This is a genomic window from Saliniferula longa, assembly GCF_050789285.1.
Classification (GTDB): Bacteria; Pseudomonadota; Alphaproteobacteria; order Rhodobacterales; family Rhodobacteraceae; genus CAVPWP01.
Map to the genome: position 1 here is coordinate 1,002,139 of NZ_JBOUVX010000002.1, position 108,229 is coordinate 1,110,367.

Genomic DNA, 108,229 nt, shown 5'->3' on the forward strand with positions numbered 1-108,229 from the left:
TTTCCCGCGCGACGCGCTAGGACTTCGCCCATGATCTGGACCATACCGAACATCCTGACCGTCCTTCGCCTTCTGGCGGCGCCCGGCGTTGCGGTGATGTTCCTTTACTTCGCCCGTCCCTGGGCGGACTGGTTCGCGCTTGTGCTGTTCATTGGCGCCGCGCTGACCGACTGGATCGACGGCCGCCTGGCCCGGTCGTGGAAGCAGGAAACCAAGTTCGGCGCCATGCTCGACCCGATCGCCGACAAGGCGATGGTGGTGATCGCGCTGTGTGTCATCGTCGGCCTCAGCTCGTTCGGGCGCGAGGTGATGGACCCCTGGATCCTGCTGCCCGCCACCTTCATCCTTTTCCGCGAGGTCTTCGTCAGCGGCCTGCGCGAGTTTCTGGGCGACACCGCCGGCACGCTGAAGGTCACCAAGCTTGCCAAATGGAAGACCACGGCGCAGATGGTCGCGATCGCCGTTCTTTTCGCCAAGGGCGTGTTCGAACATCACGCGATGGTGGTCAGCTACGGCCTTGGTCCCGAGATGACCAAGGCCGTGCTGGCGGGCGAAGTCGCCGACGAGTTGGGGCTGGAACGCGCGCTGACGTGGACCTCGCTGACCTGGTGGGCCGGGGTGACGCTTCTGTGGGTCGCCGCCGTGCTGACGCTGCTGACCGGCCTTGACTACTTCCGAAAGGCGCTGCCTCACCTGAAGGAAGAACGATGATCGACGTTCTCTATTTCGCCTGGCTGCGCGAACGGATCGGCACCGGCCGCGAACGGATCGCGACCGAGGCCGCGACCGTGTCGGATCTCGTGGACGAGTTGCGCGCCATCGACGAGCGGCACGCCGCGGCCTTCGCGGACATGGCGTCGGTCCGGGTGGCGCTGGATCAGGATCTCGCAGATTTCGACGCCCCGCTCGATGGTGTGCGCGAAGTGGCCTTCTTCCCGCCGATGACGGGCGGCTGATGGGCGTCCGCGTCCAGTCCGCGCCCTTCGACATGGGCCGCGAGCTTGACGACTTCGTCACCGGCCGCAGGTCCGAGGGCGCGGTCGTCACCTTCTCGGGCCTCGTGCGTGACACCGGCGGGCTGAGCGCGATGGAGATCGAGCATTACCCCGGCATGACCGAACGCGCGATCGCTGGAATCGTGGCCGAGGCGACGCGCCGCTGGGACCTTGCCGATGCCCTTGTCATTCACCGCCACGGTCGCCTTCTGCCGGGCGAGGCCATCATGATGGTCGCCACGGCCGCGCGCCACCGCCGGGCCGCCTTCGAGGCGGCCGAGTTCCTGATGGATTATCTCAAGTCCCGCGCGCCGTTCTGGAAGAAAGAGTACCGCGGCGGCGACGCGACCTGGGTCGACGCGACGGACGACGACGAAGCGGCGCTGGGACGCTGGTCGATCAGGTCGTCTGACTGATCCGGTCTATGTGGGCGCGCAATTCCTCGGCCTCGTGCCGCGCCTCGCGCAGCCCGTCCATCGCGGCGCGCAGTTCGGCTTCGGTCTGGGCCAGCTGGTTGGTCATCTCGGCTTCGCGCTGCTGCAGGTAGGTGATCGCCTGGTCGCGCGTCTCTTCGGCTTCGTGCAGCGCCTGCGCCATCTTGTCGAGTTCGCTCAGATCCGCCTGGCTGACCCGCGACATGCGCGAGATCAGCCAGTGCGCGAACCAGCCGACCAGGAACGCCACGAACAGGATCGCGGCGGTCGCAAGGATGAATTCGTTGCGGTTCATTCCGTGGTCTCCGCCTCGCTGTCCGTATCGCTTTCCGTGTCCGTATCGGTGTCCGTGCCCTCGGCAACCGCCGCCTCGGCCGTGCCATCGCCGGCCCCTGCGTCTGTCTCTGCGTCGGCCCCTGTCCCTGCGTCCGGGTCGCCCGCGGCGCCTTCTCCTCCGGCCGCATTCCCGGCCACGGCCAGCGTGAACTCGATCCGCCGGTTGGCTTCCCGTCCGGCCTCGGTCTCGTTCGACTCGAGCGGCTTCTCTTCGCCATATCCCTTGGCCGTCAGGTTCGACGTCAGCACTCGCCGCGCCATGATCGCGTTCAGCACGGCGTCGGCCCGGGCCTGGCTGAGTTGCAGGTTCATCTCTTCGCGGCCCTGGCTGTCGGTATGTCCGCCGATCTCCATCCTGACCTGCTGGCATTCGCGAAGAAGCTCGGCCACCTTGTCGATCGTCTCCATCGCCTCGGCCTCGATCTCGGTCGAGCCGGGGGCGAAGGTGATCTTCCTGTCCGCAAGCGCCCGGTTGATCCGCGTCACGCATTCGTCGGGCGTGGGCAGGGCGGCAACCGGGTCAAGCGCGGGGTCATAGCTGATCTCAAGCCCGTAATCGGCGCCTTCGCCCAGCCGCTCGGACAGAAGCCGCGAGATCTCGGCCGGCGCCCCTTCGTCGCCGGTGATGCCGCGGATGCTCAGGAAATCGGGCTGCACGACAAGCACGCCGTTGTTGAGCAGCGACAGCGCCTCGAGACCCGAAAGCACGCGGATCGGCCAACCCTCGGGCAGGTTCTCGTCAAGCCGGGTCGCGGGGCTGACACTGGCGGTGCCGAAGCGCGCCTTGGCGAAGCTCTCCACCGCGTCGCGGGCGCGTTCATCGGTGATCCGGCCGCGCAGTTGCACAAGGCCTTCGGGCGATTTCGTGGCGACGAATTCGGGGATCGTCAGGCTGTCGCCGGTTCCGTCAATCTCGACGGGTTCGGGCAACACCGAATACAGCGCAAAGACATCGGGCAGGCGGTTCTCGAGCTCGCCCACCACCCGGTCGAAAACGTCCTGAGGGGTCGTGTCGGCGGCGACCAGCGTGATGTCGGCGTTCGACATCGTCACCGACCCGGCACCGATCTCCCTGAGCGCAAGGATCACCCGTTCGGCGGCCTCGGCCCAGCGCGTCGAAGGCACGCCAAGCCCGACCGTGCAAAGCGCCGTTCCTTCAAGCCCGGCCTCGCGTGCCGCCGCCACGATGCGGTTGCGCGCCTGATCGGTGTCGGCCGAACACGCGTCGAATCGCGGGCCGTCCTCGTCGATGATGAAGCGCAGCGTGAAGGGGGCGATCACCGGGCGTGGCGCCGACAGGTTGAGGTCAAGCCGCACGCCCTGCGGCGCAAGGCTGGCCAGCTGCGTCTCTGTGCGCCGCTTGACCTGCGTGCTTTCGGTCGTCGCCGTGATCGCCACCCGGTCGGCCGCGACCGAGATCTTCGAGCGCGGCAATTGCGCCAGCGCATCCATCGAATAGTCCACCGCCTGCCGCCAGCCCTGCGGCTGGGGGAAGTCGGCGGTCTCCATCAAGTCGGTGACGGTGCCGCCCCCCGCGATCTGGCCGGCGCGCTCGATCAGCGCGGCGCGGTCCATCGCCTCGGGGATAAGACCGAACAGGGCGATGCCGTCGTCGTTGCGCAGGATCTCGATCGAAAAGCGCGGTGGCTCGATCGGATCGGGATGGCTGACCGACATCTGATCGACGATGCGCGCGGCATCCACCGCGGTGCCCGCCACGGTCAGGGCGCGAAAGCGCGTCGCCTCGTCCGGGGCGGTGCCGCCAAGGCCCACGATCAGCCCGTCGACGGTGACGTCGACCCAGTCGTGACCATCGACCGTCAGCACGCGCTGCACGTCGGCCTGACTGGCCCGTTCGATCGCGGTCACGGCCGAGCCCGCCGCGATCAGGCAGACCACGCAGGCCGCGGCCATTGCCCCGGCAGCCGGGACATAGGACGACAGTCGAAGGGATTTGCGATAGCGCGCCATCGCCGCCGTTCTTATGACGCGTCCGTGCGGGGTGCAATCATACCGCGGCGGCAGCGGCAAGAAACAGCGCAGGGATCAGCCCGGCGTTTCGGTTCGACCGGAAGACCCTCAGGCAGACCTCGGAGTCGTCGATATCAAGGTGCCGGATTTGCGCGGCCATGTGCCAGCCGAAGGCCCATGCGCCCCCAAGGGCCAGCGCCATCGCAAGCGCATTGCCCCCCGGCACAAGTGCCGGAATCACCGCCACCGCCATCAGGCTGACCGTGGCGACAAGGAACCGGCGCATCCAGCGATAGGTGTCGGCGCCGAACAGCCGCGCGGTCGACCTGACGCCGATCAGGGCGTCGTCCTCGCGGTCCTGATGTGCATAGATCGTGTCGTAGAACAGCGTCCAGGCGATGCCCGACAGGTACAGGATCACAGCCGGCCAGCCCAGCGTTCCGGTGTGCGCCGTCCAGGCCAGAAGCGCCCCCCAGTTGAAGGCAAGCCCCAGGAAGACCTGTGGCCACCAGGTGAAGCGCTTGGCGAAGGGATAGACCGCCACCGGCACAAGCGACAGGATGCCCAGAAGGATGGCGTTCAGATTGAAGGTCAGCAGGATCGCGAAGGCCAGAAGGGCCTGCATCACCAGCCAGACCAGGGCCTGTCGCACGCTGACCTGACCCGAAGGGATGGGGCGTGACCGGGTCCGCGCCACGGCGCCGTCGATATCCCGGTCGGTGATGTCGTTCCAGGTGCACCCCGCCCCGCGCATGAGCACCGCCCCGATCGCGCAGCCCGTGAAGATCCACGCGTCGTGCCAGCCGAAGCGCCCGGTTGATGCCGAGGCAAGGAACAGACCCCACCAGCATGGCAGAAGCAGAAGCCAGGTCCCGATCGGCCGGTCGGCGCGGCTGAGCCGCAGGTAGGGGCGCAAGGGCGCGGGAGCCAGCGTGTCGACCCAATTGCCCTTGACCGCGTCGGCCACCTGTCCTTGAGGTGTATCGGTGGTCTTGGACATCGGGGGGCATCCATGGGTGAGGGGAAGATCCGGCTCTTTCTAGACCATGATTTCAGCCCGGGGCAAACCGTTCCCCTGAGACCGGATCAGGCCCATTACCTTTTCGCCGTGATGCGCCGCGGCGCGGGCGACGCGCTTCTTGTCTTCAACGGGCGCGACGGCGAATGGCTGGCCGAAGTGACCGAGGCGAGAAAGCGCGCCGGCGCCGTCACGGTGCAGGAGCGGACGCGCCCGCAGCTTGATCCGCCGGACCTCTGGCTTCTCTTCGCGCCGATCAAGAAGGCGCGCACCGACTTCATCGTCGAGAAGGCGGTGGAACTGGGTGTGGCGCGGATTCAGCCGGTGAGCACGCGCTTCACCAACGCCGAGCGCATCCGCCGCGACCGGCTTCAGGCCCATGCGGTCGAGGCGGCCGAGCAATGCGGCGCGACCTTCGTCCCCGAGGTGGCCGACCTTGCGCCGCTTGACCGTGTCCTGTCCGGCTGGCCCGCCGGGCGCCAGCTTGTCTTCTGCGACGAGGCCCGCGCGGGCGCCGCGACCGATCCGCGCGCGGTCCTGACCGGCGCCCCCGCCGCGGTTCTGATCGGCCCGGAAGGCGGCTTCTCCGACGACGAACGCGGCCGCCTGTCCGCGCTGCCCCAGGCGGTGTCGCTGGCGCTTGGCCCGCGCATCCTGCGCGCCGACACCGCCGCGGTCGCCGCCATCACGCTGTGGCAAAGCGCGGTCGGCGACTGGCGGAGATGAAGGGCGGAGTGCCCGGCGGATCGAAGCCGACCCCGCGCGGCGATCGGTGACAAGTCGTCGGGGTTTGCCTACAGTCCTTGCGATGGAAACGGCAGCGGCCCGCAGGCGGATGAGCTTCATCAGACCCGAACTGGCGCGAAAGCTGAACCGCTGGCGCGAGACGCTGGCCGGCCTGGCTGCGGCCGCGCTTGGCTTTCTGTGGTTCTCGACCGCGATGGGGCTTCTGTGGATCCTGGGGATCGTTCTGATGGTCGGGGGCGCGCTTCTGGCGGTGGCCGGCATCCAGTGCGCCCGCTTCCGCCGCGGCGGCGAGGGGCCGGGTCTTGTGCAGGTTCTGGAAGGGCAGGTCACTTATTTCGGCCCGCATGACGGCGGCACGGTTTCGGTGCAGGACCTCGTCTCGGTCGAGCTTGACCCCGGCGCCGAGACCCCGGCCTGGGTCGTCACCGGCACGCTGGGCGAAGCGTTGCGAATCCCGGTCGACGCGGTCGGGGCCGAGGCGCTGTTCGACGTGTTCTCGGGGCTGCCCGGCCTGCAGACCGAGGCGATGCTTCAGAAGCTTGAACGCAACCCCTCGCAGCGCGTGACGGTCTGGCAGCGCGGTCCCGTCCTCGTGCATTGACTTTCGCCCGTTTGGGCGACAGGTCAGGGGCAGGAACGATCAGGCGCGGAGCCGCACAGACATGTCCATCCCACAGTCAGGCGGCGGGCCGATCACGTCCCGCGACCAGTTGGCGGCCTATATCGAAAGCGGCTGCAAGCCGCGCGAGGACTGGCGGATCGGCACCGAGCACGAGAAGTTCGGCTATTGCAAGGACACGCTGCGTCCCCTGCCCTACGAGGGCGCGCGCTCGGTGAAGGCGGTGCTCGAGGGCCTGCGCGACGCCTATGGCTGGGACCCGATCCTCGAGGCCGGCCACATCATCGGCCTCCAGAAGGACGGCGCCAATGTCAGCCTTGAACCCGGGGGGCAACTTGAACTGTCTGGCGCGCCCCTGCGCACCATTCACGAGACCTGCGACGAAGTGAACGAACACCTGCGCGAGGTGAAATCCGTGGCCGACCGCATCGGCGTGGGCTTCATCGGCCTTGGTGCCGCGCCGCACTGGCGGCATGAGGACATGCCCGTTATGCCCAAGGGGCGCTATCGGCTGATGACCGACTACATGGATCGCGTCGGGTCGATGGGAAAGACGATGATGTACCGCACCTGCACGGTGCAGGTGAACCTCGACTTCTCGTCGGAAGCGGACATGGTGCAGAAGCTGCGCGTGGCGCTTGCGCTGCAGCCCGTTGCGACCGCGCTCTTCGCCAACTCGCCCTTCCTCGAGGGCAAGCTCAACGGTCACAAGTCGTGGCGCAGCCGAGTCTGGCGCGATCTCGATCCGGCGCGCACCGGGCTTCTGCCCTTCGTGTTCGAGGATGGCTTCGGCTTCGAACGCTGGGTCGACTACGCGCTCGATGTGCCGATGTACTTCGTCTATCGCGACGGGCGTTACATTGACGCGCTGGGCCAGTCTTTCCGGGATTTCCTCAAGGGCGAGTTGCCCGCACTGCCGGGCGAGGTCCCGACCCTGTCGGACTGGGCCGATCACCTGACCACCATCTTCCCCGAGGCGCGCGTCAAGAAATTCATCGAGATGCGCGGGGCCGATGGCGGCCCCTGGCGGCGGCTCTGCGCGCTGCCGGCGCTGTGGGTAGGGCTGATCTACGACCAGAGCGCCCTCGACGCGGCCTGGGACCTGGCGAAGGGCTGGACGCCCGAGTTTCGGCAGGAGCTGCGTGTCGCCGCGTCGGTCGACGCCCTCGCCGCGACCGTCAATGGCGTCAGCATGCGCGATCTCGCGCGCGAGGTCGTGGCAATTGCCGAGGCTGGCCTTAAGGCCCGCGCGATGCCGGGTGCGGGCGGGCTGGTGCCGGACGAGACGCATTTCCTCAATGCCCTGAAGGAAAGCGTGGAGACCGGGCAGACGCCCGCCGACGAACTGATTGCGCGCTTCGTGGGCGACTGGAACGGCGACGTCACGCGCGTCTTCGCGGAATACAGTTATTGACCTGAAGCGGGCGCGGGCGAGGGGGCTTTCTGCCCCCTCGCGCTCCCCCGAGGATATTTGCGGGTCGATGGACGCGCGAAGGCCGCGCCTCAGTCTGCCGTCACGCCAAGCACGAAGGCCACGACCTTGTCCTCGGCCATCTCGCACGGCTTCAGGATCGCCGCGCCGTCGGACAGGCGGTAGAGGTTGAGACTGATATAGTCCGCGCCGCCCAGTTCCTCGGCCACGAGTTTCTGGCTGCGCCCCGAGGAATAGGTGCTTTTCGTCACGCGGTAGCGGCGGCCGCCGTAGGTGCCGCCGTAGCCACCGATGGGCAGGGCGTCGAAGGCCGCGAGAAAGGCGGGGTCGACGCTCACCGACCGGACGGCGGTATCGACGAGCGGGCGAACGCGTCGCCGCCGAAGTCGCCTGATCCGGGGCGGAGCGGGTCGGGGCCAAAGCGGTTCGGGCCGTCCGTGCCCTTGGTCACGTAGAAGTAGAGCAGCACGAGGAACCCGATCACGGGGATGAGCCCAAGCAGCAGCCACCAGGCCGACATGTCGCGGTCATGCAGCCTGCGGCCGGCGACGCAGATCGACGGAAGAAGGATGGCCAGGCTGAAGAGCCCGGCGAGCAGGCCAGGGCTGTCCGGGCCGGCCCCGAAGAGCGCGCTGTCGATGCCGCCGAGGATGACCTGGCCGATGACGACGAAGAGGAACCACCACCAGTATTCAGACCGCGATGCGCGGCCCGAAATGGTGACGTATTTGCTGAAGACCGATCGTATCGCGTCCTGAAATCCCATGTGAGCGTTCCCTATGTCTTTTTGCCGATCCGCGGTTCGGTGCCGTCGAGAATACGACGGATGTTCGCCGCATGGCGGATGTAAATCAACACTGTCAGTCCGACGAGCAGCGCGATGGTCTGCGGGTCGCCCAGAAGCCAGGCCCAGACCGGAGAAAGCGCGGCCGCGGCCAGCCCCCCGACCGACGAGATGCGCGACAGCGCCGCCGCGGCAAGCCAGGTCGCGCAGGCCGCCAGTCCGATCGCGGGGTTCAGGGCAAGCACCGTGCCGATGAACGTCGCCACGCCCTTTCCGCCCCGAAACCCCAGCCAGACCGGGAAGAGATGGCCGAGGAAGGCGAAGCCGCCCGCGACCTGGGCCGCGTCCTCGCCCAGGGAAGCGCGCGCGATCAGCACCGCGACCCCGCCCTTCGCCGCGTCGAGAGCGAAGGTCAGGAAGGCGGCCAGCCTGTTGCCGGTGCGCAGGACGTTCGTCGCGCCGATATTGCCCGACCCGATCTGGCGGACATCGCCCAGCCCCATCGCCCGGGTGACGACGACGCCGAAGGGAATGCTGCCCAGCAGATACCCGAAAAGGGCCACGGCGATCAGCGCCAGCGGCGGGGACGTCAGGTCGGGGACGATCATGCGGCCGCTCCGAAGACCTGCCGCCCGCCCACGAAGGTGGCGATGACGCGGCCTTGCATCCGCGCCCCGTCGAAGGGCGTGTTCTTCGACTTCGACTGCAGGGTGGTGCGGTCGAGGATGTAGGGCACGTCCGGGTCGAACACGATCAGGTCCGCCGGCGCGCCCCTGCGCAACCGTCCGCCGTCAAGACCAAGGCGCCGCGCGGGGTTCAGCGTCATCGCGCGGAAAAGGCGCGGCAGGCCGATCTGGCCGGCGTGCCAGAGCCTGAGCGCGGCGGGCAGCAGCGTCTCGAGCGCCACCGCGCCCGAGGCGGCCTCTTCGAAGGGCAGGCGCTTCGATTCCTCGTCTTGCGGCGTGTGCATGGACGAGATGATGTCGATCAGGCCACTCGCCACCGCCTCGACCACCGCCAGCCGGTCGTCCTCGGCGCGCAGCGGCGGCTTCACCTTGAAGAAGGTGCGATAGTCGCCGACGTCGATCTCGTTCAGCGTCAGGTGGTGGATCGACACCCCCGCCGTGATGTCGAGGCCCTTGTCATGGGCGCGTTCCAGGCGGGGCAGGGCGCGCGCGGTGGTGATCTGGTCGGCGTGGTACTTCGCGCCCGTCATCTCGACCAGCGCCAGGTCGCGGTCAAGCGCCATGCGTTCGGCCATGGGCGAGACGCCGGGAAGACCCTTGAGCGAGGCGAACTTCCCGCTGGTCGCCGCCGCGCCGGCCGAAAGCCCGGGGTCCTGGGGATGGGCGATCACCAGCGCGCCAAGCGCGCCGGCATATGTCAGGCAGCGCGACAGGACCTTGGTGCTTTCGACGACGGCGTCGCAGTCGGTGAAGGCGACCGCCCCCGCGTCCCGGAGAAACGAGATCTCGACCATCTCGCGGCCCTGCCGGCCCTTCGTCAGCGCCGCCATCGGCAGCACGCGCACGGCCGCCGCGTCGTTCGCGCGGCGCATCACGAACTCCAGCGTCTCGGGCGTGTCGATGGCGGGCGTCGTGTCGGGCCGCGTCACCATGGTGGTGACACCGCCCGCCGCCGCAGCGCGCCCCGCCGAGCGGAAGGATTCCTTGTGCCGCTCGCCCGGTTCCGAAACCTTCACCCCGATGTCCACGATCCCCGGCGCAAGGCATTTGCCGCCGCAGTCGAAGACCGTGAAGTCGCCGGTGGGCGCCGCGCCGGTTTCGACCCCGGCGATCACGCCGTTCTCGACCAGGAGGTGGCCGCGCGCTTCGTCCTCGGCCTCGGGATCGATCAGGCGCGCGTTCAGGAAGGCCATGCGTCCGCTCACCGGAGTTCCCCCTTGATCCGGGCCGCGACGCCCTTCGGGTCGGCCAGGTACTTGATCAGGTGCTTGTCGCCGCCGCGCGTCACGACCTGCGCCGCGCTGCCCAGTGCGCGCACCGTCTCGATCTGGGTCAGGGGCACCGTGCGCCCGGGCCCGTTCAGCGCGGCGTCGGTAAGCTCCCAGACGACCGCCAGCTCGTCCGAGGCAAGGTAGGCCCCCCGCACCGCGATGGCGAGCGGCGCGGCCACGAAAGCCACCCAGACGTCGGTATTGCCCACCGCCCAGAGAAGGGCCGCCATGGCCGCCGAGGCCGCCACGGCCATGATGGCATGGTCGCGCAGATAGATGCGCCGGTCGGGGCCGAAGCGGGCGCGCACGCGATCAGGCATAGATCGCCCCCGGGCGTGCTTCGCGATTGCGCATCAGAAGATCCATCGCGGCCATGCGCACCGCCACGCCCATTTCGACCTGGTCCTGGATGACCGAGCGGTTGATGTCGTCGGCCAGCGTCCCGTCGATCTCGACCCCCCGGTTCATCGGGCCGGGGTGCATCACGATGGCGTCGGGTTTGGCATGGGCGAGCTTCTCGGCGTCAAGGCCGTAGCGGTGGTAGTATTCGCGTTCCGACGGGATGAAGGCGCCGTCCATGCGTTCCTTCTGAAGCCGCAGCATCATCACGACGTCGACGTCCCGCAACCCTTCGGACATGTCGTCGAACACCTCGACGCCCCAGTCCTGCGCGCCCGACGGCATCAGGGTGGGCGGGCCGACCAGCCGCACCCGGTTTTCCATCCGCCCCAGCAGAAGAATGTTCGACCGCGCCACGCGGGAATGGGCGATGTCGCCGCAGATCGCGATCGACAGCCGGTGCAGCCGCCCCTTCGAGCGGCGGATCGTCAGCGCGTCGAGCAGCGCCTGGGTCGGGTGTTCATGGCGCCCGTCGCCGGCGTTGAGAACGGCGCAGTTGACCTTCTGCGCCAGAAGCGCCACCGCGCCCGAGTGCGGATGCCGCACCACCAGAAGATCGGGCCGCATCGCGTTCAGCGTCAGCGCGGTGTCGATCAGGGTTTCGCCCTTCTTCACCGAACTGGCTTGCACGCCCATGTTCATCACGTCCGCGCCCAGACGTTTGCCGGCGATCTCGAACGACGCCTGCGTGCGGGTCGAGGCCTCGAAGAACATGTTGATCTGGGTGCGGCCCCCCAGCCTGTCGGAGTGCTTCACCGGCCCGCGGTTGAAGTCGACGTACTGGTCCGCAAGGTCGAGGATTTCCTGAATCTCGTCCTGGCCCAGCCCCTCGATCCCAAGAAGATGCGTCGCGCGGAAGGTCATGGCAGAGATCCCCGATTGCAGCCGCTTATAGGAAGGGCGCAGGGGGGCGACAAGCATTTCCCGTCACCCGGGACGGCGCTGACCTCGTGCCGGACATGACTGTGGCCCGGAAGGATCTCGGGTCGATCTCGCCCTCGCCCTGCCGCCTGATGCCCGTGTCCCGCAGTGATGCGGCCCTCTGACGACAGAAAACCGGGAATTCTCGGCAGAGTTTGCTATACTCGGTGCCGTACCCCGCGATCATTGCCGCGTGGAGAGTGTATTGGTGCATGTCGATTTGATCGAAGGACGACAGGCGATCGCCGCACTGAGGGAGGCATGGCTCGCAGTCTATCGCGCCGATCCCGAGGCGAACTATTTCCTGTCGTTCGACTGGCTGTTCGGCTCGCCGCGCGGGGCCGGTCAAGGTAGCTTCGTGCTGGCGGCGCGATCCGCGAAGGATGATGCCGGTTACGACGCCTTTCTCCCGATCCGCCTCAACACCGAACGCGACAACGGGCTTTTTCATAACGAGCTGAATCTCTGCGGGAACTTCACGTCGGACTACACCGGTTTCATCTGCCGGCCCGAAGCCGAGGACGAGGCCATTCCCGCCTTCGCGGCAATGCTGGGACGACTGCGCTGGAGACGCCTGCGGCTTCTCAACTTCGCGGCGTCCGACCGGCGCACGCGCCTGTTCCTGCAGCGCTTCTCGTCCGAAGTCGTGGACCTCAAGCATCTGAGCACGCGCAATCCTGACGGCACCGAGAACGGCGTCTGTCCCTACGCCACGCTTTCCGCCGATTGGGACGACTTCCTCGCCCGGAAGGTCAGTTCGAACACACGGCAGAAGATCCGGCGCTTCCTGCGTCAGGTCGAAGGGTCCGACAGCTTCCGTTTCACGCACACCACGGACGAGACGTTCGAGCGCGACCTCGACATCCTGATCCGTCTGTGGACGGAAAGATGGGCGCAGAACAAGGGGCAGCGCCTCGGCGCGATCCAGAAAAGCCTGCGGCGCATGCTTGCGCACGCGCAGGAGACCGGGACGCTCTTCATGCCGATGCTCTGGCACGAAGACCGCCCGCTCTGCACGCTGGGCATTCTGGTCGACGAGGAGAAGAAGGCCTACAATTTCTACATCGGCGCACGGGACGAGGCGTTCAAGGGTCCGCCCACGGGGCTTGTCCTGCATTCCTATGCCATTCGACATGCGATTTCCCGGGGCATCGGAAGATACGACTTCCTGCGCGGCAACGAGCCCTACAAGTACACCTTCTGCTCTGACGAAGGCCGGATCCGGTCGCTTCTGATCAGCACCAAGAGCGGCGGAAATCTTGGCGGAACCCTCGACAGGCGCTGCCTGCACTACGTGAGGCGTCGCGCGGCCGAATTCCACTGCGGCGGAGACAGCGCCGCGGCCATGAGCGCCTATGAACAGGTCCTTCAGGCCGACCCGAGCGACATGAGCGCGCGATACATGCAGGGGATCGTGGCCGCCAGAATGGGCGACACCGCGTCGTCCTGCCGCGCCTTCGCAGCCTGTCTCGAGCGCAAACCCGCGTCGCTGAAGACATGGGTTCGTCTCGGACGCGCGCTCGTGCGCGAGTACAGGACCTGGAACGAGGTGTCCGAGGCCTATGCGCCGCTGCTTCGCAGGGTTCCCGACCAGCGCAAGCTTCCGTCGCTTGTCGGACGCGTCCTGATCCGGCTTGGCCAGGTCGATTTCGCGGTGAGTGTCCTGCAGGCCGCCGCACGACGGCTGCCGGACGAGGCCGCGGTCCGGTCCGCGCTTGCCGAGGCTACGCAGGTCGGATCGCACGACCTGCCCCCGCCGACAAGGCGATCCACGCGGGCCGAGCGTCAGCCGCAGCACCTGAACTGAGGCCGCCCCGCCCGTCGGGGATCAGGGCTGCGCCGGGATCCCTGTCGGTCGAAGGGCGTAACCTGTCGGGCCTGCATGCTCGATTGCGCTCGATCCCCCCGCATCCTAGGTTTGCCGCCGATGGAGACTCACTCGGCGCTCGCCCTTCTGGAATGGCAGATTGAACTCGGCGCGGACGAGGCCATCGGGGACGTGCCCGTCAACCGGCTTGACCTGCCCGAAGCGATGTCGCCGCCGCGGACGATGCCCCCGCAGTCCGCGCTCGAAGGATCGGCGGTGGACTCCCTTGGGCACGTCGCCCCGTCCGAGGCCGATCCGGTCGCCGAGGCGCGGGCGATGGCGGCCGCCGCCCCCGACCTTGCCGCCCTGCGCGAGGCGCTGACCGCCTATGACCGGTGCGACCTTAAGCGTGGTGCGCGCAACCTTGTCTTTGCCGACGGCAATCCGGCGGCGCGGGTGATGATCGTGGGCGAGGCGCCGGGCCGCGACGAGGACCTGCAGGGCCTGCCCTTCGTGGGCCGGGCAGGGCAGCTTCTTGACCAGATGTTCGCGGCCATCGGTCTTGACCGGGCAAGCCCGGACGCCGAACGCGCGATTTACATCACCAACATGCTGCCCTGGCGCCCGCCGCAGAACCGCGACCCGACCCCCGAGGAAATCGCGATGATGATGCCCTTCGTGCGCCGGCATGTCGAACTGGCCGATCCCGACGTGATCGTCGCGATGGGCAACCACGCCTGCCAGGGTCTTCTCGGCCGGCGCGGGATCACCCGGCTGCGTGGCGCGTGGGACACGGCGCTGGGAAAGCCCGTGCTGCCGATGTTCCACCCGGCCTATCTGCTGCGCACCCCCCATGCCAAGCGCGAGGCCTGGGCCGACCTTCTGATGCTTCAGGCCAGACTGAGAGAGGCGCGATGATCGATCCCGTGCTGTTCCTCGCCTTCGTGCCGGTGGCGCTTGCGCTGAACCTGACGCCCGGCGCGGACATGATGTTTTGCTTCGCGCAGGGCATGAAGGGCGGGCCGCGGCCCGCGATCGCCGCTTCGGCCGGGATCTCGACCGGATCGATGATCCACGTCCTTCTGGCAGGCCTTGGTCTTGGCGCATTGATCGCCGCCTTTCCCTGGGTCTTCGGTGCGATCCGGTGGATCGGCGCGGCCTATCTCGCCTGGCTCGCGTGGAAGACCTTGCGCACGCCGCTGGCTCTGGCTTCGGCGCCGCCCGCCCGCCCGGCGCGGGCCTTCCGCGACGGGCTGATCGTCAATCTTTCAAACCCCAAGGTGATCCTGTTCATTCTTGCCCTGCTGCCGCAGTTCATCGACCCCGCGCGGCCCGTCCTGCCGCAGTTCCTCGCCTGTGGCGCGGTGATCGCCACCGGCGGCTTCGTCGTGAACGCTCTTGTCGGCACGTTTTCGGGCGGGCTGGGCCGCAGGCTTCTTCGCAATCCACGGGCCGAGCGGGGCCTGCGGCTGACCACAGCCGGGCTTTTCGCGGCGCTTGCCGCCCGCGTCGGATGGGAGGCTGCCCGCGCATGAGCCGCATCGACGAGACAAAGGACTTCATCCCCGTCCGCTTCGCCGTGCTCACGGTCAGCGACACCCGCACGATCGGGGACGACAAGTCCGGCCAGACGCTGGCCGACCGTATCGCCGAGGCGGGTCACATCCTTGCCGCGCGCGCCATCCTGCCCGACGAGCGGGGCGAAATCGCCGACCAGCTGCGCGCCTGGGCAGACGATCCCGCGATCGACGTCGTGCTGACCACGGGCGGCACCGGCCTGACCGGGCGGGACGTGACCGTGGAAGCCCACCGTGACGTGTACGAGAAGGAAATCGAGGCCTTCGGCACCGTCTTCACCATCGTCTCGATGCAGAAGATCGGTACTTCGGCGGTGCAGTCGCGCGCCTGCGGCGGGGTCGCGAACGGCACCTACCTTTTCGCGCTTCCCGGCAGCCCGGGCGCCTGCCGCGACGCCTGGGACGAAATCCTTGTCTGGCAGTTCGACTATCGTCACCGCCCCTGCAATTTCGTCGAGATTCTTCCCCGCCTTGACGAACACCGGCGACGGAAATGACCGCCCCGCGCGTAACGGAGTTGTGCTTGGTGCCTCCAGCCCTCGCCATTACCTTTGCTGCTGCGGTTTGACCGAGGACAACGGCGGATGCGATTTCTCGGCCGGTCGCTGACCGGCGTCTTTCTTCTGGCCCTCACCGTCGGGCTGCTTGCCTTGGCGGGCAGCAGCGTCTGGCGTGCGCTTGAAGCGCGCTGGGCCCAGGACCCCGGGGCAGTCCCGGCGCGCGAACGTGTCTTTGCCGTCAACGTGGTCGAGGTCCGACCCGAAACCGTCACCCCGGTGATCGAGGTCTTCGGCGAGGTGCAAAGCCGCCGGCGGCTCGAGCTGCGGGCGGCTGCCGGGGGCGAGGTCATCCAACTGTCGGACCGCTTCGAGGATGGCGGCGCGGTGCGCGCGGGCGACCTTCTCTTGCGCATCGACCCGTTCTCGGCCCGGTCCGCCCGCGATGTGGCCAACGTCGACCTGCGCGAGGCCGAGGCCGATCTTGCCGACGCCCGCCGCGCGCTCGAGCTTGCGCGCGACGCACTGGCCGCCACCGGGGAACAGGCGGTGCTGCGCGAGCGCGCGCTTGAACGTCAGCGCGATCTTCTGGGCCGCGCAGTCGGCACCGACGCCGCCGTCGAAACCGCCGAACTCGCCGCCTCGGCCGCGCGTCAGGCGGTTCTTGCGGCGCGCCAGGGGCTGGCGCAGGCGGAAGCGCGCATCGAGCAGGCCGAAACCACTGTGGATCGCCGCCGCATCGCGCTGGCCGAGGCCGAGCGGCGCCTGGCAGAAACCGAGGTCTTCGCGGCCTTCGACGGCATCCTGAACGATGTCAGCCTGGTCGAGGGACGACTGGTCAATGCGAACGAGCGGTTGGGCGAACTGGTCGATCCGACCGCGCTCGAGGTCGCGTTCCGCGTCTCGACGGCGCAATATGCCCGCCTTTCCGGCCCGGACGGGCAGGTGGCGGGGTTGCCGGTGACCGTGGCGCTTGACGTGCTGGGACTTGACCTGACCGTGGCCGGCAGGGTCACCCGCGAAAGCGCCGCTGCGGGCGATGGCCAGACCGGGCGGCTGCTATACGCAACGCTCGATCCCGCGCCGGGGTTCCGGCCGGGCGACTTCGTCTCGGTCATCGTGGCCGAGCCACCGCTTGACAGCGTGGCCGTGCTGCCGGCCTCGGCCGTGTCGGCGGCGGGCGAGGCGCTGGTCGTGGGCCCCGACGACCGGCTCGAGGCCGTTCCGGTCGCGATTTTGCGCCGACAGGGCGACACGGTTCTTGTGCCCGCCAGGGGCCTTGCCGGAGACCTTGCCGGCGCGCGCGTCGTCGCCGAACGCACTCCGCTTCTGGGGGCGGGCATACGCGTGCGCGTCTTCGATCCCGCCGGTTCGGGTGAACAGGCCTCTGCCGCGCGCCCCGCGGCGTCGCCCGACGAGATGCTCGAACTCGATCCCGACCGCCGCGCCCGCCTTGTCGCCTTCGTCGAGGCCAGCGTCGCGATGCCGGCCGAGGCCAAGGCCCGCATCCTCGACCAGCTTGCGCAGGACCGCGTCCCGGCCGAGATGGTGGCGCGGATCGAATCCCGGATGGGGGGCTAGGCCGGTGATCCGCGACCGCCTTTCCGGCGCGGCAGGCGGCATCCTGTCCTACTTCGCACGCCACCGGACGGCTGCGAACCTGCTTCTGGTGCTGCTCGTCGTTCTTGGCGTCTCTGCCTTTCCCAACATGCGCGCCCAGTATTTCCCCGATGTCGTGGTCGAGGAGATCTCGGTTTCGGTGACATGGGAGGGCGCCGGGGCCGAGGATGTGGACGCCGCCATCGTCCAGCTTCTCGAACCCGCGCTTCTGGCCGTCGACGGCGTTGCCGAGACTTCGTCGACCTCGCGCGAAGGGCGTGCGTCGATCCAGCTTGAGTTCGAACCCGGCTGGGACATGACGCGCGCCGCCGACGACGTGCAACTGGCCGTCGACAGCGTCGGCAACCTGCCCGAGGACGCCGAAGAACCCAGCGTCCGCCGCGGCTCGTGGAGCGATCGGGTGACCGATGTGGTCGTCACCGGTCCGGTCGCCGTCGATCAGATCGCGCGTCTTGCCGACGAATTCGTCGTGCGGCTTTTCGCTGAAGGCATCACCCGCACCACGATCCGCGGGCTTGCCGCCCCGCAGGTGGTGGTCGAGGTCTCGGGCCTGTCGCTTGTCCGTCACGACATCACCCTGCGCGAGGTCGCCGACGCGATCGCCGCCGAAGCCGAAGCCGATCCGGCCGGCGATGTGGCGGGAACCACCCGCGTGCGCACGGGCGTCGCCAAACGGTCGGCCGACGAGATCGGGCAGATCGTTCTGCGCTCGGGGATGGACGGCACCACGCTGCGGATTGCCGACGTGGCCATCATCCGCGTCGAAGGCGTCGATCGCGACCGCAGCTATTTCGTCGGCACCGATCCCGCGGTCTCGATCCGCGTCGACCGGTCGGCCGATGGCGATGCCATCGACATGCAACGCGCGGTCGAACGGGTCGCCGCCGAGATGACGGCGACGCTGCCGCAAGGGGTGCGCATCGACCTGATCCGCACCCGCGCGGACGAGATCACCGGGCGGCTCGACCTTCTGCTTCAGAACGGGCTTCTGGGCCTTGGGCTGGTCGTGGTGCTGCTGTTCCTGTTCCTGAACGCCCGCACGGCGCTCTGGGTCGCCGCGGGCATTCCCGTGGCGATGACGGCCGCCATCGCGATCATGTACGCGGCGGGACTGACGCTGAACATGATTTCGCTCTTTGCGCTGATCCTGACGCTGGGCATCGTTGTCGATGACGCCATCGTCGTGGGCGAGCACGCCGATTTCCGCGCGCGCCGTCTTGGCGAAGATCCGCAAAGCGCCGCCGAGAACGCCGCCCGACGGATGTTTCTTCCGGTCTTCGCCGCGACGCTGACCACGATCATCGCGTTCTTCGGCCTTGTCGCCATTGGCGGGCGCTTCGGGTCGCTCATCGCCGACATTCCCTTCACGGTGATCGTGGTGCTGACCGCCTCGCTGGTCGAGTGCTTCCTGATCCTGCCGAACCACATGGCCCATGCCCTGACGCATACCGCGAAGGAGCACTGGTACGACTGGCCCTCGCGGCAGGTTAACCGGGGCTTCCGCTGGTTTCGCGACCGCGTCTTCCGCGGCCTCATGGCGCTGGTGATCGTGGCCCGTTATCCGGTCCTTGCGGGCGCGCTGGCGCTGCTGGCGCTCAGCGCCGCGCTGTTCATCCGGGGCGACGTCCAGTGGCGGTTCTTCAACTCGCCCGAACAGGGCTCGATCTCGGGCAACTTCGCCATGGCGCCCGGCGCCACGCGCGAGGATACGCTCGCGATGATGCGCAACCTGCAGGCTTCGGTCGAAGAGCTTGCCGCCCGCTACGAGGCCGAGCATGGCCGGAACCCCGTGGCCTATGTCCTGTCCGAGGTCGGCGGCACCACCGGCCGCGGCCTTGCCGGAGAAGACACCCGGGACGCCGAACTTCTGGGGTCGATCGCGATCGAACTGATCGACGCCGACCTTCGACCCTATTCCTCGTTCCAGTTCGTGGCCGATCTGCAGGACAACGTGCGCCGCCACCCCCTGCTTGAAACCGTCAGCTTCAGGGGCTGGCGGTCGGGGCCGGGGGGCGACGCGCTCGATGTCGAGATCTCGGGCGCGGACGCGGTGCAGCTCAAGGCTGCGGCCGAACGGCTCAAGACCGCCGTCGCCCGCCACCCCGAGGTCTCGGCGGTCGAGGACAGCATGGCCTTCGACAAGGACGAACTGATCCTCGATCTGACGCCACAGGGACAGGCGCTGGGCCTTGATATCGACTCGCTGGGCCGGCTTCTGCGCGACAGCCTGAGCGGGATCGAGGCCGCGACCTTCCCCGACGGCCCACGCTCGGCCGCGATCCGGGTCGAACTGGCGCCGGGCGAGCTGACAGCCGACTTCCTCGACCGCGCGCAGATCCGCGCGCCGTCGGGCGCCTACGTCCCGCTCGCCGATGTCGTGACGGTCGAACAGCGGTCGGGCTTTTCCACCGTGCGGCGCGAGAACGGGGTGCGCGTGATCTCGGTCAGCGGCGACATCTCCGAGGACGACCCCGCGCGCGCGGCCGAGATCATGACCGAACTGCGCGAGGTCATCCTGCCCGCGATCGAAGAGGAATTCGGCGTCGCGACGCGGCTTGCCGGGCTGGCCGAGCAGGAAAGCGCGTTCCTGTCCGATGCGGCGACCGGTCTTGCGCTTTGCCTTGCCGGCATCTTCCTGACGCTGGCGTGGGTCTTTTCAAGCTGGACGCGGCCGCTGATCGTGATGGCGATCATTCCCTTCGGCCTTGTCGGCGCGATCTGGGGGCACCATGCCTGGGGCGTGCCGCTGTCGATGTTCTCGGTCGTGGGGCTGATCGGGATGGTGGGGATCATCATCAACGACTCGATCGTGCTGGTCACCACCGTCGACGACTATGCCCGGACGCGCGGGCTTTTCCCCGCCATCGTCGAGGGCGCGGCCGACCGGTTGCGGCCGGTCCTGCTGACCACGCTGACGACCGTTCTGGGTCTTGCGCCGCTTCTTTTCGAAAGCTCCCAGCAGGCGCAGTTCCTCAAGCCCACGGTCATCACGCTGGTCTACGGGCTGGGCTTCGGCGTCGTTCTGGTGCTGCTGGTCGTGCCCGCGCTTCTGGCGGTGCAGCAGGACATCCGCACGCGCACGGCCGCCGCGCGCCGCGCCCTGTCCGCGCCGCGCCGGGGCGGGATCGCCGGGATGGCGGCGGGCGGCCTTGCCGGACTGACGGCGCTGTGGTTCGCCGCGACTCTGGGTGCGCAGATCGTCACCGGGGCGCCGGTCCGCCCGGTCGCGGCGCTTCTTCCGTCGGGGGCGTCGGGCGCGGGCGCTGCCTTCGCACTGTTCGCGGGCGGGGCCTTCGTCCTGACGGTGCTGGTCTGGGCGCTTGCCGTCCTGGCCGGCCGGCTGCGGCGGCGGCGAGAGCTGGCCTAGCGGCAGCCTTCGATCTCGACCGCGCGGCCGCCGGCGATGACCGTGACGCGCACCGTGTCGCGCGCAAGGGCGAACGGCGCGGCCTCGGGCGGGACAAGATCCGCGACAGCCTGCAGCCGGTCGCCCGACCGCGCGACCTCGGGCTCGGACACCCAGATCGGTGCGTCGGCCACCTCGACCACGGCCGCCTCGTCCGGCCCAAGCACCGGCATGGTCAGCGTCGCGGTCAGCCGCAGCCCGTCGCCGATCGGTTCCAGTGCGCAGTCGACGGCGCGCACGCCTGCCTCGGCGGCCGTCATCGGACGATCGGCCAGCGCGGCGGCGATGCGGGGATCTTGCGCTGCCGCCACGGGCGTGAGGTCGGCCCCGACGTCAAGGCTGACCGGCACGCAGATCTCTTCGCACACGCCAATCTCGATCCGGCCGGCTATCACGATGGGCTCGCCCGCGCGATGGGGCACGAAGCGCAGCGGAATCGTCACGACCTCGGAATACCCGACAGATCGCATCCCGTTGAGGTGAAAGACCTCGGGCACCGGCCAGCTGACCAGGACGCCACTCAGGTTTTCGGACCCCGACCAATCGAAGTGCGGCGGGATGCCGGCGTCGCCCGGTGCGCGCCAATAGGTCTTCCAGCCCGGCGCCAGCGTAAGGCGCAGCGCCGCCATATGGTCGCCGCCCTCCATCCGCCACCCGCTCAGAAGTTCGGCCCGGACCATGCGGTCGGGCACCTGCGCCGGTGCGGACGTCGGAAGAAACGCGGTCAGGCCAAGCGCGAAGGCGGCCAGAAGAACAGGATGTCGGGCTGCGGAAATCATGCGGTGCAAGCTATTCGTCCGGACCCGCAAGGGAAATCACTTTCCAGAGAGAGTTCGCGATCCTTCGCCGGTGTGGCAGCGCGTCACTTGCCCTTGCGACGCGGCCCGCACAGAGTTGGCGCCATGAAAAATGTCCCCGACTCGTTCGGACTTGCCGGAAACCTTCTGATCGCCATGCCCGGAATGGGGGATCCGCGATTCGAAAAAAGCGTCGTCTTCCTGTGCGACCATTCCGAAAAGGGCGCGATGGGGCTGATCGTCAACAAACCGATGACCGAGGTCCGCTTCTCGGACCTTGTCGAGCAGCTTGGGATCGAATCGCACCATCCGCTGCCGAAGATGCCGATCCATTTCGGCGGACCGGTTGAAAGCGGCCGCGGCTTCGTGCTGCACTCGAACGACTACGGCGCGAACGCCTCGACCCTCAGGATCGGCGCGCGCTTCGGCATGACCGCGACACTCGACATCGTGCAGGACATCGCCACGGGTCAGGGCCCCGATCAGGCGATCTTCGCGCTGGGCTATTCCGGCTGGGGTCCCGGCCAGCTTGAATCCGAGATCCGCCGGAACGGCTGGCTGACCTGCGACGCGACGGACGCGATCGTCTTTTCACCCGACAATGCCGGCAAGTGGGCCGCCGCGCTCAAGGCGCTGGGGGTCGAGGCGCTGAGCCTTTCGGGCGCCTCGGGCCGGGCGTGACCGCCGCGCTTACCCTCGCGGCGCCGCCGCCCGCCTGAGCCGATCGTTGATCGCAAGACCCAGACCCGTCTCGGGGATCGGGGACACCGCGATCGCGGCCGCCCCTGTGGCATCAAGCGCGCGCAGGCAGGCGAACAGGTTTGCCGCCGCCTCGGCCAGGTCGCCAGCGGGCGACAGGTTCGCCGCCGCCCCCGTGACCGGGCCGAAGCCCAGAAGCACCTCGCCGGCGCGGGCGCGCCCGGCGTTCAGGCGCAGCGCCGCCCGTGGGGCATAGTGCGAGGCCAGCTGCCCCGGGGCCAGCGGAAGCGCAGGGTCCGCGCCGGGCCGCGCAAGCGGCACGCCAAGGCAGGCCTCGACCGCCTCGGACGGCAATCCGCCGGGCCGCAGAAGCACGGGCGCGTCAAGCAACCCGACGATGGTGGATTCGACGCCTACCGGGCAGGCTCCGCCGTCGACCACGGCGTCGATCCGTCCCGACAGCCCCTCCAGCACATGGGCGGCGGTGGTCGGGCTGACGGCGCCCGAAGGATTGGCCGATGGTGCGGCCAGAGCCAGGCCGCTGGCCCGCAGGATCGCCTGCGCCACAGGGTGCGCCGGCATCCGCAAGGCCACCGACGCCTGCCCCGCCGTCACTTCGGCCGCGATCCCGGCTTCGGGCCGCAGCGGCAGCACCAGTGTCAGCGGCCCCGGCCAGAAGGCCTGCGCAAGCGCCTCGGCGCAGTCATCGAACACCGCGACGCGCCGCGCCCCGTCGAGGTCAGCCACGTGCACGATCAGCGGGTTCTTGGCCGGGCGTCCCTTCGCGGCATAGATCGCGCGCACCGCATCGGTGTCCCGCGCGTTGGCGCCAAGGCCATACACCGTCTCGGTCGGAAAGGCGACAAGGCCGCCCGCGCGCAGGATTTCCGCCGCCTGGACGATGTCCGCCGGCGTGTCGGTCAGCCGCTGTGTCGCACGGTTGGCCATGGTCGTGACGCTGCGTCCCTGTTGCCCGCCCTGGCCGCGCGTGGAACCACATTGCCCGGGCCTTGCCGCCTTACCGGCCTCGGCGGGGCTTGCCAAGTCGCCGTTCCAGACGCCGCAAGGGACCCCAAGGGAAACGCAGCATGACCTACCGCGCTCCGGTCGATGAGTATCTGTTCCTCCTGGATGTCGTTCATCCGATCACGCAGGTCTTCGCGCGCCCGCGCTTCGCCCATCAGGATGCCGGGATTGCCGCGCCTGTCCTGACCGAAGCCGCGCATATCGCCGAGCGCGCCTTCGCGCCCCTGCGCCGCGCCGGCGACTACGACCCCGCGCGGCTTGAGAACGGGGTCGTGCGCACGACGCGCGGCTTTGCCGAGGCCTATCACCAGTACGCCGAGGGCGGCTGGATCGGGCTTGCCGCCGATGCCGCCCATGGGGGGATGCAGCTTCCCCAGTCGCTCAACATGGCGGTGAACGAGATGCTGTCGGGCGCGAACCTGTCGCTTCAGTTGCTGCCGCTTCTCAGTCAGGGCCAGATCGAGGCCCTTGCTCACCACGCCGACGACGCGATCCGCGCGCTTTACCTGCCCAAGCTGATCTCGGGCCGCTGGTCGGGCACGATGAACCTGACCGAGCCGCAGGCGGGCTCGGACGTCGGCGCGCTGACCACCCGGGCCGAGCCGCTGGGCGACGGCCGCTACGCGATCACCGGCCAGAAGATCTTCATCAGCTGGGCCGATGCCGATTTCCTTGAAAACACGGTGCATCTGGTTCTTGCCCGCCTGCCTGGCGCGCCGGCGGGAAGCAGGGGCATCAGCCTGTTTCTGGTCCCGAAATACCTGCCCACCCCCGAGGACAGCGCCGGTGCGCGAAACGGTCTGCGTGTCCTCGGGCTCGAGCACAAGATGGGTCTGCACGGCTCGCCCACGGCGGTGCTTGATTTCGCCGGGGCCACCGGCTGGATGGTCGGCCCCGCCAACGGCGGTCTGGCCGCGATGTTCACCATGATGAACAACGCCCGTCTCGGGGTGGGCATGCAGGGCATCGGGGTGGCCGAAGGCGCGTTCCAGCAGGCGCTCGCCTTCGCCACGCAGCGCCGGCAGGGCAGGGCGGGCGGCAGCGGGACCATCGCCGAACACGCCGACGTCCGGCGAATGCTTGCCTCGATGAAGGCCGACATCTTCGCCGCGCGCGCCATCGCGCTGGCCTGCGCGCATGCCGGCGACATGGCCACCGACACGACCCTGGGCGAGGTCTCCGGCCACCATGCCGCCCGCGCCGCCTTTCTGACGCCGATTGCCAAGGCCTTTGGCACCGACACCGGCATCGCCGTGGCGAACGAGGCGATCCAGGTTCACGGCGGAATGGGCTTCGTCGAGGAAACCGGCGTGGCCCAGTTCCTGCGCGATGTCCGCGTGACCGCGATCTATGAAGGCACCAACGGCATCCAGGCGATGGACCTCGTCGGGCGCAAGTTCCTTGACGGCGGCGACGCCGCGTTCCGACTGATCGACGAGATCGAGGGCGGTGCCGAAGCCGCCCGCCTGGCCTTTCCGGACCTTGCCCGGTCGGTCTGGGGCGCCGCGGAAACGCTGCGCGAGGCGACCGAATGGATGGTGGCGCAAGGCGACATGAACGAGCGTCTTGCCGGCGCCCAACCCTTTTTGCGCGCCTTCGCCCGCGTGCTTGGGGCGCACTATCACCTGCGCGCGGCCTGCACCGCCGAGGCGGGGGCAAGGCGCGCGCGCACGGCGCTTGCACGCCACTACATGGTCCGGCTTTTGCCCGAACATGCCGCGCTTCTTGACGCCGCGCGTCAGGGCAAGGCCGATCTCTTCGCGCTGGACCTGGCGGATCTGGCCGCATGACCGCACCGTCCGGCCGCCAGATCCGCTATCCCTTCGATGCGCCGCCCGCCCCGGGCGACGCGACCGAGATCGCGCCGGGCCTGTTGTGGCTGTGCCTGCCGTTCCCCGGCCCGCTTGGCCACGTCAACGTCTACGCGCTTGACGACGGCGACGGATGGACCGTGGTCGATACCGGTCTTGGGACCGAGGGGCTGCGCGACCTCTGGCGTCGGATCCTGGCCGGCCCGCTGGCCGGTCGCCCCGTGCGTCGGGTGATCGCCACCCATCACCATCCCGACCACATCGGGCTTGCCGGCTGGTTCCAGACCGACCTTGGCGCCGAACTCTGGACGACACGCACCGCATGGCTTTACGCGCGGATGCTGACGCTTGACGACCAGGCCCGCCCCCGGCCCGAAACGCTGGCCTTCTGGCGCGGCGCGGGCATGCCAGCCGAGATGTTGACGGCGCGTGCCGCCGAACGCCCCTTCAACTTCTGCGACGTGGTGGACCCCTTGCCGCTTGGCTTCCGGCGCATCGCGGAAGGCGACGCCATCACCGCGGGCGGGCGGACCTGGGACGTGCGGATCGGCGCGGGCCATGCCCCCGAACACGCGACACTCTGGTCGCGGGACGGAGAGATCGTGATCGGCGGCGATCAGCTTCTGCCGTCGATCTCGCCCAACCTTGGCGCCTACGCGACCGAGCCCGAAGGCGATCCGGTCGCAGAATGGCTGGACGCCTGCGAACGGTTGTCGCGCCACGCCACGCCCGCCCAGCTTGTGCTGCCGGGCCACAAGCTGCCCTTCCGCGGACTGCCCACGCGGCTGCAGCAACTGGCCGAGAACCACGCCGGCGCGCTTGACCGGCTGCGCGGGGCCCTTTCCGAGCCACGCACCGCCGTCGACTGCTTCCAGCCGCTCTACCTGCGCGAGATCGGGGGTGGCGAGTACGGGCTCGCCCTGGTCGAGGCGATGGCCCATGTCCTGCATCTGTGGCACCGGGGCGAGGTGCGCCGCACCCGGCGCGAGGACGGCGTCTGGCTGTGGCAACGCGACGCCATCTAGCCCCGTGACACCGCCGGAAAGATGCGCTATCGCAACCCCGAACAGACGAGCGGAGCAGGGCACATGGCCGACAAGCATTTCGAACCGGGATCCATGGAAGTCGCCGAGCAGGAGAAGACCTTCGCGGGCTTCATGCGGTGGGTGACGAACTCCGTCATCGTGATCCTGTTCATTCTTGTCTTCCTCGCCATCTTCGCCCGCTGACCCCGAGGCCGGCATGAAACGCGCCGGCGCAGCCTTGGTCGCGCTATCGTTCCTCGTCCTCGCGGCCTGCGGCGGCCCGGCCGAGCCGACATGGGCGCCGGACGCGGAAGTGGCGCGCTGGTCGCGGCCGAACGACGGACCGACGCGGGTCACCGTCTTCACGGTGATCAACAACACGAACGGCGCCGGACGCCATACCGGGCTGCTGATCGCGGGCAATGAGCGCGTCCTCTTCGACCCGGCAGGCACTTTCCGCCACCCCCATGCGCCGGAACGCAACGATGTGCATTACGGCATCTCGGACCGGGTGCTGGCCGTCTATATCGACTATCACGCGCGCGAGACCTTCGATGTCCAGATCCAGGAGGTCGACGTCGCGCCCGAGGTTGCGCAGCGGCTGATCGCCGAGGCCGAAGCCTATGGCGCGGTGCCGAAGGCGCAATGCTCGCTTGCGATTTCGCGCCTTCTGTCGCGGACCCCCGGGTTCGAGACGGTGAAGGTCGGCTATTCGCCGAACCGCACGTCCAAGGGTGTGGCCGAGGTTCCCGGCGTGCGCACCCGGGTCGTCACCGACGACGACGCCGACGACAACCACGGGGTGCTTCTTGTCGCCGCGAAGGAAGCTCAGGCGATGATGGCCAACGCCGAATAAAGCGTGACCGCGCCTGCAACGATCGCCCAGACGGCGTTCCGCGTGACATAGCCCACCGCCAGGGTGACCAGCGCTGCCGTCATCCGCGCAGGCTCCATCGCGCCATTGGCCGCCGCCGGCCAGATCACCAGCGGCGCGACCAGCCCCGGGATCACCGCCACGGGCGTATAGCGCAGGTGCCGCAGCACCCAGTCGGGCATCTTGCGACCGCCCAGAAGCCCAAGGAACGACAGCCGGATCGCATAGGTGCCCACGGCCATGGCCGCCACGATAAGCCAGATCTCGGGCGTGGTTTTCGTGATCATGCGCGCCGCTCCATCGCTAGCTCGACCCGCGCGCCGACCATCATCGCAAGGACGCCCGCGATCAGAAGTCCAAGACCCGCCGGCACCCACGACAGCGCCAGCGCCATCACGACCGAGGTGAAGGCCGCCGCCACATGCGCAAGCGTTCGCATCATCGGCGCGACGACCGCAAGGAAGGTGATCGGCACCGCGAAATCCAGCGCGAACTCGGGCGGAATCCGCGCCCCGAACATGGCGCCGGCAAGGCTCATCCCATACCAGAAGGGTACGGTGGGGGTGGCGGTTCCAAAGAAATAGGCGACCTTTTCGGGCAGGGTCATCCCGGGCGCGCGTTCGTAGGTTCCGATCGCCACCGCATAGGTCTGATCCACGTTGAGATAGGCGATGAGGCCCCGCTTCCAGAACGGCGCGCCGCCCAGATGGGGGGCCAGGCTTGCCGAATACATCGCCATGCGCAGGTTCACCGCCAACGCCGTGGCGATCACGACGAGCGTCGGTGCATTCTCGGTCATCAGCTGGATCGCGGTCAGCTGCGAGGCCCCCGCGATCACCAGAACCGAAAATCCCATCGACTGTCCCAGCGTCAGACCGGCCTCGGTGGCGACTACGCCGAACACCAGTCCGAAGGGCGCCACGACGACGATGAAGGGGGCCGCGTCGCGAAAACCGCGCCAGAAGGCCGATCGGGGGCTGGAGGAGGACATGGGCACGCCCTAAGCTGTTGCAGACCGCCCTTACCCGAGGCCCGACCAAGGTGCAAACGACAGACTTCGACGATCCGAGGCGCGGATGAGACAGCCCTCCGGGGTCATTCTTGCCGGCGGTCTGGCCTTGCGCCTTGGAGGGGGCGACAAGGGGCTTCTGCCTCTGGATGGCCCGACGATCCTTGACCACGTGATCGACCGACTCGGTCCGCAGGTGGCGGGTTTGGCGCTGAGTGCGAACGGCGATCCGGCGCGCTTCGCGCGGCTTGGCCTGCCGGTTCTGCCCGACAGCATGCCTGGCCACCCCGGCCCGCTTGCGGGCGTGCTCGCCGGGCTTGACTGGGCGGCGGGGCGGGGGGACGAGGCCATCGTCACCGCCGCCGCCGACACCCCCTTCCTGCCCGAGGACCTGGTCCCGCGCCTCTTGCTGGCGGCCGAGACGGCGGGCGCGCCCATCGCCCTGGCCGCCACCCCGGATGGCCGCCACCCGACCTTTGGTCTTTGGCCGGTTGCGCTGCGTGACGATCTGCGCGCGGCATTGGCACAGGGCACCCGCAAGGTGACCGACTGGGCGGATCGCCACGGGGCGGCGACGGCGCTGTTCCCCGACGGGCCCTTCGACCCTTTCTTCAACGTCAACACGCCCGACGACCTGGCACGCGCCCGGGCGTTGGCGGCCGGGGGCCGATGACGGCCTTCGACACCGTCGTGATGGTCGACTGGTCGGCCGCCGCGCGCGCGCCGCGCCGGCCGAGGCCGGACGCCATCTTCGCCGCCGTCGCCCGCGGCGGGCAGGTCGCCCCCGCTGAATACCTTGGCCATCGCCTTGACGCCGAGGGTTGGATCGCCGCGCTGATCGACGACGAGCGCCGGGCGGGGCGGCGTCTGCTGGTGGGCTTCGACTTCCCCTTCGGCTATCCTCGCGGCTTCTCGCGGGCTCTGGTCGGCCGGTCCGATCCCTTCGTCCTGTGGGACTGGCTGGACGCGCGCATCGTCGACACGCCTGGGGCCAACAACCGCTTCGAGGTCGCGGGCGCGATCAACGCCCACTTTCCCGGCATCGGGCCCTTCTGGGGCAATGGCACGCCGCGCGAGGTGCCCCACCTTCCGCGCAAGGGCCGGGCGCGGACGACCAATCCCTTTCCCGAGCGCCGCGCCATCGAAGAGCGGCACAAGGGTGCCTTTACCCTCTGGCAGCTCTCGGGCGCGGGCGCCGTCGGATCGCAGACGGTGATGGGTCTGCCGGTCCTTGCCCGCCTGCGCCGCCGCTTTGGGACCAACCTGTCGGTCTGGCCGTTCGAGGCGCCAGACGCCGGCGTCGTTCTGGCCGAGGTCTGGCCCTCGCTTCTGGCGCCGGTCGTGGCCGCCGAACTTGCCGCGGGCGGCGGGATCAAGGACGCGCGGCAGGTCGAGGTGCTGGCCCGCGCCCTGTCGGCGTTGACCCCCGACCAGATGGCGCGGGTCATGGACGTTTCGACCGTTCACGTTGCGGCCGAGGAAGGCTGGATTCTGGGCAGCGGGCACGAGGCGCTACTGATCGGGGCGCACGCGGCCTCAAGGTAGGGCGAACCGGGTCCACTGGCCGTCGGGGCGTTCGCGCAAGCGGTAGATGTAGGGAACCGCGTCCCAGCACAGAACCTCGTCGTAATGGCTGTCGAGCACCCAGGTCCCGGTCGTAGTCTCCGCCAGCAGGATGGCGTGGGGAAAGAACTGCACCTGATGAAAGACGATGGCGCAGGTCAGGGCGGCGCCGGGCAGGCCCGCCCCGACAAGGCGCCGGCGCTTTTCAAGCGCCAAATCCTCGCAATCGCCCGCACCGTGAACCGGAAAGCTCCACAGCTCTTCCCGGCCTATGCTGTCCCAGTCGGGAACCAGCGCCACCTCGGCGTTCACCGCGCGGTTGACTCCGTCGAGCAGCCACCCGATCGCCCCCGTCCATTCGATCAGCGGCGCCCCCGCAAGCGCGCAGGCCTCTGCCTCGCGGGCGCAGAACTCGACATACTGGCTTGGCGGAGCCTCGACGCGCGCCACGGGCAGGTCCATCCGCGCGCAGAGTGGCAGGTCGGCGGCCGTCCCTGGCGCGGCCGCCAGAGCGGCGGCAGCGACAAGGCGGACAAGACGTGCGGGAATGTCGGACGGAAGACCCGGGCCTACTGGCAAGGTGCCTCGAAATAAGTGCCGTCGCCGCGGGCATAGGCGCACATGCCGGTTTGGGTGTTCTGCGCCACGACGGTGCCGGCGGCGGCGCCGGCCAGCGCCGCGATCAGCCGCCAGTTGTTGTCGGCGTCAAGCGCCTCGGCCGTGATCAGCCCCGCCGCCGCGCCGCCCGTAACTCCGACGACCGTGCGTTGTTCGGGGGTCAAATTCTCGCAGCCCTGCAGGACAAGCAGGCCTGCCGCGGCAAGAGCCGCCGTGATCAGGTGTTTCATGTCGGACTCCTTTGCCGGTCTTCGGTGGCGATCGGACGCCGCGCGCATGTCCATGCGACGCCGCCGATCGGGTTCCCTTGGCTAGACCCTGCCCGGCGCGCGTCGCATTGACGCCGCGCAACGCGGCGTGCAGGGAAGTCAGTGGGCGCTCCAGACGGACGGACAGGACCGGCGAAGGAATGCTCCGGAGAACAAGCATCGCTCATCCGGAAGACCGGGTGCCCTTCTTGCGGGGTGTATCCGGCATTCGCGGGCCGGGCGTCGAAGCCGGGCCAGATGGCCGACCGACCGGCAGGCCAGCGCCTCCCCTGTTTCAGATCAGCCCGATGCGCTGGGCGACGAGTTCCTGGAGGCGCCATAAACCCGGATCGTGGATGCCGCGGCTCTCAAGCTGCGTGACGGTGTTCAAAAGGTATTCGGCACCTGTGCCCAGATGCCCGCAGCTCTTGGCAAGTACGTCGGCAACCTCTTCCGGCATCAGGTTCGCCGCGTAGAGCGGCGATTCCCGGTTCATTACGAACGTCAGCGCCGGCACCCTTCCAGTTCCGGTTTCGACCGTCAGCCAAAGCGGAGTGTTCGTGTTGGGCTTGACCGTGAATTCGCGCCGGAAGAGTCGGTTGAACTGGGCCTCAAGATCTTCGGCGGGCAACTCGAGCAAAACGCCCCGGCATTCCCCGCCCTCGTCAAGCGACATCATCAGCCCAGGAAACTCCGGCGACCCGCGAAATCGCAATTGCCGAAGACAGAACGAACTGTGCCAGCCGCGAAGAACGCCGATCCGTTCGCCAACGTGATCGATCTCGGGCCTCCAGATCAGCGACCCATAGACAAATAGATGGGTTGGCCGGTCAGGCGCCGGGTGCGCCGCGAGAATACGTGCAACCCAGTCCGCATAGTCTTCGTCGGTCTGAACCTGCTGTCCCGGCGGTGGCCCTTGGTCTTCGATATCCCGGTGAACCAACTTGATGTGGGCAGCAGTCAGAGACGGTGTGCGATGGCCACGGTCCATGAGACTATCCCCAATTCAGGCGAGATCTTGCACCCAACCACAACGGGACACAATGCCATCAATCCCTTGGTCGCTGAAGCCACGGCGCCGCCGCCAAGGCAGCTTCGCAGTACGGATGTTCCGTTTGCTTGGCGCCGCTGTCCGTCACTTACAGCATTTGGACGCAGCGCCTTGCGCGGTGACCTGCAGAAAAAAAGACTTTGTCCTGCCGCCCACGGATCGTTGCGCCCCCTCGCCCCTAGTCGAAGATCCCCGTCACCCGGCCAAGCAGCATGAACGCGCGTGCGGTGCGGGTGTCGGCCAAGGCCGCGATTTCGGCGTCGGTCGCGGTCCTTTCGAACTCCTGGAAGTTCGAATCGAAGGTGCGCAGGAAATGATGCGCCGCGTCCCGGAAGATCGTGTCCTGCCGCATCCGCGCTGCCGCCAGCGCCAGGGACGAGCGGTCGCGGATGCCGCCCAGGCCGGCGATCGGTCGTCCACGTTCGCCTTGCGCGAAGCGCCGCCACAGTTCGGGCCGGGCGCGGTCGGGCACAAGGTCGTCCATGTAGATGCCGTCCTGGCTGAGCAACGTCAGCACGTCCTGGCTGGCCTGGATCAGCCGCGCCGCCCTGCGGTCCTGCAACGCGCGGCGCAGGGCGCGAAAGCCGTCGCGATCCTCGGCCGTCTCGGGAAAGTTCAGCGCCAGGATGTAGTCGCCGACCGACAGCGGCTGTCCCTGTGGTTCGGGCGGCGCGCCAAGCGCGAGGCTGGGCTGGCTTTCGGCCGGGCCCGGCGCGATCGATACTTGGGGTGCAAGCACACGCTCGGCCTCGGTCTGTGCCTGCCGGATCGAGGTGAAGGTCGCCAGCGCGGTCTCGGTCTTGCGTTGCGCGCGGGCGATCTCGTCCAGCTTCTTCTCGACCGAGGGCTGGATCAGCGTTCCCGAGGTCTGCGCCTGCGTGACCGATATCTTGCGCATGGCCTCGATCGCGGCGTGCAGGCGATCGGCTTCGTCGCGCATCACGCGCGCGCTGTTCGCCGCCGTCGCCGCCACCCAGATCATCGCCACCGGCATGAAGACGGCGACCACGACCATGACGAAGCGCATCGGATCGAACGCGGCGGTTTCCCTGGTGCCGAGGATCAGGAAGAACAGCCCCGACCCCAGCAGCCAGACAAGCGACAGGCCTACCGCGATGGCCTCGGCCCGCGTCACGCGAAAGCGTCCCGGCGTCTGGGTATAGATGCCAAGGTCGATAGGCGCGTCTTTGCGGTTCTCGGACATCTGCCGTGCCGTCCTCAGACGTAGGTGACGCTCAGGATCTCATAGCTCTTGTCGCCGCCGGGGGTGCGCACCTCGACGCTGTCGCCCTCTTCCTTGCCGATCAGCGCGCGCGCCAGCGGCGAGCGGATGTTGAGCCGGCCCGCCTCGATGTCGGCCTCGGGCTCGCCGACGATCTGGTAGGTGCGCTCCTCGTCGGTGTCCTCGTCGACCAGGCGCACGGTCGCGCCGAACTTGATCGGGCCGGACAGTTTCGAGGTGTCGATGACTTCGGCCAGGGCAAGGATGCCCTCGATTTCCTTGACACGGCCCTCGATGAAGCTCTGCTTCTCGCGCGCGGCGTGATACTCGGCGTTCTCGCTGAGGTCGCCGTGGGCGCGCGCTTCGGCGATGGCCTGGATCACGGCCGGCCGCTCGACGGACTTGAGTTTCTTCAATTCGTCGCTGAGCGCGGAATGCCCCGCGCGCGTCAAGGGAATCTTTTCCATCGGTCTACTCGGTTACTGCCGCCTGACATGCCTGCGGGCCGCCGGGACGCTGATCCGGTTCACCTGACCCAAACGCCCACCCGATTGCAAGAGGAACCTTGGTGCGCCGCGCCACCCGTCCCCCGGGCCGCCTGCCCCCTGCAAAAACCCGCCTGCGGGCCTGTAACGCCGTGTCGCGATTGACCGGCACGGCCTGCGCCGATACCTAAACCGGGATCAGATGCGCGGCGTTGCAGCGAAGGAAAGACGATGGCCGAAATCGAACGCGAGTCGATGGAATACGACGTGGTGGTCGTGGGGGCGGGACCGGCGGGGCTTTCCGCGGCGATCCGGCTCAAGCAGATCGACCCCGAGCTTTCCGTCGTCGTTCTCGAAAAGGGATCTGAAGTCGGCGCGCACATCCTGTCGGGCGCAGTCCTTGATCCGTCCGGCCTTGACGCGCTCATCCCCGACTGGCGTGATCGCGACGCGCCGATCACCGTGCCGGTGCGCGAGGACAACTTCTATTTCCTTGGCGAAGCCGGCCAGATCCGCATCCCGAACCTGGTGATGCCGCCGCTGATGTCGAACCACGGGAACTACATCGTCTCGATGGGCAACGTCTGCCGCTGGATGGCGACCCAGGCCGAGGCGCTGGGCGTCGAGATCTTCCCCGGCATGTCCTGCTCGCAGATCGTCTGGGGCGAGGACGGCACGGTCCGCGGCGTCGTCGCGGGCGAGTTCGGCCGCAATCCCGACGGCACGCCTGGCGACGCCTACGAGCCCGGAATGGAGTTGCTGGGCAAGTATGTCTTCCTGTCCGAGGGGGTGCGCGGGTCGCTGTCGAAAGAGGTCATTGTCCGCCATGCCCTCGATCGCGACGCCGAGCCGCAGAAATACGGCCTTGGCATGAAGGAAATCTGGGAGATCGACCCCGAGAAACACCGCGAAGGCACGGTCACCCACACGATGGGCTGGCCTCTTGGATCGAATGCGGGTGGTGGTTCGTTCATCTATCACCTCGACAACAACCAGGTCTACGTGGGCTTCGTGGTGCACCTCAACTACGAGAACCCCCACCTGTTCCCGTACATGGAGTTCCAGCGCTTCAAGCATCATCCGATGGTGGCTAGGCTGCTCGAGGGCGGAAAGCGCATCGCCTATGGCGCGCGCGCCATCTCGGAGGGCGGCTGGCAGTCGATGCCGAAGGCGGCGTTTCCGGGCGGCGCGCTTCTGGGCTGTTCGGTGGGCCTGGTCAACGTGCCGCGCATCAAGGGAAATCACAACGCGATGCTGTCGGGCATCGCCGCGGCCGAGGCCGCCGCCCGCGCCATCGCCGCGGGCCGTTCGGGCGACACGCTTGACGACTATGACGCCGAACTGCGCGCCGGGCCTGTCGGCCGCGACCTCAAGCGCGTGCGCAACGTCAAGCCGCTCTGGTCGTCGAAGGGGCTGATGGCCTCGCTTGGCCTTGGTGGGGCCGACATGTGGGCCAACCAGGTTGGCCTGACGATCCTGGGAACGCTGAAGCATGGCAAGTCCGATGCCGCTGCCACCGGCGAGGCGCGCAAGTTCGCGCCGATCGACTATCCCAAGCCCGACGGCGTGCTGTCCTTCGACCGGCTGACCAACGTCAGCTTCTCGATGACCAACCACGAGGAACACCAGCCCTGCCACCTGCGGCTGGCCGATCCGACCCTCCCGATCGCGGTCAATCTTCCGAAATTCGCCGAACCGGCGCAGCGGTATTGCCCGGCGGGCGTGTACGAGGTTGTCGAAGAGGCTGGCAAGGACCCGCGCTTCGTCATCAACTTCCAGAACTGCGTGCACTGCAAGACCTGCGACATCAAGGACCCGAGCCAGAACATCACCTGGACGGTGCCGCAGGGCGGGGACGGACCCAACTATCCCAACATGTGATCGGCCGGCGTCGCAGCCCGCGCCGAATTGCCGCTTGGCGTTGCCACCATCCCGCCCGAGAGCTAGGTTCCCTGAGAAGCGGGCGCATCGGGAGGTCACGTGATGCAGGTCAGGCGGTTCGGACGGGTTGTTGCCATCGCGCTGGCCATCGCGCTGCCTCTCGACGGGGCCCGCGCCGAGGGCAACGCGGGCGCCTATCTCGCCGCGCGTCATGCGACCTTCGCCAGCGATTTCGCGGCCGCGGCCGACTACTACACCCGCGCGCTTCTGCGCGATCCCGGCAACCTTTCGCTGCTCGAGAACGCCGTGACGGCGTTTGTCGCGCTGGGCGATTTCGAACGCGCGATCCCGATTGCCCGGCGTATGATGCAGTCGGGCGCCAATAGCCAGATCGCGAACCTTGTGCTTCTGTCCGAGGCCGCCCAGAACGGCGACTGGGACCGGATCGTCGCCGATCTCGCTGCCGGCCAGACCGTGGGGCCGCTTTACGACGGACTGGCCCGCGCCTGGGCCTATGTCGGCCTTGGCCGCATGGGCGAGGCGCTGGCCGCCTTCGACGAGGTGGCCGGCACCCAGGGCGTGCAGGCCTTCGGGCTTTACCACAAGGCGCTCGCGCTGGCCGCTGTCGGCGATTTCGAAGGGGCTGACCGCATCCTGTCGGGCGATGGCGAAGGTGGGCCGCTTCGGCTGTCGCGGCGCGGTGTCATGACCCATGCCAACATCCTGGTGCAGCTTGACCGCCGCGAGGACGCCGTGGCGCTGATCGACGAGACCTGGACGGTGATCGACGCCGAGCTTCAGGCCTTCCGCGATGCGCTGGCCGCGGGCGAGGCCGCGCCTTTCGTGTCGGTGACGTCCGCGCGCGAGGGCATGGCCGAGATCGCCTTCACCATCGCAGGCGCGCTCAGCGGCGAGGCGGCGGACGGCTTCACGCTGGTCTATGCCCGCGTCGCGCAGTATCTCCGTCCCGACCATATTGACGCGCTGATGCTGACGGCCGGAACGCTTGAGAACCTTGGCCGCTTCGAGCTTGCCACCAGCGTCTACGACAAGGTGCCGGCCGGCAGCCCGGCCTATCACGTGGCCGAGCTTGGCCGCGCCGAGGCACTTGTGAATTCGGGCAACCCCGAGGCCGCGATCGAAGTCCTGCGTCAGCTTGCCCGCAGCCATTCCGACATTCCCGTGGTGCACGTGACGCTTGGCGACACCCTGCGCCGCGACGAGCGCTTCGCCGAGGCGACGGCCGCCTACGACACCGCCATCGGCCTTCTGGACACCCCGCAGGAGAACCAGTGGCCCGTGTTCTTCGCGCGCGGCATCACGCACGAACGCCAGGACCGCTGGCCCGAGGCCGAGGCGGATTTCCGCAAGGCGCTTGAACTGCGCCCCGACCAGCCGCAGGTCCTGAACTACCTCGGCTATACGATGGTCGAGTTGCAGATCAACCTCGACGAGGCGCTCGACATGATCGAACGCGCGGTCGTGGGCGAACCCGAGTCGGGCTACATCGTCGACAGCCTCGGCTGGGTGCTGTACCGCCTTGGCCGCTACGACGAAGCGCTGATCCACATGGAGCGCGCGGTCGAGCTGATGCCGATCGACCCGGTGATCAACGACCACCTCGGCGATGTCTACTGGGCCGTGGGGCGCACGCGCGAGGCCGAGTTCCAGTGGCATCGGGCGCTGTCCTTCATCACTCCGGATGAGTCGACCGACGCCGACCCCGAGCGCATTCGCCGCAAGCTGGAGGTGGGGCTGGACGCCGTGCTGGCCGAGGAAGGCGCCCCGCCGCTGCACATGGCGAATGACGGCGGTTGAGGTCTTTGCGCCCGCCAAGGTCAATCTGACGCTTCACGTTACCGGGCAGCGGACGGACGGCTATCATCTTCTCGACAGTCTGGTGGTCTTCGCCGATGTCGGAGACAGGGTGACGCTTGCCCTGGCTGAGCGTCCGTCCTTCAAGGTGACCGGGCCTTTCGCGGCGTCCGTCCCTCTGGGCGACGAGAACCTCGTGCTGCGCGCGGCGCGTCTTTGCGCGCCGGATCGATCGCTGGCAATCGGCCTGGAAAAAGGCCTGCCGCCGGCATCGGGCCTTGGCGGCGGGTCGGCCGATGCGGCAGCGGTCGCGCGGGGCGTCGCGGCGCTGACCGGCGGTCGCCCCGATCCTGACGCGCTTCTGGCGCTTGGGGCCGATGTGCCGATGTGCCTTGCCTCGGGCGCGGCGCGGGTGCGCGGCATCGGCGAACGGATCAAGCCTCTGGCGGGGCTTCCCGCGCTTCCGGCTGTTCTGGTGAACCCCGGTCACGCAATGCCCACGCCGCCGGTCTTCGCCGCCCTCAAGCGGAAGGACAACCCGCCCATGTCCGATCCGCTTCCCGTGTTCGCGGGGCCAGCGGGTCTGATCGGATGGCTTGCGGCGCAGCGCAACGATCTTGAGGCGCCGGCCATGGCGATCCTGCCCGAAGTGTCGCGAGTGCTGGCCGCGCTTGGCGCCTGCGAAGGGGTGCGGCTGGCGCGCATGTCAGGGTCGGGGGCCACCTGTTTCGCCCTCTTCGACGATGCCGAGGCAGCCGCGCGGGCGGCCGCCCGGCTTGGCGGATTGCATCCGGGCTGGTGGGTCAGGCCGGCGACGCTAGGCGATCAGTCGGCCCGGGCCCGTCCACGCTAGGCCAGCCATGGGGGCCGTCTGCCCCCGCGCTTCGTCCAGCGATGTTTGCAATCCAGTGCAGATGGATCAGGGGCGGTCGCCGTCAGGCGCGTCAGGCGATACGGGCGACCACGTAGTCCGCCAGATCGACAAGCATGCCCTTGACCGGGTGGTCGGGCAGGGGGGCCAGCGCATCCTTCGCGGTCTGCGCCCATCCCATCGCCTCGGCGCGGGTTTCGTCGATCGCGCCATGGCGGGACAGCAGCGCAAGGGCCTGATCGAGATCGCCTTCGCCCTGCTCGCCATTCTGGACCGTGCGGACCCAGAACGCGCGTTCGTCGGCGTCGGCCCGCGCCACCGCCTTGATGAAGGGCAGCGTGAGCTTGCGGTCGCGGAAGTCGTCGCCCACGTTCTTGCCCGTGACCGCGGCGTCGCCGGCCACGTCGAGCAGATCGTCGACCATCTGAAAGGCGACGCCCAGCGCGTCGCCATAAATCCGCAGCGCCTCGATCTCGGCCTGCGGCCGGTTGGCGATCACGCCGCCCACTTCGGTCGCGGCGGCGAACAGCGCCGCGGTCTTGCCGCGAACGACCTTCAGATAGGTCCCGGCATCGGTCGCGAGGTTCTGCGCGGTGGTAAGCTGAAGAACTTCGCCCTCCGCGATGGTCGCGGCGGCGTCGGCAAGGATGTCGAGGACACGGATCGACCCAGTCTCGACCATGAGCTGGAACGAGCGCGCGAAAAGATAGTCGCCCACAAGAACCGAGGACTTGTTGTCCCACAGCAGGTTCGCCGTCGGACGCCCGCGCCGCTGCAACGAGCCGTCGACCACGTCGTCGTGCAAAAGCGTGGCGGTGTGGATGAATTCGACCGTCGCGGCAAGCTTGACGTGATCCTCGCCCTCGTAGCCGCACATGCGCGCGGTGGCCAGCGTCAGCATCGGCCGCAGCCGCTTGCCGCCGGCGTCCACCAGATGGGCGGTCACTTCGGGGATGCGAGGCGCGTGTTCCGAGGCCATGCGCGCGCGGATGACCCTGCCCACGGCATCCAGGTCCGCGGCCAGGTATTCGGCCATCCGCTCGTGTGGTTTCGCGATCGCGTCGTCCAGTCCCATTACACGCCTGTCAGAAGCCTCGACATCCGTGCCGGTCTGCCCTTATCTCGACCGGCATGAAAGAGCTATTGCGCACCAATGACCCTACGGTAATCGCCTTTGCCGTCGCCATTCTTGAGGGCGAAGGTATAGGATGCTTTCAGATGGACGTCCATATGAGCGTCCTCGAGGGGTCGATCGGTGTACTGCCCCGCAGGCTGATGGTGGCCGACCGCGATCTTTTCCAGGCTCGCGCCATTCTGCGTGATGTCGACCTTCTGCCAGATGACCGATGACACGGGACCGACCCGGGATGCCTTTTTGGGCGGGCGGCTCGGCATCTTCCAGCCCCGCCGGGGCTATCGTGCGGGCGCGGATGCGGTCTTTCTTGCAGCCGCCGTTCCCGCCACATCCGGCGAACGGGTGCTCGAGCTTGGCTGCGGGGTGGGCGTGGCCGCGCTTTGCCTTGCCGCGCGGGTCCCGGGTGTCATCCTCACCGGGGTCGAGCGGGACCCGGAGGCTGCCGAACTTGCCCGGCGCAACACCGAAGAGAACGCCCTTCCGCTGCGCGTGATCGAGGCCGACGTCGCACGGCTGCCCGCGGCGCTGCGGGGCGAGGTCTTCGACCATGTGATGATGAATCCGCCCTTCTTCACCGCGGGAACCCGCCCTGACCTCGCCACGCGTGCCGGCGCGCGGCACGAGGAAACGCCGCTTGACGTCTGGCTGGAGTGCGCGGTGCGCCGGTTGCGGCCCGGCGGCCTTCTGACCGTGATTCAAAGCGCCAACCGCGTCCCCGACCTTGTGCGCGGCCTCGACGGGCGGATGGGAAGCCTTCGCCTTCGCCCGCTATCGGGGCGGGCGGACCGGCCCGCCGGGCGCGTTCTGCTTGCGGCGCGCAAGGGCGGGCGCGCCCCCTTCGTCCTGCTTCCTCCCTTCGTCCTGCATGAAGGCGCGGCCCATGCCGGCGATGGCGAAAGCTACTCGGCGCCGGCCCGCGCCATCCTGCGTGACGCCGCGGCCCTTGAGTGAGGCGCGCGCCTTAAGGCTATCGTAAGACTTCGGCGGGAGGCTGCCGGTCGCAGGGGTCGTGCGCGTCCCGGATGACACGACTCGCTTTTTGTGATGCAGTTGTCACATTGGACAAACGAGAGGAGACCACGGATGAGTCTGACGTCGCATCTTCAGGAACTGCGGAAGAAGCACCAGCAACTCTCGGATCAGGTCGAGGCCGCGCAACGCAGCCCGGCCACGGATGATCTTCACATCACCCAGATGAAGAAAGAGAAACTGCGTCTCAAGGAAGAGATCACGCGCCTCGGCAGCGCTTGAGGCAGACCTGACGCGGATCCCCGGGAAAGCGATCTTGCCCGGGACGCGAGCCAGACAAAGGCCCCGGCGCGCAGAGCTCGCCGGGGCTGCTTGAGGGAATTGCGGCCAGAAGCGCCGCTTTCCTGCGGCGGACCTAGACGAAGAACTGGCCGCCGTTGGCCGAAACGGTCGAGCCGGTGATGAACCCTGCCTCGTCCGAGGCAAGGAAGACGACGATCCGCGCGATCTCTTCGGGTTCGCCAAGGCGGCCGACGGGGATTTGCGGGATGATGCGTTCGGTCAGCACCTTCTCGTCGATCGCCTTGACCATCTCGGTGGCGATGTAGCCGGGGCAGATCGCGTTGACGGTGATGCCCGCGCGCGCGCCTTCCTGCGCCAGCGCCTTGGTGAAGCCCAGGTCGCCCGCTTTCGCGGCCGAATAGTTGGCCTGACCGGCCTGACCCTTCTGGCCGTTGATCGACGAGATGTTGATCACGCGGCCGAACTTGCGGTCGCGCATGCCGCCCCAGACCTGGTGGGTCATGTTGAACAGGCCCGTCAGGTTGGTGTCGATGACTTCCTTCCACATCTGCGGCGTCATCTTGTGGAACATGGCGTCGCGGGTGATGCCGGCATTGTTCACAAGCACGTCCACCGGGCCGAGGTCGGCCGCGATCCGTGCGATGCCGGCGCCGCAGGCCTCGTAGTCGCCGACGTCGAACTTGTAGGTCCGGATCCCGGTTTCCTTGGTGAACTTCGCCGCGGCCTCGTCATTGCCGGCGTAGGTGGCGGCGACCGCGTACCCGGCCTCCTTCAGTGCGGACGAGATCGCCGCACCGATGCCGCGCGACCCCCCCGTGACCAGTGCAACACGTCCCATCATCTCCTCCGACGTTTCTTGATTGTGCAATTATCGTAGCCGCTGGAAAATCACCGCGCAACAAAGTTGCGCGGTGGCCCCCCGATTTCCTGACGGGTTACGGCCGCTCGACGCACATGGCGACGCCCATGCCGCCGCCGATGCAAAGCGTGGCCAGCCCCTTCTTCGCGCCGCGCCGCTTCATCTCGAAGAGAAGCGTGTTCAGCACGCGCGCGCCCGATGCGCCGATCGGGTGGCCGATGGCGATGGCGCCGCCGTTGACGTTCACGATCGCCGGGTCCCAGCCCATGTCCTTGTTCACCGCGCAGGCCTGCGCTGCGAAGGCCTCATTCGCCTCGACGAGATCGAGGTCGCTCGCCTTCCAGCCGGCCTTCTCAAGCGCCTTGCGGCTGGCGTGGATCGGGCCGACGCCCATGATCGCCGGGTCAAGGCCGGCCGTGGCGTAGGACGCGATGCGGGCCAGAGGCTCGATACCGCGCCGCTCGGCCTCGTCGGCGGTCATCAGCAGGACGCCCGCGGCGCCGTCGTTGAGGCCCGAGGCGTTCGCCGCGGTCACAGTGCCGTCCTTGGTGAAGGCGGGCTTCAGCTTCTGCATGGCCTCGATCGTCGCGCCATGGCGGATGTATTCGTCCTGGTCCACCACGATGTCGCCCTTCCGGGTCTGGATGGTGAAGGCCACGATCTCGTCGGCGAACCGGCCGGCCTTCTGCGCGGCCTCGGCCTTGTTCTGGCTGGCCACGGCGAAGGTGTCCTGTTCGTCGCGGCTGATCTGCCACTTCTCGGCGACGTTCTCGGCGGTCTGGCCCATGTGATAGCCGTTGAAGGCATCCCAGAGGCCGTCCTTGATCATCGAGTCGATGAACTTCATGTCGCCCATCTTGTGGCCGGCGCGCAGGTGCGCGACGTGGGGCGACAGGCTCATGTTCTCCTGTCCGCCGGCCGCGACGATGGCGGCGTCGCCAAGCATGATGTGCTGGGCGCCCAGCGCCACGGCGCGCAGGCCCGAGCCGCAGACCTGGTTGATGCTCCAGGCGGCGCTTTCCTGCGGAAGCCCCGCGTTGATGTGGGCCTGCCGGGCGGGGTTCTGGCCTTGCCCCGCGGTCAGGACCTGGCCCAGGATCGTCTCGCTGACGTCGCCCTTGTCGATGCCCGCGCGTTCGACGACGGCGGCCAGCACGGCGGCGCCAAGGTCATGCGCGGGGGTCGAGGCGAAGGCCCCGTTGAAGCTGCCCACGGCAGTGCGCGCGGCCGAGGCGATGACGATGTTGGTCATGAAGAAGGCTCCTTACCCGAATTCCCTTGGTGCGGCCGGGATGATGCGACCGGCGGCACCATGGCACACCGGTCCGGCCGGGTCACAGGGGTTCTAGGCAGACTGCGCCGCCTTCGCAACAGGCACGATGTCTCAGCCGGTCCTGCGGCGCGGGGCGCACGCGACGAAGGTCGGCCGACGCGCGGGCACCCCGAAGTGATAGCCCTGCAGGCAATCCACCCCCGCCGCTGTCAGCCAGGCCGCGTCTTCCGCCGTCTCGACCGATTCGGCGACCGTCAGCATCCCGAAGTGCCGCGCGATCGACAGCAACGCCTGCGTCATCACCCGGTTGTCGCCGTTCGTGGCGATCCCGCGGATGAACTGGCCATCGATCTTGAGGATGTCGAAATACATATCGCGCAGGTGGCGGAACGAGGTGAACCCGGCGCCGAAATCGTCGATCGCGAACGAGATGCCGCGTACCTGAAGATCGGCCATGAAGGCCTGCACGACATCGGGCATCACCATGGCAGAGGCTTCGGTGATTTCGAGGATCAGCCGCTCGCCGACGGTCGGATCGGCGCGCAGCCCCTCGTCCAGCGCGCGCTGCCAGCGCGCGAACCCGATCGAGCGTGCCGAAAGGTTGATCGCAAGCCGCAGCGTCGGCGTGGCCTTCAGCGCGGCGATTCCCATCTCGAGCGCGAGGCAGTCGATCATCCGGCCGACCGGATGCATCTCGACCGCGCCGATGAACTCGCGCGCGGGGATCACGCGACCGGTGTCGTCCAGGATGCGGATCAGACCTTCGTAGAAGGCGGGGCGGTCAGGGCGCGCGGCCAGCACCACGGGCTGGAAGGCCAGCATCGCGTTGCGCCCAGTCACGGCGGCTTCGACCATGCGCAGCGTGTCGCGATCGCGGGCGCCGATGGCGGCGGAAAGCGGGCTGTCGGCCCCATCGGCGATCAGGACTTCGGCGGACATGCGCACCCCTTGCGGCGAACGGCGTTCGCATGGACTGTGGCGGGGCAAGGGTTGAGATGGGATTAACCCGGGGGAGGCAAGCGATGGGTGAACGCTGCGGCTGGTGCGGGACCGATCCGCTTTACGTGGCCTATCACGACACCGAATGGGGCGTTCCCGAACGCGATCCCCGCGCGCTGTGGGAAAAGCTGGTTCTCGACGGCTTCCAGGCGGGCCTGTCCTGGATCACCATCCTGCGCAAGCGCGACCACTTCCGCGCGGCCTTCGCGGGCTTCGATCCCCAGGTGATCGCGGGCTGGGGCGAAGCCGAGGTCGCCCGCCTTCTGGCCGATCCCGGCATCGTGCGCCACCGCGGAAAGATCGAGGCTACCATCGGCAATGCGCAGGCGTACCTGACGATCGCCGAGGGGCAGGGCTTCGACCAGTTCCTGTGGCGATACGTCGACGGCGTGCCGGTGCAGAACCGCTTTGCGACGATGTCCGAGGTCCCGGCCGAGACGCCCCTGTCGCGCCGCATCTCGAAGGATCTGAAGATTGCCGGCTTTAGGTTCTGCGGCCCGACGATCGTCTATGCGGTCCTGCAGGCGACAGGAGTTGTGAACGACCACCTTGTCGGATGTCCGCGGCATTCCGAGGTCGCCGGGCTGGGCTAGCCGGTGGCCAGGTCCGATATCCCCTTGCCGGCAAGGTTTTGCCGATCTCCGGGGGGTCATGTCATTGCATGTCGCATGCATGCTATTGCCTATCAGGGACGGGCGTGCATGATTCAGCCGACCGATCAAAGGGTCGAACGCAATCAAAGGCAGTATGGCATGAAACGGATCAAAATCATCTTCGTGGCGGCGACGGGACTCGCCCTTCTTGCGGCCTGTCAGGCCACCACGCCGCAGCAGCAGAACGCCAACTGTGCCGTCGGCACGATCGGTGGCGCGGCGCTGGGCGGCATCCTGGGCAACCAGGTCGGTGGCGGCACCGGCAACGACATCGCGACCGTCGCGGGCGCCGCGGCGGGCGGCCTTGCGGGTTCGGCCGCGGCCTGCCAGTAACCGGGTCGCGAATAGGGATGGGGCGCTCTTCGGAGCGCCCTTTCTTCAGGGTGCGTCGCTGCCCACAAGGGCTGGCGCTGACTTGCCGTCGATAAGCGCGGCGACAATTGCCTTGGCGCTGTCGCTGTCCCATTCCGCGTCCCCGATCAGCCGGGCGATCTCGCGCCCCTCGGGATCGAGAACCACGGTGATCGGCAGGCCCAGAACCCCCATGTCGCGCGCAAGCCCCGATTTCGGGTCAAGCAGGATGGGAAGGTTCGTCACCCCTGTCTCTTCGAAGAACTTGCGGATGCCGGTCAGCGAATTGCGCCCCGTGGCGATGGTCACGACCTCGAAAGCGTCGCCGCCGAACTCGGCCTGAAGCCGGTCGAGCCCCGGCATTTCCTTCCGGCAGGGGGCGCACCAGGTCGCCCAGAAGTTCACCACCACATGCTTGCCCTGCCAGTCGGCCAGCGTGAATTCCGCCCCCGAGGCGTCGGCGAAGGCCACCTGCGACACCGCTTGCGGTTCGGGATGGAAGATCAGCTTCTGCATGTCGCCGTCGCGCAACGCGGCCAGCGCGGAAGGGTCGGCCATCGCCGCATTTGCACCGAGGGCAAGGGCCGTATAAAGGACGGCGGACTTCAAGGCCTTCATGGATCCCTCCGGAACGACGACGATCATGACCAGCACCTCGAATGCCATGTGGGGCGGACGCTTCGCCGACGGACCCGACGCGATCATGGAGGCGATCAACGCCTCGATCGGGTTCGACCGTCGGCTGGCCCGGCAGGACATCGAAGGCAGCCGCGCCCACGCCGCGATGCTGGCGGCGCAGGGCATCCTTTCCACTAAAGACGCCGAAGCCATCCGGGAAGGCCTGCTCACGGTCTTGTCAGAGATTGAAACGGGCGCATTCGCGTTCTCGACCGCGCTCGAGGACATTCACATGAACGTCGAGGCGCGGCTGAAGGCGATCATCGGCGAACCCGCGGGGCGGCTTCACACCGCGCGGTCGCGGAACGACCAGGTGGCCACCGATTTCCGACTTTGGGTGCGCGATCAGTGCGACGCCGCGATGGAGGGGCTGACCGCGCTGCAGCTTGCGCTTCTCGATCAGGCCGAGTCCGGGGCCGACTGGGTGATGCCGGGCTTCACCCATCTGCAGACGGCCCAGCCGGTGACCTGGGGCCACCACATGATGGCCTATGTCGAGATGCTGTCCCGCGATATCGGCCGCTTCGCCGATGCGCGTGCCCGGATGAACGAATGCCCCCTTGGCGCGGCCGCGCTGGCGGGCACGTCCTTTCCGATCGACCGCCACGCCACCGCCGATGCGCTGGGCTTCGACCGGCCCATGGCCAATTCCCTCGATGCCGTCAGCGACCGCGACTTCGCGCTCGAGTATCTGTCGGCCGCCACGATCTGCGCCATGCACCTGTCGCGCTTCGCCGAAGAACTGGTGATCTGGTCCTCGGCCCAGTTCCGCTTCGTGCGCCTCAGCGACCGGTTCACCACCGGCTCGTCGATCATGCCGCAAAAGAAGAACCCCGACGCGGCCGAACTGATCCGGGCCAAGATCGGGCGCATCCTGGGCGCGACCGTGGGGCTGTTCACGGTCATGAAGGGGCTGCCGCTGGCCTATTCGAAGGACATGCAGGAAGACAAGGAACAGGTCTTCGACGCGGCCGACAGCCTGATGCTGGCGATCGCAGCGATGGAGGGCATGGTCCGCGACATGACGGCGAACCGCGACAGTCTGCGCGCGGCCGCCGCCTCGGGGTTTTCCACGGCGACCGATCTGGCCGACTGGCTGGTGCGGGCGCTGGGACTGCCCTTCCGCGAGGCCCATCATGTGACCGGCAGCCTTGTCGCGCTGGCCGAGGCGAAGGGATGCGACCTGCCCGAACTGTCACTGGCCGAGATGCAGGGCGTCCATTCCGGCATCACCGACGCGGTCTTCGGCGTGCTCGGGGTGGACAACTCCGTGGCAAGCCGCACCTCGTATGGCGGGACCGCGCCGGACCAGGTTCGTGCGCAGGTCGCCCGATGGAGAGAGATCCTGGCATGAGGCGCGCGGTCGTCCTTCTGGTCATGGTCGCGGGGCTTCTGTCGGCCTGCGCGCCGGCCCGCCCGACCGCGGGCGTGGCCGTGGGGCCCGACGGCGCGACGGGTGCCGTCGGCGTGAACTCGGGCCGCGTGAGCGGTGGCGTGACCACGGGCGGCGATGCCTATGTCGCAGCGGACGTGGTTCAGACCGACAACATGGCCGTCAGCGTGGGCACCGGCGGGGTCGGCGTCGCGGTCGGCAGCGGTCCCGTGCGGGTTGGCATCGGAACAGGTGGATGGGGACTTCGACTATGACACGGATCGTGATGGCACTGCTTCTTCTTGCGTCGCTCGCCGCCTGCGGCGCGGACGGCGCCCCCGTTCCGCCGCCCTCGTCCCCGAGTCCCTCGACCCCGGGTCCCTCGACCGGCGTGAGCGTGGGGGGTGACGCGCGGATCGGCGTGGTCGGGGGGCTGTGATGTCGCCCCTGCGCCTCGTCTATCTCGCGCTGGCGGTCTGGGGGGCGATCCACCCCATGGCCTACTTCCTGCGCTGGTTCGGCGAGAACGGCTGGTCGCTGGCCGGCATGATCGAGGCCTGGCACGTCAACGATGCCACGAGTGGCCTTGTCTGGGACCTGACCATCGCCGCCACCGCGCTGACGGTCTGGATCCTGGCCGAGGTCTGGGCGCGCAAGAACTGGATCGCGCTGATCGCGATTCCGGCGACCTTCGGCATCGGGGTCAGCTGCGGCCTGCCGCTGTACCTGTTCCTGCGCACGGCCCGGGTCAGGTAATGGACCACTTCCTGTACCGCGACGGCATCCTGCATGCCGAAGACGTGCCCCTGCCCGAGATCGCGGCGGCGGTCGGCACGCCGGTCTATGTCTATTCGGTGGCCACGCTGACCCGGCATTTCCGTCTGTTCGACGAGGCGCTTCAGGGGATGGATCACCTTGTCTGCTATGCGATGAAGGCGAATTCCAATCTTGCCGTCGTGCGCCTCATGGCCGATCTCGGGGCAGGCGTGGACGTGGTGTCGGCGGGCGAATACCTCAAGGCGCGGGCGGCCGGGATGCCGGCGGACCGGATCGTGTTTTCGGGCGTCGGCAAGACGCGCGCCGAAATGCGCATCGCGCTTGAAGGCGGCATCCGCCAGTTCAACGTGGAAAGCGAGCCCGAGCTTCACGCCCTGTCCGAAGTGGCGACCGAGCTTGGCAGGACCGCGCCGATCACCATCCGGGTCAATCCCGACGTCGACGCCAAGACCCACGAGAAGATCGCGACCGGCAAGGCCGAGAACAAGTTCGGCATCCCCATCGCCCGCGCGCGCGGGGTCTATGCGCTGGCCGCGTCGCTGCCGGGCATCGAGGTTGTGGGGATCGACGTGCACATCGGCAGCCAGCTGACCGAGCTCGAGCCGTTCGAGATCGCCTATGGCAAGGTGGCCGAACTGACCCGGGCCCTGCGCGCCGACGGGCACGACATCCGCCGGCTCGACCTGGGTGGCGGTCTTGGCATCCCATACGAGCGCACCAACACCGCACCGCCGCTGCCGATCGAATACGGCGACATGGTGCGCCGGGTGCTGGGTGATCTGGGCTGCGAGATCGAGATCGAGCCCGGCCGCCTGATCGCCGGAAACGCGGGTGTGCTGCTGAGTGAGGTCATCTACGTCAAGCAGGGCGAGGACCGGCAGTTCCTGATCGTCGACGCGGCGATGAACGACCTGATCCGCCCGTCGATGTATGCCGCCCACCACGACATCGTGCCGGTGGTCCAGCCCGAACCGGGGCAAGAGCCCGCGCGCTATGACGTTGTGGGTCCGGTCTGCGAAACCGGCGACACCTTCGCCAAGGGGCGCGAGATCGCGCCGCTGGCCCAGGGCGACCTGGTGGCGTTCCGGTCGGCCGGCGCCTACGGCGCGGTGATGGCGTCCGAATACAACACCCGCCCCCTCGTCCCCGAGGTTCTGGTCAGTGGGCATCAATTCGCCGTCATAAGACCGCGCCCGACCTTTGACGATCTCGTGAAACGGGATACCATTCCGGCGTGGCTCTAACCGCGGCATCCTTCGCGACGGGCCCTGGCGCGGACGCATGAAGGACGACTTGTCCCTATCACCCGAGGCGGAACGCCGCCTCAGATGGCCGCTCAGGCTGACTCACGCCGGACTCGTCGCCGAGCGCGCGACGCGCGCGTTCTGGCCCTTCGTGACCATTGTCCTTGCTGTCCTCGCGACGCTCATGCTGGGCGTGCAGGATTACGCCGCGCTCGAGGTCGTCTGGGCCGGGGCGGTCGCAAGCGTGCTGGGCGCCGTCGTCGCGCTGGTCCTGGGCCTGCGGCGGTTCCGCTTGCCGGGCCGCGGGGACGCGCTGGCGCGGCTTGACGCAAGCCTTCCGGGTCGCCCGATCACCGCCATCGCCGACACCCAGGCGATCGGCGCGGGCGATGCCGCGTCCGAGGCCGTCTGGTCGGCGCACGTCGCCCGCATGGCCGAGAAGGTGAAGGCCGCAAAGGCCGTCGAACCCGACCTGCGCCTTGCCGACCGCGACCCCTATGCGTTGCGTTACGTGGCGCTCGCGGCCTTCGTCATAGCGCTTCTTTTCGGGTCTGTCTGGCGCGTCGCCAGCGTGACAGACATGGCGCCTGGCGGTGGGCAGGCACTGGCCACAGGTCCGGCCTGGGAAGGCTGGATCGAGCCGCCGGCTCACACCGGCAAGCCCAGCCTTTACCTCAACGATATCGACGGGCGCACGCTTGAGGTGCCGGATGGCAGCCGCGTGACGATCCGCCTTTACGGCGAGATCGGCGCGCTTGCCCTGACCGAGACGGTCTCGGGGCGGACGGGCGAGGTGCCGCCCGCGACCGAGCCCGCGCAAAGCTTCGAGGTGACGCGCGGTGGCACGATCGCGATCGACGGGCCGGGCGGCCGGTCGTGGGAAATCGTGGTGACGCCCGACGCCCCGCCCGAGGTGGCGCTGGACGGCCCGGTGGAACGCGCCCCCACCGGCGAGATGCGCCAGCCCTTCCGCGCGGCAGACGACTATGGCGTGGTCTCGGGCCGGGCGACCATCGCGCTGGACCTGCCCTCGGTCGACCGGCGCCACGGCCTGACCATCGACCCCGAGCCGCGCGAGGCGATCGTCCTTGACCTGCCGATGACGATCACGGGCGACCGGACGGAATTCGTCGAGACCCTGATCGAGGACCTGTCCCAGCATCCCTGGGCGGGGCTGGCGGTGACCCTGACGCTCGAAGTGTCGGACGCCATCGGCCAGTCGGGCGTCTCGGCGCCCGAGGCGATGCTTCTGCCCGGCCGCCGGTTCTTCGAACCGCTTGCCGCGGCCGTCGTCGAACAGCGGCGCGATCTTCTGTGGAATCGGGCGAACGGACCACGCGTGGCGCAGATCCTGCGCACCGTCAGCCACCGACCCGACGACATCTTCCGCGACGAGGGCGCCTATCTGATGCTGCGCGCCGCGATCCGCAGGCTTGAAGGCGCGGTCGAGGACGGCGCCCTGACGGACGAGGTGCGGGCCGAGATCGCGCAGGTCCTGTGGGACGTCGCGGTCCTGATCGAGGAGGGCGACCTGGCCGACGCGCTGGAACGCCTGCGCCGTGCGCAGGACCAGCTGGCCGAGGCGATCGATAACGGCGCAACCGACGAAGAGATCGCCGAACTGATGCAGGAACTGCGCGACGCCATGCAGGACTACATGCGCCAGCTTGCCCAGCAGGGCCAGCAGGAGGGGCAGGACATGGCCCAGAACCCGCAGGACATGCAGGAAATCACCGGCGACCAGCTGGAACAGATGCTCCAGCGCCTGCAGGAACTGATGGAACAGGGCCGTATGGCCGAGGCGCAGCAGCTTCTCGACCAGCTGCGCCAGATGATGGAGAACATGCAGGTCACGCAGGGCGGGCAGGGCCAGGGTCAACAGGGTCCCGGCCAGCAGGCGATGGAGGGTCTGGCCGAGACCCTGCGCCAGCAGCAGGGCCTGTCGGACGAGACCTTCGGCGACCTTCAGGAGCAGTTCAGCCCGGGCCAGCCCGGACAGCAGGGCCAACAAGGACAGCAGGGCCAGCAGCCCGGCCAGCAACAGGGGACCGGGCAAGGCGAAGGTCTTGGCCAGGGCGAGGGCCAGGGCCAGGGCGGCGAGCAGTTCGGACAGAACGAGGGGCAGGGCGGCGGCTCGGGCGCCGGTCAGGACCCTCTGGGCAGCCTCGCCGACCGCCAGGAGGCACTGCGGCAGGAACTGGAACGCCAGCAGCAGGGCCTTCCGGGCGCCGGCACGCCCGAAGGCGACGCCGCCCGCGAGGCGCTTGGTCGCGCCGGCCGCGCGATGGATGACGCCGAAGAGTCGCTGCGGCAGGAGGATTTCGCAGGCGCCCTCGACGATCAGGCCGAGGCCATGGAGGCGCTTCGCGAGGGCATGCGCGAGTTGGGCGAGATGATGGCCCAGCAGCAACAGGAAGGCCAGCAGGGCGGCGAGGCCTTCGGACAGGCCAACCCGCTTGGCCAGCGTGACCCGTTGGGCCGAGATCCCGGCCAGAACGGCCGCATCGGGACCGACGAGCGGCTTCTTCAGGGCGAGGACGTCTATCGCCGCGCCGAAGAGCTTCTGGACGAGATCCGCCGCCGGTCGGGCGAGCAGGCCCGCCCCGAGGAGGAACGCGACTACCTGCGCCGGCTGCTGGAACGCTTCTAGGCGCGCCTACTCGACATCGCCGTCCGTTTCGCCTGCGGTCAGGTCGGACAGTGCCTGCGTCGTGCGGTCGAGGAACGCCTCGGCGCCGTCGCGTACCTGGTTCGCCGTCTCGACATAGCCGACCAGGGCGGGCTCGAGCGCTGGCACTTGCTGGCCGATCTGGGGCGCAAAGACATAGGCGATCACCAGAAGGGCGGCCAGAACGATCATCAGCGTGAAGCCCCAGCGGAAGCCGCTGCGCTGGCGTGCCTCGACGGCGACGGGGTCGGCGATCTCGGCTGCCTCGGGATGTTCCGAAGCCGGCCGCAAGGTCGAATTGATTTCCTCGATGTCGGGCAGAAGATCGCCGCGCGAACCGGGCGGCACGAGGTCATCCTCTTCGTCCGCGTCGGCCTCGTCGCCGCGCAGACGCGCGGCCTGGCCCCCCGTGCCAAGGCGATCGGTCGGCTCGGAAGCCTCGGTCAGGCCCAGTTCGGGCTGGGTTTCAAGCGCTTGCGCCTGTTCGGCCCGGCGCGCTTCGGTTTCGCGCCGTGCCTCCTCGCGCAGCATGTCGAGGATCGTCCCGTCGAGCTTCTCGGAGGGGCGGGGCGCATGGGGCGGCGGCGCAACGGGCGCCGCGGCGGCCACCGGCAGGGCCGGTTCCGACGCAGGTTCCTGGGCGGCTTCCTGGGCCGAGTCCGGGGAAGCGTCCCCATCGGCGTCGGGCTCGGCGAAGTCTTCGTAGGTCGCCTCGGTGTCGTCGCTGGCCGCTTCGTCATACGATGCGCCCGCGTCGCCCGCGACCGGGATCTCGTCCGAGCTCTCGGCGTCGTCCTCTGCGTCGGGCGATTCCTCGCCGCCTTCGGCCAACTCGTCGTCAGGTGCGGCTTCGGACGGCTCTGCCGGTTCCGGCTCGGCGGGAAGTTCGACGCCCTCGGGAAGCTGGAACCACGTGTGGCCGCAGGCCGAACATTGCACGTCCCGGCCGTCGTCCGGGATCATGCTGCCGTCGACTTCGTATTGCGCGCCGCAATTCGGGCATATCAGCCGCATCGTTGCCCCCTTTTTCCGGGCGGTCGGGCCACCCCGTTCATGCTCGATGCCAGATGTTGTAGCAAAGGGCGAAAAAAACTCAAACGCAAGCCGGTGCTGGCGTTGAACTGCGGCGGCGGCTGAGGCAAAACTGTCGCGCTGGGCGGGCGAAGAACAACGGAAGGGGCAGGCGTGATCGAGCTGACAGGCGTCGGGATGAGCTATGGCGGCGACCCGCTTCTGTCCGAGGTGACCCTTTCGCTGAAGCCCGGGTCGTTCCATTTCCTCACCGGGCCGTCGGGGGCGGGCAAGACCACCTTTCTCAAGCTTTGCTACCTTGAACTCATGCCGACCTCCGGCAAGGTGCAGGTCTTCGGGAAAGACGCCGCGACGATGGATCGCGACGCGATCGCGCGCACGCGCCAGCGCATCGGCATCGTCCACCAGGATTGCCGCTTTCTTGACCATCTGACGATCGCGCGGAACATCGCCCTGCCGCTCGTTGTGGCGGGCCGTGACGAAGAGGCCGAAGAGGGCAACCTCAGGGAACTTCTGTCCTGGGTCGGTCTGACCGGTCAAGCCGACGCCTTGCCGCCGCAGCTTTCGGGCGGCGAGCGTCAGCGCGCTGCCCTTGCGCGGGCGGTGATCATGTCGCCCGACGTGATCCTTGCCGATGAACCCACGGGCAACGTCGACTGGGAGATGTCGATGCGGCTTCTGTCGCTTCTGGTGGAACTCAACCGCATGGGAAAGACGGTTGTCGTCGCGACCCATGACATGAACCTGATCCGTCAGGCCAAGTCGCAGGTCTCGGTGCGCGTGCTGAGGATCCGTGACCGGCAGGTGCAGCTCGCGGGGGCCGACCTGTGAGCGCGGCCGACCGCCTGCGCGCCCTTGTCGCGGGGGATGCGCGCAGCGACAGCGTCGTGCCGCCCACGGGGTTCACCGCCTGGCTCACGGTCTTTACCTCGGGCGCGATGGCGCTGCTGGCGGTTTTCGCGCTGGCCCTGTCCTTCGCCACGGGCCGGCTGGCGGACCGCTGGGAAGGCGAACTGGCGCAAAGCGCCACGATCCGCATCTCGGCCCCGGCGGGTCAGGTCGCGGCCCAGACCGAGGCCGCGCTGCGCGTGCTTGAACAGACGCCCGGCGTCCGATCCGCACGGGCGCTGACCGCCGACGAGCAGGCGGCGCTTCTTGCGCCCTGGTTCGGACCCGGCATTCAGCTGTCTGACCTTCCGGTACCGCAACTGATCGAGCTGCGCGAGACAGCCGAGGGCTTCGACCCGCAGGGCCTGCGCCTGCGCCTGTCGGCCGAGGTGCCGGGCGCCGTGCTTGACGACCATTCGCGCTGGCGTCGGCCGCTGGTCGAGGCGGCCGAGCGGCTGCGCACGCTGGGGTATCTGTCGATCGGATTGATCACGGCGGCGACGGCCGCGATGATCACCCTTGCGGCGGGCGCGTCGCTGTCGGCCAACGCCCAGGTCATCGGTGTCTTGCGGCTGATCGGCGCGCGCGACGTCTTCATCGCCCGCGCCTTCGTGCGCCGCTTCACGTTGCGCGCGGCGCTTGGTGCCTTGATCGGCACCGCCTTCGCCATGGCCGCCATCGCCGTTCTGCCGGCCCCCGCGCCCGAGGCGAGCTTTCTGACCGGGCTGGGCTTTCAGGGGGCCGAATGGCTCTGGCCGCTTCTGGTGCCGCCGCTTGCCGCGGCCGTCGCCTTCCTTGCCACCCGCACCGCCGCCCTTCGGCGGCTGCGCGACACCACCTGAGGGAAGGCGCGCACGATGCAGTGGATCCGGTCGCTGGTCTTCAACATCTCGATGTATGTGGCGATGCTGATCCTCGCGATCGTCTTCTTTCCCTTCGCGCTGTTCAGCCGCAACGCGGCGTTCCTGGCCTGCCACACCTATTGCCGCTATGTGATCTGGACGGCGCGCTGGATGGTGGGGCTTCGCTCCGAGGTGCGCGGCACGCCCCCCACGGGCGAGGTCATGGTCGCCGCCAAGCACCAGTCCTTCCTCGACATCCTTCTGATCTTCCACGCGATCCCGCGCGGCAAGTTCATCATGAAGCGCGAGCTTCTCTTTGCGCCGCTCATTGGTCAGTACGCCTGGCGGATCGGCTGCGTGCCCGTCGATCGCGGGCGGCGCGGCCAGGCCATTGCCAAGATGCTGAGCGATGTCGCGGCGGGACTGCAAAGCCCGGGGCAACTGGTGATCTATCCCCAGGGCACCCGCGTGCCGCCGGGCGAGGCGCGGCCCTACAAGATCGGGACCGCCCTGCTTTACCAGGAGCTGGGCCAGCCCTGCGTGCCGGTCGCCACCAATGTCGGCGTGTTCTGGCCGAAGCGCGCGATCCTGCGAAAGCCCGGCCTTGCGGTCGTCGAGTTCCTCGACCCGATCGCACCGGGGCTGCGCAAGGACCAGTTCATGGACCGCATGTCCGGGGCGATCGAACGCCGGTCGAACGCGCTGATGGCCGAAGCGGGATTCACGGACGAGGTGCGCGATGGAGTGGATTGAGACGCCCGAGGGACTTGCCGCGCTCTACGGCGCGCCGAAACCCACGTCGCTTGGCAAGGTCGTCCCGGTCCTTACCCCCGCTTATCGCCGCTGGATCGAGGCCTCGCGCTTCGCGGTCCTGTCGACCATCGGCCCCGAAGGCACCGACGCAAGCCCACGCGGCTACGACGGCCCCGTCGTGCGGGTGGACGACCCCCGGACGCTGGTCCTGCCGGACTGGCGCGGCAACGACCGGATCGATTCGCTGCGCAACATCGTGGCGGATGGCCGGGTGTCGCTCATGTTCTTCGTGCCCGGGTCCACGAACGTCGTTCGGGTGAACGGCACCGCGCGCGTGACCGCGGACGCCGGGCTGCTTGCCAGTTTCGGGCGGGGCGGCGCGCTGCCGCGCAGCGCCGTCGTGGTCCGCGTGGCAGAGGTCTATTTCCAGTGCGCCCGGGCGATCCTTCGGGCCGGCCTGTGGTCGGGCCGCGACGACAGTCCGGGCCTTCCCACGGCGGGCGATTTCCTGCGCGAGGCGACGGACGGCGGCATCGACGGTGCGGCCTACGATGCCGAATGGGCTGCCCGGGCTGCCGCGTCGATGTGGTAGATTGGATCAGGGCGCGCCGGACACCGGCCCCAGCGCGGCGACGGACAGGTCGGCCACATGGTCGCGCCCATAGGCCACCACCGCCACCGATCGTACCAGATCGGGCGAGATGGCAAGGGGCATCATTCGCCCGGACGGCTGGAAATCGGCAATCGGGATCGTCACCTCGGCCCAGTCCGGCCCGGTCTCGAACCCGGCCTGGTAGTATTGCCAGGGCAGGGGCGTCAGGAACGTTCGGAGATGGACGAAGTAGCGCTCGCCATTGCCGCGGACCCTCAGCCGCAGCCCGGTCGTGCCCTCCGGCAGCCCCTGGTCGACGTAGGTCCGCGCCTGGATGAAACCGCCGCGGTTCGCGGTCGAGACGGTGCCTGTCAGTCTCAGGATGCCGTCTTCGGTCGAGGCGCGTCCTTCCGAGACGCCGCCCATCACGGTGTCGCCCAGATAGATCCAGTCGACATCGCCCGCCGGGGTCATGACGTCAACCTCCATGGCATGGGCCCTTCGCACAGACAGCCCCAGGGGCGCGACTGCCAGCGCGCCAATCCCCGCAAGGATGGCCCGCCGTCCGGTCGTCACGCTGCAAGTCCCTTGGCGCCCATCTGAAGGTACTTCGCGCGGCGGTCGCGGACCAGCTTTTCCCGGCTCTTGCCGTCAAGGCCTGCGACCATCTCCTCGAGGGCCTTGCCGACGCTCTGGATCGTGGCCTTCGGGTCGCGCTGGGCGCCGCCGAGGGGTTCGGTGATGATGCGGTCGATCACGCCAAGCTGGCGCAGGTCCTGCGCCGTCAGGCGCAGCGCTTCGGCCGCCTCGCGCATCTTTTCGGCATCCTTCCACAGGATCGATGCGCAGCCTTCCGGCGAGATCACCGAATAGACCGAATGTTCAAGCATCGCGACACGGTCGGCCGTGGCGAAGGCGACCGCCCCGCCCGAACCGCCTTCGCCGATGATGACCGAAACCAGAGGCACGCCGATCGTCAGGCACTTTTCGGTCGAGCGCGCGATGGCCTCGGACTGGCCGCGCTCTTCCGCGCCCTTGCCGGGATAGGCCCCGGGCGTATCGACCAGCGTAACCACCGGAAGTCCGAAGCGGTCGGCCATGTCCATCAGCCGGATCGCCTTGCGATAGCCCTCGGGGCGCGCCATGCCGAAGTTCCGTTCGATCCGGCTGTTGGTGTCGTTGCCCTTTTCGTGGCCGATGACCATCACAGGGCGGTCGTTCAGCCGGGCGAGCCCGCCCATCACCGCGTGGTCGTCGGCGAAGTTGCGGTCGCCGGCCAGGGGCGTGAACTCGGTAAACAGCGCGTCGATGTAATCCTTGCAGTGCGGCCGGTCGGGGTGGCGCGCGACCTGCGTCTTCCGCCAGGGCGAGAGATCCTTGTAAAGGTCGCGGAGCATCGTCGCGGCCTTCTTGTCGAGGGCAGCGGCCTCCTTCTCGACGTCCATCTTCTCGTTGGCGCGCGCCATCGCGCGCAGCTCTTCCGCCTTGCCTTCGATTTCGGCCAGCGGTTTTTCGAATTCGAGGTAGGTCTTCATGCCCGGTTCCGTCTGACTGTCCCGCGTGTGCGTCCGCTGGTGCCCTCGTATATGACCCTGCCGCGACCGAGTTGCAATGTCGCCGGAAATTCACGGTAACCCTTGCATTTGATGCGGTCGGCGCCGGATCGCGTGCGCTAGACTGCCCCCGCGTCACATTAGCAGGAGTCCACCGTGACAAAGAAACTTCTGGCAGAATTCATCGGCACCTTCTGGCTGGTGCTGGGAGGTTGCGGCAGCGCCGTTCTTGCCGCCGGCGTCCCCGACGTGGGCATCGGCTGGCTGGGCGTCAGCCTTGCCTTCGGCCTGACCGTGCTGACCATGGCCTATGCCGTGGGCGGCATCTCGGGCGGGCACTTCAACCCCGCCGTTTCGCTTGGGCTGATGATCGCCGGGCGGTTCGAGGCGAAAGACCTTCTGCCCTACTGGGCGGCGCAGGTCGCGGGCGCCATCGCCGCGGCGGTCGTGCTTTTCGTGATCGTTTCGGGACAGGCGGGGTTCGCGGGCGTGGGCGGTTTCGCCTCGAACGGTTTTGGCGAAGCCTCGCCGATGGGCTACGGCCTGACCTCGGCCTTCGTGACCGAGGTCGTGATGACCGCGGCCTTCCTCGTCATCATTCTGGGCGCCACGTCGAAACTGGCGCCGGCGGGCTTCGCGCCGATCGCGATCGGGCTGGGCCTGACGCTGATCCACCTGATTTCGATCCCGGTGACCAACACCTCGGTCAACCCGGCGCGGTCCACGGGCGTGGCGCTTTTCGCCGACGGGCCGGCGCTGGCGCAACTCTGGCTCTTCTGGGTGGCGCCCCTGATCGGCGCGGCGGTCGGCGCGGTGATCTGGAAGGCGATGACCACCAGCGATTGACCGTTCCCGCGTCAGGCCAGGATCATCTCGGCCTGACGCACGATAACCTCGGCCTGCCGGATCGAGGCAAGGTCGACAAGGCGGCCCTTGTAGACCGCTGCCCCCTGTCCCGTGCGCTTGGCCTCGTCCATCGCGGCCAGGATCTCGCGCGCCTCGGCCACCGCCGCCTCGGACGGGGTGAAGATCTCGTTGGCAAGCGCCACCTGCTTGGGGTGGATCGCCCATTTGCCGACCATGCCAAGCGTGGCCGAGCGCAGCGCCTGCGCGCGAAAGCCCGCGTCGTCCGAAAAGTCGCCGAAGGGGCCGTCGACCGGCAACACCCCGTGGGTGCGGCAGGCGGCGACGATGGCCGCCTGCGCCCAATGCCAGGGGTCGGCCCAGTACTTCTGGCCGGCGTGGTGCATGTAGTAGTTTTCCTGCGTGCCGCCGATGCCGGTGGTCTGCATCCCCATCGACGCCGCGAAATCCGCGGCCCCAAGGCTCATCGCCTGCAGACGCGGGGACGAGGCCGCGATCTCTTCGACATGGGCGATGCCGGCCGCGGTTTCGATGATGACTTCCAGGCCGATCCGTTTCCCACGCCCCTTCGACGCCTCGACCGCCGAGACGACGGCGTCGACGGCATAGACGTCCGCGGCGCAGCCGACCTTGGGGATCATGATCTGGTCAAGCCGGTCCGAGGCGTTCTCGAGAAGGTCGACGACGTCGCGCACCCAGTAGGGCGTATCGAGGCCGTTGATCCGCACGCTGAGGTGCTTCCTGCCCCAGTCGATGTCGCCGATCGCGGCGATCACGTTCTTTCGCGCCTCGGTCTTGTCGTCGGGGGCGACCGAATCCTCAAGGTCGAGGTTGATTACGTCCGCCGCGCTGGCCGCCATCTTTTCGAAGATCGCGGGCCGCGAGCCGGGACCGAAAAGCTGGCAGCGGTTCGGTCGGGCGACGGGGCTGGGCTGGACGCGGAAACTCATGGCGGCTCCGAAAGGATATTTCGTTTTCTAGCCCGTCCCGACTAGAAAATTGCTGCGCCGCATGCAAGGATATTTCGCGACCGCAGCGTGAACCGGCACACCCCCCCGTGTCACGCGCACGAATCTTCGATCACTGCGCCTTTGCACAGGGAATTCTGCCGGATTTTTCTGGTCTGACCGCAGATTTCGCGATGACATTTCCCGAAATCCAGAGATACATCGCGCGAAACCCTTTCGGAGCACCCCGATGATCGAGACCCCCTACCTTCTCTTCCTCGGCGACGCGCATGACCAGCTTGCCGCGAAGGTTGCGCAGGGCATCAAGGACTGGCGTCCCGAGTTCGCCCTGGGCCAGCTGCGCCTGCCGGGCTGCAAGGCCGACATGCGCCTTCCCGACATGACGCTGGCCGAGGCACGCGAAGCCGGCGCGAAGACGCTGGTGATCGGCGTCGCCAACCGCGGCGGTGTGATCTCCGAGACCTGGAAGGCCGAACTGCACACCGCGCTCGAACAGGGCTTCGACCTGGCCAGCGGGCTGCACAACCTGCTGCGCGACGAGGCCGACCTCGTCGAAACGGCCCGCCGCCACGGCCGCAAGCTTCACGACGTGCGTATCCCTTCGGTGAAGTATCCGATCGCCAATGGCGTGAGGCGCACCGGCAAGCGGTGCCTTGCCGTCGGAACCGACTGCTCTGTCGGCAAGATGTACACCGCCCTTGCCATGGACCGCGAGATGCGCGAGCGCGGGCTTAAGTCGACGTTCCGCGCCACCGGCCAGACCGGCATCCTCATCACCGGAGACGGCGTCCCGCTTGACGCGGTAATTGCCGACTTCATGGCCGGCTCGATCGAGTATCTGACCCCCGACAACGATCCCGATCACTGGGATCTGATCGAAGGGCAGGGCAGCCTCTTCCACCTGTCGTATTCCGGTGTGACGCTTGCCCTGATCCACGGCGGTCAGCCCGATGCGCTGATCCTGTGCCACGAACCCACGCGCGAGCATATGCGTGGCCTTCCGGGCTTCGCCCTGCCCACCCTGGAAGAGCTTCGCGTCGCGGCGCTGTCCATGGCCCAGATCGCCAACCCGGCCTGCCAGGTGGTCGGCATCTCGATCAACACCCAGCACCTCAGCGACGAGGACGCGCTCGACTACGTCGCGGGCGTCGAGAAAAGCATGGGTCTGCCCACCGTCGATCCGTTCCGCCACGGAGCCGGCCGGCTGGTCGACGCGCTTTCCGCGATCTGAGCCGCGCCGTGCCCGTCACCGTCACGCCCGAACGCTTTCGCCTGGCCGAGGTCTTCACCATCTCGCGCGGGTCGCGGACCGAGGCGCAGGTGCTGACCGTGCGGGTGACGCGCGACGGCGTGACGGGCTGGGGCGAATGCGTGCCCTACGCCCGCTATGGCGAAAGCCTCGAGTCGGTGACCGAGGAAATCCTGGGCCTGCCCGAGGATATCGACCGCGACGCGCTGCAGACGGCGCTGCCGCCCGGTGCGGCGCGCAACGCCGTCGACTGCGCGCTGTGGGACTGGGAGGCCAAGCGCCGCGGCCGCCGCGTCTGGGATCTTGCAGGCCTGCCCGCGCCGGGTCCTGAAATCACCGCCTTCACCCTGTCGCTCGACACGCCCGAGAACATGCGCGCGGCCGCCGCGCGCAACGCCCATCGGCCGCTTCTGAAGATCAAGCTCGGCACGGCCGACGACATGCCCCGCCTCGAGGCAGTGCGCGCGGGCGCGCCCGAGGCGACCATCATCGTCGACGCCAACGAAGGCTGGACGGCCGAGGTCTATGCCGACCTCGCGCCGCACCTTGTGCGGATGGGCGTCGCGCTGGTCGAACAGCCGCTGCCTGCCGGGCAGGATCACCTTCTGGCCGAGATCGCGCGCCCGCTGCCGGTCTGCGCCGACGAAAGCTGCCACGACCGCGCATCGCTGCCGGACCTCGCGGGCAAGTACGACATGGTCAACATCAAGCTCGACAAGACCGGCGGCCTGACCGAGGCGCTGGCCCTGCGCGACGCCGCGCAGGCGGCGGGCTATGGCGTCATGGTGGGATGCATGGTGGGTTCGAGCCTTGCCATGGCACCCGCCGTCCTGGTCGCGCAAGGCGCCGCGTTCACCGATCTTGACGGGCCGCTTCTTCTGGCCGAAGACCGCGCCCATCCGCTGCGGTTCGACGCGGCGGGTGTGCATCCGCCCGAGCGGGCGCTCTGGGGATAGCCGCAGGGGCCGTGGCACGCGGAAGGGAGCGAACGATGGCGCAACCTTTCTGGCTGATCCTTGTCGTCTGGGGCGACCGTTATCACGACGGCTACATCAACGAGATAGCGGGCATGACGCTCAGCTTGTCGCCGAATTGCCGGCAGGTGGTGCTCGTCACCGACCGCGACCGCCCGGGGGTCGACACCCGTGTGGCGCAGGTGTCCTTTCCCGAAGGCTTCCGCTCACCCGAGATGTTCCAGGGGGGCTATCCGGGCAAGCTTGCGATGCTGACCTGTCCGGGCGCGCCGGGGGACATGCGCTGCGTCTATCTTGACCTCGACACGGTCGTCGCAGGCGATGTCGGCCGGATCGCCGCCGACCTTCGCGGCCCCGGCGAGGTGCTGATGCTCAAGGCCGGGACGATGGGCTTCAACGCGTTGAGCCGCCTCCGCCACCGTCTGAGCGGCGGCAAGGGGTTCTCGACCGGCAACTCGTCGGTGCTGGCCTTCACGGCCGCGAACGGCCGTGCGCTGGCGGACCGGTTCCTGGCGCTGAGGTCCGATCCGGCGGAACGCAACCGGAAGCACATGACGGTCGACGACAACTTCATCTCCTGGGCGGCGGCCCAGCACCTGCGCGAGGTGGACGCGGGCCTTGCCGTGATGTTCCGCCGCGAATTCCTGTCGCGCCTGCCCGGCTATGCGCGCCTGAAGGCACGGCTGCCCTGGGTCCGCCGGCGGCGAGAGGGCCTTGTCGCGATTACCCTGAACGGGATGGAGTTCAAGCCCGCCGCCCTGCTGGCGCTTTCCGAAGGCCACCTTCTTCGCGACCGCAAGGGCCGGAAAGGCCGCTGGTCGCGTGCCGACATGGGGTCGGCCCGCGACCGCATCGCCGAATATTGCGCGCGCATTCTCGAAACTTCGCCGCGCCCTTGACCGCAGGCCCCGTTCCTTTCAAGACGCCCCGAAACCCCGCAAGGAGACCGCCCATGTCCCGCATCGTCTATGTCAACGGAGACTACCTGCCCGAGGATGAGGCCAGGGTCTCGGTCTTCGATCGTGGCTTTCTCTTCGCCGATGGCGTCTATGAGGTCACGAGCGTGCTGGGCGGCAAGCTTCTGGATTTCGCAGGCCATGCGAAGCGGCTGCAACGCTCGCTCGACGAGCTTGAAATGGCGAACCCGGTGACCGAGGATGAACTCCTCGCGATCCACCGCGAACTGGTCAGCCGCAACGGGATCGAGGATGGCCTCGTCTATCTTCAGGTCACGCGCGGCGCGGCCGACCGCGACTTCGCCTATCCGAAGGACGCGAAACCGACGCTGGTCCTCTTCACCCAGTCGAAGCCCGGGCTGGCCGACAGCCCGGTCGCGAAGTCGGGCCTCAAGGTGATCTCGATCCCCGACATCCGCTGGGGCCGGCGCGACATCAAGACGGTTCAGCTTCTCTACCCCTCGATGGGCAAGATGGCGGCGAAGAAGGCCGGCGCCGACGACGCCTGGATGATCGAGGATGGCTTCGTCACCGAAGGCACGTCGAACAACGCCTATATCGTGACCGGCAACCGCATCATAACCCGCCACCTCGGCAACGAGATCCTGCACGGCATCACCCGCGCCGCCGTCCTGCGCTTCGCCCGCGAGGCGCAGATGGAGGTCGAGGAACGCGCCTTCACCCTCGACGAGGCGAAGGCGGCGGACGAGGCTTTCATCACCTCGGCCTCGATGTTCGTCATGCCGGTGGTCGAGATCGACAGCGTGAAGCTGGGCGACGGCACGCCCGGTCCGGTGGCGACGCGTCTGCGCGAGATCTACCTCGAGGAAAGCCGGCAGGCGGCGGTCTGAGGGGGCTCTGCCCCCGCCCCCGCATGCGCGGGGGCGCCCCCGGAGTATTTTGCAAAGAGAAGAAGGCCGTTTGAGGCTTTCTTAACTGCTCTTCATGCACGTTCGCAGTGCGGTACAGGCTGGAGAGCCGATGACCGCAAGAGGAGAAGCTCCGGGGCGTCGCCCAGCCGACGCCCTGGATTGCACCTTCCGCCTTCTTCTCTTTGAAAATACTCCCGCCGGAGGCGCCGCGCGGCACGCGCGGGTCAGTCCTTGCCCACGTTCTCGGCGAAGGCCGTATCGAAGGCGGCCTTCTTCGTCTCGTCCGCCTCGGTCTGGTGCTGCGCCTTCCAATCGTCATAGGGCATTCCGTAGAAGGCCTCGCGGCCCTCCTCCTTCGTCATGGCGATGCCGTGGTCGGCGGCGGCTTCCTGGTACCAGCGGCCCAGGCAGTTGCGGCAGAAGCCGGCAAGGTTCATCAGGTCGATGTTCTGCACGTCCGGCCGGTCGTCCATCAGGTGCTGGCGCAGGCGGCGGAAGGCGGCGGCTTCGATCTCGATGCGGGTCTGGTCGTCCATCACGCGGTCCTCCGTTTCCTCAAACCTCGGTGTCGGCCAGCGCCGCGTCAAGGATGGGGGCCAGTCTTTCGGCCCAGGAAATCTGCTCGGCCTCGGTGCCGATCAGGTCGTTGCGGACCTCTACCAGCGCATTGAGACGGCCGGGCTTGATCGCGTGGCGGTCGATCGCGTCGCCCTCGAGATGCCCGCCGTAGGGTTCGTTCGCACCGACGACAAGATCCGGCTCGGCGTGGAGGCGGGCAAGAAGCGGGTCGGTCAGCCGTGTGTCGCGCCCGAAGAGAACACCCACGTGCCAGGGGCGGGGATCGCGGCCGCGCAGTTGCGGCGTGAAGGAGTGGATCGACAAGATCACCGTGTCGGGCCGGCGCGCGGCCAGTGTCGCCAGCGCGCTGTGGTAGGGGCGGTGGTAGGCGTCGAGGCGGCGTTCGATCTCGGCCACGTCGATGTGCCGGTTCGCCGGGATGATCGTGCCGTCGTAAAGGCGCATCACCAGTGTGGGGTCGTCCTCGCCGCGGTTCGGGTCGATCACGAGGCGCGAGAAATCGGACATCACGAAAGGCGCGTCCAGCCGCTCGGCCAGGGCCAGCGCCACGCCTGCGGCGCCCACGTCGTAGGCGATGTGGCGCGCCATGTCCTCGGGCGCGATGCCAAGGCTGCCGCCCATTTCGGGTGGGACGCGGTTCGTGGCGTGGTCGCAGGTCACCAGCCAGCGTGCCGGGCGATCCTCGCCGAAGATGTGAAAGGGTCGATAAGTCATGGAGCTGTCATGCGATCCGCCTTGCCCCTCTAGCCGAGACTGCGCCAAAGTGCCAGTTGTCACCCGAGGGGAAACGCGCCATAGACGTTTTGCCCGCCTGTGAGCGCTAACGGACCGGAAGACAGAGACCCATGAGACGCCTACGCAACGTCAAGATCGTCGCAACGCTTGGTCCCGCATCGTCGGACTACGACACCATTCGGGCGTTGTTCGAGGCCGGGGCGGACGTGTTCCGCCTGAACATGAGCCACGGGACGCACGCCGACATCGCCCGTCGGCACGAGATCATCCGCGGGGTCGAGGCCGAGTTCGACCGGCCGATCGCGATCCTTGCCGATCTTCAGGGGCCGAAGCTGCGGGTGGGCGTGTTCGAGAACCACGCGCTCGACCTCGAGGAGGGGCAGAAGTTCCGCCTTGACCTTGACGAGGCGCCCGGCACGCACGAACGCGTGCAACTGCCTCATCCCGAGATCTTCGCGGCCCTTCAGCCCGGCGCCCATCTGCTGGTCAACGACGGCAAGATCCGCCTCATGGTCGAGGACTGTGGCCCCGATTTCGCCAATTGCTCCGTGACCGTGGGCGGCACCATCAGCGACCGCAAGGGCGTGAACGTGCCCGACGTGGTGCTGCCGCTTGCCGCGCTGAGCGAGAAGGACCGCGACGACCTTGAGTTCGTCTGCGAGCTTGGGATCGACTGGCTGGCGCTGTCCTTCGTGCAGCGCGCCGAGGATGTGACCGAGGCGCGCAAGCTGGCCCGGGGCCGTGCCGCGATCCTGTCGAAGATCGAGAAGCCCGCCGCCGTCAAGGCCTTCGACGAGATCCTCGCCGTGTCGGACGGGATCATGGTGGCGCGCGGCGATCTGGGGGTGGAGTTGCCCGTCCAGAACGTCCCGCCGATCCAGAAGCGGCTGGTGCGCAAGTGCCGCGCGGCGGCAAAGCCCGTGATCGTGGCCACACAGATGCTCGAGTCGATGATCGAAAGCCCGATGCCGACCCGTGCCGAGGTGTCGGACGTGGCCGCCGCGATCTATGAGGGCACCGATGCGGTGATGCTCTCGGCCGAAAGTGCGGCCGGCAACTATCCGGTCGAGGCCGTGGCCACGATGAACGCGATCGCGATCGAGGTCGAAAGCGACCCGACCTATCGGCAGGTGATCGAAGCCAGCCGGGGCGGGCACAAGACCACCATCGCCGACGGCATCGTGTCGGCTGCGCGCGAGATCGCCGAAACGACCGAGATCAAGGCGATCTGCTGTTTCACGCAATCGGGTCGCACCGCGAACCTCGTGGCCCGCGAACGCCCCCGCGTGCCGATCATCGCCATGAGCGCGGTCCAGGGGCCGGCGCGCCGGCTGGTGCTGACCTGGGGTCTGCACTGCATCATCTCGGGCGAGTTGCAGCGCTTCAAGCAGGCGGTGGTGAAATCGGTCCGGGCGGCGCGCGATGCGGGCTTTGCCGAATCGACCGACCAGATCGTCGTGACCGCCGGCGTGCCCTTCAACGTGCCCGGCACCACGAACATCCTGCGCGTCGCCCCCTGCGAGGAACGATTGATCTATTCGACTGATCCGGATTAAGGACTAGGGACTAAGGACGTCAACCGGAGGTCGTCATGGATCCCGATCTTGCGCTTGTCCTCGGCGTCGTGGCCATCGCACTGGCCCTCTGGCAGATCGTCGCCACCTTCTCGAGCGGCGAGACCCCGCGCATGGGCTTCCTTCTTGCGGTCGCCGCGGGGTGCCTGATCGTCTATGCCTCGGTCCAGAAGCCCGGCGGTTACACCGCCGCCGAAATCCCCGGCATCTTCGCCTCGGTCATCGGCGGCTTCCTCAACTAGCGGCCCCGCCCCAGCGCCGTTGGGGCTTGCAGCGCGGGGCGAAGCGCCGTATAGGGCACGCTCTGATCCGCGCGGCCGGCCGATGTGGCATGCCGAGTCGCGCTTGAACCGTGGACGACAGGAGACGGAAATGCCCAAGATGAAGACCAAGTCGAGCGCCAAGAAGCGCTTCAAGGTGACGGGGACCGGCAAGGTCCTGGCCGCTCAGGCCGGCAAGCGTCACGGCATGATCAAGCGGTCGAACAAGTTCATCCGCGACGCGCGTGGAACGGCGGTGCTTTCCGAGCCCGACCAGAAGCTCGCGAAACTCTACATGCCGTACGATCGCTGAGGAGGGCTGAGACATGGCACGAGTCAAATCCGGCAAGGTCACCCACGCCCGCCACCGCAAGGTGATCAAGGCCGCGTCCGGCTATTACGGGCAGCGCAGCCGCAACTTCCGCACCGCGACGCAGGCGGTCGACAAGGCCAACCAGTACGCCACCCGCGACCGCAAGAACCGCAAGCGCAACTTCCGCGCGCTGTGGATCCAGCGGATCAACGCCGCGGTCCGCAGCCATGACGCCGCGCTGACCTATTCGCGCTTCGTCAATGGCCTGTCGCTGGCCGGGATCGAGGTCGACCGCAAGGTCCTGGCCGATCTGGCCGTGAACGAACCCGATGCGTTTGGCGCCATCGTCGAAAAGGCGAAGGCCGCGCTCGCGTAATTTCCCCACGGGGGAACGAAATCGGAAGCCGCGGACCTTGACGGGTCTCGCGGCTTCTTGCGTCTTAGGGCCGCTCTGGCTAGCAGGGCGGCGAACACGCCAAAGGGGGTCCGCATGGACGATCTGAGGGACAGGTACCTGGCCGCCGTCGCCGGCGCCGCCGACGAGGCCGCGCTGGAAGAGGTGCGGCTGGCCGCGCTTGGCAAGAAGGGCGAGATCAGCCTGAAGATGCGCGAATTGGGCGGCATGTCGCCCGAGGACCGGCAGATCGCCGGCCCGAAGCTCAACGCGCTGAAGGACGAGATCGCCTCGGCCCTTGCCGCGCGCAAGGCGGCGCTGGCCGACGCCGCGCTTGACGATCGTCTGCGCACCGAATGGCTGGACGTCACGCTGCCGGGCCGTCCCCGGCGCGAGGGCACGATCCACCCGATCAGCCAGGTGATGGAGGAAATCACCGCCATCTTCGCCGACATGGGCTTTTCGGTGGCCGAGGGCCCGCAGATCGAAAGCGACTGGTACAATTTCGACGCCCTCAACATCCCGGCCGAGCATCCGACCCGGACCGAGATGGACACCTTCTACATGGCGCGGCCCGACGGCGACGACCGCCCGCCGCACGTGTTGCGCACCCACACCTCGCCGGTGCAGATCCGCGCGATGCAGCACCAGGGCGCGCCTTTGCGCGTGATCGCGCCGGGGCGGGTCTATCGGTCGGACTACGACCAGACGCACACGCCGATGTTCCACCAGCTTGAAGGGCTGGCGGTCGACCGCGACCTGTCGATGGCGAACCTCAAGTGGTGCCTCGAGGAATTCGTGCGTGCCTTCTTCGAGGTCGAGAAGGCCGAACTGCGCTTCCGCGCGTCGCACTTCCCCTTCACCGAACCCTCGGCCGAGGTCGACCTGCGCTGTTCGTGGAAGGACGGCCAGCTCAAGGTGGGCGAGGGCGACTCGTGGATGGAGATCCTCGGGAGTGGCATGGTCCACCCCAAGGTGCTTCAGGCCGGCAACATCGACCCGAGCCAGTTCCAGGGCTTCGCCTTCGGCATCGGCATCGACCGGATCGCCATGCTGAAATACGGCATCCCCGACCTGCGCGCCTTCTTCGACAGCGACCTGCGCTGGCTGCGCCACTACGGCTTCGCGGGGCTCGACGTGCCGACGCTGCATCGGGGGTTGAGTAGGTGAAGCGGGACAAGGAACTCCTCAGAGACCTCCTGAAGCGGTTTCAGGATAGCCAAGACGAAGTTCTCATTTTTGCGACGACGAAGTCGTCGGAGGATGAGGAGCTGAGGGAGTTCCACCACGTACAACTGCTGTGTGATCACGGACTGGTCACTCCGGCTGGAAGGCATGGATATCGTCTCACTGCGTTGGGCCATGATGCAGCAGAAGCCTTGGATGATAACGGCTTCTGGAGCGTCATCAGTACGAAGGGTCCTCGCGAAGCCTACGACCTATTGAAGACTGTCGCGTCAAGTGCGGCAACTAGCGCGCTTTCTAAGCTCTTGGGATGGAACTAGCGGAAAATGAAATTCACCCTCTCCTGGCTGAAAGAGCATCTCGACACCCACGCCTCCGTGGACGAGATCGCCGAGGCGCTCACCGATCTCGGGATGGAGGTCGAGGGGGTCGAGAACCCCATGGACAAGCTTGCGGGCTTCTCCATCGGCCGCGTCCTCAAGGCCCAGCCGCACCCCGACGCCGACCGCCTGCGCGTCTGCGAGGTCGAGACCGACCAGGGCGTGAAACAGATCATCTGCGGCGCGCCCAACGCGCGTGAAGGCATCACGGTCGTAGTGGCCCACCCCGGCACCTATATCCCCGGCATCGACACGACGATCCAGGTCGGCAAGATCCGGGGCATCGAAAGCCACGGCATGATGTGTTCGGAACGCGAGATGGAACTCAGCGACGAACACGACGGCATCATCGAACTGCCCTCGGGCAGCGTGGGCCAAGGCTTCGCCGACTGGCTGGCGCAGCATGACCCCGCCAAGGTCGACCCGGTGATCGAGATCGCGATCACGCCGAACCGGCAGGACGCGCTGGGCGTCGAAGGCATCGCCCGCGACCTCGCCGCGCGCGGCCTTGGCACCTTCCTGACCGAACGGCCCGAGCCTGTGCCGGGCGGCTTCCCGTGCCCAATCGGCGTGACGATCGACGCGGACGCCCTGGACGGCGCGCCGCATTTCACCGGCCGCCTGATCCGGGGCGTGACGAACGGCCCCAGCCCCCAGTGGCTTCAGGACCGGCTGAAGGCCATCGGGTTGCGCCCGATCTCGGCCCTGGTCGACATCACCAACTTCTTCACCTTCGACCGCAACCGCCCGCTCCATGTCTTCGACGCCGACAAGGTGAAGGGCAACCTGCGCGTCCACCGTGCCAAGGGCGGCGAGACGCTTCAGGCGCTGGACGAACGCACCTATACCTTCACGCCCGGCATGATCGTCATCTCGGACGCCGAGGGCCCCGAAAGCATCGCCGGCGTCATGGGCGGCGAGGCCACCGGCGTGACGCCCGAGACGGTCAACGTCTTTCTTGAAAGCGCGTGGTGGGACCCCGTCACCATCGCCGGCACCGCGCGGTCGCTGAAGATCAGTTCCGACGCCAAGTACCGCTTCGAACGCGGCGTCGATCCGGCCTTCACCCGGCAGGGGCTGGAACTGGCGACCGCGATGATCCTCGATCTGTGCGGCGGCGAGGCGTCCGACGTGGTCGAGGCCGGCGCGCCCATCGACACCGACCGCGCCTATCGTCTGGACACGGCGCATGTCGCGCGGCTTGTGGGGATGGACCTGCCGGCCGAATGGCAGCGCAAGACTCTGGAATCGCTGGGCTTCACGCTGAAGGGCGACATGGCGCATCCGCCCAGCTGGCGGCTTGACGTGAAGGGCGAGGCCGACCTGGTGGAAGAGGTCGCGCGCATCGCGTCCCTGACAAAGCTCGAGGCGCGGCCGATGCCGCGCGCGCAGACCGGCGTGCCGCGTCCCGTGCTGACGGTGAACCAGAGGCGCGAGCAGGCGGCACGGCGCACGATGGCGGCGCTGGGCTATAACGAATGCGTCACCTACAGCTTCATCGACCGCGCCGCGGCGCTTCTCTTCGGCGGCTCGGACGCCGCGCGGCTGGAAAACCCGATCTCGTCCGAGATGAGCCACATGCGCCCCGCGCTTCTGCCGGGCCTTCTGCAGGCGGCGGCGCGCAACCAGGCGCGCGGCTTCATGGACCTTGCGCTTTTCGAGGTCGGCACCGCCTTCCACGGCGCCGAGCCCGAGGAACAGCATCTGCAGGTCGCGGGCCTTCTGGTCGGCCAGAGCGGCCTGCGCAGCCCCCACGGCGGGCGCCGTCCGGTCGACCCGTTCGACGTGAAGGCCGACGCCGAGGCGGTTCTGGCCGCGATGGGCGCGCCCGCGAAGGTGCAGATCCTGCGCGGCGGGCCGGGCTGGTGGCATCCCGGGCGGCACGGGCTGATCTGCCTGGGCCCGAAGAAGGTTCTGGGCGTCTTCGGCGAGCTGCACCCCCGCGTGCTTGCGGCGATGGACGTGAAGGGCCCGGCGATGGCGATCACGCTGTTCCCCGACGAGCTTCCGCTGGCGCGCAAGGCCGGGGCGACGCGCCCGGCGCTGGACCTGGCCGATCTTCAGGCGGTCGAACGCGACTTCGCCTTCGTGCTGGACGACGGGGTCGAGGCGATCAACGTCGTCAACGCCGCCGCCGGCGCCGACAAGGCGCTGATCGAAGAGGTGCGCGTCTTCGATGAGTTCACCGGCGGGTCGCTGGGCGCGGGCAAGAAGTCGCTGGCCATCACCGTGCGGATGCAGCCGCGCGACCGGACACTGACCGAGGACGAGATCGAGGCCGTGGCCGCGAAGATCGTCGAGAAGGTCGGCAAGGCCACCGGCGGCGTCCTGCGCGGCTGAGCGCGGGCAGGGGGCTCTGCCCCCTGACCCCCGGGATATTTGCAGGTCGATGGAGGCCCGGGGGTTTGGTCTTGCTGCCATCCGGGCTAGGTTTGCCGGAAAAGGAGGACCCAGACATGACCCTGAACGTTTACCTTTCGGGTGAGATCCACACCGACTGGCGCGAACAGATCGTCGCGGGCGCGCGCGGTCTGGACGTGGCGTTTCACGCGCCGGTGACCGATCACGAGGCGTCCGACGACTGCGGCGTGGCGATCCTGGGGGCCGAGGCCGACAAGTTCTGGCACGACCACAAGGGTGCGAAGTTGAACGCGATCCGGACCCGCAAGGGGATCGAGGAGGCCGACGTCGTCGTCGTGCGCTTCGGCGAGAAGTACCGCCAGTGGAACGCGGCCTTCGACGCGGGCTATGCCGCGGCGCTTGGCAAGTCGATCATCGTGCTGAGCCAGCCCGACCACCAGCACGCTCTGAAGGAAGTCCATGCCGCCGCCCTGGCCGTGGCCGAAGAGCCGCGACAGGTCGTCGAGATCCTGCGCTATGTCCTGACCGGCGCCTTGCCGCGCACCTCTGCCGCCGCGGCCGAGTAGGCGGAAAAAACACGCTGGCCCCGAGGCCTGCGCGTGCTATCGAAGGCGCGGGGTCGGCGATTGGCCCGGCCAGTGCGAACGCGACAACGTGGGAAAGCGAGTATGCTCAAGGAATTCAGGGAGTTCATTGCGCGCGGCAACGTCATCGACCTTGCCGTGGGGATCATCATCGGTGCGGCGTTCACCGCCATCGTGACCTCGATCGTCGAGGACCTGGTGAACCCGCTGATCGGCTTGATCATCGGCGGCGTCGATTTCAGCGCGATCAGCTTTGGCGTCGGCGACGCGCAGTTCATGATCGGCAACTTCATCAACGCCGTGATCAAGTTCCTGATCATCGCCTGGGTCGTGTTCCTGATCGTCAAGGCGGTGAACCGCGTCAGCACGCTTGCCAAGAAGCCGGAAGAGGCCGCGCCCGAAGAGCCGAAGGGCCCGACGCAGGAAGAGCTTCTGATCGAGATCCGCGACGCGCTGAAGGCACGCTGAGGACGGCCCGGTCTGCCGGCCCGGCCGCGCTGGCGGGGCCGCCCTGACCGAGGCTCTGCAAGATTGCGCCAAAATTCAACCACAGTTGGCTGAGACCATCGCCCCAGATGCGGGAGTTCCGGGGCGATGGATCTACTTCAGGAAATATGGCGCGATCTAATATCGGCGCCATTCGACATGAACCTGCGGATCTCGCTGTTCTACCTGTTCTGCACGGCGTGCCTTGCCACGGCGGTCTGGGGGCTCAGGGGGCGTCCGCAGCCCTTCCTTCGCTGGCTCCTGCCGCGCGAAGTCTACCGGCACAGGTCGAACCTTCTCGACATCAAGCTGTTCCTGACCAACCGCGTCGCCGGCGTGACCGGGATACTGGGCGCGATCCTTGGCCCGACTGTGGTGGCTTATTACACGCTCAATGGGCTTGCGCTGCTGACCGGGCAGGGCCTTGCGGACGAGCCCGCGACCGGCATGCGGCTTCTGATCGCGACGCTCTCCATCGTCGTGGCGCGGGATTTCTGCGTGTACTGGGCGCACCGGTTGCACCACGACAGCCCGGTTCTGTGGCCATTCCATGCCGTGCACCATTCGGCCGAGGTGCTGACGCCCCTCACGGTCACCCGGGCCCATCCGGTTGAGACCATCATTCGCAACGTCCTGATCGCGGGGCTTGTGGGCGTCGTGCAGGCGCTTCTGCTTTTCTTCGTCACCGGGCAGATCAGCGTGCTCGAGATCGGCGGGGCGAACGCGATCTACTTCCTGTTCAACGCGCTGGGGTCCAATCTTCGGCACAGCCACATCTGGCTGAGCTATGGGCGGGTGCTCGAGCATATCTTCATCTCGCCGGCGCAGCACCAGATCCATCATTCGATGGACGTGAAGCACCACAACAAGAACTACGGCTCGATCTTCGCGATCTGGGACTGGATGTTCGGGACGCTTTACGTCCCCCGGACCTATGAGGAACTGCGCTTCGGCGTGGCCGATGCGACGGGCACGTCCCTCGGACAGCCTTATCCGACATTGCGCGCCGCGCTGATCCGCCCCTTCGTCGAAAGCTGGCAGGCGCTGTCCCTGAACCGCAGCGAAGGCGCGCCGGCCCTGCGCGTCGTGCCGGCGCCTGCGCCCCGCCCGATGGACGCGTCCTTCTCGCTCTGGCTCGACGTCTTGCGGGCGGTGGCGGCCTTCGCGGTGCTGTTCGGCCACATGGCCCATGTCCGCTTCACCGGCGGCGACTTCTTCGTTCTGCGCGAGGTGAACCTGGCCAGCGACGCGGTGATCGTCTTCTTCGTGCTGTCCGGTCTCGTGATCGCCCACGCCGCAAGCCGAGACGGCACATGGGAGGCTTTCGCCTTCAACCGGGCGACGCGCATCCTGTCGGTCGTCGCGCCCGCGCTTCTGCTGACGCTTGTCTTCGATGGCATCGGCACCCGGATCGATCCGTCGGCCTATCCGCCGGACTACTACTGGGATCTGCCGCTGTCCGAGTTCCTGCTGCGGGGGCTGACGCTGACCAACCAGTGGCAGGGATACTGGGACTGGGTGCGCCTTGGCACGAACGGACCCCTGTGGTCGCTAAGCTACGAGGTCGCCTACTATCTGATGTTCGGGGTCGCGCTGTTTCTGCGCGGACCGATGCGGTGGCTTTTGCTTGCGCTTCTCGCGCTTGTGGCGGGGCTGCCGATCCTGCTTCTGCTTCCCGCGTGGCTGATCGGGGTGGCGGTCTGGCGGCGCATCGGCACGCCCGGTGCGACGGGCCTGCCGATGCCGCTTGCGGTGGGCCTTGCCTTGGGGGCGCCCGTGCTTGTCGTGGTGCTGAAGGCCCTTGGCGCGGATACGCTGCTGAACGATATCACGGCCGCTGCGGTGTCTCCGGCCAGCCCGGCCCAGCTTTTCATCTATTCCGACGAAGTCCTGTGGAACACCGTTCTGGCGCTTCTGGTCGCGGCGCATCTTGTCGGCATGATCGGCGTCGTCGCGCGCGTGTCGATCCGCCTCGATTCAGCCTTTGCCCGGATCATCCGGTGGCTCGCAGGGGGCAGCTTCTCGCTTTACATCATGCATTATCCGACGCTTCACCTGCTTGACGCGACGCTGCCAGAAAGCCTTCCCGGCCTGCATCTGTGGATGCTTCTGCTAACCCTGGCCGTCTGTTACGGGTTTGCCGCGCTTTTCGAGCGCCCGCTGGGACGGTTTCGCGCCGCGCTGCGCCAGATGGCCGAACGCCGCCACGACAAGGTCGCGGCGGCGTCCGATCTGACCGTGGATCGCAGCGCGCCCTAGCGCACTCAGACCTTCAGCGCCAATTGCGGCGACAGCACGTCGATGCCAAGCGCCTTGCCCACCGCGTAATAGGTCAGGTTCCCGGCGTGGACGTTCAGACCGTTCAGCAGATGCGGATCGTCCTGGCAGGCCTGCCGCCAGCCCTTGTCGGCCAGCGCCAGCATGAAGGGCATCGTGGCATTGCCAAGGGCGATGGTCGAGGTGCGCGCGACCGCGCCGGGCATGTTGGCCACGCAGTAATGCATGATCCCGTCGACCTCGTAGATCGGCTTTTCATGGGTCGTGGCCTTCGACGTCTCGAAGCAGCCGCCCTGGTCGATCGCCACGTCGACGATCGCCGCGCCGGGCTTCATCGAGGACAGCTGCGCGCGGGTGACAAGCTTCGGCGCCGCCGCGCCGGGCACCAGGACCGCGCCGATCACCAGATCGGCTTGGGCCACCAGTTCCGCCGTGGTGCCGGCCGAGGCATAGCTGGTGCGGAACACACCGCCGAAGACGTCATCGAGATAGCGCAGGCGCGGCAACGACCGGTCAAGAACGACCACGTCCGACCCCATACCGGCCGCGATACGGGCGGCATGGGTGCCGACGACGCCGCCGCCGATGACGACCGTGCGCGCAGGCGCCACGCCGGGCACGCCGCCCATCAGCACGCCGCGTCCGCCGTTGGCCTTCTGCAGGGTCCAGGCCCCGACCTGCGGCGCAAGCCGGCCGGCGACTTCGGACATCGGCGCCAGCAGCGGCAGGCCGCCGGCCGCGTCGGTCACGGTCTCATAGGCGATGGCGGTGCACCCCGATGCCAGCAGGTCCTTCGTCTGCTCCGGATCGGGCGCGAGGTGAAGATAGGTGAACAGCACCTGGCCCTCGCGCAGCATAGCGCGCTCGACCGCCTGGGGTTCCTTCACCTTCACGATCATGTCCGCTTGGGCGAAGACCTCGGCCGCGGTGCCGACCAGGCGCGCGCCGGCGGCCGTGTAATCTGCGTCGGGGAAGCCTGATCCGGCGCCGGCGCCGGTCTCGACGATGACGTCGTGACCGTGGCGCACGGCCTCCTGGGCGGCGTTGGGCGTCAGGCCCACGCGGAATTCCTGCGGCTTGATCTCTTTCGGGCAGCCAATCTTCATGGGGGTCCTCCCTGGCAATCGCGCGATTCAATGCCGCATCCGAAGTGAAATGTGTTTGAAACTTTGCGCGTGGTTCTGGCAGTAAGCGGGAGAATTAGCGATCAACGCGCCAAGAACCGGGAGATGTTTGCGCGATGGAAGACTTCGACACAATCGACCGACGCATCCTGCAGATCCTGCAGAAGCGTGGACGCATCTCGAACGCCGAACTCTCCGAGGTCGCGAACCTGTCGCCCTCGGCCTGTCACAGGCGCGTGCAGCGGCTCGAGAAACTGGGGGTGATCCGCGACTACGTGGCACTTCTTGATCCGCGGAAGCTTGGTCGGCCCACGACCGTCTTCGTCGAGATCACGTTGTCGGGCCAGGCCGACGAGGTGCTCGACGCCTTCGAAAGGGCCGTGGCGCAGATCCCCGACGTGCTGGAGTGCCACCTCATGGCCGGGGCGGCGGACTATCTGCTCAAGGTGGTGGCGGCCGATACCGAGGATTTCGCCCGCATCCACCGCCGGTTCCTTGCCCGGCTGCCCGGCGTGGCGCAGATGCATTCCAGCTTTGCGCTGCGCACGGTGCGCCAGACCACCGCGCTTCCGGTGTGACGGGTGTCAGGCCGAAGTATCCACGATCTCGTAGTCGTGGGTGACGGTCGCGGTCTTTTCCAGCATGGCGGTGGCCGAACAGTATTTCTCGACCGACAGGTTGATCGCGCGTTCGACCTTGGCCTCCGACAGGCCCCGGCCCTTGACCACGAAATGCAGATGGATGCGGGTGAAGACCTTGGGCGGTTCGGGCGCCCGGTCGGCGTCAAGCTGGACGATCACGTCGTCGACCGGCTGGCGTCCCTTCTGAAGGATGTCGACGACATCCCAGGCCGAACAGCTGCCCGCACCCATCAGCACAAGCTCCATTGCGCTGGGGCCGGGCTTCGCGCCGCCGTCATGCGCGGTGCCGATGACGATGGAATGCCCGGTTTCGGTCTGGCCGGTGAACGTCCGGTCGCCGACCCAGGTGATGGTGGATTTCATCGTGCCCTCCGCTGCTGACGGCACGCAATTACGGCCTTTCGGCGCCGTGCGCCAGACCCGCGGAACCGATGCCCGAAGACGACAAACCCCCGGGCGATGCCGGGGGCCGTCTGACCGGCGGGTTGCCCCGCCACAGTGCTTTCAGGAGCTTACATGAGCCCTTCGCGCTGGGCCTTCTTCCGCGCGAGCTTGCGCGCGCGGCGGATCGCTTCGGCCTTCTCGCGCGCCCGCTTTTCGGACGGTTTCTCGAAATGCTGCTTGAGCTTCATTTCCCGAAACACGCCTTCACGCTGAAGTTTCTTCTTCAACGCGCGCAGCGCCTGATCGACGTTGTTGTCGCGAACACTGACCTGCATCGTGGTGTCACCACCTTCCTAAGTTAGAGTTGCATTGGCTGCAGGAAGTGGCCCTATAGCAAAGGCGCCATAGATTGTCCACTGCCCGAGAAACACGGCGGAGACCCTGCATGACCGACGCACCCACCGACCTAAAGACGCGCCTGCTTGACGCGGCGCTGCCGCATGTCGCCTTCGACGGCTGGACCGACGCGACCTTCCGTGCGGCCTGCCAGGACGCCGGCGTGGACGCCGCCGCGGCCCGGCTGGCCTGCCCGCGTGGCGCGATCGACCTTGCCGTCGCCTTCCACCGTCGCGGCGACGAGGCGATGACGCGCCGCCTTGCCACGGCGGACCTGTCGCCGATGCGCTTTCGCGATCGGATCGCGGCGGCGATCCGCTTTCGCCTCGAGGCCACGGGCGATGCCGAGGCCGTGCGGCGGGGCGTGACCCTTTTCGCCCTGCCGATGCACGCGCCCGAGGGCGCGCGGCTGATCTGGGGCACCGCCGATGTGATCTGGACCTCGCTTGGCGACACGTCCGAGGATCTGAACTGGTACACCAAGCGCGCCACGCTGGGCGCAGTCTACAGCTCGACCGTGCTGTTCTGGCTGGGCGACGAAAGCCCGGGCCATCAGGACACATGGGCCTTCGTCGATCGCCGGATCGAGGATGTGATGCGGATCGAGAAGCTCAAGACGCAGGCGCGGGAGAATCCGGTGCTTTCGCGCCTGTTGGCGGGGCCAGCCTGGGTCGCGGGGAAGGTGCGCAAGCCCGCGCGCGTGCCGCAGGTCGATCTTCCGGGGTTCACGGCGGGCCACACCCCGCGATGACCGCCGCGATCAAGACCGCCCTGCCCGCCACGATGACGGCCGTCGAGATCGCCGAGGCCGGCGGCCCCGAGGTCTTGCGTCCCTCGACCCGCCCCGTGCCCGCGCCGGGCCATGGCCAGGTCCTGATTCGCGTGGCTTTCGCCGGGGTGAACCGCCCCGACGCGCTGCAGCGCGCCGGCTCTTACGCACCGCCGCCCGGTGCGTCGGACCTGCCCGGGCTCGAGGTGTCCGGCGAAATCGCCGCGCTTGGACCGGGCGTGACGGGCTGGCGCGTGGGCGATCCGGTTTGCGCCCTGACCCCCGGCGGGGGCTATGCGGGCTATGTCGTGACGCCGGCCGCGCATTGCCTGCCCGTGCCCGCGGGGATGGGCCTGAAGGAGGCCGCCTGCCTGCCCGAAACCTTCTTCACCGTCTGGTCGAACGTCTTCATGCGCGGCGGGCTGGAAGCGGGCGAGGTATTTCTTGTCCACGGCGGGTCCTCGGGGATCGGGACGACGGCCATCCAGCTGGCCCGGCACTTCGGCGCCCGCGTCTTCACGACCGCCGGGTCGGAGGCGAAATGCGCGGCCTGCCTGGCGCTTGGTGCCGAGCGCGCGATCGACTATCGCGCCGAAGATTTCGTCGAGGTGCTGCGCGCCGAAGCGGGGGGTGCGGACCTGATCCTCGACATGGTCGGCGGCGACTACCTGCCGCGCAACGTTCGTGCGCTCAAGGATGACGGTCGGCTGGTGCAGATCGCCTTCCTGCGAGGACCGAAGGTCGAACTCAACTTCGCGCAGGTCATGGTGCGGCGGCTCACCCTTACCGGCTCGACTCTGCGCCCGCAGTCCGACCTGGCCAAGGCGCGCATTGCCGAAGCCTTGCTTGAGCATGTGTGGCCGGTCCTGGCCACCGGCCGGATCGCCCCGGTGATGGACAGCACCTTTGCCCTGACCGAGGCCGCCGCCGCCCACGCCCGGATGGAAAGTTCGGCCCACATCGGCAAGATCGTCCTCGCCGTGGCCTGAGCGGAGGGGAAACAGTGTTTTCATTAACCGAAGATTAACAGACGCCGGAATTGCTGGTAATTGACAGGTCCGGGTCGGCGTGTGGCTGCGCCCGGATCCTGTGTTGCGAGGTCTGTTGATGAGTGCCCTTCGTTCTGCCGCCCTGGTCGCCCTTGCGATCGGTGTCGCGGCCCCGGCATCGGCCGGAACCGTTCTTTTCACCGCTGACAAGTTCGATGGCGACGCAGGCACGTCCGATGTCTTCAACGGAAATGGAAACACGGCGGTCCGCATCACCGGCGGGCCGCGCACCGTCAGCGCGCTGGCCGGCGGCTTCGCGCTGAGCGACGGGATCGCCGAGTTCGTGGCCTGGTGCCTCGACATCGGGAACACGCTGTCGATCCCCGGATCGGGCACCCCGTATCACCAGACCGGCACGCCCTTCTCGAACACGACCGGGGCGCTTTCAGGCACCACCGTCGGGACGATCCGCGCCCTGTTCGAAACCAGCTATGCCACCCTGGACCTTGCCAGCCCGTCGCAGTCCGCCGGGTTCCAGCTTGCCCTGTGGGAAATCCTTTACGAGACCGACGACGCGTTCGACCTTGGCGCGGGCAGCTTCAGGCAGACCCGGACCACCGGCGCCGCGCTTGCGGCCAACGCGCAGGCGAACGCGTTCCTCGGGGCGCTGGGCGGTCCGGTGACGCAGCGCTACCGCCTGACCTTCTTCGAATCCGGAACCGACCAGCAGGGCAACCAGCTCAGCCAGAACCTGGTGGCCGTCTCCCCGGTTCCGTTGCCGGCCGCGGCCGGATTCCTGATCGCCGGCCTTGGCGCCCTTGCCACCTTCAAGCGTCGCCGGAAGATCTGAGCCCGCTCACGTCACTACCTACAAGCGCGATGGCTCAGAGTGGCCCCCGGCCCCCCCGGGGGCCACACCTGTTTCAGCGGACGGGCTCCATGATCGCGCGCCGGGCCGTGCAGTCGCGGCGCACGTCCGGGCCGCAATCCCTGGGCTGCAGATCGCGCGTCAGGCAGATGCGCACTTCGGCGATCATCTCGCCCGCGCAGGTGACTTCCATCCTGTCGTCGGTCAGGCCGGGGTTGGCTTCGGCGAAGGCGTCTTCGACGACCTGCGCGGGCAGGCGGATCGTCTCGCCGAAGCGGTGGAAGGCCGGCGGACGGGTCACGCTTTCATAGGCCGCACGCGCTGCAGCAAAGTAATCGGCCGCCGACATCCCGCTGCACCGCCCGTGCTTTTGCCACTGGTACCAGGCCAGTCCGGAGGTTCCCATGATGTCGGACATCGCGGCCGTCTCGCGCCGGGTGGGGTCGCGTTGATCGGTGCGGCAGAAGCTGGGCCAGCCCTCTTCGTACTGGGGCCAGAGTCCATGCAGGATCCAGCCATGGTCGTGGCGCGGGTCGCACTGGTCGGATCCGCGCGCGTCGCCCTCGCGGGCGCACCAGTTGGGCGACCATGACAGCGCCATCACGAAATAGTCGAACACGCCGGCCCGTTCGCCTTCGGCCTCGGCCGGGGCCGCAAGCGCTGCGCACACGGCAAGGGCGGCGAGGGCGCGGGCGGTCAGGGCGTGGGGGATGGCCCGGGCGGTGGATGCGCGCATTTCCTCTTTCCTCCGTCCGTCATGGCGATTATATACCCCCGCAACTTCCCCGAAATCGAGGATGTGGTCCACCCGGACCGGCCGATTTCCCGGCACGGGAAAGATTTGTCAGGAGACGCCCGATGAATAAACCGATCATGGCAAAGGCGACCGCCGTCTGGCTGGTCGACAACACCACGCTCAGCTTCAGGCAGATCGCCGAATTCTGCGGCCTGCACGAGCTTGAAGTGCAGGGCATCGCCGACGGCGACGTGGCGGCGGGCGTGCGCGGCTTCGACCCGGTCGCCAACAACCAGCTTGACCAGATCGAGATCGAGCGCGGCGAAAAGGACCCCGTCTACAAGCTGAAGCTCAAGTACAACCCCGCCGCCGAAGGCGAGGAAAAGCGCCGTGGCCCGCGCTATACGCCGCTCTCGAAGCGGCAGGACCGGCCGGCGGCGATCCTTTGGCTGGTGAAGTTCCACCCCGAACTGACCGACGGTCAGATCGGCAAGCTGGTCGGCACGACGAAGCCCACCATCCAGTCTATCCGCGAGCGCACGCACTGGAACATCGGCAATATCCAGCCGATCGATCCGGTGGCCCTTGGCCTGTGCAAACAGACCGAGCTTGACGCGGCGGTCCAGAAGGCGGCCCGCAAGTCCGCCTCGGAAGGTGGCCTGATGAGCGATGACGAGCGCCGCAAGCTTGTCTCGACCGAGCAGAGCCTTGGCATGGAAGCCGAGCCCAAGATCCCGACTGCGATCGCGGGGCTTGAGACCTTCACCCTGGGGGGCACGTCGCAGGACGACGATGAAGACGATGGCGCCGTGCCCGATGCGGAAAGCTTCTTCAATCTTCCCAACGACGATGACGAGGACGACGACGACGACCGTTGAGCGGCCGCGTCGTTTCGGAACGGAGAAGGGCGCCGGTGACGGCGCCCTTTGTCGTTCGGGGCCTTGCCCGGCGGTCAGTCGTGGATGGCGTAGAAGCCGTCCTCGTTGGGGAAAACGGGCGCGCCCTCCTCGCGGCCGAGATAGGCGTTGAAGGTCTGTTCGAAGAACATCGACCGTGCCATTTCCGAGGCAAGCTGCTGCACTCGTGCCTCGAGTGCGACCGCGACCTCAGGGTTTTCGGCAGCGAGGTTCAAGGTCTCGCCCGGGTCGTTGGCAAGGTTGAAAAGCTCGACGCGGCTCGGAAGCGGCGCCTGGAGGTAAAGCTTCCAGTCGCCGTCCCGCACCGCGCCGCGGAACATCTCGACGTTGTAGACCAGTTCCGTCCGAGGCGACGGCGCGCCGGTCGCGATCGTCTCCCAGACGTCCAGCCCGTCAAGCGGCTTGGTGCCCTCGGTGCTCGCCCCTGCAAGACCGGCGAGCGTCGGCAGCATGTCGACCACATGCATCATGCCGTCGACCGTGCCAGGCTGGATCACTCCGGGCCAGGTCGCAAGCGCCACGGCCCGGGTCCCGCCTTCGTAGAGATCGCCCTTGCCGCCCCGATAGGGGCCATTGCTGGCGGGCAGGTCGCCCGACAGGTCGATCTGGCCCGCAAAGGCCGCAGTTCGCACGCCCCCGTTGTCGCTGTGGAAGATGACGAGCGTGTCCTCGGCCATACCCTTCGCCTCGATCGCATCGAGGACAGCGCCGATCTGGTCGTCCATCTCCGAGATCATGGCGGCATAGGCGCGGCGGTTCGGATCGGCGATGTCGCCGTACTCGTCGAGTTCGTCCTGTGGCGCTTGGAACGGCGTGTGCGGGGCAGTGAAGGCGAGATACAGGAAGAACGGGTTCTCACTGTCGTGGCCTTCGATGAACCGCACGGCGTCTTCGCCGAGAAGGGTCGTGACGTAGCCCTCTTCCTCGAGGACTTCGTTGTCGCGATACCAGTCCGTCAGGCCGCTGATCTCGCGCGTGAAATAGTCGATCTCGCCGATCAGGGCGCCATACTGGTAGTCGAATCCCCGCTGGCGCGGCCAATAGGCCCGGTCGGCGTGCCCCAGGTGCCACTTCCCGATGATTGCCGTTTCATAGCCGGCATCGCGCAGGATCTCGGGCAGAAGGCGTTCGTCCAGGGGAATGCCGTAGGTCTGCTCGGGCAGGATGACGAAGCTTTGCAGCCCATAGCGCAACGGATAGCGCCCGGTCATCAGCGCCGCGCGCGTCTGGGTGCACATCGGCTGGACGTGGAAATCGGCAAGGCGCGCTCCTTCCGCGGCCAGCGCGTCCAGCGACGGGGTCAGGATGTCCGAGCCGTGAAAGCCGACGTCGGCCCATCCAAGGTCGTCGGCCACGATGTAAAGGATATTGGGCCGTGGCGGGTCGGACTGCGCCGCGGCGGGCAAGCCGATTGCGGTGGCAAGAAGCACAAGCAGGAACGACCGGATCGAAGGTGCGACGATCATCATGACCTCGAACAAGCGGCGTCGCGATGTGCAACGCCTGCCGGCACTCTAGGCTGCGGAAAAGACCACGCGCCAGCGATTCCTCGCATGGGTTCGAAGGCGGCCTTTCGGGCGCGATGAGGCGGTTCCACACGCCGGACCCGGCCCGGCGGCGCGCCGTCAGAAGGCCTTGCGCGCCTTCATCGCCGCGCTGATCGTGCCGTCGTCGAGATAGTCCAGTTCGCCCCCGATCGGCACGCCCTGCGCAAGCGATGTCACGCTGACACCGCCACCCAGCTGGTCGGCGATGTAATGGGCGGTCGTCTGCCCGTCGATCGTGGCGTTCAGCGCAAGGATCACTTCCTCGACACCCTCCGAGCGCACACGGTCGAGAAGGCGCGGGATGCGAAGATCCTCGGGTCCGACGCCATCAAGCGCTGAAAGCGTGCCTCCCAGGACATGATAGCGGCCCTTGAAGACCCCGGATCGTTCCATCGCCCAAAGATCGGCCACGTCCTCGACCACACAGATCTTGCCGTTCGCGCGTCCGGAGTCGCGGCAGATGCCGCAGGTGTCCGACGTGCCGATGTTGCCGCAGCTCACGCATTCGCGGGCCGTCGCGGCGACGGTTTGCATCGCCTCGGCCAGGGGCGCCATGACCTGCCCGCGCTTCTTGATCAGGTAAAGCACCGCGCGCCGGGCCGATCGGGGCCCAAGGCCCGGCAACCGCGCCATCAGGTCGATCAGGCCTTCGATCTCGCGCGGGGCGTCGGACACATCGGCCTCAGAACGGCAGCTTCATGTTGGTCGGCAGGCCCATGTCCTCGGTCAGCTTCTGCATCTCTGCCTGGCTGCGGTCCGAGGCCTTCATCTGCGCGTCCTTGATCGCGGCAAGGATCAGGTCCTCGACCACTTCCTTGTCGTCCGAATTGAAAATCGACGGGTCGATGTCGAGGCCGATAAGCTCGCCCTTCGCGGTCGAGGTCGCCTTGACCAGCCCCGCGCCGCTTTCGCCGGTGACGGTGATGCGGTGCAGTTCCTCCTGCAGCTCGGCCATGCGGGTCTGCATTTCCTGCGCCTTCTTCATCATCCCGGCCATGTCGCCGAGGCCGCCCAATCCCTTGAACATCGCCATCTCCGTTGGTGTCTGCCGTCTGCCCGAGATACGCACCTCGCCCCCCGGGTGCAAGGCGCACACGGACCGGGCGCGCAGGGCGCGGCCGGTCATCCTTCCTCGAAGGGATCCCATTCCTCGTCCACCTCGGGCAGCGCGTCGCTTGCGGCTTCGCGTGCCGCCGCCTCGGCGGTGCGGATCGCCGTGATCTTCGCCTGGGGAAAGGCCGAAAGGACGGCCTGTGTCAGCGGATGCTGCATGGCCTCGGCCTTGAGGGCCTCCGTCTCGGCGGCGCGCGTCTCGGCGATCGAGGGGGCGCCGCCGGCCGAAACGACCGACACGCCCCAGCGCGCCCCGGTCCAAAGCTGAAGCCGGGCCCCCAGCCGCTGGGCAAGATCGGCCGCAGCCAGCGGAGAGGGTTCGAACTCGATCCGTCCGGGGGCATAGGCGACCAGCCGCACGCCCTGTTCGACCTCGACCAGAAGCTTCACGTCGCGGTTGGCGCGGATCAGCTCCAGCACCGAGTCAAAGCGCGGATAGCGGGCAAGGGCCGTGTCGGGCGCGCGCGCCGGCGCCGTGGCCGCACCCGAGGACAGGACCGGTCCCGTCGGCGCGAATCCGGCGCCGATCCCCGCCGGCGGGGCAGGGGATGCCTCCCGGCGGATGCCACCGCCGCCACCGCCGCCGCCGGACGGGCCGCCCGGCATGGGTGCGGGCGGCGCATCGCGCACTTTGCGCACCAGTTCCTCGGGCGTCGGCAAGTCGGCCACATGCGTCAGGCGGATCACCGCCATCTCGGCCGCCATCATCGTGTTCGGGGCCGACGCGACCTCGTCCAGCACCTTGAGAAGCATCTGCCACATCCGCGTCAGCACGCGCATCGGCAGCCGTTCGGCCAGCGCCGCGCCGCGCACCCGTTCGTCGGGCGAGACGGTCGGATCCTCGGCGGCCTCAGGGGTGATCTTGACGATGCTGACCCAGTGGGTGATCTCGGCCAGATCGCGCAGGATCGACAGCGGATCGCCCCCCGCGGCATACTGCGACGAAAGCTCTGCCAGGGCCCCGGCCGCATCGCCCTGAAGCACCTTTTCGAACAGGTCAAAGACCCGCGCCCGGTCGGCCAGGCCCAGCATCGCGCGCACCTGTTCGGCGGTCGTTTCGCCCGCGCCGTGCGAGATGGCCTGGTCGAGCAGGCTGACGGCATCGCGCACCGATCCTTCGGCGGCCCGGGTGATCAGCGCAAGCGCCTCGTCCTCGATCCCGGCGCCTTCCTTTCCAGCGATGCCCCGCAGATGCGCGATCATCACCTCGGGCTCGATCCGGCGCAGGTCGAACCGCTGGCAGCGCGACAGGACCGTAACCGGCACCTTGCGGATTTCGGTGGTGGCGAAGATGAACTTCACGTGCGCCGGCGGTTCCTCGAGCGTCTTCAGAAGCGCGTTGAACGCGTTCCTGGAGAGCATGTGAACCTCGTCGATGATGTAGATCTTGTAGCGCGCCGACGCCGCGCGATAGGCCACGCTGTCGATGATTTCGCGGATGTCATCGACGCCGGTGCGGCTGGCGGCGTCCATCTCGAGCACGTCGAGGTGCCGGCCTTCGGCGATCGCCACGCAATGTTCGCAGGTGCCGCAGGGTTCCGTGGTCGGCCCCCCCCGCCCGTCACGACCGACGCAGTTGATCCCCTTGGCGATGATCCGCGCGGTCGAGGTCTTTCCTGTTCCGCGGATGCCCGTCATGATGAAGGCCTGCGCGATGCGGTCGGCGGCGAAGGCGTTCTTCAGCGTGCGCACCACCGCGTCCTGGCCGATCAGGTCGGCGAAGGTCGCGGGGCGGTACTTGCGGGCAAGGACCTGGTAGGCGGTATCCTGGGGCTCGGCCATGTCTCTCCGGGGGAGTCGCTGCCCGGCGACGTTAGGACGCGCGCCGCGCCGCGACAACCCGAAGACGGGCAGATCGGAGCCGACGAAAACAAGGGAGCCGACCGAATGGAGAGCGACCTCAGACGACTGGTTCTGATGACCTGCCTTGCGCTTTGGGCACTCCTGTGGGGATGGTCCTTCGCCACTTTCGTCGGAACCGAGCCCGGGGGTGAGGTATCCGCGCTCGGGTCGGACCGCATGACGACCTTCCTCGGCTGGCAGATGGCCGCCGCCCTTCCCGCCTTCGCGGCTTGGGTGCTGGGCCGCGACTGGCCGCCGGACAGCGGCGTGCGGCGGCTGTCGCGCGTGCCGCTGCGCCTTGCCCTTGGCTTGGCCGCCATCATGGGCGGGCTTGTCCTCTGGGCGAAGCTGGCGGGCTAGGAGGGTCAGCCTTTTCGTTTCAGGTCGATCGCCTCCTTCACCACGCGGCCGAAAGTCCGTTCGCGGGAGCGCCGTTCGTGCCGCGCTTCGGAATTCAGGGCGTCCTCGCGCCGCAGCTTGCGCCACCGCCCCAGCCGCGCGGGATCGAGGTCGCCACCGTCGACCGCCGCCTGAACCGCGCATCCCGGCTCGGCCTCGTGCGCGCAGTCGCGGAACCGACAGCGCCGCGCGAGGTCAAGGATGTCGTCGAAAAGCTCGTCGATGCCCGTGGAGGCATCCTGAAGGGCGATCTCGCGCATTCCCGGCATGTCGATGACCATCGCACCGCCCACGGTGCGCCGCAGTGTGCGCGACGTGGTGGTGTGGCGACCCTTCGCATCGTCTTCGCGGACCGGTTGCGTCGCGATCCCGTCCCCTGTCAGCCCCGTGACCAGCGTCGACTTGCCGACCCCCGATGAGCCGAGGAAGGCAATCGTCTGGCCGCGCCCAAGCCAGGGTGCAAGCGGGGCAAGCGCGGCGGCGTCGGTGGCGTCAAGGGCCACGACATCGGCGATGCGGGGCGAGACGGCCGCCGCCCGGGCGACGAAATCCTGCGGGTCGTCCGCCAGATCCGCCTTGGTCAGGACGACGACCGGCGTCACGCCCGCGTCGAGTGCCAGCGCCAGATAGCGTTCAAGCCGCGCCGGGTTGAAGTCGGCGTTGCACGAGGTCACGAGGAACAGCGTGTCGACATTGGCTGCCATCAGCTGCTGCCGGTTGTCGGTCCCGGCGGCCTTGCGGGCGATGACCGACTGCCGCCCCAGAACGCGCGCGATGCGCCGCGCCGCCGGATCGACCATCACCCAGTCGCCCACGGCGGTGTCACCCGCGGGCAGCGTCGGTGGAAAGGTCATGGTGATGGGGCCGTCGGGGCCAAGCCCGGTGGCCCGATCGCGTTCGACCGCGATCAGCCGAAGCGGGCGAAGCGTCTCGAATTCCTCGAGCGTCAGTTGCCCCATGAAGAAGGCCGACCAGCCAAGGTCGGCAAGGGTAAGGTCGTGCGATGTCTGCGATGTCATTGCCTTGCCTTGCGCATGAAGAAACGGTGCGCTGCCCGTGGTGGTCGGGGGGCGGCGCCGGACATGGCGGGCAAGCTCGTAAAGATCGGCGCGCGGGGGCGCGTCAGGACACTCTTGCCCGGCGGATCGCAACGACAGTCATTCATGTCCTCCGGGCCGAAACGGCGCAAGGTGAGAGGCTGGACAACGACCCAAGCGGGGCTCGTTACGGCTGCTTCCTTCCGGACCTGACCGGGTTGGCGAGGTGCCTGCCCGCGCCAACCTCTCGGGTGTGGATATAGGGCGATTCCGTGCGGGGTTCAACGGGCGGCGGCACCGGCTGGCCGGGCTTGGGTCCAGAGCCCAGGCCCGAGGAAGCGTCTGGGTCGATGGAAGTGCGGTCGACGACGCCTAGCCTAGCCTGGGCTGCGGTCGGCCCAGCCGGCGAAGATCTTCTCGAGTGCTACGACGACATAGTAAAGGACGATCCCCAGGAACGCGAGCGCAAGGAGAACCGCGAACATCAGCGGGTAGTCCGAATTCGTCTTGCCCGAATCAAAGAGCGCGCCGAGGCCGCGCCCGTGGGGGCTGACGATCTCCATCAGGTTCGTGCCGATGAACGCGAGCGTCACCGAAACCTTCAGCGCGCCGAAGAATTCGGGCAGCGTCTTCGGCAGCGCGATCTTGCGAAAGATCGTGGCCTGGCTCGCGCCGAGCGAGCGAAGGATGTCGCGGTATTCGGGCTCGAGGGTCGAAAGCCCGATCGAGACCGAGACCGCGATCGGGAAGAACGAGATCATGAATGCGATGAGGATCGTGTTGAAGTCGTGCTGGCCCACGAAAAGAAGCGCCACGATCGGTACGACGGTGGCCTTGGGGATGGCGTTGAAGCCGACAAGCAGGGGGTAAAGCGCATCACGCATCGTGCGCGAAAAGCCCATCACCATGCCAATTCCCACGCCCACGACGACCGCAAGAACAAGGCCCACGACCGTGCGCCAAAGCGTCTGCCAGCCCATGATCAGGAACAGGTCCCAGAAGCGCGCATAGGCGGCCGGCAGGTCCGAGGGCGAGGCCATGACGTAGTTGGGCCAGTCGTTCACCCAGACCAGCGCTTCCCACAGAATCAGGAAGACGACGATCGCGGCCAGCGGCGCCACGACGGCGCGACTGGTAAGCCAGCCCGTGACGCCGGTGCCGGGCGCGCGGGTCTCTCCGGCCGGTTTCGGGACGCTCAGCGATTCTGGGACATAGGTCATGGCGGCGGCCTCAGGCGGCATCGGCGGGCGCACGGCCCTGCGCGATTTCGATCTGGTGGCGCAGGACGTTCAACATCTCGGCCGCCTCGGGCGTGTAAAGATGGTCGATGTCGCGCGCCCCCTTGAGGTTCACATCCAGTACGAACTGCGTGCGCGCCGGCCGTCCCGACAGCACGATCACTTCGTCGGCGAGGAAGATGGATTCGCGCAGGTCATGGGTGATGAGAACCCCTGTAAAGGGCTCTTCCGCCTTCAGCGCATGCATCGTCTGCCAAAGATCCTCGCGCGTGAAGGCGTCGAGTGCGCCGAAAGGCTCGTCAAGGATCAGCACGTCGGGCTTGTGGATCAGGCTGCGGCAGAGAGAGGCGCGCTGACGCATGCCGCCCGACAGTTCCGACGGGCGCTTGTCCTCGAACCCCTCGAGCCCGACAAGCGCCAGAAGGCGGCGGGCGCGGTCTTCCTGTTCGGCTTTCGACATCTTCGTGGGCACGATCTCGAGCGGCAGCATCACGTTCTTCAGGATGGTGCGCCATTCCAGAAGAACCGGGTTCTGGAACGCCATGCCGACGGTCGCGCGGGGCCCCTTCACGCGTTCCCCGTGCAGCCAGACTTCGCCCTCATCGGGGATCATCAGGCCGGCGATCAGCCGCGTCAGTGTCGACTTCCCGCAGCCCGAGGGCCCGACCACCGCGACGAAGCCGCCTTCGGGCACCGCCACGTCGAGCCCGTCGAGCACCGGAAGGGGACCGGACTGGGTCTTGTAGGCGTGCCGTACGCCCTTGATCTCGATCAGGTTTCCACTCATCCCGATGCCCCTTTGCCCGCTGTTGGGGAACGGGGCCGCCCCTGTCGGCGCGGCCCCGGATCGTCTTATTCGACCTTGAAGCCGCCCTCGGGCAGGTAGGCGTCGGTGAAGTAAAGCGACACGTCGGGCGCGTTCTGGAAGGTGTAGGTCTCGCCGATCTGGGCGACGGCGCTTTCCATCCGCGCGGGATCGACGATGCCCATCCCGTTGGCCTTGACCCAGTCGGTGATGACGTTCTGGTCAAGCGCCATCTGCAACCGCTCGAGTTCGAGGTCCTTGTCGATCGCGGGGTTGCGCTCGGCAAGACTGTCGATCGCGGCGGCGGGGTTGGCGACCGTGTCGACCCAGCCCTTGGCGACGGCGGCAAGGAAGGCCTTCAGCGTTTCTTCATTCTCGGCCGCCCAGTCGGTGTTGACGAGGATCGCGTTGCCGTAAAGGTCGACCCCATAGTCGGCCATCAGGATGTTCGAGATGTCCTCGGCCGGCACGCCCAGGCGCTTGAGGTTCAGCACCGACGAGAACGAAAAACCGGTGACGGCGGCCACGTTGCCTTCGGCAAGCATCGGTTCGCGCGTGGGGAAGCCCACGGGTTCGATGGTGATGGCCGAGACGTCGAGGTCGTTGGCGCCGGCGAAGATGGGGAACTGCGCCCAGGCGCCGTCCGGCGGCGGGGCGCCCAGCACCTTGCCCTCGAGATCCTTGGGCTCGGACACGCCCAGCGACTTGCGGCCGACGATGGCGAAGGCGGGCTTGTCGTAGATCATCATCACGGCGGTGACCGGGGCGCCGGGGTTCTGGTCTAGGAACTTGATGACCGAGTTCAGGTCGCCGAAGCCAACGGGGAAGGCGCCGGTGGCGATCTTCGGAATGGTGTTGACCGACCCGTCGCCGGCCTCGACCGTGACGTCAAGACCGGCCTCGGCGAAATGGCCGTTGTCGATGGCGACGAAATAGGGTGCGGCGGGGCCTTCGAACTTCCAGTCAAGCGCGAAGGGCAGGGGCGTCTGGGCCGAGGCGGCCGAGCCGGCGATCGCGGCGCCGGCGGCAAGGCCGGCGGCCAGAATGGCACGATGGAACAAGGGAAACCTCCTGTTGTCTGATGCGACGTTGTCCGGCGCGTATCTTTGAAGGGCGGCAAGGGGGGACTCCAGACCCCGCCCCAGGCCGCCGCCCGCCAAAGTAGCATTGCCTGAATTTTGAGCAAGCCTTTCCCCCTGCGCCTAATTTCTGGGGCGCGTGACTCGGTTCGGGCGGCGGGCTAGGGTCGGGCAAAGCCGGTGCAGGAGGCCGCTATGCCAATATCCCTCCCCGTATCCCTGATCGACCGGGACTGGCCGGATTTCGGGGTGCCACGGCTGCCGCCGGCCCCCACCCGGGCCGAGCTTGCGGCGCGGATGTCGCTGATCCGGCAGGCCATGGATGCGGCCGGGCTTTCGGCGCTGGCGATCTACGGCGACCGCGAGCACGCGGCCAATCTTCTTTGGGCCAGCGGCTTCGATCCGCGCTTCGAAGAGGCGCTGATGATCGTGCGGATGGAGGGCGCGCCGCTTCTTCTGGCCGGCAACGAATGCCTGCCCTACACGCAGGCCTCGCCGGCGGTGGCGTCCGGCGATATCGAGGCCGTTCTTTGCGCTTCGTTCTCGCTTCTGTCGCAGCCGCGCGGTGGCGACGGCATCGCCGCACTCATCGACCGGGCGCTGCCTGCGGGCGGGCGGATCGGCACGGTCGGCTGGAAGTACTGGATGGCCGAGGAAGTGGGCGACCCCGAGCATGCGCTTGAGATCCCGTCGCTTCTGGCCGACCTGCTGCGCGGGCGCGCGGACGAGGTCGTCAACGCCACCGCACTGTGCATGCATCCCGGCACCGGCCTGCGCAGCGTCGTCACCGTCGACGAGATCGCGCGGCTTGAATTCGCCAACCACATGGCCGCGGCGGCGCTCAGGCGCATGGCCTTCGCGCTGCGCGAGGGAATGACCGATTTCGCGGCGGTCGAGGCGGCGGGCATCGGCGGGTTGCCGCTGAGCTGCCATGTCACCTTCGCCACCGGGGTGCGGCCCCATGGCCTGTCCGGCCCCACCGGCGAGCGGATCGAGCGCGGGCGGATGCTGTCGTTCAACGTCGGCCACTGGGGTGCCAACATCTGTCGCGCGGGCTGGCTGGCCGAGGGTCCCGACGACCTGCCCGAGGCGGCACGCGACTATCTTGACGCCTTCGTCGGCCCCTACCTTCGGGCCATGGCGGACTGGTGCGGCCTGATGCGCCCGGGCGTTCCGGGCGGTGAGGTGCAGGCGGCGATGGACCACGCGCTTGCGGGGTTCGGCGTCACGCTGAACCCCGGCCACCTGATCGGGACCGACGAATGGATCTCGTCACCCATCTTCCCGGGGTCCGAGCTTCCGATCCGCTCGGGCATGGCGATGCAGATGGACGTGATCCCCGACCATCCGGTTTTTGGCTCGACCCGGATGGAGGACGGCTATGTCATCGCCGATGCTTCCCTGCGCGCGGCGCTGGAGGACCGCCATCCGGGGGTCGCCGCGCGGATCGCGCTTCGGCGCAGTTTCCTGGGCGACGTGACGGGCTTCGATCTGCCCGAGAGCCTGCTGCCGCTGGCCGATACCTGCGGCGTCGTGGCGCCGTTCCTGCTGGCGCCACGAAAGCTTGCGGTGCTCACAGCGTGATGCGGAACCGCGCGAAGCCGTCCGGGCCTGCGCCCGCGGGTTCGATCGCCATGCCGGGCACGCTGTCGGCATAGGCAGTCGCCGCGGGCCCCGTGTCGAACAGGACCGTGGTGCCGGGCATCGGTGCGAAGCTCCAGTTGCCGTCGGCCTTGGGGTCGATGGTGCCCGCCTCGACGATGTAGCGCACGATCACGTCGCGGTTGGTGTCCGGCCCCTCGAAGATGATCGTGTCACCCATCGCCCCGGGGAAGTTGCCGCCGCCCGAGGCGCGGTAGTTGTTGGTGGCGATCACGAACTCCATCCCCTCGGTCACGGGCTGGCCCTGGTACATCAGATTGACGATCCGCTGCGTGCCGGGGTTCACCACGGCGCCGTCGCGGTCGAACATCGCCGGCTGCGACAAGTCGATCTGGTAGGTGACCCCGTCGATGACGTCGAAGTTGTAGCTGGGAAAGTCCGGGTTCAGCAGCACCTGGTCGGCTGCGCCGGGCGTGATCTGGTTGAACATGCCCGCCGACCGTTCCAGCCAACCCTTCAGCTGCGCGCCCGTGACCTTCACCGCCCGCACGGTGTTGGGGTAAAGGTAAAGGTCGGCGACGTTCTTGATCGCGACGTCGCCCACCGGCACATCCGTGTAATAGTCCGGCCCGCCGCGCCCGCCCGCCTTGAAGGGGGCGGCCGCCGACAGGATCGGCAACCCCTCGAAGGCCGTGCCCTTCAACATCTCGGCGATGTACCATTCCTGCGCCTGGCTGACGATCTGGACCGACGGATCGTCAGCCACCAGCGCGAAGTAGGAATGCAGCGGCGCGGCCGTCTTGCCCACGGCGCGGCGGACGTAGGCCAGCGTTTCCTCATGCTCGGCCGCGACCGAGGCCAGCACCGCCTGGTCGCTGTCGACAAGCGCGGTGATCGACCGATCCTCGTTGCGCTGAAAGATCGGCCGCGTCTCGGTAGTGAAGCCCACCACGCGCCAGGACGACCCGTCGCGTTCAAGCATGAGGTCGATCACCCCGAGATGCGAGCCCCAGAACCCGCCCATCACCGCGGGCTTGCCGTGGAGCGTCCCAGCCTCGGGGTCGACGGCGGCGGTGGCGGGATAGTTGGGGCCCGGGAAAACGAGGTGGTGATGCCCGGTCATGACCGCGTCGATGCCCGGAATCGCGGCCAGCGGCACGCTTGCGTTCTCCATCCCGTCTTCGGCGGCGTCCGGCCCGATCCCCGAATGGCTGAGCGCCACGACGATGTCGGCGCCGGCTTCGCGGATCTGCGGCACCCAGGCCGCGACGGTCGCGACGATGTCGCGGGCGGTGACGTTGCCTTCCAGGTGCTTGCGGTCCCAGTTCATGATCTGCGGGGGAACCGCGCCGATCACGCCGATGCGGATCGGATGGCTTTGCCCCGCCCCGTCGATCAGCGTCCGGTCAAGGATCACGTAGGGCGGCACCAGCGTCACGTCGTCCCTGGGCGTGGCGCCCGCGGTCTTGACCACGTTCGCGCTGACGACCGGGAAGGCCGCGCCGGCCAGCGCGTTCATCAGGAACTCGAGCCCGTAATTGAATTCGTGGTTGCCCAGCGTAGAGGCGTCGAAGCCCAGCGTGTTCATCGCGGCAATGACGGGATGCATGTCGCCGGGCGACATCCCGCGCTCGTAGGCGATGTAGTCGCCCATCGGGTTGCCCTGCAGGAAGTCGCCGTTGTCGAGCAGCAGCGAATTCGTGGCCTCGGCCCGCACCGCCGCGACATGGGCGGCCGTCCGGGCAAGACCCACCGTGTCGACCGGTCGGTCGGAGTAATAGTCGTAGGGATAGACATGCACATGCAGGTCCGTCGTCTCCATCAGGCGGAGATGGGCCTGCCCGGCCGCTGCATGGGCCGAGAACGGATGCACCAAGGTGACCGACGCGCCGGCGGCAGAGGTCAGAAGGAAGGTCCGGCGGCTCATCGGGTGGAAATGCGAATGGAAGTGCGAAAGGGCCATGGCAGCAACCTCGGAGCTTTGGGGGACGACTCGCAGGGTACCATGATCCCGACCGCAATGCGCGACGTTCCGGCAACGCCAACCATCTGTGTGAGTGAAGATGGAATCCGGGATGCAATACAAGGTTGAATCTTGCCCCATGATTGCCTTTGCGCAAGCTGCGTGGCATGGCGGTTGCACAAGGCGGGTGCAGGATTGCGGGTGAGGGGCCGGGAACTCCATGAGGCGCGCGGAAACGGTGACATTCGGCGGCTCGTCGCTTGACCGCGCAGGCGACCTGCGGGCCGATTCCGGCGTCCTCGCGCGCCTGCTGGAAAGCCCCGGCACGCGTGTGCTGCCGCTCTGGCGCGGCAAGCCGCTTGTCGTGGGCGAGGATCGTCGACTTGGCCTGATGCCCTTCGACACCGTCCTTTTCCGCGAACACGCGGGCCTGTCCGTCTTTCTTGGCCGCGAAGGGGAAACGACCTATTTCGCCATGGACCTTTCGGCCTGGGAGCCGGACGAGGTGCCCGACACGCTTGGCGCCTTCCTCGACCCTTCCGAACAACGTCACCCTGCGCTTCCCGCCACCCATGTGTTCGCCGAACTGCGCGCCGTGATGATGGGCCTTTCCCCGCGCGAGGCCGAACTGGCCGCCACCGCCAAGGCGATCCTTGGCTGGCATTCCACGCACGGCTTCTGCGCCCGCTGCGGCGCGCCGACGATCGTGGCGCAGGGCGGCTGGCAGCGCACCTGCAACGCTTGCGGGGCGCATCACTTCCCGCGCACAGACCCGGTGGCGATCATGCTGATCACCCACGGCAACGACGTCCTTCTTGGCCGCTCGCCCGGCTGGCCCGAGGGCATGTTTTCGCTTCTTGCGGGGTTCGTCGAACCGGGCGAGACGCTTGAAGGCGCGGTCCGCCGCGAAGTCTTCGAGGAGGCCGGCGTGCGGGTCGGCCGTGTCGATTACCTGGCCTCGCAGCCCTGGCCGTTCCCGTCCTCGCTGATGTTCGGGTGCCGGGGCGAGGCGCTGACGCGCGAGATCACCATCGATCCGGCCGAGATCGAAAGCGCCCGCTGGGTCAGCCGCGAAGACATCGCCGCCGCGCTGGCCGGACAGCATCCCGAGATCAGGCCCGCGCGGAAGGGCGCCATCGCGCAGTTCCTTCTGTCGCACTGGGTCGCGGACAGGCTGGACTGACGGAGGCCACATGAACCTGACCGCACGGGAAGAGATCGCAGCCCCCGCCGACCGCGTCTTTGCCGCGATGACCGACTATCCCAGGCTCGCCCGACTGGCCGAGGGGCGCGGCGTCCGGCTGACGCGGCTTGACAGCCTGCCCGCGCCCGACGTCGGCATGTGCTGGACCGCGCTGGCCCCGATCCGCGGCCAGCTGCGCGAGGTCCGTTCGGAGGTCACCGCCTTCTCCCCGGGGCGGGGCTATGCCGTCGCCTCGACGATCGGCGGAATCGAGGGGCTGACCGAAGTCGAGATGACGGAGCTGGGCGAGGCGCGGACCCGCCTGCGCATCGTTGTCGACCTGCGCCCCGTCACCCTGTCGGGACGCCTTCTGATCCAGCCGCTGAGGCTGGGAAAGGGCGCGCTTCAGGAACGATTCCGCATCCGTGTCGCGGGCCTTGCCCGGTCGATCGAGGCGGGGTAATGCCCATCATCCTTTGATCTTGCACACTCATCGTGGGCAGGACGATCTGACAAGACGGCCTCTCATTCCGGTGGCCGGCTTCCTTCAGGTCGCATGTGCTGATTTCGACCTAGGATGCCCTGAATGCGTCGATTGAGCCAAGCATCGACCGGCTCGTACAGTCTCCAGACGAGGACTCCACCGACTATGGCCACAAGCCAGGACAACTGGGGATGATCTCCAAACAGCGCGCGGCTGAGTGCGGCGAACTGGAAATGAGACAGATAGATCATCAGGGATGCGCCCGCGATAAAGCGGAGCGCCATGGACACTGTCCTCGGCATGGGGATATGCGGCACCCAGATCAGCGCCAGGGCGGCGAAGACAAAGTATCCCGGCTTGATCATCTCGTAGTTTCCAAACTGCCAGACGCCGAGCAGGAGGACCGCTGAGACAATCCCTCGTTCAAGGGTCGAACTGGCTAGGCCCGCCGCAACTCCGGTCAAGAAGACCCAGGCCAGAAGATGTGGAAGTCGTCGATACAGGTGATGCGTATCGACAAGTGCATCCGACATTGCCGCCACCCCGACGGAGATTGCAGCAGCTGTCACGAAGGCGCGGAAGGGGTTCGACTGGATGGTGCGCCTGACGTCTGGAAACGAGAGCACGACCATCAATATGCAAAGTAACTGCAGATAGACCTCGATGAACCAAGCCGAGCCTTCAACTGTTGGAGAAATCCAGCTTCCAATGAAAAGAAAGGCCGGCCATTCTCCATAGCCAGTCACCGCGAGGTTCAGTAGCGTGTAGCAGAGCGTCAGAAGTGCGATTCTGATTGCCAAGACCTGTATCGCGGCAACATTTCCAACCCTGAGCACCTGCGGCAGTGTGAACATGCTGAACGAGAGTCCCGCAACCACGAAAAGCGCATATGCGCCGCCGCCCCCATAGTTCAACGCATCAAAGTGACCCGCGACGATGAGCATGATGGAAAGCGCGCGCACAAGCGTTGGTGTATCCAGCGGAACGAACCATCGAGTGACGGGCGAATGGGCATTCAGTTCGCTTATGCTCATGTTCGCCCAATTCTCGGGCAGATGACCAAGCAGCGACTCAAGTTCGAGGGAAACCGCGACGTAACTCAGGCTGTCGCCCCCAAGACTGTTGAAAGAGGCATCGGAAGACACGCGGTCGCGCGGGAAATGGGCCTGGAATACGTCAGAAACCGTGCCCCTTCGGCGGCGAAGCACTTCATTTGCCAGCGTCCGCAGAGAGAAGCGACCCTTTCTGCCCCCGTCGTCACGACCTTCAACGGTAGGTTCCCTCGCGCTCCAGAGCCCTCGAAGTTCCGAGCGCTTGATCTTCCCATTCCCCGTTCGCGGAATAGACTCCACGGAAAACACATGGAGGTTGCCACGCGGGTCGATCCCCGAACGGGCAAGTACACTCTCGGCTGCCGCTACGATCGACTTCTTCCGGTCGCGCACCTCTTCTGTCAGTGCAAGAAGTACGGTGTCGCCGCGCAAGGGATCGGGAACTGAGGCGATTGCAAATCCATCGGGACTTCCACACAGATCCGAAATGGCCCTCTCAAGATGATCGGCCGATAACTTGATGCCTCCGATGTTCATTTGGTCGTCCAGACGCCCCAGAAATGTCAGGCATCCGTCAGACAGACTTCCCCTGTCTCCGCTGTGGAGCCAGCCCTCCCGATCCTTGAGATCAATGATCTCGCCAATTTCGTCCAAAACCCCCAAGGCGACATGATCTCCACGAATGTAGATCTCATCGTTCGGTCCAATACGTACTTTTGCAGGGGACACAGCGGTTCCGACACTCTCTAGGTCAATTGACGGTTTTTCCGAGAGCGTCAAGAAAGTGGTCCGCGAAGCTTCGGTCAGCCCATAGTGTTGGACGATCCTGGCATTTGGAAACAGCTGCATCATCATGCGCTTCTCGTCGGCCGACATATGCTGACTGCCGATCTCGATCCAGCGGACAAGGCGACCCGCAGACCCGATAACGTCGGGCGACTTCAGTATAAGACGCCAGAGCGTTGGAACAGCGGAAATTGCATTGATCTCTTCCTTGTCCAGCATCGATCGAATCTGGAGAGGATCAAAGCGCTCGGGAAGGAAGAAGCGTCCACCTGCGGCGGAAACTGCACGAACCCTCCCTAGGCCGAATGAATAAGTTACAGGAACACCGACATACTCGCGCACTGATGTATCAAGTTCCATCACGCCGTTAAGGCGTTCGACGACATCAGAAATATTCAGATAACTAAGTACAATGGCTTTTGGTCGTCCCGTGGTTCCTGATGAAAACAGGATCTGCGCAGGGTCGCTTGAGCTGCAGGTAACGAAGCTTTCCTTTCCCCAGCCGCCACCTGCTTCTGGCGCCACGGATCGCTCGGCGACAAGCCCGGGATATTCGTGAAGGTCCAGGCCGGGGCGCACAATCGCAATTGGTTCGTGTGCCCGAAAGCACTCAAAGACGTGACGAACGAATTCGATGGAATTATTGGCGGAAATTGCCGTGACCGCCAGTAAGGCTGGAGATCTTGAAATGCTGATACCCTGAGCGTCCGCCACGCTGTTGGGCATTGTGCCGTCCGCGGTTTCCTTATCCGCGTCGTCCTGCCGGGTGCTTGTCATTCCGCCTCGGTATGCTGAACCGACATTCCCCAATTGAGATGCCGCTTTGGGGCAAGGTCGGCGGATAACGCCCCATGGTCAAGAGCTATGCCGGCCAGGCTCGGCCCGCGTTCGCTGGATGCTGGCGAACGGGGAGACTTGGCCGCAAGTCCTAACGATTGGTGGTCTGGCAGGGCCGTTTCGGCACGGGGGCAAGTTTGTCCTGCCGCTTTCGGAGAGGATCGATGCCGCATATATGCTGGTGGCGCGCGCAGTCTGCAGATTACGGGCAGATAGCGCGCTGATGCCGTTGCGTTCTGCGTATGCCGCAGATTGCGCGGCGCGCTCTGTCGGAACGACTGCGTCCTATAGCGCCCATCGTCAAGCGCCAGCAGTCTTTCGACCCGCCTGACGTCTGTTCGGAACCACGGGCCCCCCGGCGCGCTTCAGTGCCGCTCGATATCCGCGGGATAGACGCCCAGGATCTTCATTTCGCTGGTGAAGTAGTCGAGCTCTTCAAGCGCGAGCTGCACGTTGCGGTCCTCGGGGTGGCCCTCGATGTCGGCGTAGAACTGTGTCGCGGTGAACTGGCCGTCGACCATGTAGCTTTCAAGCTTGGTCATGTTGACGCCGTTCGTCGCGAACCCGCCCATCGCCTTGTAAAGCGCGGCCGGAATGTTGCGGACCCGGAAGACGAACGAGGTGATCATGCCGTGCTCGCCCCGGCGGCTGTAATCGGGCGTGGGCGACATGACGAGGAAGCGCGTGGTGTTGTGGTCGTTGTCCTCGATCCGGGGGGCGAGGATGTCGAGCCCATAGACCTCGGCCGCCATCTCGGACGCGAGCGCGCCCATTGTGGGATCGCCCGCCTCGGCCACGTCGCGGGCGGCGCGGGCGTTGTCGGTGCTGACCCGCCCCTCGATCCCGTGGGCCCGCAGGAAGGTCGCGCATTGCGGCAGAAGGACAAGGTGCGAATAGGCGGCGCGGATCTCTGCAAGTGTCGATCCCGGCACGCCCAGAAGGTTGATATGCACCCGCACGAAGGCCTCGCCCACGATGTGCAGCCCGCTTTCAGGCAGAAGCCGGTGGATGTCGGCCACCCGACCATAGGTCGTATTCTCGACCGGAAGCATGGCCAGATCCGCAGCGCCCGTGCGCACCGCCTCGATCACGTCCTCGAAGGTCCGGCAGGGCATCACCTCCATCTCGGGATGGGTCTGGTGGCAGGCCTGGTGGGAATAGGCCCCCAGCTCTCCCTGGAAGGCGATGCGTCCGGACATGGGAAGTGGTCTTTTTTGCTTGTGGTTCCTGACAGGACGGCCGGGTCTGCGGCGGTCGTTTGGTCGCGCCTGATATCCCTTGAACGTCCCCGAGTGAAGCGGATACATAGCCCGCAAACTTGAATGGGACGGAACGCGACATGTTCGACACTATGACCATCACCAAGGCCGTCGCCTCGGTCTGCGGCGCGCTTTTGGTGTTTCTCATGGGCGCTTGGCTTGCGGAAACACTCTATCACACCGGCGGGCACGGCAAGGATGCCGAACAGGCTTACGTCATCCCGACGGGCGAAGACGACGCCGCCGAGGAAGAGGTTGTCGAGGAAGTCCCCTTCGCAGAGCTCTTCGCCGCCGCCGATCCCGCGGCGGGCGAGCGTCTGTTCCGGGCTTGCGCGGCCTGCCACAAACTCGAGCAGGGCGCGAATGGCACCGGTCCCTACCTGTGGGGCGTCGTGGGACGGCCGAAGCATGCCGCGGAAGGCTTCGGCTATTCTTCGGCCATGATGGAACAGGAGGGCGAATGGTCGCCCGAGAACCTCGACGCCTTCCTCGAGAATCCGAAGGGCTACACGCCGGGCACCGCGATGAGCTACAATGGCATGCGCGACGCCGGGGACCGGGCGAACCTGATCGCCTATCTGGCGACCTTCGGCGGCTGAACCATCCGCTTTCCGCATCTCCGACGGCCGTTCGCCCGCGCGAGCGGCCGTTTGCCTGTGCGGGCGATTGGGCCGAGTTCACCGTCGTTCACGGATAATCGACTTGAACATTCGTCTTTGCGAAAAATAACCTAGATGCCTAGTGGTAGGCTTGCGAAACGCCACCGCATCCGACGGAGTTGAACGCCCATGCCGCATCGCCCCGCCCGCGCCATCGCGACCAGTCGCCGCCTGTCCGAGGATGCCCGCCGACGATCCTTCATCCTGTCGCTGGGGTCGTTGATCGTGATGATGTGGGGCGCGGCCGCCGCCTTCGCCCAGACGGAAGGCGCCGCGACCGACGCGCCCGTGATCGTGAGCCACGGCTATTCGAACTTCGGAGCGCTGAAGTACGGCCCGGGCGAGGCCTTCGCCTACGTCAATGCGGACGCGCCGAAGGGCGGAGAGGTCAGTCTCTGGGCGCAGGGCGGATTCGACAGCTTCAACATCTATACCCGGAAGGGCGTTCCGGCCGCGTCGACGGACCTGATGTACGAGAACCTCATGATCTCGGCCGCCGACGATCCCTATGGACTATACTGCTATCTCTGCACCACGGTCGAATATCCCGAAAGCCTCGACTGGGTCGTCGTGAACCTGCGCGACGACGTGACCTTCTCGGACGGCACCCCGATGACCGCCGAGGACCTGAAGTTCACCATCGACCTCTTCCTCGAGCAGGGGATCGCCGAGTTTCGCAACGTGATCGAAGGCTACTTCACCTCGATCGAGGTCACTGGCCCCCATCAGATCCGCTTCGAGTTCAACGAAGAGGCCCCCAAGCGCGACCGGATGGGGCTTGTGGGTCTTTGGAACCCGTTTTCGAAGGCCTGGTTCGAGGAAACCGGCGCGCGGCTTGACGACAGCTCGAACGTGCCGTTCCTCGGGACCGGCCCCTACGTGCTGGACAAGGCCGATTTCGGCCGCAGCATCGTCTATGCCAAGGACCCCGACTGGTGGGGCGCCGACCTGCCGATCAACATCGGCCGGTTCAACTTCGACCGGGTCCGCATCGAATACTTCGCCGACAGCGCCGCCGCCTTCGAGGCGTTCAAGGCCGGCGAATACACGATGCGCATCGAAGGCAGTTCCAAGGAGTGGGCCACGTCCTATGGCTTTCCGGCGGTGACCAACGGGTACGTCAAGGTCGCGACGCTGCCCGATGGCAACATCGGCACGGCCCAGGGCTTTGTCTTCAACCTCAAGCGCGACACCTGGCAGGACCCGCGCGTGCGCGATGCGGTGCGGATGCTATTCAACTTCGAATGGGCGAACGACACGCTCTTCTATGGCCTTTACGAGCGCTCGTTCTCGTTCTGGGGCGGATCGGACCTTGCCGCCGAGGGCGTACCCGAAGGGCCCGAGCGCGCGGTGCTCGAGCCGCTGGTGGCCGAGGGTCTGCTGCCCGAGACCATCCTGACGGACCCCGCGGTCCTGCCGCCCGTGAACGAGGCGGGCCAGAACCTGCCGCCGCGCCGCGTCCTGCGCGAGGCCTCGGCCCTGCTTGCCGAAGCCGGGTGGACCCCAGGCGCCGACGGACTTCTGCGCAACGCAGAGGGCAAGACGCTTGACGCGGTCTTCCTGCAGTTCAACCCATCCTTCGACCGGATCGTGAACCCCTACATCGAAAACCTCCGCCAGATCGGGATCAACGCCAAGCTCGACCGCGTCGACAACGCGCAATACGTCGAACGCCGCCGTACCGGCGACTGGGACCTCGTGAACCATTCGCCCGGACAGGATTTCGAGCCGAGCATCGGTCTGAAGCAATGGTTCGGCAGCGAAACAGCCGAAGACAGCTCGCGCAACATCATGGCGCTGCGGGACCCGGCGGTCGATCGTCTGATCGACGAGGTGATCGCCGCCCAGACGCTGGACGACCTTAAGCCGCGGGTGCGCGCGCTTGACCGGGTGCTGCGCGCGCAGGGCTTCTGGGTCCCGCAGTGGGAAAAGGCCGAACACTGGGTCGCCTACTGGGACATGTACGGCCATCCCGATCCGCTGCCGCCGCTGGCGCTTGGAACGCTCGACTTCTGGTGGCACGACGCCGCCGGCGCCGAGCGGCTGCGCGCCGCTGGCGCGCTGAAGTAAGGGCGGGGTCTTGGGCGCCTATATCCTTCGACGTCTGCTGCTGGTCATCCCGACGCTGTTCGGGATCATGGTGATCAACTTCACCCTGACGCAGTTCGTCCCCGGCGGCCCGATCGAGCAGATCATCGCCCGGATCGAGGGTGGCGGCGACGTGTTCGAAGGGATCTCGGGCGGGTCGTCCGAGATGCTCCAGCAGGGTGGTGGCGGGGGCGGCGACGAGCGCTATGTCGGCGCACGCGGTCTGCCGCCCGAGTTCATCGCCGAGCTCGAACGCGAATTCGGCTTCGACAAGCCGCCGGTCGAGCGTTTCCTGAACATGATGTGGAACTACCTCCGCTTCGATTTCGGCGAAAGCTACTTCCGCTCGATCAGCGTCGTGGACCTGGTGCTCGAGAAGATGCCTGTCTCGATCACGCTTGGCCTGTGGTCGACGCTCATCGCTTATGTCGTGTCGATCCCGCTGGGCATCCGGAAGGCGGTGCGTGACGGCACGTCCTTCGACACCTGGACGAGCGGCCTGATCATCGTGGCCTACGCGATCCCCGGCTTTCTCTTCGCGATCCTGTTGCTTGTCCTGTTCGCCGGCGGCTCGTACCTCCAGTGGTTCCCGTTGCGGGGCCTGACGTCGGACAACTGGGACCAGCTTTCGCTGTTCGGCAAGATCGTCGACTACTTCTGGCACATCGCGCTGCCGGTGTTCGCCTCGACCATAGCGGCCTTCGCGACGCTGACGCTTCTGACGAAGAACTCGTTTCTCGACGAGATCAAGAAGCAGTACGTCATCACCGCCAAGGCCAAGGGCCTGACCGAGGCCCGCGTGCTGTACGGCCACGTCTTCCGCAATGCCATGCTGATCGTGATCGCGGGCTTTCCGGCCGTCTTCATCGGCGTCTTCTTCGGCGGCAGCCTGATCATCGAGACCATCTTCTCGCTTGACGGGCTGGGGCGTCTGGGGTTCGAGGCCGCCGTCGCCCGTGACTATCCGGTGATCTTCGGGACGCTGTTCTTCTTCGGCCTGATCGGTCTGGTGGTGGGGATCCTGTCGGACCTGATGTATGTCCTGATCGATCCCCGGATCGATTTCGGAACGCGGGAAAGCTGAGATGCCCGTCGCCGAACCGCTTGCCCCCGCGCCCGAACCCGGGCCGCAGCCCGAAGCCTCGCCGCCGCCGGCGCGCCCGCGCGGGTGGCTCTCGCCTCTCAACCAGCGGCGCTGGACCAACTTCAAGCGAAACCGCCGCGCGCTGTGGTCCTTGTGGATCTTCGGGATCCTGTTCGGACTGTCGCTCCTTGCCGAGTTCATCGCCAACGACAAGCCGATCCTGGTCGGCTTCCAGGGCGAACTGCACATGCCGATCTTCCGCTTCTACCCCGAAACGGCCTTCGGCGGCGATTTCCGGACCGAGGCGGTCTACAAGGACATCGAGGTGCAGTGCCTCATCGTTTCGGGCGGCCTCGAGGCGTGTTTCGACGACCCCGAGGGCATCCTGGCGCAGGCCAAGACCGGCGTGGTTAACGGCGAAACGATCCAGAAGGGCTGGATGATCTGGCCGCCGATCCCGTTCAGCTATGACACGATCAACGATATCGGCGGCGCGGCCCCCAGCCCGCCCGACGGGGTGCACCTGCTGGGCACCGACGACACCGCGCGGGACGTGGCCGCCCGCGTGATCTACGGCTTCCGCCTGTCGATCCTTTTCACGCTGATCGTCACCGTCATCGCCTCGACCATCGGGATCGTTGCAGGTGCCGTGCAGGGCTATTTCGGTGGCTGGATCGACCTGACCTTCCAGCGCATCATCGAGATCTGGGTGTCGACGCCGTCGCTTTACATCATCATCATCATGTTCGCGATCCTGGGCCGAAGTTTCTGGCTGCTGGTCTTTCTCACCGCGCTCTTTGGCTGGCCGGCGCTTGTCGGCGTGGTGCGGGCCGAGTTCCTGCGCGCGCGGAACTTCGAATATGTCCGCGCGGCCCGGGCGCTTGGGGTGTCGAACGGCACGATCATGTTCCGCCACATGCTGCCCAACGCGATGGTGGCGACGCTGACCATGCTGCCTTTCATCATCACCGGCACGATCGGCACGCTTGCCAGCCTTGACTTCCTGGGCTTCGGGCTGCCGTCGTCGGCGCCCTCGCTGGGCGAACTTACGCTTCAGGCCAAGCAGAACCTGCAGGCGCCCTGGCTTGCCTTCACCGCCTTCTTCACCTTCGCGATCATGCTGTCGCTTCTTGTCTTCATCTTCGAGGGCGTGCGCGACGCCTTCGATCCCAGAAAGACCTTCCGATGAGCGATCCGGTCCTGAAGGTCGAGAACCTGACCGTGTCCTTCCGCCAGGACGGGGCCACGACGCAGGCCGTTCGCGGCGTCTCGTTCGAGGTGGGCCGGGGCGAGACCGTCGCCCTTGTGGGCGAATCCGGGTCGGGCAAATCCGTCACGGCGCTGTCGACCGTGGCGCTTCTGCCCGACAGCGCGACGATCGGCGGATCGGTCCGATACGCAGGCGAAGAGATGGTGGGCGCCACCGAGGCGCGCCTCCGCGCGATCCGCGGCAATCAGATCAGCTTCATCTTCCAGGAGCCGATGACCTCGCTCAACCCGCTGCACACGCTGGAACGGCAGATCGGCGAAGTGCTGTCGATCCACCAGGGCCTGAGCGGACAGGCCGCGCGCGCCCGCACCATCGAGCTTCTGTCCAAGGTCGGCATCCCCGACCCAGAGGTGCGGTTGAACAGCTACCCCCACCAGTTGTCGGGCGGCCAGCGCCAGCGTGTCATGATCGCCATGGCACTGGCCAACAACCCCGAGGTCCTGATCGCGGACGAGCCCACCACCGCGCTCGACGTCACGATCCAGGCGCAGATCCTGGAACTTCTGGCCGATCTCAAGCGCGACGCCGGGCTGTCGATGCTGTTCATCACCCACGACCTTGGCATCGTGCGCCGCTTCGCCGACCGGGTCTGCGTGATGAAGGACGGCGAGATCGTCGAACATGGCACGGTGGCCGAGATCTTTGATGCCCCGCAGCATCCCTATACGCAGATGCTTCTGTCGGCGGAATCGACCGGCGCGCCCGATCCGGTGCCCGCCGACAGCCCCGTCATCGCCCAGACGCGCGACCTGCGCATCTGGTTCCCGATCCAGCGCGGGTTCCTGCGCCGCACGGTCGGGCACATCAAGGCCGTCAATGCCGCCACGCTGAGCGTCCGCGCGGGCGAGACCTTGGGAATCGTTGGCGAAAGCGGTTCGGGCAAGACAACGCTGGCCTTGGCGATCATGCGTCTGATCGCCTCCGAAGGGCCGGTGATCTTTCTGGGCGACGACATCCAGGGCTGGAAGTCGGGTCGCATGCGCCCGCTGCGGCGTGACATGCAGATCGTCTTCCAGGACCCCTATGGCAGCCTCAGCCCCCGCATGACGGTGGCCGAGATCATCGCCGAAGGTCTGACCGTTCATGGCAGCGAACCGGGGCGGAACCGAGCCGACCTCGTCGCCGAGATCATGGGCGAGGTGGGGCTGGACCCGGCCACGATGCACCGCTATCCGCACGAGTTTTCCGGCGGGCAGCGCCAGCGCATCGCGATCGCCCGGGCGATGATCCTGCGCCCGAAGCTGGTCGTCCTCGATGAGCCGACCTCGGCGCTGGACATGACGGTGCAGGTGCAGATTGTGGGCCTTCTGCGCGAATTGCAGCGCAAGCATGGGCTGGCCTATCTGTTCATCAGCCATGACCTTCGAGTCGTCCGGGCGCTGTCGCACCGGGTGATGGTGATGAAGGACGGCGACGTGGTCGAGGACGGCACCGTGGCCGAGATCTTCGGCGCCCCCAAGACCGCCTATACCCGTGCGCTGATGGCGGCGGCCTTCGACGTCAAGGCGGTGGGCTAGGGGGCCTTCGGCCCGCGGATGTCACGAGTCGCTTGGCCCCAGTGTCTGGCACTCCACGCTGCGCGCGATCAGGCGCCGGCACGCCAGCGCCGCCTGCTCCTCGGTCATGCCGACGAAGTTCGCGTCATACCCGCCGCGCGCCTGCACGACCTTGCGCAGCGCCTGTTCCAGGGTGCTGAGTTCGACCAGCGCGGTCTGAAGAAGCATCCGCTCGGCCTGGTTGCGGTTGCCGAAGTGGCCCACGTTGATCCCCCAGTGCCGCCCGCCCGATGTGGACATGCGCGTCACGACCTCGGGTCCCTTGGGCGCGACCGTCGGCGGCACGGCGAGGCGAAGCTCGCTGGGACGCGGAAGCGGCGTCACCACGGCCGAGGCCGGAAGAAGCCGCGCCACCTCGACGTCCGGTTCCGGCCCGTCCTCGCCCTCGGCCATGGCCGGCGTAATGTCGGTGACCTCGTCCTCGCCCATCGGAAGGTCCTGAAGCGTCTCGGCCAGCGCAAGCTCGACGGCCACGTCCGCCGCCTGGGCGTCAGAGGGTTCGATGTCGGCCTCGGCGATCAGGTCCTCGGGCCGCGCCGCGGGCGTGACGGTCGCAAGGGCAGGGTCCTCGGGCGCTTCCGGCGGCGCAGCTTCGGCCGCGACGACGCCGGTGACCCCGGCCAGCGCGTTGTCGACCTCTTCCTGCATGGCAAGCAGGATCTCGTCCGCCGGTGCGGCCTGGTCGGGCCGTGGCAGCGGGCGCATGCTGCGCGACACGGCGCCGACCACCCGAAGGGTCTTTTCGGTCGTCGTCGTCGGCGGCGTGCCTGCGTCGGCGACCGCCACCGGGGCGCGGTCGCTGGGGTCGTAGCGTGGCTTGGCGGGACGGTTCACGGCGACGCGCGTCGGCGCCTTGCGGAAGCCCAGATCCAGAAGCTCGGCCACCTTGGCATTCCGCGCCGCGGTCGAGGTGCCGCCGAAAACCGTGGCGATGATCCGTTCGCCGCCGCGTTCGGCCGAGGCGACAAGGTTGAAGCCTGCGGCATTGGTGAAGCCCGTCTTGATCCCGTCTGCGCCGCGGTAGCTTGTCAGAAAGCGGCGGTTGGTGTTCGCCACCTCTTTCCCCCCCGCGTCGGTCGTGATGCGCGAGAAGATGTTGTAGTACTCGGGGTAGTCATAGAAGACATGGCGACCGAGGATGGTCATGTCGCGCGCGGTGGACAGGTGGCCCGCCTCTGTCAGCCCATGGGCGTTCTTGAAGGTCGTGCGCGTCATCCCCATCGCCTGTGCGGTGCGCGTCATGCGCCGAGCGAAGGCGGCTTCCGACCCCGAGATCGCCTCGCCGATGGCGGTGGCCGCGTCGTTGGCCGACTTGATTGCTGCCGCCCGGATCAGGTAGCGCAGCTTGATCTTCTGGCCGGCCCGAAGACCCAGTTTCGACGGCGGTTCGGACGCCGCCTTCTGCGAGATGGTCACAACGGTATCAAGCGAGAGTTCGCCGTTTTCCACCGCCTGGAAGGCAATGTAGAGCGTCATCATCTTGGTCAGCGAGGCCGGGTGAAGCCGGGTGTCGGCATTCGTCGACTGAAGCACCTCGCCCGAGCGCGCGTCGATCACCATGGAAGCGAAGGGGGCCGCGAAGCCTGTCGCGGGCGCCATCCAGATGACAAAGATAATCGCCGGAAACAGCCCGGTTCGGGCCCACTGCCGAAGAGTTCCCACGCGTCCTGCCTTTCACTGCCTCACGCGACCGGATCTGCTGCCCGGTTCGCTGATTTGCATCACTCTAGCATGAAGGCCGGCCCCGGAAAACACCCTTGATTCAAGAACTTCGGTGCGTGTCTTGATGTCTTCATCCCATATCTTGTGGTCTTTGTTGCTGCAGCCACAACATGCATTGTCATCCAATCTCCTCGACCAGCGGCGTCAATTCCCCCAGGGCCTCGATCTCGCGATAGCGCGCGTGGCCGACCGGTGCCGCGTCATGTTCCAGTTCCCAGGTCAGGTCGTGCGGGACATGGACGCCCCAGCTTCCGACCGACAGCGCGGGCAGAACATCCGATTTCATCGAGTTTCCGACCATCATCGCGCGTTCCGGCCCGTCGCCGGTGCGCACGAAGACCTCGGCATAGACCGCCGGCGTCTTGTGCGACACGATCTCGACCCCCGAAAAAAGCTCGCCCAGACCCGATTGCGCCAGTTTGCGTTCCTGATCCAGAAGGTCGCCCTTGGTGATCAGGACAAGTCGATGGCTGCCCGCAAGTGCCTCGACGGCCTCGCGCGCCTGCGGCAAAAGCTCGATCGGATGGGACAGCATGTCCTGTCCCGCTTCGATCAGGTCGCGGATCACCGAGGCCGGCACCCGTGCGTCCGTGACCTCGATCGCTGTCTCGATCATCGACAGCACGAAGCCCTTGATGCCGAACCCGTAGTGCCCAAGGTTTCGGCGCTCGGCGGCAAGCAGGCGCTCGGACAGGGGCCCGGGCTCGGCGAAATCGGCAAGCAGATTGGCGAAGCGTTCCTGCGTCATGCGGAAGAACTGCTCGTTTTGCCAAAGCGTGTCGTCGGCATCGAATCCGATGGTCGTAAGCCGTCTTTCCGCCATTTCCCCGATGTTCCCCTTTTCACCAAAGACGCACAGATTATATTGTGGCCGCAACCCGGTCGACAGAGTGGTGCAGCCGATTTCCGTGCGTAGGTCTCAGCCCATAGTCATGGCAGACAAGGACGAACCAGGTGGTCCGTCCAGCGTCGTGCTGACCGAAACGAAGACGCGCACCCAGCGTCCGCCTCTTTATAAGGTGATGCTGCTAAACGACGACTACACGCCCATGGAGTTCGTCGTTCATGTGCTCGAGCGGTTCTTCGGCATGAGCCACGCCCAGGCGTTCGAGCTGATGCTGACGGTGCACAAGAAGGGGCTCGCCGTGGTCGGCGTCTTTTCCTACGAGGTGGCCGAGACAAAGGTGGGGCAGGTGATGGACTTCGCGCGCCGTCACCAGCATCCGCTGCAATGCACCATGGAAAAGGAATAGGCGCGCGGCGCCGACCCTGACATGGCCTCGCGTCTTTCCCTTGCCCTCGACACCGGGCTTCTGCGCCTGCCGGACGAGGG

At 67.4% G+C, this 108,229-nt stretch carries 113 protein-coding genes and 1 other RNA gene (1 of these 114 cut by a window edge); 67 read left to right on the plus strand and 47 right to left on the minus strand.

Going from position 1 to position 108,229, the window contains the following annotated elements; translation table 11 throughout:
• The first annotated feature begins 30 nt into the window (after positions 1-30).
• The 3 genes from pgsA to ACRDNQ_RS11460 are packed head-to-tail and all read left to right on the plus strand — an operon-like array spanning position 31 to position 1,411.
• A complete protein-coding gene (pgsA, locus tag ACRDNQ_RS11450) occupies positions 31-711 on the plus strand; it encodes a CDP-diacylglycerol--glycerol-3-phosphate 3-phosphatidyltransferase (RefSeq protein WP_431828776.1) in 681 nt (226 codons plus the stop codon).
• A complete protein-coding gene (gene moaD, locus ACRDNQ_RS11455) occupies positions 708-956 on the plus strand; it encodes a molybdopterin converting factor subunit 1 (protein ID WP_431828777.1) in 249 nt (82 codons plus the stop codon). Before pgsA ends, moaD begins: the two co-directional genes overlap by 4 nt.
• A complete protein-coding gene (locus tag ACRDNQ_RS11460) occupies positions 956-1,411 on the plus strand; it encodes a molybdenum cofactor biosynthesis protein MoaE (protein ID WP_431828778.1) in 456 nt (151 codons plus the stop codon). Before moaD ends, ACRDNQ_RS11460 begins: the two co-directional genes overlap by 1 nt.
• Here ACRDNQ_RS11460 and ACRDNQ_RS11465 read toward each other — a convergent pair.
• Genes ACRDNQ_RS11465 through ubiA form a run of 3 tightly spaced genes read right to left on the minus strand, consistent with a single transcriptional unit; the run spans position 1,395 to position 4,736 of the window.
• Positions 1,395-1,724, minus strand: coding sequence for a hypothetical protein (locus tag ACRDNQ_RS11465; RefSeq protein WP_431828779.1), 330 nt, complete (start codon positions 1,722-1,724; stop codon positions 1,395-1,397). The two genes, ACRDNQ_RS11460 and ACRDNQ_RS11465, sit on opposite strands and share 17 nt — an antisense overlap.
• Positions 1,721-3,736: an OmpA family protein gene (locus ACRDNQ_RS11470; RefSeq protein ID WP_431828780.1), complete on the minus strand. Its 2,016-nt coding sequence runs from the start codon at positions 3,734-3,736 to the stop codon at positions 1,721-1,723. The genes ACRDNQ_RS11465 and ACRDNQ_RS11470 overlap by 4 nt, the downstream gene beginning before the upstream one ends.
• 37 nt (positions 3,737-3,773) lie before the next feature.
• Complete coding sequence (gene ubiA / locus ACRDNQ_RS11475) at positions 3,774-4,736, minus strand: 4-hydroxybenzoate octaprenyltransferase (RefSeq protein ID WP_431828781.1); 963 nt, start codon at positions 4,734-4,736, stop codon at positions 3,774-3,776.
• 12 nt (positions 4,737-4,748) lie between these two features.
• Here ubiA and ACRDNQ_RS11480 point away from each other — a divergent pair, with 12 nt between their 5' ends.
• From ACRDNQ_RS11480 to ACRDNQ_RS11490, 3 genes are all read left to right on the plus strand, one after another.
• On the plus strand, positions 4,749-5,480 hold the full coding sequence (locus ACRDNQ_RS11480) for a 16S rRNA (uracil(1498)-N(3))-methyltransferase (RefSeq protein ID WP_431828782.1): 732 nt from the start codon (positions 4,749-4,751) through the stop codon (positions 5,478-5,480).
• A 109-nt stretch (positions 5,481-5,589) separates the two neighbouring features.
• The gene (locus ACRDNQ_RS11485) at positions 5,590-6,102 is read left to right on the plus strand and encodes a hypothetical protein (RefSeq protein WP_431828783.1); all 513 of its coding nucleotides are present in this window, start codon (positions 5,590-5,592) and stop codon (positions 6,100-6,102) included.
• A gap of 61 nt (positions 6,103-6,163) precedes the next feature.
• The gene (locus ACRDNQ_RS11490) at positions 6,164-7,534 is read left to right on the plus strand and encodes a glutamate--cysteine ligase (RefSeq protein WP_431828784.1); all 1,371 of its coding nucleotides are present in this window, start codon (positions 6,164-6,166) and stop codon (positions 7,532-7,534) included.
• An 89-nt stretch (positions 7,535-7,623) separates the two neighbouring features.
• Here ACRDNQ_RS11490 and ACRDNQ_RS11495 read toward each other — a convergent pair whose 3' ends face one another.
• The 6 genes from ACRDNQ_RS11495 to ACRDNQ_RS11520 are packed head-to-tail and all read right to left on the minus strand — an operon-like array spanning position 7,624 to position 11,556.
• Positions 7,624-7,890: a hypothetical protein gene (locus ACRDNQ_RS11495; protein ID WP_431828785.1), complete on the minus strand. Its 267-nt coding sequence runs from the start codon at positions 7,888-7,890 to the stop codon at positions 7,624-7,626.
• Positions 7,887-8,318 (minus strand): DUF805 domain-containing protein, encoded by a 432-nt coding sequence (locus tag ACRDNQ_RS11500; RefSeq protein WP_431828786.1) that lies wholly within the window; start codon positions 8,316-8,318, stop codon positions 7,887-7,889. Before ACRDNQ_RS11500 ends, ACRDNQ_RS11495 begins: the two co-directional genes overlap by 4 nt.
• Before the next feature lie 11 nt (positions 8,319-8,329).
• On the minus strand, positions 8,330-8,944 hold the full coding sequence (gene plsY / locus ACRDNQ_RS11505) for a glycerol-3-phosphate 1-O-acyltransferase PlsY (protein ID WP_431828787.1): 615 nt from the start codon (positions 8,942-8,944) through the stop codon (positions 8,330-8,332).
• Positions 8,941-10,215 carry a dihydroorotase gene (pyrC, locus tag ACRDNQ_RS11510; protein WP_431829118.1) on the minus strand — a complete coding sequence of 425 codons (1,275 nt, stop codon included), beginning with the start codon at positions 10,213-10,215 and terminating at the stop codon, positions 8,941-8,943. Before pyrC ends, plsY begins: the two co-directional genes overlap by 4 nt.
• Positions 10,216-10,223: 8 nt before the next feature.
• On the minus strand, positions 10,224-10,613 hold the full coding sequence (locus ACRDNQ_RS11515) for a hypothetical protein (protein ID WP_431828788.1): 390 nt from the start codon (positions 10,611-10,613) through the stop codon (positions 10,224-10,226).
• Positions 10,606-11,556 (minus strand): aspartate carbamoyltransferase catalytic subunit, encoded by a 951-nt coding sequence (locus ACRDNQ_RS11520; RefSeq protein ID WP_431828789.1) that lies wholly within the window; start codon positions 11,554-11,556, stop codon positions 10,606-10,608. The genes ACRDNQ_RS11515 and ACRDNQ_RS11520 overlap by 8 nt, the downstream gene beginning before the upstream one ends.
• Before the next feature lie 265 nt (positions 11,557-11,821).
• Here ACRDNQ_RS11520 and ACRDNQ_RS11525 point away from each other — a divergent pair, with 265 nt between their 5' ends.
• The 6 genes from ACRDNQ_RS11525 to ACRDNQ_RS11550 all read left to right on the plus strand — a co-directional run bounded on the left by ACRDNQ_RS11525 (position 11,822) and on the right by ACRDNQ_RS11550 (position 20,481).
• Positions 11,822-13,420, plus strand: a complete 1,599-nt coding sequence (locus ACRDNQ_RS11525) for a GNAT family N-acetyltransferase (protein ID WP_431828790.1) — start codon at positions 11,822-11,824, stop codon at positions 13,418-13,420.
• Between the two features lie 120 nt (positions 13,421-13,540).
• Entirely contained in the window at positions 13,541-14,338 is a 798-nt protein-coding gene (locus ACRDNQ_RS11530; RefSeq protein WP_431828791.1) for a uracil-DNA glycosylase, read from the plus strand.
• Positions 14,335-14,955, plus strand: coding sequence for a LysE family translocator (locus ACRDNQ_RS11535; protein ID WP_431828792.1), 621 nt, complete (start codon positions 14,335-14,337; stop codon positions 14,953-14,955). The genes ACRDNQ_RS11530 and ACRDNQ_RS11535 overlap by 4 nt, the downstream gene beginning before the upstream one ends.
• Positions 14,952-15,494, plus strand: a complete 543-nt coding sequence (gene moaB / locus ACRDNQ_RS11540) for a molybdenum cofactor biosynthesis protein B (RefSeq protein WP_431828793.1) — start codon at positions 14,952-14,954, stop codon at positions 15,492-15,494. The genes ACRDNQ_RS11535 and moaB overlap by 4 nt, the downstream gene beginning before the upstream one ends.
• Positions 15,495-15,581: 87 nt before the next feature.
• A complete protein-coding gene (locus ACRDNQ_RS11545; RefSeq protein WP_431828794.1) occupies positions 15,582-17,075 on the plus strand; it encodes an efflux RND transporter periplasmic adaptor subunit in 1,494 nt (497 codons plus the stop codon).
• A 7-nt stretch (positions 17,076-17,082) separates the two neighbouring features.
• Entirely contained in the window at positions 17,083-20,481 is a 3,399-nt protein-coding gene (locus tag ACRDNQ_RS11550) for an efflux RND transporter permease subunit (RefSeq protein ID WP_431829119.1), read from the plus strand.
• Here ACRDNQ_RS11550 and ACRDNQ_RS11555 read toward each other — a convergent pair.
• Positions 20,478-21,299 carry a protein-disulfide reductase DsbD domain-containing protein gene (locus ACRDNQ_RS11555; protein WP_431828795.1) on the minus strand — a complete coding sequence of 274 codons (822 nt, stop codon included), beginning with the start codon at positions 21,297-21,299 and terminating at the stop codon, positions 20,478-20,480. The two genes, ACRDNQ_RS11550 and ACRDNQ_RS11555, sit on opposite strands and share 4 nt — an antisense overlap.
• A gap of 123 nt (positions 21,300-21,422) precedes the next feature.
• Between ACRDNQ_RS11555 and ACRDNQ_RS11560 the strand changes: the two genes are divergently transcribed.
• A complete protein-coding gene (locus tag ACRDNQ_RS11560; RefSeq protein WP_431828796.1) occupies positions 21,423-21,998 on the plus strand; it encodes a YqgE/AlgH family protein in 576 nt (191 codons plus the stop codon).
• 9 nt (positions 21,999-22,007) lie between these two features.
• On the opposite strand, the gene ACRDNQ_RS11565 is transcribed toward ACRDNQ_RS11560, so the two are convergent.
• Positions 22,008-22,964 carry an L-threonylcarbamoyladenylate synthase gene (locus tag ACRDNQ_RS11565; RefSeq protein ID WP_431828797.1) on the minus strand — a complete coding sequence of 319 codons (957 nt, stop codon included), beginning with the start codon at positions 22,962-22,964 and terminating at the stop codon, positions 22,008-22,010.
• 140 nt (positions 22,965-23,104) lie between these two features.
• On the opposite strand from ACRDNQ_RS11565, the gene ACRDNQ_RS11570 reads away from it, so the two are divergent.
• The 4 genes from ACRDNQ_RS11570 to ACRDNQ_RS11585 all read left to right on the plus strand — a co-directional run bounded on the left by ACRDNQ_RS11570 (position 23,105) and on the right by ACRDNQ_RS11585 (position 26,734).
• A complete protein-coding gene (locus ACRDNQ_RS11570; RefSeq protein WP_431828798.1) occupies positions 23,105-24,832 on the plus strand; it encodes an acyl-CoA dehydrogenase in 1,728 nt (575 codons plus the stop codon).
• Positions 24,829-25,878 (plus strand): MBL fold metallo-hydrolase, encoded by a 1,050-nt coding sequence (locus ACRDNQ_RS11575; RefSeq protein ID WP_431828799.1) that lies wholly within the window; start codon positions 24,829-24,831, stop codon positions 25,876-25,878. Before ACRDNQ_RS11570 ends, ACRDNQ_RS11575 begins: the two co-directional genes overlap by 4 nt.
• A gap of 63 nt (positions 25,879-25,941) precedes the next feature.
• Positions 25,942-26,082, plus strand: coding sequence for an aa3-type cytochrome c oxidase subunit IV (locus ACRDNQ_RS11580; protein WP_431828800.1), 141 nt, complete (start codon positions 25,942-25,944; stop codon positions 26,080-26,082).
• Positions 26,083-26,095: 13 nt separating this feature from the next.
• Positions 26,096-26,734: a hypothetical protein gene (locus tag ACRDNQ_RS11585; RefSeq protein WP_431828801.1), complete on the plus strand. Its 639-nt coding sequence runs from the start codon at positions 26,096-26,098 to the stop codon at positions 26,732-26,734.
• Here ACRDNQ_RS11585 and ACRDNQ_RS11590 read toward each other — a convergent pair.
• Positions 26,707-27,039: an AzlD domain-containing protein gene (locus ACRDNQ_RS11590; RefSeq protein ID WP_431828802.1), complete on the minus strand. Its 333-nt coding sequence runs from the start codon at positions 27,037-27,039 to the stop codon at positions 26,707-26,709. The genes ACRDNQ_RS11585 and ACRDNQ_RS11590 overlap by 28 nt on opposite strands.
• Positions 27,036-27,743 carry an AzlC family ABC transporter permease gene (locus tag ACRDNQ_RS11595; RefSeq protein WP_431828803.1) on the minus strand — a complete coding sequence of 236 codons (708 nt, stop codon included), beginning with the start codon at positions 27,741-27,743 and terminating at the stop codon, positions 27,036-27,038. Before ACRDNQ_RS11595 ends, ACRDNQ_RS11590 begins: the two co-directional genes overlap by 4 nt.
• A gap of 85 nt (positions 27,744-27,828) precedes the next feature.
• Between ACRDNQ_RS11595 and mobA the strand changes: the two genes are divergently transcribed.
• A complete protein-coding gene (gene mobA, locus ACRDNQ_RS11600) occupies positions 27,829-28,434 on the plus strand; it encodes a molybdenum cofactor guanylyltransferase MobA (RefSeq protein WP_431828804.1) in 606 nt (201 codons plus the stop codon).
• Positions 28,431-29,306 carry a molybdopterin guanine dinucleotide synthesis gene (locus tag ACRDNQ_RS11605; protein WP_431828805.1) on the plus strand — a complete coding sequence of 292 codons (876 nt, stop codon included), beginning with the start codon at positions 28,431-28,433 and terminating at the stop codon, positions 29,304-29,306. Before mobA ends, ACRDNQ_RS11605 begins: the two co-directional genes overlap by 4 nt.
• On the opposite strand, the gene ACRDNQ_RS11610 is transcribed toward ACRDNQ_RS11605, so the two are convergent.
• From ACRDNQ_RS11610 to greA, 5 genes are all read right to left on the minus strand, one after another.
• Entirely contained in the window at positions 29,298-29,774 is a 477-nt protein-coding gene (locus ACRDNQ_RS11610; protein ID WP_431829120.1) for a transglutaminase-like cysteine peptidase, read from the minus strand. The two genes, ACRDNQ_RS11605 and ACRDNQ_RS11610, sit on opposite strands and share 9 nt — an antisense overlap.
• A gap of 119 nt (positions 29,775-29,893) precedes the next feature.
• Positions 29,894-30,172, minus strand: a complete 279-nt coding sequence (locus tag ACRDNQ_RS11615; protein WP_431828806.1) for a glycine zipper 2TM domain-containing protein — start codon at positions 30,170-30,172, stop codon at positions 29,894-29,896.
• A 313-nt stretch (positions 30,173-30,485) separates the two neighbouring features.
• Positions 30,486-31,181 carry a gamma-glutamylcyclotransferase gene (locus ACRDNQ_RS11620; RefSeq protein ID WP_431828807.1) on the minus strand — a complete coding sequence of 232 codons (696 nt, stop codon included), beginning with the start codon at positions 31,179-31,181 and terminating at the stop codon, positions 30,486-30,488.
• 238 nt (positions 31,182-31,419) lie between these two features.
• Positions 31,420-32,445 (minus strand): hypothetical protein, encoded by a 1,026-nt coding sequence (locus ACRDNQ_RS11625; protein ID WP_431828808.1) that lies wholly within the window; start codon positions 32,443-32,445, stop codon positions 31,420-31,422.
• Between the two features lie 14 nt (positions 32,446-32,459).
• On the minus strand, positions 32,460-32,930 hold the full coding sequence (gene greA / locus ACRDNQ_RS11630; RefSeq protein ID WP_431828809.1) for a transcription elongation factor GreA: 471 nt from the start codon (positions 32,928-32,930) through the stop codon (positions 32,460-32,462).
• 249 nt (positions 32,931-33,179) lie between these two features.
• On the opposite strand from greA, the gene ACRDNQ_RS11635 reads away from it, so the two are divergent.
• The 3 genes from ACRDNQ_RS11635 (at position 33,180) to ACRDNQ_RS11645 (ending at position 37,497) form a co-directional block, all read left to right on the plus strand.
• A complete protein-coding gene (locus tag ACRDNQ_RS11635; RefSeq protein WP_431828810.1) occupies positions 33,180-34,829 on the plus strand; it encodes an electron transfer flavoprotein-ubiquinone oxidoreductase in 1,650 nt (549 codons plus the stop codon).
• A gap of 102 nt (positions 34,830-34,931) precedes the next feature.
• Complete coding sequence (locus ACRDNQ_RS11640; RefSeq protein WP_431828811.1) at positions 34,932-36,647, plus strand: tetratricopeptide repeat protein; 1,716 nt, start codon at positions 34,932-34,934, stop codon at positions 36,645-36,647.
• Positions 36,634-37,497, plus strand: a complete 864-nt coding sequence (locus ACRDNQ_RS11645) for a 4-(cytidine 5'-diphospho)-2-C-methyl-D-erythritol kinase (protein WP_431828812.1) — start codon at positions 36,634-36,636, stop codon at positions 37,495-37,497. The genes ACRDNQ_RS11640 and ACRDNQ_RS11645 overlap by 14 nt, the downstream gene beginning before the upstream one ends.
• A gap of 91 nt (positions 37,498-37,588) precedes the next feature.
• Here the strand turns inward: ACRDNQ_RS11645 and ACRDNQ_RS11650 are convergent, their stop codons facing one another.
• Entirely contained in the window at positions 37,589-38,590 is a 1,002-nt protein-coding gene (locus ACRDNQ_RS11650) for a polyprenyl synthetase family protein (RefSeq protein WP_431828813.1), read from the minus strand.
• A 56-nt stretch (positions 38,591-38,646) separates the two neighbouring features.
• On the opposite strand from ACRDNQ_RS11650, the gene ACRDNQ_RS11655 reads away from it, so the two are divergent.
• The 3 genes from ACRDNQ_RS11655 to ACRDNQ_RS11665 all read left to right on the plus strand — a co-directional run bounded on the left by ACRDNQ_RS11655 (position 38,647) and on the right by ACRDNQ_RS11665 (position 39,901).
• Positions 38,647-38,865: a putative signal transducing protein gene (locus ACRDNQ_RS11655; RefSeq protein WP_431828814.1), complete on the plus strand. Its 219-nt coding sequence runs from the start codon at positions 38,647-38,649 to the stop codon at positions 38,863-38,865.
• Positions 38,855-39,601 (plus strand): tRNA1(Val) (adenine(37)-N6)-methyltransferase, encoded by a 747-nt coding sequence (locus tag ACRDNQ_RS11660; RefSeq protein WP_431828815.1) that lies wholly within the window; start codon positions 38,855-38,857, stop codon positions 39,599-39,601. The genes ACRDNQ_RS11655 and ACRDNQ_RS11660 overlap by 11 nt, the downstream gene beginning before the upstream one ends.
• Before the next feature lie 132 nt (positions 39,602-39,733).
• Positions 39,734-39,901 (plus strand): YdcH family protein, encoded by a 168-nt coding sequence (locus ACRDNQ_RS11665; protein ID WP_431828816.1) that lies wholly within the window; start codon positions 39,734-39,736, stop codon positions 39,899-39,901.
• Between the two features lie 133 nt (positions 39,902-40,034).
• On the opposite strand, the gene phbB is transcribed toward ACRDNQ_RS11665, so the two are convergent.
• The 3 genes from phbB to ACRDNQ_RS11680 all read right to left on the minus strand — a co-directional run bounded on the left by phbB (position 40,035) and on the right by ACRDNQ_RS11680 (position 42,993).
• Complete coding sequence (phbB, locus tag ACRDNQ_RS11670) at positions 40,035-40,760, minus strand: acetoacetyl-CoA reductase (RefSeq protein ID WP_431828817.1); 726 nt, start codon at positions 40,758-40,760, stop codon at positions 40,035-40,037.
• A 97-nt stretch (positions 40,761-40,857) separates the two neighbouring features.
• Entirely contained in the window at positions 40,858-42,033 is a 1,176-nt protein-coding gene (locus ACRDNQ_RS11675; RefSeq protein ID WP_431828818.1) for an acetyl-CoA C-acetyltransferase, read from the minus strand.
• A 132-nt stretch (positions 42,034-42,165) separates the two neighbouring features.
• Positions 42,166-42,993 (minus strand): EAL domain-containing protein, encoded by an 828-nt coding sequence (locus ACRDNQ_RS11680; protein WP_431828819.1) that lies wholly within the window; start codon positions 42,991-42,993, stop codon positions 42,166-42,168.
• 83 nt (positions 42,994-43,076) lie between these two features.
• Between ACRDNQ_RS11680 and ACRDNQ_RS11685 the strand changes: the two genes are divergently transcribed.
• Complete coding sequence (locus ACRDNQ_RS11685) at positions 43,077-43,646, plus strand: DNA-3-methyladenine glycosylase I (protein WP_431828820.1); 570 nt, start codon at positions 43,077-43,079, stop codon at positions 43,644-43,646.
• Positions 43,647-43,805: 159 nt separating this feature from the next.
• Positions 43,806-44,039: a glycine zipper 2TM domain-containing protein gene (locus ACRDNQ_RS11690; RefSeq protein ID WP_431828821.1), complete on the plus strand. Its 234-nt coding sequence runs from the start codon at positions 43,806-43,808 to the stop codon at positions 44,037-44,039.
• A 45-nt stretch (positions 44,040-44,084) separates the two neighbouring features.
• On the opposite strand, the gene ACRDNQ_RS11695 is transcribed toward ACRDNQ_RS11690, so the two are convergent.
• Complete coding sequence (locus tag ACRDNQ_RS11695) at positions 44,085-44,675, minus strand: TlpA disulfide reductase family protein (RefSeq protein ID WP_431828822.1); 591 nt, start codon at positions 44,673-44,675, stop codon at positions 44,085-44,087.
• Between the two features lie 25 nt (positions 44,676-44,700).
• On the opposite strand from ACRDNQ_RS11695, the gene argH reads away from it, so the two are divergent.
• From argH to ACRDNQ_RS11725, 6 genes are read left to right on the plus strand one after another with little or no spacing between them, the layout of a single operon-like run.
• The gene (argH, locus tag ACRDNQ_RS11700) at positions 44,701-46,089 is read left to right on the plus strand and encodes an argininosuccinate lyase (RefSeq protein ID WP_431828823.1); all 1,389 of its coding nucleotides are present in this window, start codon (positions 44,701-44,703) and stop codon (positions 46,087-46,089) included.
• Positions 46,086-46,382, plus strand: a complete 297-nt coding sequence (locus ACRDNQ_RS11705) for a hypothetical protein (protein ID WP_431828824.1) — start codon at positions 46,086-46,088, stop codon at positions 46,380-46,382. Before argH ends, ACRDNQ_RS11705 begins: the two co-directional genes overlap by 4 nt.
• A gap of 11 nt (positions 46,383-46,393) precedes the next feature.
• Positions 46,394-46,546: an argininosuccinate lyase gene (locus tag ACRDNQ_RS11710; protein ID WP_431828825.1), complete on the plus strand. Its 153-nt coding sequence runs from the start codon at positions 46,394-46,396 to the stop codon at positions 46,544-46,546.
• A complete protein-coding gene (locus tag ACRDNQ_RS11715; RefSeq protein ID WP_431828826.1) occupies positions 46,546-46,863 on the plus strand; it encodes a DUF2834 domain-containing protein in 318 nt (105 codons plus the stop codon). Before ACRDNQ_RS11710 ends, ACRDNQ_RS11715 begins: the two co-directional genes overlap by 1 nt.
• Positions 46,863-48,128, plus strand: coding sequence for a diaminopimelate decarboxylase (gene lysA / locus ACRDNQ_RS11720; protein WP_431828827.1), 1,266 nt, complete (start codon positions 46,863-46,865; stop codon positions 48,126-48,128). Before ACRDNQ_RS11715 ends, lysA begins: the two co-directional genes overlap by 1 nt.
• Positions 48,129-48,165: 37 nt before the next feature.
• Complete coding sequence (locus tag ACRDNQ_RS11725; RefSeq protein ID WP_431828828.1) at positions 48,166-50,778, plus strand: TIGR02302 family protein; 2,613 nt, start codon at positions 48,166-48,168, stop codon at positions 50,776-50,778.
• 6 nt (positions 50,779-50,784) lie between these two features.
• Here ACRDNQ_RS11725 and ACRDNQ_RS11730 read toward each other — a convergent pair whose 3' ends face one another.
• Entirely contained in the window at positions 50,785-51,810 is a 1,026-nt protein-coding gene (locus ACRDNQ_RS11730) for a zinc-ribbon domain-containing protein (RefSeq protein ID WP_431828829.1), read from the minus strand.
• A gap of 171 nt (positions 51,811-51,981) precedes the next feature.
• Here ACRDNQ_RS11730 and ACRDNQ_RS11735 point away from each other — a divergent pair, with 171 nt between their 5' ends.
• The 4 genes from ACRDNQ_RS11735 to ACRDNQ_RS11750 are packed head-to-tail and all read left to right on the plus strand — an operon-like array spanning position 51,982 to position 54,903.
• Positions 51,982-52,659: a cell division ATP-binding protein FtsE gene (locus ACRDNQ_RS11735; protein ID WP_431828830.1), complete on the plus strand. Its 678-nt coding sequence runs from the start codon at positions 51,982-51,984 to the stop codon at positions 52,657-52,659.
• On the plus strand, positions 52,656-53,558 hold the full coding sequence (locus tag ACRDNQ_RS11740; protein WP_431828831.1) for a cell division protein FtsX: 903 nt from the start codon (positions 52,656-52,658) through the stop codon (positions 53,556-53,558). Before ACRDNQ_RS11735 ends, ACRDNQ_RS11740 begins: the two co-directional genes overlap by 4 nt.
• A 15-nt stretch (positions 53,559-53,573) precedes the next feature.
• Positions 53,574-54,311 carry a lysophospholipid acyltransferase family protein gene (locus ACRDNQ_RS11745; protein WP_431828832.1) on the plus strand — a complete coding sequence of 246 codons (738 nt, stop codon included), beginning with the start codon at positions 53,574-53,576 and terminating at the stop codon, positions 54,309-54,311.
• Positions 54,298-54,903 carry an MSMEG_1061 family FMN-dependent PPOX-type flavoprotein gene (locus ACRDNQ_RS11750; RefSeq protein ID WP_431828833.1) on the plus strand — a complete coding sequence of 202 codons (606 nt, stop codon included), beginning with the start codon at positions 54,298-54,300 and terminating at the stop codon, positions 54,901-54,903. Before ACRDNQ_RS11745 ends, ACRDNQ_RS11750 begins: the two co-directional genes overlap by 14 nt.
• A 6-nt stretch (positions 54,904-54,909) precedes the next feature.
• Here ACRDNQ_RS11750 and ACRDNQ_RS11755 read toward each other — a convergent pair whose 3' ends face one another.
• Positions 54,910-55,392, minus strand: a complete 483-nt coding sequence (locus tag ACRDNQ_RS11755; RefSeq protein WP_431828834.1) for a CIA30 family protein — start codon at positions 55,390-55,392, stop codon at positions 54,910-54,912.
• Positions 55,393-55,475: 83 nt separating this feature from the next.
• The gene (locus tag ACRDNQ_RS11760; RefSeq protein WP_431828835.1) at positions 55,476-56,438 is read right to left on the minus strand and encodes an acetyl-CoA carboxylase carboxyltransferase subunit alpha; all 963 of its coding nucleotides are present in this window, start codon (positions 56,436-56,438) and stop codon (positions 55,476-55,478) included.
• A 174-nt stretch (positions 56,439-56,612) separates the two neighbouring features.
• Between ACRDNQ_RS11760 and aqpZ the strand changes: the two genes are divergently transcribed.
• A complete protein-coding gene (gene aqpZ, locus ACRDNQ_RS11765; protein ID WP_431828836.1) occupies positions 56,613-57,302 on the plus strand; it encodes an aquaporin Z in 690 nt (229 codons plus the stop codon).
• 11 nt (positions 57,303-57,313) lie between these two features.
• Here aqpZ and ACRDNQ_RS11770 read toward each other — a convergent pair whose 3' ends face one another.
• The gene (locus ACRDNQ_RS11770; RefSeq protein ID WP_431828837.1) at positions 57,314-58,270 is read right to left on the minus strand and encodes an L-malyl-CoA/beta-methylmalyl-CoA lyase; all 957 of its coding nucleotides are present in this window, start codon (positions 58,268-58,270) and stop codon (positions 57,314-57,316) included.
• A gap of 247 nt (positions 58,271-58,517) precedes the next feature.
• On the opposite strand from ACRDNQ_RS11770, the gene dgcN reads away from it, so the two are divergent.
• Genes dgcN through ACRDNQ_RS11790 form a run of 4 tightly spaced genes read left to right on the plus strand, consistent with a single transcriptional unit; the run spans position 58,518 to position 62,318 of the window.
• Positions 58,518-59,519 (plus strand): N-acetyltransferase DgcN, encoded by a 1,002-nt coding sequence (gene dgcN / locus ACRDNQ_RS11775; RefSeq protein ID WP_431828838.1) that lies wholly within the window; start codon positions 58,518-58,520, stop codon positions 59,517-59,519.
• 8 nt (positions 59,520-59,527) lie between these two features.
• Positions 59,528-60,493: an N-acetyl-D-Glu racemase DgcA gene (gene dgcA / locus ACRDNQ_RS11780; protein ID WP_431828839.1), complete on the plus strand. Its 966-nt coding sequence runs from the start codon at positions 59,528-59,530 to the stop codon at positions 60,491-60,493.
• Between the two features lie 35 nt (positions 60,494-60,528).
• Entirely contained in the window at positions 60,529-61,410 is an 882-nt protein-coding gene (locus ACRDNQ_RS11785) for a hypothetical protein (protein WP_431828840.1), read from the plus strand.
• A 53-nt stretch (positions 61,411-61,463) separates the two neighbouring features.
• Positions 61,464-62,318, plus strand: a complete 855-nt coding sequence (locus tag ACRDNQ_RS11790) for a D-amino-acid transaminase (RefSeq protein ID WP_431828841.1) — start codon at positions 61,464-61,466, stop codon at positions 62,316-62,318.
• Positions 62,319-62,563: 245 nt separating this feature from the next.
• Here the strand turns inward: ACRDNQ_RS11790 and ACRDNQ_RS11795 are convergent, their stop codons facing one another.
• Positions 62,564-62,875 carry a DUF1244 domain-containing protein gene (locus ACRDNQ_RS11795; protein ID WP_431828842.1) on the minus strand — a complete coding sequence of 104 codons (312 nt, stop codon included), beginning with the start codon at positions 62,873-62,875 and terminating at the stop codon, positions 62,564-62,566.
• A 19-nt stretch (positions 62,876-62,894) separates the two neighbouring features.
• Complete coding sequence (locus tag ACRDNQ_RS11800) at positions 62,895-63,632, minus strand: N-formylglutamate amidohydrolase (RefSeq protein ID WP_431828843.1); 738 nt, start codon at positions 63,630-63,632, stop codon at positions 62,895-62,897.
• A gap of 131 nt (positions 63,633-63,763) precedes the next feature.
• On the opposite strand from ACRDNQ_RS11800, the gene pyk reads away from it, so the two are divergent.
• From pyk to ACRDNQ_RS11845, 9 genes are all read left to right on the plus strand, one after another.
• Complete coding sequence (gene pyk / locus ACRDNQ_RS11805) at positions 63,764-65,209, plus strand: pyruvate kinase (RefSeq protein WP_431828844.1); 1,446 nt, start codon at positions 63,764-63,766, stop codon at positions 65,207-65,209.
• A 35-nt stretch (positions 65,210-65,244) separates the two neighbouring features.
• The gene (locus tag ACRDNQ_RS11810; RefSeq protein ID WP_431828845.1) at positions 65,245-65,469 is read left to right on the plus strand and encodes a hypothetical protein; all 225 of its coding nucleotides are present in this window, start codon (positions 65,245-65,247) and stop codon (positions 65,467-65,469) included.
• A 130-nt stretch (positions 65,470-65,599) separates the two neighbouring features.
• Positions 65,600-65,800, plus strand: a complete 201-nt coding sequence (rpmI, locus tag ACRDNQ_RS11815; RefSeq protein WP_431828846.1) for a 50S ribosomal protein L35 — start codon at positions 65,600-65,602, stop codon at positions 65,798-65,800.
• 13 nt (positions 65,801-65,813) lie between these two features.
• On the plus strand, positions 65,814-66,176 hold the full coding sequence (gene rplT, locus ACRDNQ_RS11820) for a 50S ribosomal protein L20 (protein ID WP_431828847.1): 363 nt from the start codon (positions 65,814-65,816) through the stop codon (positions 66,174-66,176).
• 114 nt (positions 66,177-66,290) lie between these two features.
• Positions 66,291-67,364 carry a phenylalanine--tRNA ligase subunit alpha gene (gene pheS / locus ACRDNQ_RS11825; RefSeq protein ID WP_431828848.1) on the plus strand — a complete coding sequence of 358 codons (1,074 nt, stop codon included), beginning with the start codon at positions 66,291-66,293 and terminating at the stop codon, positions 67,362-67,364.
• A gap of 341 nt (positions 67,365-67,705) precedes the next feature.
• A complete protein-coding gene (gene pheT / locus ACRDNQ_RS11830) occupies positions 67,706-70,099 on the plus strand; it encodes a phenylalanine--tRNA ligase subunit beta (protein WP_431828849.1) in 2,394 nt (797 codons plus the stop codon).
• A 116-nt stretch (positions 70,100-70,215) separates the two neighbouring features.
• Complete coding sequence (locus ACRDNQ_RS11835) at positions 70,216-70,686, plus strand: YtoQ family protein (protein ID WP_431828850.1); 471 nt, start codon at positions 70,216-70,218, stop codon at positions 70,684-70,686.
• Positions 70,687-70,788: 102 nt separating this feature from the next.
• Complete coding sequence (gene mscL, locus ACRDNQ_RS11840; protein ID WP_431828851.1) at positions 70,789-71,172, plus strand: large-conductance mechanosensitive channel protein MscL; 384 nt, start codon at positions 70,789-70,791, stop codon at positions 71,170-71,172.
• Positions 71,173-71,298: 126 nt separating this feature from the next.
• A complete protein-coding gene (locus ACRDNQ_RS11845) occupies positions 71,299-73,449 on the plus strand; it encodes a sterol desaturase family protein (RefSeq protein ID WP_431828852.1) in 2,151 nt (716 codons plus the stop codon).
• Between the two features lie 5 nt (positions 73,450-73,454).
• On the opposite strand, the gene ald is transcribed toward ACRDNQ_RS11845, so the two are convergent.
• Positions 73,455-74,573, minus strand: a complete 1,119-nt coding sequence (gene ald / locus ACRDNQ_RS11850) for an alanine dehydrogenase (RefSeq protein ID WP_431828853.1) — start codon at positions 74,571-74,573, stop codon at positions 73,455-73,457.
• Between the two features lie 134 nt (positions 74,574-74,707).
• On the opposite strand from ald, the gene ACRDNQ_RS11855 reads away from it, so the two are divergent.
• Positions 74,708-75,169, plus strand: a complete 462-nt coding sequence (locus ACRDNQ_RS11855; protein WP_431828854.1) for an Lrp/AsnC family transcriptional regulator — start codon at positions 74,708-74,710, stop codon at positions 75,167-75,169.
• A 6-nt stretch (positions 75,170-75,175) separates the two neighbouring features.
• Here ACRDNQ_RS11855 and ACRDNQ_RS11860 read toward each other — a convergent pair whose 3' ends face one another.
• Both ACRDNQ_RS11860 and rpsU read right to left on the minus strand, forming a co-directional pair.
• The gene (locus ACRDNQ_RS11860; RefSeq protein ID WP_431828855.1) at positions 75,176-75,595 is read right to left on the minus strand and encodes an OsmC family protein; all 420 of its coding nucleotides are present in this window, start codon (positions 75,593-75,595) and stop codon (positions 75,176-75,178) included.
• Between the two features lie 149 nt (positions 75,596-75,744).
• Complete coding sequence (gene rpsU, locus ACRDNQ_RS11865) at positions 75,745-75,951, minus strand: 30S ribosomal protein S21 (RefSeq protein ID WP_431828856.1); 207 nt, start codon at positions 75,949-75,951, stop codon at positions 75,745-75,747.
• Positions 75,952-76,061: 110 nt separating this feature from the next.
• Between rpsU and ACRDNQ_RS11870 the strand changes: the two genes are divergently transcribed.
• From ACRDNQ_RS11870 to ACRDNQ_RS11880, 3 genes are all read left to right on the plus strand, one after another.
• Positions 76,062-76,763: a COQ9 family protein gene (locus ACRDNQ_RS11870; RefSeq protein ID WP_431828857.1), complete on the plus strand. Its 702-nt coding sequence runs from the start codon at positions 76,062-76,064 to the stop codon at positions 76,761-76,763.
• The gene (locus ACRDNQ_RS11875; RefSeq protein ID WP_431828858.1) at positions 76,760-77,770 is read left to right on the plus strand and encodes an NAD(P)H-quinone oxidoreductase; all 1,011 of its coding nucleotides are present in this window, start codon (positions 76,760-76,762) and stop codon (positions 77,768-77,770) included. The genes ACRDNQ_RS11870 and ACRDNQ_RS11875 overlap by 4 nt, the downstream gene beginning before the upstream one ends.
• Before the next feature lie 118 nt (positions 77,771-77,888).
• Positions 77,889-78,620 (plus strand): VPLPA-CTERM sorting domain-containing protein, encoded by a 732-nt coding sequence (locus tag ACRDNQ_RS11880; RefSeq protein ID WP_431828859.1) that lies wholly within the window; start codon positions 77,889-77,891, stop codon positions 78,618-78,620.
• A gap of 73 nt (positions 78,621-78,693) precedes the next feature.
• Here the strand turns inward: ACRDNQ_RS11880 and ACRDNQ_RS11885 are convergent, their stop codons facing one another.
• Entirely contained in the window at positions 78,694-79,374 is a 681-nt protein-coding gene (locus ACRDNQ_RS11885) for a ribonuclease T2 family protein (RefSeq protein WP_431828860.1), read from the minus strand.
• A 122-nt stretch (positions 79,375-79,496) separates the two neighbouring features.
• Here ACRDNQ_RS11885 and ACRDNQ_RS11890 point away from each other — a divergent pair, with 122 nt between their 5' ends.
• On the plus strand, positions 79,497-80,252 hold the full coding sequence (locus ACRDNQ_RS11890) for a DUF1013 domain-containing protein (protein ID WP_431828861.1): 756 nt from the start codon (positions 79,497-79,499) through the stop codon (positions 80,250-80,252).
• A 74-nt stretch (positions 80,253-80,326) separates the two neighbouring features.
• Here the strand turns inward: ACRDNQ_RS11890 and ACRDNQ_RS11895 are convergent, their stop codons facing one another.
• The 4 genes from ACRDNQ_RS11895 to ACRDNQ_RS11910 form a co-directional block, all read right to left on the minus strand.
• Positions 80,327-81,757, minus strand: coding sequence for an arylsulfatase B (locus ACRDNQ_RS11895; RefSeq protein ID WP_431828862.1), 1,431 nt, complete (start codon positions 81,755-81,757; stop codon positions 80,327-80,329).
• Between the two features lie 159 nt (positions 81,758-81,916).
• Positions 81,917-82,513 (minus strand): recombination mediator RecR, encoded by a 597-nt coding sequence (recR, locus tag ACRDNQ_RS11900; protein WP_431828863.1) that lies wholly within the window; start codon positions 82,511-82,513, stop codon positions 81,917-81,919.
• Between the two features lie 7 nt (positions 82,514-82,520).
• Positions 82,521-82,865 carry a YbaB/EbfC family nucleoid-associated protein gene (locus ACRDNQ_RS11905; protein ID WP_431828864.1) on the minus strand — a complete coding sequence of 115 codons (345 nt, stop codon included), beginning with the start codon at positions 82,863-82,865 and terminating at the stop codon, positions 82,521-82,523.
• 95 nt (positions 82,866-82,960) lie between these two features.
• Entirely contained in the window at positions 82,961-84,733 is a 1,773-nt protein-coding gene (locus ACRDNQ_RS11910) for a DNA polymerase III subunit gamma/tau (RefSeq protein WP_431828865.1), read from the minus strand.
• Between the two features lie 105 nt (positions 84,734-84,838).
• Here ACRDNQ_RS11910 and ACRDNQ_RS11915 point away from each other — a divergent pair, with 105 nt between their 5' ends.
• Complete coding sequence (locus tag ACRDNQ_RS11915) at positions 84,839-85,153, plus strand: hypothetical protein (RefSeq protein ID WP_431828866.1); 315 nt, start codon at positions 84,839-84,841, stop codon at positions 85,151-85,153.
• A gap of 5 nt (positions 85,154-85,158) precedes the next feature.
• On the opposite strand, the gene rsgA is transcribed toward ACRDNQ_RS11915, so the two are convergent.
• The 5 genes from rsgA to ACRDNQ_RS11940 form a co-directional block, all read right to left on the minus strand.
• Positions 85,159-86,211 carry a ribosome small subunit-dependent GTPase A gene (gene rsgA / locus ACRDNQ_RS11920; protein WP_431828867.1) on the minus strand — a complete coding sequence of 351 codons (1,053 nt, stop codon included), beginning with the start codon at positions 86,209-86,211 and terminating at the stop codon, positions 85,159-85,161.
• A gap of 170 nt (positions 86,212-86,381) precedes the next feature.
• Positions 86,382-86,478: signal recognition particle sRNA small type (gene ffs, locus ACRDNQ_RS11925), an RNA gene on the minus strand.
• A 128-nt stretch (positions 86,479-86,606) separates the two neighbouring features.
• Positions 86,607-87,449: an ABC transporter permease gene (locus ACRDNQ_RS11930; RefSeq protein ID WP_431828868.1), complete on the minus strand. Its 843-nt coding sequence runs from the start codon at positions 87,447-87,449 to the stop codon at positions 86,607-86,609.
• A gap of 10 nt (positions 87,450-87,459) precedes the next feature.
• Positions 87,460-88,254, minus strand: a complete 795-nt coding sequence (locus tag ACRDNQ_RS11935; RefSeq protein WP_431828869.1) for an ABC transporter ATP-binding protein — start codon at positions 88,252-88,254, stop codon at positions 87,460-87,462.
• Positions 88,255-88,319: 65 nt separating this feature from the next.
• Positions 88,320-89,333 carry an ABC transporter substrate-binding protein gene (locus ACRDNQ_RS11940; RefSeq protein WP_431828870.1) on the minus strand — a complete coding sequence of 338 codons (1,014 nt, stop codon included), beginning with the start codon at positions 89,331-89,333 and terminating at the stop codon, positions 88,320-88,322.
• Positions 89,334-89,546: 213 nt separating this feature from the next.
• Between ACRDNQ_RS11940 and ACRDNQ_RS11945 the strand changes: the two genes are divergently transcribed.
• Positions 89,547-90,935 carry a hypothetical protein gene (locus ACRDNQ_RS11945; protein WP_431828871.1) on the plus strand — a complete coding sequence of 463 codons (1,389 nt, stop codon included), beginning with the start codon at positions 89,547-89,549 and terminating at the stop codon, positions 90,933-90,935.
• Here the strand turns inward: ACRDNQ_RS11945 and ACRDNQ_RS11950 are convergent.
• The gene (locus tag ACRDNQ_RS11950) at positions 90,925-92,880 is read right to left on the minus strand and encodes a bifunctional 2',3'-cyclic-nucleotide 2'-phosphodiesterase/3'-nucleotidase (RefSeq protein ID WP_431828872.1); all 1,956 of its coding nucleotides are present in this window, start codon (positions 92,878-92,880) and stop codon (positions 90,925-90,927) included. The two genes, ACRDNQ_RS11945 and ACRDNQ_RS11950, sit on opposite strands and share 11 nt — an antisense overlap.
• Positions 92,881-93,136: 256 nt before the next feature.
• On the opposite strand from ACRDNQ_RS11950, the gene nudC reads away from it, so the two are divergent.
• Together nudC and ACRDNQ_RS11960 are read left to right on the plus strand one after the other, a co-directional pair.
• The gene (gene nudC, locus ACRDNQ_RS11955; RefSeq protein WP_431828873.1) at positions 93,137-94,099 is read left to right on the plus strand and encodes an NAD(+) diphosphatase; all 963 of its coding nucleotides are present in this window, start codon (positions 93,137-93,139) and stop codon (positions 94,097-94,099) included.
• Positions 94,100-94,109: 10 nt separating this feature from the next.
• A complete protein-coding gene (locus ACRDNQ_RS11960; RefSeq protein WP_431828874.1) occupies positions 94,110-94,562 on the plus strand; it encodes an SRPBCC family protein in 453 nt (150 codons plus the stop codon).
• Between the two features lie 62 nt (positions 94,563-94,624).
• Here ACRDNQ_RS11960 and ACRDNQ_RS11965 read toward each other — a convergent pair whose 3' ends face one another.
• Together ACRDNQ_RS11965 and ACRDNQ_RS11970 are read right to left on the minus strand one after the other, a co-directional pair.
• Positions 94,625-97,198 carry an AMP-binding protein gene (locus ACRDNQ_RS11965; protein WP_431828875.1) on the minus strand — a complete coding sequence of 858 codons (2,574 nt, stop codon included), beginning with the start codon at positions 97,196-97,198 and terminating at the stop codon, positions 94,625-94,627.
• Positions 97,199-97,623: 425 nt separating this feature from the next.
• Complete coding sequence (locus ACRDNQ_RS11970) at positions 97,624-98,457, minus strand: prephenate dehydratase (RefSeq protein WP_431828876.1); 834 nt, start codon at positions 98,455-98,457, stop codon at positions 97,624-97,626.
• Positions 98,458-98,597: 140 nt separating this feature from the next.
• Between ACRDNQ_RS11970 and ACRDNQ_RS11975 the strand changes: the two genes are divergently transcribed.
• The 5 genes from ACRDNQ_RS11975 to ACRDNQ_RS11995 all read left to right on the plus strand — a co-directional run bounded on the left by ACRDNQ_RS11975 (position 98,598) and on the right by ACRDNQ_RS11995 (position 105,135).
• On the plus strand, positions 98,598-99,116 hold the full coding sequence (locus tag ACRDNQ_RS11975; protein WP_431828877.1) for a c-type cytochrome: 519 nt from the start codon (positions 98,598-98,600) through the stop codon (positions 99,114-99,116).
• 189 nt (positions 99,117-99,305) lie between these two features.
• The gene (locus ACRDNQ_RS11980; protein ID WP_431828878.1) at positions 99,306-101,246 is read left to right on the plus strand and encodes an extracellular solute-binding protein; all 1,941 of its coding nucleotides are present in this window, start codon (positions 99,306-99,308) and stop codon (positions 101,244-101,246) included.
• A gap of 10 nt (positions 101,247-101,256) precedes the next feature.
• Positions 101,257-102,348 carry a microcin C ABC transporter permease YejB gene (locus tag ACRDNQ_RS11985; RefSeq protein WP_431828879.1) on the plus strand — a complete coding sequence of 364 codons (1,092 nt, stop codon included), beginning with the start codon at positions 101,257-101,259 and terminating at the stop codon, positions 102,346-102,348.
• Position 102,349: 1 nt separating this feature from the next.
• Positions 102,350-103,537, plus strand: coding sequence for an ABC transporter permease (locus ACRDNQ_RS11990; protein WP_431828880.1), 1,188 nt, complete (start codon positions 102,350-102,352; stop codon positions 103,535-103,537).
• On the plus strand, positions 103,534-105,135 hold the full coding sequence (locus tag ACRDNQ_RS11995; protein ID WP_431828881.1) for an ABC transporter ATP-binding protein: 1,602 nt from the start codon (positions 103,534-103,536) through the stop codon (positions 105,133-105,135). Before ACRDNQ_RS11990 ends, ACRDNQ_RS11995 begins: the two co-directional genes overlap by 4 nt.
• A 21-nt stretch (positions 105,136-105,156) precedes the next feature.
• Here the strand turns inward: ACRDNQ_RS11995 and ACRDNQ_RS12000 are convergent, their stop codons facing one another.
• Entirely contained in the window at positions 105,157-106,773 is a 1,617-nt protein-coding gene (locus ACRDNQ_RS12000; RefSeq protein ID WP_431828882.1) for a D-alanyl-D-alanine carboxypeptidase family protein, read from the minus strand.
• A gap of 241 nt (positions 106,774-107,014) precedes the next feature.
• Positions 107,015-107,719 (minus strand): HAD family hydrolase, encoded by a 705-nt coding sequence (locus ACRDNQ_RS12005; RefSeq protein WP_431828883.1) that lies wholly within the window; start codon positions 107,717-107,719, stop codon positions 107,015-107,017.
• A 109-nt stretch (positions 107,720-107,828) separates the two neighbouring features.
• On the opposite strand from ACRDNQ_RS12005, the gene clpS reads away from it, so the two are divergent.
• Together clpS and ACRDNQ_RS12015 are read left to right on the plus strand one after the other, a co-directional pair.
• On the plus strand, positions 107,829-108,149 hold the full coding sequence (gene clpS / locus ACRDNQ_RS12010) for an ATP-dependent Clp protease adapter ClpS (RefSeq protein ID WP_431828884.1): 321 nt from the start codon (positions 107,829-107,831) through the stop codon (positions 108,147-108,149).
• A 21-nt stretch (positions 108,150-108,170) separates the two neighbouring features.
• On the plus strand, positions 108,171-108,229 hold the beginning of the coding sequence (locus ACRDNQ_RS12015; protein ID WP_431828885.1) for a class I SAM-dependent methyltransferase. 934 nt of this gene lie beyond the right edge of the window; only the first 59 of its 993 coding nucleotides appear in the window; its start codon is at positions 108,171-108,173; its stop codon lies off the right edge, out of view.

Excerpts from the sequence above, each read along its gene's own strand:
- ACRDNQ_RS11785 (WP_431828840.1), top strand. The coding sequence starts at position 60,529 with ATGGCGCAACCTTTCTGGCTGATCCTTGTCGTCTGGGGCGACCGTTAT.
- ACRDNQ_RS11795 (WP_431828842.1), bottom strand. The coding sequence starts at position 62,875 with ATGGACGACCAGACCCGCATCGAGATCGAAGCCGCCGCCTTCCGCCGC.
- ACRDNQ_RS11590 (WP_431828802.1), bottom strand. The coding sequence starts at position 27,039 with ATGATCACGAAAACCACGCCCGAGATCTGGCTTATCGTGGCGGCCATG.
- ACRDNQ_RS11980 (WP_431828878.1), top strand. The coding sequence starts at position 99,306 with ATGCCGCATCGCCCCGCCCGCGCCATCGCGACCAGTCGCCGCCTGTCC.
- ACRDNQ_RS11965 (WP_431828875.1), bottom strand. The coding sequence starts at position 97,198 with ATGACAAGCACCCGGCAGGACGACGCGGATAAGGAAACCGCGGACGGC.
- ACRDNQ_RS11575 (WP_431828799.1), top strand. The coding sequence starts at position 24,829 with ATGACCGCACCGTCCGGCCGCCAGATCCGCTATCCCTTCGATGCGCCG.
- ACRDNQ_RS11460 (WP_431828778.1), top strand. The coding sequence starts at position 956 with ATGGGCGTCCGCGTCCAGTCCGCGCCCTTCGACATGGGCCGCGAGCTT.
- ACRDNQ_RS11855 (WP_431828854.1), top strand. The coding sequence starts at position 74,708 with ATGGAAGACTTCGACACAATCGACCGACGCATCCTGCAGATCCTGCAG.
- ACRDNQ_RS11555 (WP_431828795.1), bottom strand. The coding sequence starts at position 21,299 with ATGATTTCCGCAGCCCGACATCCTGTTCTTCTGGCCGCCTTCGCGCTT.
- ACRDNQ_RS11650 (WP_431828813.1), bottom strand. The coding sequence starts at position 38,590 with ATGGGACTGGACGACGCGATCGCGAAACCACACGAGCGGATGGCCGAA.
- lysA (WP_431828827.1), top strand. The coding sequence starts at position 46,863 with ATGGACCACTTCCTGTACCGCGACGGCATCCTGCATGCCGAAGACGTG.
- ACRDNQ_RS11615 (WP_431828806.1), bottom strand. The coding sequence starts at position 30,172 with ATGAAACACCTGATCACGGCGGCTCTTGCCGCGGCAGGCCTGCTTGTC.
- ACRDNQ_RS12005 (WP_431828883.1), bottom strand. The coding sequence starts at position 107,719 with ATGGCGGAAAGACGGCTTACGACCATCGGATTCGATGCCGACGACACG.
- ACRDNQ_RS11705 (WP_431828824.1), top strand. The coding sequence starts at position 46,086 with ATGAGGCGCGCGGTCGTCCTTCTGGTCATGGTCGCGGGGCTTCTGTCG.
- pgsA (WP_431828776.1), top strand. The coding sequence starts at position 31 with ATGATCTGGACCATACCGAACATCCTGACCGTCCTTCGCCTTCTGGCG.
- ACRDNQ_RS11680 (WP_431828819.1), bottom strand. The coding sequence starts at position 42,993 with ATGTCCGCCGAAGTCCTGATCGCCGATGGGGCCGACAGCCCGCTTTCC.
- dgcN (WP_431828838.1), top strand. The coding sequence starts at position 58,518 with ATGATCGAGACCCCCTACCTTCTCTTCCTCGGCGACGCGCATGACCAG.
- ACRDNQ_RS11935 (WP_431828869.1), bottom strand. The coding sequence starts at position 88,254 with ATGAGTGGAAACCTGATCGAGATCAAGGGCGTACGGCACGCCTACAAG.
- ACRDNQ_RS11565 (WP_431828797.1), bottom strand. The coding sequence starts at position 22,964 with ATGGCCAACCGTGCGACACAGCGGCTGACCGACACGCCGGCGGACATC.
- ACRDNQ_RS11870 (WP_431828857.1), top strand. The coding sequence starts at position 76,062 with ATGACCGACGCACCCACCGACCTAAAGACGCGCCTGCTTGACGCGGCG.
- ACRDNQ_RS11970 (WP_431828876.1), bottom strand. The coding sequence starts at position 98,457 with ATGTCCGGACGCATCGCCTTCCAGGGAGAGCTGGGGGCCTATTCCCAC.
- ACRDNQ_RS11530 (WP_431828791.1), top strand. The coding sequence starts at position 13,541 with ATGGAGACTCACTCGGCGCTCGCCCTTCTGGAATGGCAGATTGAACTC.
- ACRDNQ_RS11800 (WP_431828843.1), bottom strand. The coding sequence starts at position 63,632 with ATGACTTATCGACCCTTTCACATCTTCGGCGAGGATCGCCCGGCACGC.
- ACRDNQ_RS11715 (WP_431828826.1), top strand. The coding sequence starts at position 46,546 with ATGTCGCCCCTGCGCCTCGTCTATCTCGCGCTGGCGGTCTGGGGGGCG.
- ACRDNQ_RS11470 (WP_431828780.1), bottom strand. The coding sequence starts at position 3,736 with ATGGCGCGCTATCGCAAATCCCTTCGACTGTCGTCCTATGTCCCGGCT.
- ACRDNQ_RS11520 (WP_431828789.1), bottom strand. The coding sequence starts at position 11,556 with ATGACCTTCCGCGCGACGCATCTTCTTGGGATCGAGGGGCTGGGCCAG.
- ACRDNQ_RS11695 (WP_431828822.1), bottom strand. The coding sequence starts at position 44,675 with ATGAAGGCCTTGAAGTCCGCCGTCCTTTATACGGCCCTTGCCCTCGGT.
- pyk (WP_431828844.1), top strand. The coding sequence starts at position 63,764 with ATGAGACGCCTACGCAACGTCAAGATCGTCGCAACGCTTGGTCCCGCA.
- ACRDNQ_RS11545 (WP_431828794.1), top strand. The coding sequence starts at position 15,582 with ATGCGATTTCTCGGCCGGTCGCTGACCGGCGTCTTTCTTCTGGCCCTC.
- ACRDNQ_RS11585 (WP_431828801.1), top strand. The coding sequence starts at position 26,096 with ATGAAACGCGCCGGCGCAGCCTTGGTCGCGCTATCGTTCCTCGTCCTC.
- ACRDNQ_RS11465 (WP_431828779.1), bottom strand. The coding sequence starts at position 1,724 with ATGAACCGCAACGAATTCATCCTTGCGACCGCCGCGATCCTGTTCGTG.
- ACRDNQ_RS11790 (WP_431828841.1), top strand. The coding sequence starts at position 61,464 with ATGTCCCGCATCGTCTATGTCAACGGAGACTACCTGCCCGAGGATGAG.
- ACRDNQ_RS11665 (WP_431828816.1), top strand. The coding sequence starts at position 39,734 with ATGAGTCTGACGTCGCATCTTCAGGAACTGCGGAAGAAGCACCAGCAA.
- ACRDNQ_RS11595 (WP_431828803.1), bottom strand. The coding sequence starts at position 27,743 with ATGTCCTCCTCCAGCCCCCGATCGGCCTTCTGGCGCGGTTTTCGCGAC.
- ald (WP_431828853.1), bottom strand. The coding sequence starts at position 74,573 with ATGAAGATTGGCTGCCCGAAAGAGATCAAGCCGCAGGAATTCCGCGTG.
- ACRDNQ_RS11960 (WP_431828874.1), top strand. The coding sequence starts at position 94,110 with ATGAACCTGACCGCACGGGAAGAGATCGCAGCCCCCGCCGACCGCGTC.
- ACRDNQ_RS11845 (WP_431828852.1), top strand. The coding sequence starts at position 71,299 with ATGGATCTACTTCAGGAAATATGGCGCGATCTAATATCGGCGCCATTC.
- ACRDNQ_RS11760 (WP_431828835.1), bottom strand. The coding sequence starts at position 56,438 with ATGAAGACCTACCTCGAATTCGAAAAACCGCTGGCCGAAATCGAAGGC.
- ACRDNQ_RS11535 (WP_431828792.1), top strand. The coding sequence starts at position 14,335 with ATGATCGATCCCGTGCTGTTCCTCGCCTTCGTGCCGGTGGCGCTTGCG.
- ACRDNQ_RS11635 (WP_431828810.1), top strand. The coding sequence starts at position 33,180 with ATGGCCGAAATCGAACGCGAGTCGATGGAATACGACGTGGTGGTCGTG.
- ACRDNQ_RS11890 (WP_431828861.1), top strand. The coding sequence starts at position 79,497 with ATGAATAAACCGATCATGGCAAAGGCGACCGCCGTCTGGCTGGTCGAC.
- ACRDNQ_RS11880 (WP_431828859.1), top strand. The coding sequence starts at position 77,889 with ATGAGTGCCCTTCGTTCTGCCGCCCTGGTCGCCCTTGCGATCGGTGTC.
- ACRDNQ_RS11810 (WP_431828845.1), top strand. The coding sequence starts at position 65,245 with ATGGATCCCGATCTTGCGCTTGTCCTCGGCGTCGTGGCCATCGCACTG.
- ACRDNQ_RS11660 (WP_431828815.1), top strand. The coding sequence starts at position 38,855 with ATGACCGATGACACGGGACCGACCCGGGATGCCTTTTTGGGCGGGCGG.
- rpmI (WP_431828846.1), top strand. The coding sequence starts at position 65,600 with ATGCCCAAGATGAAGACCAAGTCGAGCGCCAAGAAGCGCTTCAAGGTG.
- ACRDNQ_RS11570 (WP_431828798.1), top strand. The coding sequence starts at position 23,105 with ATGACCTACCGCGCTCCGGTCGATGAGTATCTGTTCCTCCTGGATGTC.
- rpsU (WP_431828856.1), bottom strand. The coding sequence starts at position 75,951 with ATGCAGGTCAGTGTTCGCGACAACAACGTCGATCAGGCGCTGCGCGCG.
- ACRDNQ_RS11500 (WP_431828786.1), bottom strand. The coding sequence starts at position 8,318 with ATGGGATTTCAGGACGCGATACGATCGGTCTTCAGCAAATACGTCACC.
- nudC (WP_431828873.1), top strand. The coding sequence starts at position 93,137 with ATGAGGCGCGCGGAAACGGTGACATTCGGCGGCTCGTCGCTTGACCGC.
- argH (WP_431828823.1), top strand. The coding sequence starts at position 44,701 with ATGACCAGCACCTCGAATGCCATGTGGGGCGGACGCTTCGCCGACGGA.
- ACRDNQ_RS11945 (WP_431828871.1), top strand. The coding sequence starts at position 89,547 with ATGCCAATATCCCTCCCCGTATCCCTGATCGACCGGGACTGGCCGGAT.
- ACRDNQ_RS11485 (WP_431828783.1), top strand. The coding sequence starts at position 5,590 with ATGAGCTTCATCAGACCCGAACTGGCGCGAAAGCTGAACCGCTGGCGC.
- ACRDNQ_RS11910 (WP_431828865.1), bottom strand. The coding sequence starts at position 84,733 with ATGGCCGAGCCCCAGGATACCGCCTACCAGGTCCTTGCCCGCAAGTAC.
- plsY (WP_431828787.1), bottom strand. The coding sequence starts at position 8,944 with ATGATCGTCCCCGACCTGACGTCCCCGCCGCTGGCGCTGATCGCCGTG.
- ACRDNQ_RS11860 (WP_431828855.1), bottom strand. The coding sequence starts at position 75,595 with ATGAAATCCACCATCACCTGGGTCGGCGACCGGACGTTCACCGGCCAG.
- ACRDNQ_RS11905 (WP_431828864.1), bottom strand. The coding sequence starts at position 82,865 with ATGTTCAAGGGATTGGGCGGCCTCGGCGACATGGCCGGGATGATGAAG.
- ACRDNQ_RS12000 (WP_431828882.1), bottom strand. The coding sequence starts at position 106,773 with ATGGCGCCCGCGACAGGCTTCGCGGCCCCCTTCGCTTCCATGGTGATC.
- moaB (WP_431828793.1), top strand. The coding sequence starts at position 14,952 with ATGAGCCGCATCGACGAGACAAAGGACTTCATCCCCGTCCGCTTCGCC.
- ACRDNQ_RS11645 (WP_431828812.1), top strand. The coding sequence starts at position 36,634 with ATGACGGCGGTTGAGGTCTTTGCGCCCGCCAAGGTCAATCTGACGCTT.
- ACRDNQ_RS11725 (WP_431828828.1), top strand. The coding sequence starts at position 48,166 with ATGAAGGACGACTTGTCCCTATCACCCGAGGCGGAACGCCGCCTCAGA.
- ACRDNQ_RS11990 (WP_431828880.1), top strand. The coding sequence starts at position 102,350 with ATGCCCGTCGCCGAACCGCTTGCCCCCGCGCCCGAACCCGGGCCGCAG.
- pheS (WP_431828848.1), top strand. The coding sequence starts at position 66,291 with ATGGACGATCTGAGGGACAGGTACCTGGCCGCCGTCGCCGGCGCCGCC.
- pyrC (WP_431829118.1), bottom strand. The coding sequence starts at position 10,215 with ATGGCCTTCCTGAACGCGCGCCTGATCGATCCCGAGGCCGAGGACGAA.
- ACRDNQ_RS11710 (WP_431828825.1), top strand. The coding sequence starts at position 46,394 with ATGGCACTGCTTCTTCTTGCGTCGCTCGCCGCCTGCGGCGCGGACGGC.
- ACRDNQ_RS11560 (WP_431828796.1), top strand. The coding sequence starts at position 21,423 with ATGAAAAATGTCCCCGACTCGTTCGGACTTGCCGGAAACCTTCTGATC.
- ACRDNQ_RS11885 (WP_431828860.1), bottom strand. The coding sequence starts at position 79,374 with ATGCGCGCATCCACCGCCCGGGCCATCCCCCACGCCCTGACCGCCCGC.
- ACRDNQ_RS11580 (WP_431828800.1), top strand. The coding sequence starts at position 25,942 with ATGGCCGACAAGCATTTCGAACCGGGATCCATGGAAGTCGCCGAGCAG.
- greA (WP_431828809.1), bottom strand. The coding sequence starts at position 32,930 with ATGGAAAAGATTCCCTTGACGCGCGCGGGGCATTCCGCGCTCAGCGAC.
- ACRDNQ_RS11605 (WP_431828805.1), top strand. The coding sequence starts at position 28,431 with ATGACGGCCTTCGACACCGTCGTGATGGTCGACTGGTCGGCCGCCGCG.
- ACRDNQ_RS11750 (WP_431828833.1), top strand. The coding sequence starts at position 54,298 with ATGGAGTGGATTGAGACGCCCGAGGGACTTGCCGCGCTCTACGGCGCG.
- ACRDNQ_RS11730 (WP_431828829.1), bottom strand. The coding sequence starts at position 51,810 with ATGCGGCTGATATGCCCGAATTGCGGCGCGCAATACGAAGTCGACGGC.
- ACRDNQ_RS11515 (WP_431828788.1), bottom strand. The coding sequence starts at position 10,613 with ATGCCTGATCGCGTGCGCGCCCGCTTCGGCCCCGACCGGCGCATCTAT.
- ACRDNQ_RS11950 (WP_431828872.1), bottom strand. The coding sequence starts at position 92,880 with ATGAGCCGCCGGACCTTCCTTCTGACCTCTGCCGCCGGCGCGTCGGTC.
- ACRDNQ_RS11685 (WP_431828820.1), top strand. The coding sequence starts at position 43,077 with ATGGGTGAACGCTGCGGCTGGTGCGGGACCGATCCGCTTTACGTGGCC.
- ACRDNQ_RS11690 (WP_431828821.1), top strand. The coding sequence starts at position 43,806 with ATGAAACGGATCAAAATCATCTTCGTGGCGGCGACGGGACTCGCCCTT.
- mobA (WP_431828804.1), top strand. The coding sequence starts at position 27,829 with ATGAGACAGCCCTCCGGGGTCATTCTTGCCGGCGGTCTGGCCTTGCGC.
- ACRDNQ_RS11490 (WP_431828784.1), top strand. The coding sequence starts at position 6,164 with ATGTCCATCCCACAGTCAGGCGGCGGGCCGATCACGTCCCGCGACCAG.
- phbB (WP_431828817.1), bottom strand. The coding sequence starts at position 40,760 with ATGGGACGTGTTGCACTGGTCACGGGGGGGTCGCGCGGCATCGGTGCG.
- ACRDNQ_RS11755 (WP_431828834.1), bottom strand. The coding sequence starts at position 55,392 with ATGGAGGTTGACGTCATGACCCCGGCGGGCGATGTCGACTGGATCTAT.
- ACRDNQ_RS11640 (WP_431828811.1), top strand. The coding sequence starts at position 34,932 with ATGCAGGTCAGGCGGTTCGGACGGGTTGTTGCCATCGCGCTGGCCATC.
- ACRDNQ_RS11995 (WP_431828881.1), top strand. The coding sequence starts at position 103,534 with ATGAGCGATCCGGTCCTGAAGGTCGAGAACCTGACCGTGTCCTTCCGC.
- ACRDNQ_RS11480 (WP_431828782.1), top strand. The coding sequence starts at position 4,749 with ATGGGTGAGGGGAAGATCCGGCTCTTTCTAGACCATGATTTCAGCCCG.
- ACRDNQ_RS11875 (WP_431828858.1), top strand. The coding sequence starts at position 76,760 with ATGACCGCCGCGATCAAGACCGCCCTGCCCGCCACGATGACGGCCGTC.
- ACRDNQ_RS11770 (WP_431828837.1), bottom strand. The coding sequence starts at position 58,270 with ATGAGTTTCCGCGTCCAGCCCAGCCCCGTCGCCCGACCGAACCGCTGC.
- ACRDNQ_RS11895 (WP_431828862.1), bottom strand. The coding sequence starts at position 81,757 with ATGATCGTCGCACCTTCGATCCGGTCGTTCCTGCTTGTGCTTCTTGCC.
- ACRDNQ_RS11835 (WP_431828850.1), top strand. The coding sequence starts at position 70,216 with ATGACCCTGAACGTTTACCTTTCGGGTGAGATCCACACCGACTGGCGC.
- ACRDNQ_RS11675 (WP_431828818.1), bottom strand. The coding sequence starts at position 42,033 with ATGACCAACATCGTCATCGCCTCGGCCGCGCGCACTGCCGTGGGCAGC.
- ACRDNQ_RS11655 (WP_431828814.1), top strand. The coding sequence starts at position 38,647 with ATGAAAGAGCTATTGCGCACCAATGACCCTACGGTAATCGCCTTTGCC.
- ACRDNQ_RS11930 (WP_431828868.1), bottom strand. The coding sequence starts at position 87,449 with ATGACCTATGTCCCAGAATCGCTGAGCGTCCCGAAACCGGCCGGAGAG.
- ACRDNQ_RS11975 (WP_431828877.1), top strand. The coding sequence starts at position 98,598 with ATGTTCGACACTATGACCATCACCAAGGCCGTCGCCTCGGTCTGCGGC.
- ACRDNQ_RS11745 (WP_431828832.1), top strand. The coding sequence starts at position 53,574 with ATGCAGTGGATCCGGTCGCTGGTCTTCAACATCTCGATGTATGTGGCG.
- rplT (WP_431828847.1), top strand. The coding sequence starts at position 65,814 with ATGGCACGAGTCAAATCCGGCAAGGTCACCCACGCCCGCCACCGCAAG.
- ACRDNQ_RS11620 (WP_431828807.1), bottom strand. The coding sequence starts at position 31,181 with ATGGACCGTGGCCATCGCACACCGTCTCTGACTGCTGCCCACATCAAG.
- clpS (WP_431828884.1), top strand. The coding sequence starts at position 107,829 with ATGGCAGACAAGGACGAACCAGGTGGTCCGTCCAGCGTCGTGCTGACC.
- moaD (WP_431828777.1), top strand. The coding sequence starts at position 708 with ATGATCGACGTTCTCTATTTCGCCTGGCTGCGCGAACGGATCGGCACC.
- ACRDNQ_RS11625 (WP_431828808.1), bottom strand. The coding sequence starts at position 32,445 with ATGTCCGAGAACCGCAAAGACGCGCCTATCGACCTTGGCATCTATACC.
- pheT (WP_431828849.1), top strand. The coding sequence starts at position 67,706 with ATGAAATTCACCCTCTCCTGGCTGAAAGAGCATCTCGACACCCACGCC.
- mscL (WP_431828851.1), top strand. The coding sequence starts at position 70,789 with ATGCTCAAGGAATTCAGGGAGTTCATTGCGCGCGGCAACGTCATCGAC.
- ACRDNQ_RS11915 (WP_431828866.1), top strand. The coding sequence starts at position 84,839 with ATGGAGAGCGACCTCAGACGACTGGTTCTGATGACCTGCCTTGCGCTT.
- rsgA (WP_431828867.1), bottom strand. The coding sequence starts at position 86,211 with ATGACATCGCAGACATCGCACGACCTTACCCTTGCCGACCTTGGCTGG.
- ubiA (WP_431828781.1), bottom strand. The coding sequence starts at position 4,736 with ATGTCCAAGACCACCGATACACCTCAAGGACAGGTGGCCGACGCGGTC.